This window comes from Pedococcus ginsenosidimutans, assembly GCF_039544395.1.
Classification (GTDB): domain Bacteria; phylum Actinomycetota; class Actinomycetes; order Actinomycetales; family Dermatophilaceae; genus Pedococcus; species Pedococcus ginsenosidimutans.
The window spans coordinates 1-112,456 of sequence record NZ_BAABLO010000005.1; the positions used below are offsets into that span (position 1 = coordinate 1).

Consider the following 112,456-nt stretch of genomic DNA (forward strand, 5'->3'; position numbering starts at 1 on the left):
CCACGGGCAGGTAGGACACGAGCACGTCGACCTGCTTGTCCTTGAGGACCTGGACGACGTCCACGGGCTCGGCGTCGGACTCCTCGATGGTCAGGCGGTAGTACTTGCCCAGGCCGTCGTTGGTGACACCGCGCTGGACGGTGACGCCGGTCGGGGGGACGTCGGCGATCTTGATGGTGTTGTTCTCCGAGGCGTTGATGGCCTCGGACAGGTCGAAGCCGACCTTCTTGGCGTCCACGTCGAACGCGGCGACGAACTCGACGTCCTTGACGTGGTAGTCACCGAACTGCACGTGCATCAGGCCGGGGACGGTGCCCGAGGGGTCGGCGTCCTTGTAGTACTCGACTCCCTGCACCAGCGAGCTGGCGCAGTTGCCGACGCCGACGATGGCGACGCGGATGGATCCCATGGGTTACTCCTTGTGGTTGTTCAGGTGGGCGGTTGGTCGTTCGGGGGTGTGCCGGTGGCCGAGGGGGTGTTGCGCTCGGCGGTGATGAGCTCGTTGAGCCAGCGGACCTCGCGCTCGGCGGAGTCCAGCCCGTGCCGCTCGAGCTCGGCGGTGTAGGTGTCGAACCGCTCGCGGTTCTTCGCCGAGGAGGCCCTGATGTTGGCCAGCCGCTCCTCCAGCCGGCTGCGGCGCCCCTCGAGGATCCGCAGTCGCACGGCTGCCTCGGTGCGGGCGAAGAAGGCGAAGTGCACGTCGAACGTGTCGTCCTCCCACGCCGTGGGGCCGGCTTCGCGCAGGAGGTCCTGGAACCGCTCCTTGCCGTCGGCCGTGAGCTCGTAGACGATGCGCGCCCGCTTGGAGCCGGCGGTCGCCACGGCGGCGTCCGCCGCGTCCGACTCGACGATCCAGTGGCGCTCGAGCAGCCCCCGTAGGCAGGGGTACAGGGTGCCGTAGGACAGCGCCCGGAAGGGCCCGAGCGCGGCGTTGAGCCGCTTGCGCAGCTCGTAGCCGTGCTGGGGGGCCTCGTGCAGGAGCCCCAGCACGGCGAACTCGAGGAGCTCGGTACGGCGTGCGGCCATGCGGGGCTCCTTCCGTGCGGGGCGACGAGATCGGCGAGGTGACAATCTCGGGGTTTGTCAGGCCACCATACATGCCGCGGATATATCGAGTCGATACAGTCGGGATCGAGGGAATGAGGTGCCCCCCGAGCCGTGGGCGAGGGTGCGCCACCCCGGTCTTCCTGAGCCGAGGCCCCGCTCCGATGAGGCAATCCACAGGTCAGCCGTCATACTGAGCCTCAGTTGTCGGGGAAACGGGCCACTGCCGCAGGCGGTGGCCTGAGAACTGCTGTCTGCCGATCGGAAGGCCCCATGAGCTCCTCACGTCCCAAGACGCGCGCCCAGGCGAAAGCGGGCGGAGCCCGTCGCGACGGCGGTCCCAAGCCCCCGCAGAGCCGCAAGAAGCTGTGGGCCAAGCGGCTCGGCATCGTGGCCCTCGCCGGCTTCGTCCTGGCGATCGCGGGCTTCTTCGTCGCCTACGCCCTGATCAAGGCGCCGGAGCCCAACGACCTCGCGAGCGCGCAGGCCTCGGTCATCTACTACGCCGACGGCAAGACCGAGATCGACCGGATCAGCGAGGTCAACCGCGAGTCGGTCAAGCTCTCGCAGGTGCCCGTCGCCGTCCGGCGCGCCCACCTCGCGGCCGAGGACCGCAGCTTCTACCGCAACTCCGGCATCAGCCCGAGCGGTATCGCGCGGGCGGTCTGGGTGGGCCTGCGCGGCGGGGCCACCCAGGGCGGGTCGACCATCACGCAGCAGTACGTGAAGAACTACTTCCTGAGCCAGGACCAGACGCTGTCGCGCAAGGGCAAGGAGATCATCATCTCCATCAAGATCGCGAAGCAGAAGTCCAAGGACCAGATCCTCGAGGACTACCTCAACACCATCTACTACGGCCGCGGCGCCTACGGCATCCAGACCGCGTCCAAGGCCTACTTCAACAAGGACGTCTCCAAGCTCACGCCGTCCGAGGGCGCGCTGCTCGCCTCGGTCATCCGTGGGCCCTCGTTCTACGACCCGGGCCTGGGCAAGCAGCAGGAGCAGAACGCCCGGGACCGCTGGACCTACGTCATGGACGGCATGAAGTCCGAGGGCTGGATCTCGGCCGCAGACCGCGCCAAGGCGACCTTCCCCAAGGTCGTGAAGTACGCGCCGCGCAAGGCGGCCAGCGGGCCCAACGGGTTCGTCACCCAGGCCGTGAAGAACGAGCTGAAGAGCAAGCTCAAGCTGAGCGACCAGGACATCGACCGCGGTGGCTTCAAGATCGTCACGACGATCGACAAGAAGGCCCAGGACGCGGCCGTCGCCGCGGTCCGGGACCGGATGCCGACGGGCAAGGGCACCAGCACCCTGCGGGTCGGGCTCACGTCCATCAGGCCTGGTGACGGCGCGGTCGTGGCGATGTACGGCGGGTCGGACTACCGCAAGGAGCAGTTCAACACCGCGACGCAGGCCACGATGCAGGCCGGCTCGACGTTCAAGATCTTCACCCTGCTCGCGGCCGTGTCCGCGAAGGACCCCATCAGCACGAAGACGAGGTTCGACGGGCGGTCGCCGCAGTACTTCAAGGAGTTCGAGGACCCGGGCGCGGCCACCGACTTCCTGCGACGCGGTGGGGTGCGCAACTTCGGCCCCTTCCCCGGTGAGCAGTTCGGCAACATCGACCTGCGCACCGCGACCGGCCACTCGGTCAACACCGTCTACGCCCAGCTCAACATCAAGGTCGGACCCCAGGCGACCCGCGACGCCGCGGTGGCGGCTGGGCTGCCCGCCAAGGGCCTCGGCACCAACTACGCCAACGTGCTCGGCACCTCGCACGTCAAGATCATCGACATGGCCAACGCCTACGCCACCATCGCGGCCAAGGGCCAGCGGGTGACGCCGTACTTCATCAAGAGCGTCAAGGGCGGTCCCGGCGACCTCAACTACAAGGCGAAGCCGGTCAAGAAGACGGCCTTCGACCCCGACGCCATGGCCGACGTGACCGACGCGATGCAGCAGCCCATCAAGAACGGCACCGCCGAGTTCGCCCAGAACCTCGGCCGGCCGGCCGCGGGCAAGACGGGCACGACCACCGACAACAAGGCCGCCTGGTTCGACGGGTTCACCCCGCAGCTGGCCACGGCCGTCGGCATCTACAGCACCGGCAAGAACGGCGAGGAGCTGTCGATGAACGACGTCAACGGGGTCGAGCTGACCGGTGGGACCGTGCCGGTGCGGATCTGGACCGACTACATGAGGGCCGCCCTCGACGGCCAGAAGGTCCTCGACTTCCCGCCCCGCGCGGGTGTCGGTGACGACCAGGTCTACACGCCGCCGCCGACCACCTCGTCGACGTCGTCGACCACCACGACCACGACGACCACCACCACCACGACGACCACGACGACGCCGCCGACGACGACCCGGACCACCAAGCCGTCGCCGACCCGCACCAAGACGCCCAAGCCGTCCCCCTCGACGACGGTGACCATCCCGGTGCCGGGCAACACGGCGCAGAGCTCCCCCACCACGCCGTGACGCGTCAGCGGGACGTGCTGCCGGGCAGCTCGCTGGCAGTCGTCGGCGGGCCGCTCGGCCGGCACGCCTCGGCGCGGGCGACCTCGTGGCTGGCCACGGTGCTGCCCCTGCTCGTCGCGTCGACGGCGACGGTGGCCCTGTCCGTGGTCCAGCGGGCGCACTGCATCCAGCAGGGCTGGAACGGTTCCGACCAGTTCTGGCACGCGTGCTTCTCCGACCTCCCGGCGCAGTACCAGCTCGGCAACCTCGGGTCGGGCCTCGCGTCGTACGTCGGCGGCGACGGTGCGCGGGCCGACCACCCGGTGCTCACCGGTGCCGTCATGGCGTGGCTGGGAGGGCTGGTGCCGGACGGCTCGCTGCTCGACCAGACCCGCTGGTACTTCGCGTTGTGGGCGCTGCTCGGCGCGGCCCTGGTGGTCGCGGTCGTCTACCTCACCGCGGCGTCCCGCCCCCACCACGCCGCCGATGCGGCCCACGTGGCGCTGAGCCCGGTGCTGCTGCTCGCCGCGATGGTCTCCTCCGACTTGTTCGGGGTGGCCCTGGTCAGTGCCGGCCTGTGGGCGTGGGGGCGACGCCGACCGGTCGCGGCCGGCGTGCTGCTCGGCCTGGCGGTCGTGGCGCGCACCTACCCCTTGCTCATCCTGCTGGCCCTGGTCGTCCTCGCCGTGCGCACGGGCCGGCTCGCCGCCGTGGGCCGCACCCTGCTCGCGGCGGTCGGCGCCGTGGCGGTCGTCCTGCTGCCCTTCCTGGTCGGCCACCCCTCGGCGATCCTGCGCTCCACCCAGGTGTGGTGGGACAGCGCCGCCGGGCTGGGGTCGGTCTGGATGCTGCCGCAGCTGTTCGGCCACCCGCTGCCGACGGGTCCGACGACGCTCGTCACCGTGGTGGGGCTCGCGGTGGCCGTCGTCGCAGGCACGCTGTTCACCCTCGGCACCGACCGTCGCCCCACGGTGGCCGAGGTCGCGCTCGTCCTCGTCGGGCTCTCGCTCGTGGCCGGCAAGTCCTTCCCGGTGCAGGCGTCGCTGTGGCTGGTGCCGCTCGTCGCGCTGTGCGGCGTCCGCTGGCGCGACCACCTCCTGTGGGCGGGCGCCGAGGCCCTGCACTTCGTCGCGGTCTGGCTCTACGTCGGCGGCCTGTCCAAGCCAGACCGCGGCCTTCCCGCCGGCTGGTACGCCGCGGCCCTCGTCCTGCGCGTCGCCGCGGTGGTCTACCTCGTGTGGCGGGTGTGGCACACCGCCGCCCGTCGTGCCCCCGCCGACCTGCCCTCGGTCGACCTGGCCCCCGCCGACCCGGCCCCCGCCGACCTGGCCTCCCGCGACCTGCCCTCCCTCGAGTCCCGGTCGCTCGGGTCTTTGAGGGATCCGGCGGACCAGGACCCGTCGGATCCCTCTAAGACCGAGGAGTGGGCGCCTGCCGAGGTCGACCCGGCGGACGGCCTCGACGGCGACTTCGCCGGCGCCCCGGACCGCCTGATCGTCCGCCTCGCCTGAGCCCGAGGTCCCCGTGACCGACGGCCCCCTGCGGGTCCCGGCACCTGTGGACAAGTGATTCGGTGTTGTCGCCCGCGCCCGGTACCCTTTGTCAGGTTCCCCCGAGGCCCACCCACCGGTGCCGCCCCAGGGGATCGCACTGCAACCCTCCTGTCACGGAGAGACCGTGACCGCCATAGACCAAAGGAGGCGGGTTATCAGCATGCGTCAGTACGAACTCATGGTCATCCTCGACCCCGAGCTGGACGACCGCACGGTCGCTCCGTCGCTCGACAAGTTCCTCACCGTCATCACCAAGGACAAGGGCACCGTCGACAACGTCGACATCTGGGGCCGTCGTCGTCTGGCTTTCGAGATCAAGAAGAAGGCCGAGGGCATCTACGCCGTCGTCAACTTCACCGCGGAGCCGGCCACGGCCAAGGAGCTGGACCGCCAGCTCGGCCTCAACGAGTCGGTCATGCGCACCAAGCTCCTGCGCCCCGGCGCCTGAGCAGCCTGACCTGCACCTGCACCACCCGTTCCACCAGACCTGACCTACCGAACAGGGGACCCGCTTCATGGCTGGCGACACGATCATCACCGTCATCGGCAACATCACCGGCGACCCCGAGCTGCGCTTCACCCCCTCGGGTGCTGCCGTCGCGAACTTCACCGTGGCCTCCACGCCGCGGCAGTTCGACCGGCAGTCCAACGAGTGGAAGGACGGCGAGACGCTGTTCATGCGCTGCTCGGTGTGGCGCGACGCTGCCGAGAACGTGGCGGAGTCCCTCCAGCGGGGCACCCGCGTCATCGTCTCCGGCCGCCTGAAGTCTCGTTCGTACGAGACCAAGGAGGGCGAGAAGCGCACCGTCGTCGAGATGGAGGTCGACGAGGTCGGCCCCTCGCTGCGCTACGCGACGGCGAAGGTCAACCGCACCCAGCGTGGCACCGGCGGCGGGGGTTTCTCCGGCGGCGGCGGCCAGGGCGGCTTTGGTGGCGGCGGCCAGCAGGAGGACCCCTGGGCGACCGGGCCCTCCGGCGGTCAGGGTGGTGCGCAGCCCGCAGCTCAGGGCGGCGGCCAGCAGGGTGGCGGTTGGGGCGGCGGCGCGCCGTCCTACGACGAGCCCCCCTTCTGACCGAGCCGCTGACCGGACCGGTCCGACCGGTACGGCGCAGGGTCCCGTCCCGCAGGGGATGCCCCACGCGCCGTACCCACCACTGCCTCGCCGGCTGACGCCGGCCCGGCAGGACACACTCGAAGAACACCATCCCTGGGAGACCAGGGCTCATCCGCGAAGACACTTCGCAGAAGGAGAGCACCACGATGGCCAAGCCCGTTGTGCGCAAGCCCAAGAAGAAGGCCAACCCGCTGAAGGCGGCGAAGGTCGAGAACATCGACTACAAGGACACCGCGCTGCTGCGCAAGTTCATCTCCGACCGCGGCAAGATCCGCGCGCGTCGGGTGACCGGTGTGTCCGTCCAGGAGCAGCGGCTCATCGCCACCGCGGTCAAGAACGCCCGCGAGATGGCGCTGCTGCCCTACTCCAGCTCGTCCCGCTGAGCCGGGGACCAGGAAGGAACTGACATGAAGGTCATCCTCACGCACGAGGTCAGCAGCCTCGGCAACCCCGGCGACGTCGTCGACGTCAAGGACGGGTACGCCCGCAACTTCCTCTTCCGCCGTGGCCTGGCCACCGCGTGGACCAAGGGCGGGCAGAAGGAGGTCGACGCGATCAACAAGGGCCGTGAGGTCCGCGCCGTGAAGACCCTCGACGAGGCCAAGTCCATCAAGGGCAACCTCGAGAACAAGGCCGTCAAGGTCGTCGCGCACGCCGGCACCGGCGGTCGCCTCTTCGGCGCCGTCTCCACCGCCGACGTCGCCACGGCCGTCAAGGCCGCCGGTGGCCCGGAGCTGGACCGCCGCAAGATCGAGATCACCACCCCGATCAAGTCGGTCGGGACCCACGAGGCGCTCGTGCGCCTGCACCCCGAGGTCCAGGCCACCCTGAAGCTCGACGTGGTCGCGGGCTGATCGTCCGTTTGGCTCGAAAGGCCCGGTTCCCCGCCACGGGGGACCGGGCCTTTCCTATAGTCGGCACCGCCTGTGGTCGACGAGACCGCCAGGGGGGCGTCAGCACGACCCAGTACGACCAGGACCACGTGGGGGAGAAGCATGTCCGGATCACTGTTCGAGCCGAACCGACCCGAGGGGTCCGGCGACCCCTCACGTGACCCGTCCGGGGCGCCGGGGGCCACCGGCGGGGAGACCCCGGTCGAGCCGTACCGGCCGTCGAGCTACCAGTCGCAGTACGCGTCGGGCTACCCGTCCCGGGAGGCCCTGGCCGCCCATGCAGCGCAGTCGGGTCACGACCCCCACGACGAGGATGCGGCTCCGCTGCTCGGCGGACCCGAGCCGGCCCGCCGGCGCGGGCGCACGGTCGCCCTCGTGGGCGGCCTGCTCGGCATCGTCGTCCTCGGCAGCGGTGGGGCGTTCGCGTACTCCGCGCTGAGCGGCGGGGGTGCGCAGCCCGAGTCGGTGCTGCCCTCGACCGCGGTGGCGTTCGCCAAGGTCGACCTCGACCCCTCGGCCGGCCAGAAGATCGACGCCGTGCGCTTCCTGCGCACCTTCCCCAAGGTCAAGGGCAAGGTCTCTGAGGACGCCGACCTGCGCAAGGTGGCCTTCGAGGCGCTGCAGAAGGACGGCACCCTCAAGGGTGTCGACTACGCCAAGGACGTCGAGCCCTGGCTGGGACAGCGCCTCGGCGTCGCGCTGGTCCCCGGCGCCTCCGCCAAGGACGAGCCGACCCCGGTCATCGCGCTCGCGGTGACCGACGGCGACGCGGCGCGCAAGAGCCTGCCGTCGCTGGCCACCGGGCTCGGCGGGGCCTGCCGGGTCCTGGAGGACTACGCCGTGTGCACCCAGGGCAAGGACGGGGCTGTCCTCGACGGCGTCGTCACCGCCACCGGCAAGGGCACGCTGGCCGACTCCGCGGACTTCCGCAAGGACATGGCCGACCTCGGCGAGGACGGCGTCGCGGCGGCGTGGTTCGACTCCGAGAAGGCCGCTCCGGTGATGGCCATGCTGGGCGGCGCCGCGGGGGTGCTGCCCTCGGGTGCGGCCAACCCGGCCGGCAGCGGCCGCACGGCGGTGGCACTGCGGTTCGACGGCCCCAACCTCGAGCTCGCCGGCCACGTCAACGGCGCCAAGACCCAGTTCATGGGCACCCAGCGCGTCGGCGCGGCGCTGTCCAGGCTGCCCGACGACACCCTGGCCGCGATCAGCGTGGCCAACGCCGGCGACCAGCTCAAGGCCGCGTGGCCCGAGATGGAGAAGGGCCTGCGCACGACCCTCGGCAGCCAGCAGTTCGAGGACGGCCTCAGCCAGGTGCAGGACGCCCTCGGCATCTCGGTGCCCCAGGACCTGGCCGCCGCGCTCGGCAGCCAGTTCACGGTGGCGTTCGGCGGGATGGGCACCGACGGTGCCCCGAAGGTCGCGGTGGTCGGCAACGGCGACCAGGCGGTGCTGCAGAAGATCGCCACCGCAGGGTCGGTCCTGACCTCACCCGACGAGCTGGCGTTCCGCCCCGGCCAGGGTCGGTCCGTCCTCGCGTTCACCGACGACTACGCCACCGAGGTGGCCACGGGCAAGGGCCTCGGCGGGATGCCGGGGTTCAAGGACTCCGTCCGTGACGTCGACAAGGCCCGGGTGGCCGGGTACGTCGACATCTCCGGGCTGGTCGCGGCCTTCAAGGACGAGTCCGGCTCCTCGAAGCAGGACGCGGCCGACATCGCCAACCTGGCCGCGCTCGGGTTCAGCGCCTCCGGCGAGGGCAACAGCGCCGACTTCTCCGTGCGCCTGACGACCAAGTAGGCAGCCGCACGCCGCACCGAGGCCCGCCACCCCACGAGGGGTGGCGGGCCTCAGCGCTCGTCGACCATGACCTCGATGCTGTAGCTCGACGCCCGGTAGCAGTGGTCGCCGTACTCGACGGCGCTGCCGGAGGCGTCGAACGCGCTGCGGGTCATGGTCAGGACCGGCTCGCTCCCGCGGATCTGCAGGTGGCGCCGCTCGGCCGCCGTCGGCATCCGGGCACCGATGGACTGGTGGGCCACGACCGGGCGCACCCCGCGGGCCCGGAGCGCGGCGTACAACCCCTCCTGCTCGAGCTGCGCCCGTGTGACGTCGGCGAGGGCCGGCGGCAGCCAGTTGCGCATGACGGCCAGCGGCGTGGAGTCGGTGGTGCGCAGGCGGACGACGTGGAGCAGCTCGGTGTCGGGCGGCAGGTCCAGAGCCGCGGCGGCGTGCTCGTCGCGCACCAGCTCGTGCGACAGGACGGTGGTGTGCGGGGTGCCCCCCGAGCGGGCGAGGTCGTCCCAGAGGCTGGTGAGCTCGGCCCTGCGGTGCACCTTGCGGCTGGCCACGGTGGTGCCGAGGCCCCTTCTGCGCACGAGCAGGCCCTGTCCGACGAGCTCCTGGAAGGCGCGGCGCACCGTCGGCCGTGACAGGCCCAGGCGCTCGCCGAGGGCCACCTCGTTCTCGAAGGGGTCGCCCGGCTGCAGGCGGCCGGCGGTCACCGCGGCGGCGAGCTGCTGCGCGAGCTGGTGGTAGAGCGGCACCGGAGAGGTGCGGTCGATCTGCACCTCGATCTCCACCCCGGGTCGCCTGGCCATGCCGGTCAGGGTAGCGGCTGCGGGCGAGGACAAGACAACATGAGAATGTCAGTACATTTGGTTGACACGACAGCGGGAGGTTGCCACGCTGAAGCCTCCGCCGTCGTTCCCTCCCCCGGACGACGACCCGCGACCTGCACCCCACCTCGACCTCCTGCATCGGAGCAGCCATGCGCATCGGCCTCGCCGGCGTCGGACGGATCGGCGCCTTCCACACCGAGACCCTCAAGGCCCTCGACGACGTGGACGAGCTCGTGGTCACCGACGCCGACGTCGCGGTCGGCCGGGGCGTCGCGGAGCGACTCGGCGTCGGGTGGGCGGACACCCCCCAGGAGCTGCTCGGCCTGGGCCTCGACGGGTTCGTCGTCGCGGCGGCCACCAACGCGCACGCGTCCCTGCTGCGCGCCGGGCTCGAGGCCGGGGTGCCGACGTTCTGCGAGAAGCCCGTCGCGGGCACCCTCGCCGAGAGCATCGAGCTGGCCAAGCTGGCCGCCAGCGTCGACGTCCCCGTGCACGTCGGTTTCCAGCGCCGGTTCGACGCCGGCTACCAGCGTGCGGCCGAGGTGGTCCGCACCGGCGCCCTAGGGTTCCTCCACACGCTGCGGGCGGTGACCGGCGACGAGGCGCCGCCGCACGCGGCGTACATCCCGACCAGCGGCGGCATCTTCCGCGACTGCAACGTCCACGACTTCGACATCATCCGGTTCGTCACCGGGCACGAGGTCGTCTCGGTGTTCGCGACCGGGTCCAACCGCGGTGAGGCGTTCTTCGGCCAGGCCGGCGACGTCGACACGGCGGCCGCGGTGCTCACCCTCGACGACGGCACGCTCGCCCAGGTCTCGTCGACCCGCTACAACGGTGCGGGTCACGACGTGCGCCTCGAGGTCGTCGGCAGCGCCGGCAGCGTCGCGGTCGGGCTCGACGACTCCCTCGCCCTCACCTCCGCCGAGCCGGGGGTCACCTTCCCTCCGGGACCGGTGCACCACTCCTTCATGGACCGGTTCCTGCCGGCGTACCGCGCCGAGCTCACCGCCTTCGCGGACGTCGCCCGCGGGCTGCGACCGTCGCCGTGCACGGTCGCCGACGCGCTCGAGGCGTTCCGGGTCGCCGAGGCCTGCGACGTCTCGCGGCGCGAGGGCCGGGTCGTGCGCCTCGACGAGGTGGAGTCGCTGTGAGCGCCGGGCTGGCGGGCACGGCCGCGACGCGCCTCGTGCCGCCGCTGGCCGAGCGGGTGGCTGGCGCGCCGATCTCGTGGGGCGTGTGTGAGGTGCCGGGCTGGGGGTGGCAGTACGACCCCGGGACGGTGCTGGCCCAGATGCAGGCGGTCGGGCTGCGGGCGACGGAGTTCGGCCCCGACGGGTTCCTGCCGGCGGACGCCGACCAACGGGCCCGCGTGCTCGCCGCGCACGGCCTGTCGGCGGTGGCGCAGTTCGTGCCGGTGGTGTTGCACGACCCCGACCACGACCCGCTCCCGCAGGCCCGGGAGGCCATGGTCGCGCTCGCGGACGCCGGTGCCTCCGTGGTCGTGCTCGCCGCCGCCTCGGGGAGCGAGGGGTACGACGAGCGCCCGGTGCTCGACGACCGGGCGTGGGCGACGCTGCTCGCCAACCTCGACCGCCTCGCCGACGCGGCCCGCGACCACGGCCTCACCGCGACCCTGCACCCCCACGTCGGCACCATGGTCGAGACCGGCGAGGAGACCGCGCGGGTGCTCGCCGGCAGCCGCGTCGCCCTCTGCCTCGACACCGGCCACCTCCTCATCGGGGGAGGCGACCCGGTGGCCGTGGCGGTCCAGCACCCGGGGCGCATCGCGCACGTGCACCTCAAGGACGTCCGGCTCGACCTGGCGCGACAGGTGCAGGCCGGCGAGGTGACCTACACCGAGGCGGTGCGGGCCGGCATGTACGTCCCGCTCGGGCAGGGCGACGTCGACGTCGCCGCCATCGTCCGGGCGCTGGAGGGACACGGGTACGCCGGCTGGTACGTCCTCGAGCAGGACACCATCCTCGCGGGCGACCCGGGCGACCCGGGCGACCCGGGCGGGGACGGGCCGCTGGAGTCGGTGCGGGCCAGCCTCGAGCACCTCCTGGCGGTGGCGGCGCGGCCCGGCCCGGTGGGGGGCTGACGTGGCCGGCGCCGGCACCCCGTACGACCTGGTGGCCATGGGCCGCACGGGGGTCGACATCTACCCCCTCCAGCACGGGGTGGGGCTCGAGGACGTCGAGACGTTCCAGAAGTTCCTCGGCGGCAGCGCGACCAACGTCGCCGTCGCCGCGGCGCGCTACGGGCTGCGCACCGCCCTGGTCACGCGCACCGGTGACGACCCATTCGGCCGCTACGTGCACCGGGCCCTGCGCGACCTCGGCGTCGACGACCGCTTCGTGTCGGCGGTGGACGGGCCGCCCACCCCGGTGACGTTCTGCGAGGTGCACCCGCCGGACGACTTCCCGCTGTGGTTCTACCGCTACCCCATCGCCCCCGACCTGATGATCGAGGCGGACGAGCTGCCGCTGGACGAGATCAGGGACGCGCGCATCCTGTGGACCACGGTCACCGGGTTGTCGCAGGAGCCGAGCCGCAGTGCGCACCTGGCCGCGTGGGAGGCTCGGGGGCGGCGCGCGCACACGGTCCTCGACCTCGACTACCGGCCGATGTTCTGGCCCCACCCCGAGGAGGCCAGCGCCCAGGTGGCTGCCGCCCTCGAGCACGTCACGGTCGCGGTCGGCAACCGCGAGGAGTGCGAGGTCGCCGTCGGCGAGGTCGATCCCCAGCGCGCCGCGGACGCCCTGCTCGACCGGGGGGTGTCGCTCGCCGTGGTCAAGCAGGGGCCGCGCGGGGTCCTCGCGGCGACACGGGAGGAGCGGGTCGAGGTGCCGGCGTTCCCGGTCGAGGTGGTCAACGGCCTGGGCGCCGGCGACGCGTTCGGTGGAGCCCTCTGCCACGGGCTGCTCAGCGGCTGGGACCTGCGACGGACCCTGGAGTTCGCCAACGTCGCGGGCGCGGTCGTGGCCTCACGGCTGGAGTGCTCGACGGCCATGCCGACCGAGGCCGAGGTCCTCTCCCTGCTCGCCGGGAGCCGGACATGACGCCGGGCACGGGTGTCTCCGTCGCCGACCTCACGGAGATTCGCGCCCGCGAGCCCGCCCGGATCCGCGACGGCTGGGAGAACCGCTGCCTGCGTCCCCTCGTCGGTGACGACGGCCGGCTCCTGCTCGTGGCCGCCGACCACCCGGCCCGCGCCGCGCTCGGCGTGCGTGACCAGCCGCGAGCGATGGCGAGCCGGGTCGACCTGCTCGAGCGGCTGGTGACCGCCCTGTCGCGCCCGGGGGTCGACGGTGTCCTCGGGACGCCGGACGTCCTCGACGACCTGCTCCTCCTCGGCGCCCTCGAGGGGAAGGTCGCCATCGGGTCGATGAACCGCGGAGGCCTGCAGGGAGCCGGGTTCGAGCTTGACGACCGGTTCACCGCATACCGCGCCCGCGACCTCGCCGCCAACGGCCTCGACGGGGGCAAGATGCTCACCCGGATCGCGTTCGACGACCCGGGCACCGTGGCGACCCTCGAGGCCAGCGGCAGCGCGGTGACCGAGCTGGCCGAGCTCGGGTTGATGGCCATGGTCGAGCCGTTCCTGTCGGAGCGTCGCGACGGACGGGTCGTCAACCTCCTCGACCCCGACTCGGTGATCACCTCGATGCACGTCGCCTCGGCGCTGGGGGCATCCAGCGCCCACACCTGGCTCAAGCTGCCCGTCGTCGACGACCTGCCGCGGGTCATGGAGGCGACCACCCTGCCGACCCTGCTGCTCGGCGGTGACCCGGCCGGGGACCCGCGGGACACGTACGCGGCGTGGGGTCGCGCCCTCGAGCTGCCGGCGGTGCGTGGCCTCGTGGTCGGGCGCGCGCTGCTCTACCCGCCGGACGGCGACGTCGCCGCCGCGGTCGACATCGCGGCCCGTCTCGTGCACGGTGGGGCCTCGTGACCGACAACGGCCGGTGGGTCCACCCGTACGGCACCGTCGCCGACCGTGGCTGGGAGGTGGCCGTCGACGAGGCCGTGGACGGCTGGCAGCACACCGCCCTGTACGCCGGTCGGCTGGCCGCCGGGGAACGTCGCGAACTGGCCGCGTCGGGGTGGGAGCACCTCGTGGTGCCGCTCTCGGGCGCGGTCACCGTCTCGTCCGGTCAGGACCAGGCGGTGCTGGCGGGCCGCCCCTCGGTCTTCGCCGGCCCGACCGACGTGGTCTACGTCGCGCGCGACAGGGCAGTGACTCTCGTCGCCCACGACGGCCCCGCCCGCGTCGCGGTCTGCGCCGCACGCGCGGCTGCACCCCACACGCCGTCGTTCCGGCACGTGGCCGCGGACGAGGTGCCGGTCGAGCTGCGGGGAGCCGGCAGTGCGAGCCGGGAGGTGCGCAACTTCGGCATCCCCGGGGTGCTCGGGGCCGACTCGCTCATCGCCTGCGAGGTCGTCACGCCGGCCGGCAACTGGAGCTCCTACCCGCCGCACAAGCACGACGAGGAGCGGCCGGGTGTGGAGACCGAGCTCGAGGAGATCTACTACTTCGAGGTGCATTCGTCGGCCGGGTCCCCGCACACCGGTGGGGCCGATCCTGTTGGCTACCAACGGGTCTACGGCACCGACGCCCGGCCCATCGACGTGCTGGCCGAGGTGCGCACCGGTGACGTCGTGCTGGTGCCGCACGGCTGGCACGGGCCGTCGATGGCCGCGCCGGGCTACGACCTCTACTACCTCAACGTCATGGCAGGGCCCGGCGCGGAGCGCGCCTGGCTGATCTGCGACGACCCCGCGCACGGGTGGGTGCGCGCCACCTGGGAGGACCAGCCCGTCGACCCACGACTTCCCTTGGGAGGCAACCGATGACGACCGTCCGTCTCACCGTGGCCCAGGCCGTGGTCAGGTTCCTCCGGCAGCAGTGGACCGAGCGCGACGGCGAGCGGCAGCGGCTGTTCGCGGGGTGCCTCGGCATCTTCGGCCACGGCAACGTCGCCGGGATGGGGCAGGCCCTGCTGCAGGACGAGCTCGGTGACGACTCGCCGGCGCACGACCAGCACCTGCCCTACGTCCTCGTGCGCAACGAGCAGGCCATGGTGCACACGGCGGTCGGCTACGCACGCCAGAAGGACCGCCTCCAGGCGTGGGCCTGCACCGCGTCGGTCGGCCCGGGCTCGACCAACATGCTCACCGGTGCCGCACTCGCGACGATCAACCGGATCCCGGTGCTGCTCCTGCCGTCAGGCACCTTCGCCACCCGGGTGTCCGCCCCGGTGCTGCAGGAGCTCGAGCAGCCGTATGCCGCGGACGTCACCGTCAACGACGCCTTCCGCCCGCTGTCGGCGTTCTTCGACCGGGTCCAGCGGCCCGAGCAGCTGCCGTCTGCCCTGCTGGCGGCCATGCGGGTGCTGACCGACCCGGCGGCCACGGGGGCGGTCACCCTCGCGCTGCCGCAGGACGTGCAGGCGGAGGCGTTCGACTGGCCGGCCGAGCTCTTCGCGGAGCGTGTGTGGCGCATCGCCAGGCCGGTGCCCGAGGCCGTCGACATCGAGGACGCGGCGACGCTGATCCGTTCCGCCGCAAGGCCCTTCGTCGTCGCGGGTGGTGGCGTCCACTACTCGGGCGCCGAGGCTGCGCTGCGGACGTTCTGCGACCGCACCGGCATCCCGGTCGGGGAGACCCAGGCCGGGAAGGGCTCGCTGCCGCACGGCCACCCCCAGCTCATGGGCGCCGTCGGCTCGACCGGGACGACCGCGGCCAACGCCCTTGCCGCCGAGGCGGACGTCGTCATCGGCATCGGCACCCGCTGGAGCGACTTCACCACCGCGTCACGAACTGCGTTCCAGGACAAGGGTGTCCGGTTCGTCAACATCAACGTGGCGAGGTTCGACGCCGGCAAGCAGGCAGGCCTCCCCGTCGTCGCCGACGCGCGTGAGGCGCTGACCGCGCTGACCGCGGCCCTCGACGGTTACGCCGTGTCAGCGGACCGCCGTGCCCGGCAGGAGGCCCACTGGGCGGCGTGGGACGAACGGGTCGAGGCGGCGTACCACCCGCCGGCAGAGGTCACGGACGCGTTGGCGGAGGGCGTCCTCACCCAGGCCCAGGTCCTGGGGGTCGTCAACGAGCTCAGCGACCCGCGCGACGTCGTCCTCTGCGCCGCGGGGTCCATGCCCGGCGACCTGCACAAGCTGTGGCGGGTGCGCGACCGCAAGGGCTACCACGTCGAGTACGGCTACTCCTGCATGGGTTACGAGGTGCCGGCCTCCATCGGCATCCGGCTCGCGGACCCCTCGCGGGACGTCTTCGCCATGGTCGGCGACGGTGGCTACCTGATGATGCCGACCGAGCTGGTCACCGCGGTCCAGGAGCGGGTGAAGGTCGTCGTGGTACTGGTGCAGAACCACGGGTTCCACTCGATCGGGTCGCTCTCGGAGTCGCTCGGCTCCCAGCGGTTCGGGACGAGCTACCGCTACCGCGGTGGGTCCAGCGGCCGCCTCGACGGTGAGCGGTTGCCGGTCGACCTCGCCGCCAACGCCCGGAGCCTGGGTGCGCACGTCATCGAGGTGCACTCGCGCGCCGAGCTCGAGCAGGCGGTCAAGGAGGCCAAGGCCGCTCCGGCCGACGGCGGACCGGTCGTCATCCACGTCGAGACCGACCCCTCGGTGCAGGCCCCGGACAGCGACAGCTGGTGGGACGTGCCGGTCAGCGCCGTCTCCGAGCTGGAGTCGACGCGCGAGGCGCACGCGGCCTACGTCGAGCGCAAGCTGCGGCAGCGCCCCCTCGTCGGTCCGCAGGACGCCTGACACCGCTTCTGTTCGACGCGTCAGCGGACGACCAGGGCGACGGCCGAGACGACGGTCGCTGCGAGCACGGCCTGGTCGAACCGCGCCTGGCTCAGCCGGCGCGCGCCGTGCAGGCCGGCCCAGGCGCCGAGCAGCACGAACGGCACGAGCAGGGCGGTCCGCTGCAGGGTGGCCGTGGAGAACAGCCCGAGCCCGGCGCTGAACGGGATCTTGCAGAGGTTGACCCCGAAGAAGAACAGCGCCGAGGTTCCCAAGAACCGTCGTTTCTCCACACCCTGCGCCACGAGGTAGAGCGTCATGACGGGCCCGGCGGCGTTGGCCGTCATCGTCGTGAACCCGGACGCCAGCCCCGTGCCGAGGGCCGCGGCCCTCGACCGCCCGACCTGCGTGGTGTCGGGGGACTTCCACCGCAGGGCCAGCTGCACCGCAGCGAGGACGAGCAGCAGTACACCGATCGAGCGACGCAGGACGTCGTCGTCGACCACGGCGAGGAAGAGCGCCCCGAGCGCGAGGCCGGGCAGCACCATGGGGATCAGCCGCCGCAAGAGCGCCCAGTCGGCGTTCGCGCGGTAGTGCCAGACCGCGACCAGGTCGCCGGTGACGAGCAGCAGCAGGATCGCCGCGGTCGACTCGCGCGCCGGCATGACGCTCGCGAAGATCGCGACGGAGATGCTCGCCAGCCCACCGACGGCCGTCTTGGCGAAGCCGACCAGCAGGGCGGCGACGAAGAGCAGCGCGACCTCGACCACGCACGGACCCTATCCGCGGCCATCACGCCGCGCCGCCGGCGTCCACGAGGCGCCAGATCGCGCACCGGTTCCCCGGGCGGGGCAGAATCGGCGCATGGACAGGCGGGTCGCGGTCGTGGGCACGGGACCGGTCTCGGCCGAGGCGGGGCTGCACGCCGTCCGCGCAGGCGGCAACGCCGTCGACGCCGCGATCGCCGCGATCGTCGCCTCCATGACCACCGAGCCCGGCATCGTCTCGATGCTGGGCGGCGCCTTCGTCACCGTGTGGCCGGCCGGCGGTGAGCCGGAGGTCGTCGACGGCAACGTCGAGATGCCCGGTCGTGGGCTGCCCGTCGAGCGCTTCGGGACGGGGCTGCGCGAGATCACGACGACGTACGGCGGCGGGGTCACCCTGTACGCGGGCCACGGGTCGGTGGCGACGCCGGGAGCCTTCGCGGCGCTCGGGGTGGCGCACGACCGCCACGGCAGGGCGCCGTGGCGCGAGGTCCTTGCCCCGAGCATCGCCGCGGCCGACGACGGGTTCACCCTCGGGGCTGCGGCCGCGAGCTACCTGGCCATCACCGGCGACAGCGTCTTCGCCTGGGACCCCAACACCGCCCCCCTCGTCCGCCGCGCCGACGGCTCACCTCTGGAGGCCGGCGAGCTGACGACCAACCCCGACCTGGCCCGCACGTTGGAGCAGGTCGTCGAGGAGGGTGCGCGGTCGCTCTACACCGGTGACCTCGCAGCCCGGATCGCCGCGGACAGCACTGAGCGAGGGGGCCTGGTCACGGCGGCCGACCTCGCGCAGTACCGCGCCGTCGTGCGCACCCCGCTGCGGCTGCGCCTCGGGGACTGGGACGTCGCCACCAACGCCCCTCCGTCCGTCGGTGGCCCGATGCTGGCGGTGATGCTCCGTGAGCTCGGGGGCGCGGGCTGGAGCTGGTCGCGGATCATCGAGGTCCAGCGCCACGTGCTGTCCTACCGCCACGGCGTGCACGACCTGTCCACCGACCTCGAGGAGGACGGCTACGCCCTGCTGGAGCTGGTCGAGCGGCACGGGCTGGCCGGTCTGCCGACATCGTCCTCCACCGCGAACGTCGCGGCGGTCGACAGCGATGGGACGGTCTGCACCATCACGGCGTCGAGCGGGTACGGCTCCGGGGCCACGGTGCCCGGCACCGGCATGATGCTCAACAACTGCCTCGGCGAGCCCGAGCTCAACCGCCTGGGCCTGCACGCCCTCGCCCCCGGCACCCGGCTGGCGTCCAACATGGCCCCGTCCGTGGCCCGTTCCGACGCCGGGGCGGCCCTGGCGATCGGCAGCCCCGGTGCCGACCGCATCACCACGGCCCTCATGCAGGTCCTCGGCCGCCACTGCCTCGAGGGCGCCCCGTTGCAGGAGGCCGTGGACGCGCCGCGCGTGCACGTGCGGATCCTCGACGACGGCACCACCCGGGTCGACCACGAGGACGACGACGGCATCGCCGCCGCGGTGGCCGACAGCGGCCTGCCGTCCTACAGTCACGGCCCGTTGTCGATGTACTTCGGCGGGGTCGGGGTCGCCGCCCGCGAGCCGGACGGCACCCTGGTCGCTGCCGGCGACCCCCGCCGCGAGGCCGCCACCCGCATCTCCTGACGCCGTACGCGACACCCCCGAACCCTCCGCCCTCTCCGAGCTTTGGGTGCTGCAGCGCTCGCGTTTGCGCGCGCTGCAGCACCCAAAGGCGGGAGAGGGGCGGGGGACGCGGTGTCAGCGTGCGGCGCCGGTGACGGCCCAGGCGTCGCCGCGGATGCGCGACCAGAAGAACAGCGCGCGGATGGCCATGAACGCCGTGAACACGACCCAGAGCACCGCGAGGGCAGTCGGCACCCCGGCCCGGAGCAGCGGCTCGGCGAGCAGGTGGACGCCGAGCACGAGCGGCAGGTAGAGGACGAGCGTCGCGACCATGGCCCGGGCCAGCCAGCGGCCGTCGCCGGCGCCGATGAGCACGCCGTCGACGACGAAGACGTAGCCCGACAGCGGCTGCCCGACGGCCACGACGACCAGGGCGGCAGCGAGGGCCGACCGCACGGCCGGGTCCTGGGTGAACGCGGCCGGGATGACCTGGTGCAGCGCCAGCACGACGACCCCGAGGACCGCTCCGCCCCAAGCACCCCAGCGCACCATGGTCGAGGTCGCGGCCCGGGCGGCGCCGACGTCCCCGGCACCCAGCGCCCGTCCGGTCAGCGCCTGGGCGGCGATGGCCAGGGCGTCGAGCGCAAAGACGAGGAACGACCAGACGGTCGCCGCCACCTGGTGGGCGGCGAGCGGCACGTCGCCGAGACCCGCCGCGACCCACGTGGTGACGAGCAGGATCGAGCGCAGCGCCAGGGTCCGCACGAGCAGGGGTATGCCCGTCGTCGCCGCTCGCAGCACCCTCCCGGGGTGGGCGTGCAGGGTCGCCCCTGCGCGGCGGGCGTGCCGGACGAGGACGGTGACCAGCCCGAGCGCCATACCGGTCTGGGCGATGACGGTGCCCCACGCGGACCCGGCGATGCCCCATCCGGCGCCGTAGACGAGGGCGAGGTTGAGCACGATGTTCGCGGTGAACCCGACCACCGAGGCGACCAGGGGCGTACGGGTGTCCTGCAGCCCACGGAGCACCCCGGTCGCCGCGAGCGCGACGAGCATGGCGGGCAGGCCGGCCGCGGAGATGCGCAGGTAGGTGGCCGCGTGGCCCACTGCCGCGTCGGACGCGCCGAAGAGCCGGCAGAGGGGCTCGGCCGCCACGGCGACCGCGACGGAGGTCACCACGCCGAGCAGGACCGCGAGCCAGGTGCCGTCGATCCCCGCCTCGAGGGCGCCGCGCTCGCTACCCGCCCCGACCTGCCGCGCGACCACCGAGGTGGTGCCGTAGGCGAGGAAGACGAAGAGGTTGGCGGCCGTGAGCAGGGTGGCGCTCGCGACCCCGAGGCCGGCGAGCTGGGCCGTGCCCAGGTGGCCGATGATCGCCGAGTCCGCGAGCAGGAACATCGGCTCGGCGACGAGGGCGAGGAAGGCGGGGACCGCCAGGCGCAGGATCTCGCGGCGCTGGGCCGGGTCGCGGCCGTTGCGGCCGTCGCCGCCGTGGTGCCGTGCGGCCGCCCCCTCGTCCCTGCTCACCCGGCCTATTGGACCAAAGGCGTGGGGGAGAGGTGTTCGTGGACCGCCATCCAGACCCCGTCGCGCCTGGCGAACACGATGGTCTCCCGTTCGTGCAGCTCCTCGCGGATGCCCCCGACCTCGACCACCGTGGTCACGCCGTGGGCGAACACCGCGGCGTCCGGGCCGAGCACTTGGACCACCTGGTCGGTCGAGGAGCAGGAGACCACCGCGAAACCGTCCTCGGTGACCCACTGCTCCCACAGCGCCTCGTACGCCGCCCGCGACCCCAGCCGCTGCGGGGTCGTGTGGAAGACGAACGTCGCGTCGGGCGCGAAGCACGCGAAGTACGCCGTTCTGTCGCCGCTCGCGAAGGCGCGCACCAGGGCGTCGGCTGAAGCCAGCACCTCCTGATCGGTGCTCATCGGGGAGCCATCGCGCTGAGCAGCTCGTAGGCGACGTGCGATGCAGCGATGCCGGTCACCTCGGCGTGGTCGTAGGCGGGGGCGACCTCGACGACGTCGGCGCCGACGAGGTTGAGCGTCGACAAGCTGCGCAGGATCGCGAGCAGCTCGCGCCCGGTGAGGCCTCCGGTCTCGGGGGTCCCGGTGCCGGGGGCGAAACCCGGGTCGAGCACGTCGATGTCGATGGAGGCGTAGACCGGCCGGTCGCCGACGCGGTCACGGATGCGCTCGGCGACGCCACGGGCGCCGAGGTCGTCCATCTCCACGCTTGGCACGATGGCGAACCCGAGGGTGGCGTCGTCGTCGAGGTCCTGGGCGGAGTACAGCGGGCCGCGCGAGCCGACGTGCAGGCACGCCTCCTTGTCGAGCAGCCCCTCCTCGGAGGCCCGCCGGAAGGGCGTGCCGTGGGTGTACCTCGCGCCGAAGTAGGTGTCCCAGGTGTCGAGGTGGGCGTCGAAGTGCACCACGGCGATCGGCCCGTGCGCTGCCGCGTGGGCCCGCAGCAGCGGCAGGGTGATGGTGTGGTCGCCGCCGAGGGTGAGCACCCGCCCGGCCCGCTCGAGCACCGACCTGGCGCCGGCCTCGATGGTGTCGACGGCCTCGTCGATGGAGAACGGATTCACCGCGAGGTCGCCGGCGTCGACGACCTGCTGGGCGGCGAACGGCGAGACGTCCTGGGCCGGGTTGTAGGGACGAAGCAGGCGCGAGGACTCCCGGATGTGCGCCGGGCCGAACCGCGCGCCGGGCCGGTAGGACACCCCGGCGTCGAACGGGACGCCGAGCACTGCGACGTCGACGTCGGAGACCTCGTCGATGCGCGGCAGCCGGGCGAACGTCGGCGGCCCGGCGAACCGGGGGACCGCCGTGGCGTCGACCTGGCCGATGCGACCGCCCTCGGTGATGCGGGGCAGCGACTGGGGCGAGGAGGACTCGTCAGCCATCGACGCGGGCCTCCAGCTCGGCGGCGACCGACTCGTCCATGGCGCGGCCGCGACGGGCCCTGCGGTGGTGCGACGCGGACTCGTCCGCCACGACCTGCGGCTCCTCACCCTCGGCCGCCGGGACCCAGCGCGGGCCTTGCGGGCCGAACACGTACCGCGGCTCGGGCACGGCGTACAGCAGGGCGAGGTAGAGCACCGCCGCGACGCCGATGGAGACGAGCAGGCTGACATCGATGCCTCCGCCGACGCTGTTGCGGAACGGGCCCTCGATGAGCGGCGGGTAGTTCGCGAACATCAGGCCGGCGACCGCCGCCGGGATCCAGGCGACCATGCCGCGCCAGTTCACGCCGTCGCGGAACCAGTACGCACCACCGCGCAGGCCGAGGTTGAAGACCTGGACGTCCGCGGGGCGGTAGTAACCGCGGCGGACGATGTAGCCGATCGTCATGATGACCATCCACGGCGTCGTGCAGATGACGATGGCGCCGATGAACGCGTTGACGCTGGCGATGAGGTCGAAGGCCAGGCGTCCCACGAGGATGAACACGAACGCGATCACGCCGATGAACAGCGACGCCTGCACGCGGCTCAGTCGCGGGAACACCGACGAGAAGTCCAGGCCCGTTCCGTAGAGCGAGGTCACGCCGGTCGACAGGCCACCGAGGAACGCGACCACCATGAGCAGCACGGCGTACCAGATCGGGGAGACCTTGATCAGGGCCACGACGTAGTCGGCCTCGCCGGCGACGAGCGTCGCGGTGGCGACACCGAAGATGAAGGGGATCAGCGTCATCAGCTGCGCGCCGAAGGTGGCGCCCAGCAACGACTTCCGTGACGTCGCAGCCGGTATGTAGCGCGACCAGTCGCCAAGGAACGCCCCGAACGAGACGGGGTTGCCCATGACGATGAGGGCCGACAGCACGAAGGTGGGCCAGAACGAGCCGAGGGCGTACGCGCTGGGCCCGGGGTCGAAGGACGGGTCGAACACCGAGGCGTAGGCGACGATCGCCAGCAGGATCAGCACGGTGTTGCCGATGACGACGACCTTGTTGACCAGCAGCATGAACTGGAAGCCGTAGACGACGACCACGATGACGATGGCGCCCAACACGGCGTAGACGACACCGCGCAGGAGGTCGGAGTCCGGGACGCCGAAGAGCCGGCCCATCGCACCCACGAGCGCGTCACCGCTGACCCACACCGAGATCGAGTAGAACGCGATCGCGGTGAGCAGCGAGAGGAACGAGCCGACTATGCGGCCGCGGACGCCGAAGTGTGCGCCCGAGGAGACCGCGTTGTTGGTGCCGGTCAGCGGACCGAACAGGCCCATCGGCATGAGGAACAGCGCGCCGACGACGACACCGGCGAGGGTGGCGCCGACGGCCTGCCAGAACGACAGACCGAGGGCGATCGGGAAGGTGCCGAGCAGGACGGTGGCGAAGGTGTTCGCGCCGCCGAACTGGATCCGGAACAGGTCGAGCGGCCGGGAAGTGCGGTCGGCGTCGGGAATCGTGTCGATCCCGTGCTGCTCGACGTCGGTGACCTTGGGGCGGGCGGTGGGGGCGTTCGAGGAGCTCATGCGGTGGTCCCTTCCGAAGGGTGGAGCATCGGCGGAACGCTAGCCCCGGGGTTTACTGCAATGCAATAGTTGTTCACCATGAGAGTTCTTCGGATCGTCGACCTGTCGGTGCCCGTCGGTCCCGGGACGGTGATTTACCCCGGTGACCCGGAGCCGGCCCTGACCGTGCACAGCACGATCGAGCGCGACGGGTTCAACCTGCTCGACGTGCACCTCGGGTCGCAGACCGGCACGCACGTGGACGCGCCGTACCACTTCGAGGAGTCCGGAGCCCGGATCGACGAGCTCGACCTCGCGCTGTTCACCGGTCCCGGTGTCGTCGTCGACGCCACCGGCCTCGGGCCGCGGGGAGTCGTGACCTGGGAGCACATCGCACCGGTCGCCGACCGCATCCGGCCGGGCTCGATCGTGCTGCTGCACACCGGGTGGGACGAGCACTACGGGACGCCGAGCTACTTCGAGAACCCCTACCTCGACGCCGAGGCCTGCCGTCGGCTGCTCGACCTCGGGGTGCGCACCATCGGGCTCGACGCCCTCAACCTCGACGAGACACCGGACGAGGAGCACCCCGGGGTCGGGTTCCCATGCCACCACCTCATCGCCGACATCGGGGGCGTCATCATCGAGAACCTTCGCGGCCTTGGGGGCATCGACTTCGCCGACCCGTGGGTCTCCGTACTTCCGATTCGCCTCGAGGCGGCCGACGGAGCACCGGTCAGGGCGGTTGCTGTAGAACTGGCGCCGTGACGACCCGGACCCCGGCCTCCCGCGCTCCCCGAGAGCGGTCCGAGACGCAGGTCCGCATCGGCGCCCGTCTCCGGGCCGCGCGGCAGGCCCGGAGTCTGACCATCGCCCAGGTGGCCGAGTCGGCCGGGTTGACCAAGGGTTTCGTCAGCCGGCTCGAGCGCGACGACGTCTCACCCTCGGTGGCGTCCCTGGTCACCGTGTGCGAGGTGCTGGGGCTGAGGGTGGGGGAGCTGTTCGACCCGCCGGAGACGGCAGTCACCCGGGCCGGGCAGGGCCGCCCGATCAACTTCGGTGGCACCGGTGCCCACGAGGCGCTGATCACGCCGGGCACCCAGCAGGGCCTCGAGATCATCCACGCACGGATCGACCCCGGCGGCAACGGAGGCGAGGACCTCTACACCCTCGACTGCGAGGTCGAGTGCGCGTACGTCATCTCGGGGCACCTCACGGTGGTCCTCGAGACCGGCGAGGAGGACCTCGGTCCCGGCGATGCGATGACCTTCCCCGGTCGCGCTCCGCACACGTGGCGCAACGCCTCGGCCGATGCGGCGTGCGAGGTCCTCTGGGTCCTCGCCCCCGCTCCGTAGCCCGCTTCGTACCGGAGCCGCAGCCCGGGGTCCGAGCCCGCGGCTACCGGCCCCAACGATGGCGCAGGGTCTCGACCCACGCGCCGAAGTCCGCCGCCATGTCGACCCCGTCGGGGTCCATGAGCCACTGCACCTGGAGGCCGTCCATGAGCGCCACGGCCTGGCGCGCCAGCTGCTCGGCGGGCACGGCCGGGTCGGCCGAGCCGTCGAGGGCTGCCTCGTGCAGGGCCTTCGCCAGCGAGTCCACGGCCGACCGGTGGTGGGCCCGCAGCCAGTCGTGGCCCGGGTGGCCGGGGTCGACCGCCTCGCCGGCGAGGCTGGTGAACAGCCGCACCAGGCCCTCGCGACCGCCGTTGAGGGCGACCAGGGTGACCATGTCGTCCCACACCTCCCAGCCCCGGGGCGGGTGGTCGCGCCGGGCTGCGAGCGTCTGGAGGTCGCGCAGGTCGCGCTGCTCGAGGACTGCGGCGAGCAGCTCCTCCTTGGCGGGGAAGTGGTGCAGGAGCCCGGTCTGGCTCAGCCCTGCCGCCTCGGCGATGCTCGTCATGGCGGTCGCGTGGAAGCCGCGCTCGGCGAAGAGCTCGGCCGCGGCCTCGACGATGCGTTCGCGCGTCTGCCCGCTCCCGGTCCCCGGTGGGCGGCCGCGCCCGCGACGACGGCCGGCCGCGGCCGGTGGTGCCGGGTCCACCGGGCTCACGGCATCCACCGGCTCGCCGCCCGGACGCCCACGAGGCTCGCCGCCCGCACGCCCACGCGGCTCGCCGCCCGCATGCTCACGCGGCTCACCGCCCCCGCGTTCACCGCGACGGCGCGAGGGGCAGCTCGGCCCGCACGTCGCCGAGCCCGCGGGCGACGAGGAGCGTTCCCGCGGACAGCGGCGCACCCCAGGCGTCGGCGGCCTCGTCCCAGCGACGCCACAGCCGTGAGTCGGTCGCCACCGTGACGGTGCCCTCGCCGCCTGCCGGCACCCGTACTGGCGCGAAGCCCACGAGCCGCACCGGCTGGTCGTCCTCGTCGGGGCGCAGGTAGACCTGCACGACCTCGCGCGAGTCGTGGTCGGAGGTGTTGGCCACGGTGACCTCGACCGCCGGGGCTCCGGCGTCCCCCTCGACCAGGCGGGCCGACCCGTACGTCCACGCGCCGTACCCGTCGCCGGCGCCGAGCCAGTGGGCGGGGGCGGCGGCGCGGCCGGCGGCGAACCCGCGGTAGCCGATGAACGTGCCGTCGCGGTACTCCAGGGTGAGCCCGTCGGGCACGACGTCCCAGGCGGGAGCAGCACCGTCGGCGGACGGCCAGGAGGTGACCAGGCGCCCGGCGGGCTCACGCACCCCGAGCAGGGCGTCGGCCACCGCGTGCCCGCCCTCCTGGCCGGGGAGCCCGACGACGAGGACGGCGTCGACCTCGTCGAACCACGGCATGAGCACCGGGGTGGAGGCGTTGACGACGACCACGGTGCGCTTCGCGGCAGCAGCGACCGCCGAGACCATGGCGTCCTGCTCACCCGGCAGGGCCAGGGTCGACTTGTCGGTCGCCTCCGTCTCCTGCTCCTCCGTGAGCCCGACGACCACGACGGCCACGTCGGCGTCCGCCGCGGTCGTGGAGGCCGCCGCGAGGACCTGCTCGGCCGGTGCGGGGACCGGCGAGACCACGAGGCCCTTCATGCCCATGCCGGAGGCGATGACGTGCGACAGGGTGCTGAGCTTGCCGTCGGGTCCGGGCTGGGGCTCCGAGCGCACGACGGTGAGGGTGGCCGTGACGAGCGCTCCCCGTCCGTCGGTGGCCGTGCTGTGCGTGTCGACGGTCCAGACCGGCGGCTTGAGCATCGACTCACCGGGGTCGGAGCCCTCCGCCACGAGCTCGGTGGCGCCGACCTGCTCGCCGTCGAGGTCCACCGTCCACCGGCCTCCCCCGACGACGCCGAGGCGTACCGGGCCGGGCTGGGTGAGGCGCGCGGTGAGCACCACCTGCTCGGTGGGGCGGGGCAGGACGTCGTCCCAGCCGGTGACGACCGAGGACACGCTGCTGTGCTCGCTGGACATGACGACCCCGTCGGCGTCGAGGTAGGCGACCCGCAGGCCGGGCTCGCCGGTCTCGGGGTCGGTGATCGCGGACGGCTCGGCGGCAACGGCACGCTCGCGGACCTCCACGCCGTCGACGACCGTGAGACGGTCACCGAGGGCCTCGCGCAGGCCGTCGGCGATGGACACCTGGTAGGGCGGGTTGACCGTGGCCGAGCCGCCTCCCATGCAGATGGTGTCGACGCCGTGGCGCCCGATGAGGGCCACCCTGCCCGTGCCCGCCAGCGGCAGGACACCACCCTCGTTGCGCAGCACGACCATGCCGTCGGTGGCCAGGCGGCGCAGCTGCTCGCGGCGCGCCGGGGCGTCGGGCGCGAGCGACTCCGCGGGCCAGGTGCGCCGCTGGTCCTCGCTGCCCAGGGCGCCGACCCGCTCGGCCAGGCGCAGCAGCCGCACGACGTGCTCGTCGACCACCGACTCCGCGACGGCGCCGGACTCGACATCGGCGACCAGCGCCTCGCCCCACGGGCCGTCGGGGCCGGGCATGACCAGGTCGAGGCCGCCGAGCGCCGCCGGGGCGGAGGTCTTGGTGGCGAACCAGTCCGACATGAGCAGGCCGTCCCAGCCCCACTCGCCCTTGACCACGCCGTTGTTGACGTGGTCCTGCTCGGTGGCAGGCACCCCGTTGACGTCGTTGTACGCCGCCATGATCGACCACGCGCCGGCGTCCTGGACCGCGATCTCGAACGGCAGCAGGTAGACCTCACGCAGCGCCGTCTCGCTGACGACGGAGTTCATGTAGTTGCGCAGCGTCTCGGACTCGTTGGCCACGAGGTGCTTGAGGCACGCGCCGATGCCGCGCCCCTGCATGCCCCGCACGTAGGCCGCCGCGAGCCTGCCCGTGAGCAGGGGGTCCTCCGAGTACGCCTCGAACAGGCGCCCGCCCAGCGGCGTCCGGTGCAGGTTGATCGTCGGCCCGAGGACGACGTGGATCTGCTGCCGCTCGGCCTCCTCGGCGAGCATCTCGCCGACCTCGTGGGCGGTCTCCTCGCTCCAGGCGCTCGCGAGCACCGTGGCGCTGGGGAACAGCGCGACGTGGTCGCCGCCGGTGAACTTCAGCCCGCGCACGCCGGTGGGGCCGTCGGAGAAGGCCATCGGCGCCAGCCCGATCGACTCCTCGCCGTGGAGCGTGAACGACGTGGCGCCGGTGAGCAGGCGCACCTTGGTCGCGAGGTCGAGCCGGCTGACGAGCTCGAGGAGCTCGGCGTGGCTGCGTACGGGGACCGGGGCGGGGGTGGTGGTCATGGCGGCGCTCTTCCGGGACGAGGGCATTAATAGAGTTGGGTAACTATTTCATCCCGGGCCCCGAGTTGTCGAGGGTCCGCCCGTCGATGTCCGAGGGGGAGGGCAGGATGGGGCGCGTGACGACGATCGTGTTCCTGCACGCCCACCCCGACGACGAGGCCTCGCAGACCGCGGGGGCCATGGCGCGTGCCGCGGCCGAGGGGAGCCGGGTCGTGACCGTGTTCGCCACCGGCGGCGAGCACGGCGAGCTCCCGGCCGAGGGCCTGCCCGAGGGCGAGACCCTCACCCACTGGCGCCGCCGGGAGGCCCTGGCGTCCGCAGCGGTGCTCGGCGTGCAGCGCGTCGAGTGGCTCGGCTACCGCGACTCCGGCATGACCGGCTGGGAGCAGAACGCCCACGAGGGCGCGTTCCACTCCGCCGACCTCGACGAGGCGGCCGGCCGGCTCGCGGCGGTCCTCGACGAGGAGGACGCCGACGTCCTCGTGGGCTACGACTGGCACGGCGGCTACGGCCACCCCGACCACGTGCGGGTGCACGCGGTCGTGCACCGGGCCGCCGAGCTGGCCGCACGGCGCCCGCGCCTGCTGGAGTCCACGATGAACCGCGACCAGGTCCGGCGCTGGTACCAGGCCGCCGTCGCCCAGGGCGAGCAGGAGCGGAGCTTCGACCCCGACCGGCCGATGGACGACGGCAACCCCCTCGGCACCCCGGAGGACGAGATCCACTGGCGGGTCGACGTGACCGCGTACCTCGCCCAGCGCAGGTCGGCGCTCGAGGCCCACCGCAGCCAGGCCACCGACATCGAGGGCATGCTCGGAATGCCGGAGGAGTTCTTCAGCGCCTTCTTCGGCTTCGAGCACTACATCGAACCCGGCCGTGCCCCCGGCATGCAGGAGGGCTGGCCCTTCGGTGGCTGAGGCGGGCGCGACGCCCACGGTGCGCCCGGCTGCGCTGCTGCGCCGACCCCACGTCGGTCGCCTGCTCGCCTCGTCGCTCGTGGGCCGGCTGCCCACCGGGATGGTGCCGCTCGCGCTGGTGCTCTTCACCCGGGGCAGTGGGCGCGACTTCCACGAGGCGGGCCTGCTCACCGCGGCGTACTCGCTCGGCGCCTGCCTGGGCGGTCCCCTGCTGTCACGGCTGGTGGACCTGCGGGGGCAGCGCGGCACCCTGGTCCTGGGCGGCGTCGTCTCGTCGGTGGCCCTGGCCGCGGTGCCGTTCGGACCGGCCGGGGTGGCCCTGGTGCTCGCCGTGGTCGCCGGGGCCGCGACCCCTCCGCTCGAGCCGGCGCTCCGGACGCTGTGGCCTTCGGTCCTCCCGGCCCGCGAGGTGCCGGCGGCGTTCGCCGTCGACGCCGCGGCCCAGGAGCTCGTCTTCGTCCTGGGCCCGCTGGTGGTGCTGCTGGCCCAGTTGCTCGGGGACGGTGGCGGGCTGGTCGCCGCGGCGTGCGTGGGCGGCGCTGGGACGCTCTGGTTCACGGGTTCGCCGGTGTCACGGGGGTGGACCCCCGTCGCCCAGGAGCGGCACTGGCTCGGACCGCTGCGCTCCCTGCGGCTGTGCGGCCTGTACGGCGTCGTGGCCTTGGTCGGCCTCACCGTCGGCGTCCCTGCCGTCGCCCTCGTGGCGTACGCCGAGTCGGTCGGGTCCGCCTCGTGGGCGCCGTGGCTCGTGGCCGCCAACGCCCTCGGCGCGCTCGTCGGGGGTCTCGCCTACAGCAGCCACGCACCGCAGCGTGACCCGGTGCGGGACCTCGCCCTGGGGCTGGTCGTGCTCGTGGCGACCTACGCCCTCCTCGCCAGGACGCCCGGGTCGGCCCTGCTCATGGCCCCGCTCGCCGTGCTCAGCGGGGTGGGCCTGCCGCCGGTGCTGACCTGCGTCTTCCAGCTCGTCGACCGGCTGGCGCCGACGGGGACGACCACCGAGGCGTTCGCCTGGCTCATCAGCGCGTTCCTCGTCGGCAGCTCCGTGGGGGCGTTCGCAGCCGGGGCCCTCGCGGACGCCGGGCTCACCAGCGCCGCCTTCCTTCTCGCCTCGGGCTCGTCGCTGGTCGCGCTGGCGTCCGCGGTGCCGCTGCTCAGAGGTGCTTCAGCGCCTCGCGTCGGCTGAGTGGGGAGAGCCGGTCGCCGTACTGCTCGACGGCCGCGCGTACCCACCCGGGGTCGGTGCGGGCGTACTGCCGCAGCGCCCACCCGATGGCCTTGCGGAGCCAGAAGCTCGGGTCGGCGAGGTTGGGCTCGATGCAGGCCCGCAGCAGCGCGGTGTCGGTGCGGTCACGGAACGACAGCTGGCTCAGCACGGCGGTCCGGCGCAGCCAGAGGTCGTCGTCGGTGGCCCAGGCCAGCACGACGGGCGTCGCCCGCGTGGGGTCGGCAAGCAGGATCGGGCCGACCCGACGGCTGGCGACCTCGTCGACCAGGTCCCACCAGGCGCCCGTGACCACGAGGTGGCGGTAGAGCGGGAGGGTGTCTACGTCCTGCCACGGGCGGTAGGCGCGGTGACCGGTGACGGCGATGGCGGCATACCGCTCCTCCCGGTGCGTGGCGCCGTCCCACAGGGCGCGCACGGCCTCCTCCCACGACGCGCGGTCGGCGACGCGCAGCCGTGGGTCCGCGAGCAGCGGCCGCAGCAGCGCCCGCAGCTCGGGGGAGGTGATGCCGCGGTACGGCATCGCGGACTTCATGTACGCCTGCTGGGCCACGGCTCGCTCCGGGTCCCCCGCGCCGTCGAGCGCGGCCCGGATCGCCAGGACGACGGGGTGTGTCACGGAGCCAGCATGGACGAACCGACGTCAGACTGTCGCCACGCCGCAGCCCGCGGCCGACCACCAGGGGGAGAGCATGTCCGTACCGCCGTCCGAGCCGCAGCCCGTGACCGTGGGGGGTGGGCGCCGGCCCGTCACGCTGCCGACCTGGGTCAACGTCGTGCTCATCCTGATCCTGCTGGGCTCGTGCAACAGCGCCCGCGAGACCACCATCGGCTACCCCCAGACCGACGACATCGCCAACCAGGTGGTGAGCCAGCTCCGGAACGGCCCGGACGGCTCCGGGATGGCGCCCGCCTCGGGGTCCGACGTCCAGGACCTGTGCAAGCTGCTCGGTGCGGTGCTCGACGGCCAGAAGCAGAAGGTCGACGACGTCGTCGGCACGGACGCATCCACGCAGTGCGCCGAGGCGGCGCGCCAGGGCGCCACCCGCTGACGGGGGTCAGTGGCTGTCGGCGGGGGCGTCCTGGACGGCCGGGGTGCGGACCGCGAACGCGATCCCGACGGTCGCCACGGCGATGACCGCACCGACCCCGAAGCCCCACCGGATGCCGTCGCTGAGCGCGACCAGCGGCGCGGCGCCGGCCTCGGCGGCAGTGGCGGCGCGACCGGCCATGACGCTGACGACGACCGCGGTCCCGGCCGCCGCGGCGACCTGCTGGAGCGAGCCGAGGACCGCACTGCCGTGCGCGTAGAGGTGCGGGGGCAGCACCGACAGGCCTGAGGTGAAGACCGGGGTGAAGATCATCGCCAGCGACACCATGAGCACGACGTGGTCGGCGAGCACCAGCCACGGCGAGGTCTGCGGGGTGACCTGGGTCAGCAGCGCCAGGGTGGCGGCCATGACCACCGCCCCGGGCACGACCAGGCGCGGGGCGCCGAGCCGGTCGTAGGCACGGCCGACGACGGGTCCGAGCACCCCCATCGCCAGGCCGCCCGGCATGAGCAGCAGCCCGGTCGACAGCGTGGACAGGTGGAGCACGTCCTGCAGGTAGAGCGGGAGCAGGATCATCGCGCCCATCATCGCCATGAACGCGGTGCACATCAGCGCCAGTGCCACGGTGAAGGGCCCGAAGGTGAGGGTGCGCAGGTCGAGCAGTGGGCCGGCCCCGCGCTGCAGCCGGACCTGGCGGACGGCGAACGCCGCGAGGGAGGCGACCCCCACCGCCGTGACGACCGCCGGGGGCACGGCGTGCGACGCCCGGCTGCCCTCGCCGAGCCCGCTGAGCCCGTAGACCAGGGCGCCGAAGCCGAGGCCCGACAGCACCACGCTGGGCAGGTCGATGCGGGTGCTGCTGGGCTCGCCGATGTCGACGAGGGCACGCATCCCGAGCAGCCCGGTGACACCGGCGACGGGCAGCACCACGGCGAAGATGAGCCGCCAGGACCCGAGCTGCAGCAGCAGGCCGGAGACGGCAGGCCCGAGGGCCGGGGCCACCGACATGACGAGCGTGACGTTGCCCATCACGCGGCCGCGGTCCTTCGGCGCGACCAGCGTCATCATCGTGGTCATGAGCAGCGGCATCATCACGGCGGTGCCGCTGGCCTGGACGACCCGGGCCCCGAGCAGCACCGCGAACGTGGGGGCGGCCGCGGCAAGGGCGGTGCCGGTGAGGAACAGCCCCATCGCGAGGGCGTACGCGGTGCGGGTCCGCACCCGCTGGAGGAACCAGCCGGTGGCGGGGATGACGACTGCCATGGTCAGCATGAAGGCGGTCGACAGCCACTGGGCGCTCGTCGCCGGAACGGCGAAGTCGCGCATGAGCCGCGGGATGGCGTTGACCATGATCGTCTCGTTGAGGATGACGACGAACGTGGACAGCACGAGGATCCGCAGCACCAGGGTCGTGTTGACGCCGGCGGCTGCCGACGGCGCCGCGCCGGCCGCGGAGGTGGCGGAGGTGGCGGAGGTGCCGGGCGCCGCGGGGTCGGTGACGCCGGGAGGTGCGTCGAGGTCTTCGGTGGTGGCAGTCATGGGAGAGGTCCTTCGGTCGGCGGGTTCACAGGGTCAGACCGGGGTCGGTCGTGGAACTCATCGCTCGTCCATGAGGACATCGTGGCGGCCCGCTCCAGCCGGGCTCAACGGGATTTCGCGCGGTGCGCGGGTGGGTCAGGCGGCGCCGTACCGGGCGCGGGCCCGCTCGCGGGCCTTCTGGGCCTCGACCTCGCGGTCCTTGGGCGGGGCGCTCGTGGTGAGGTGGTCGAGCAGGTGCTGCGTCGCGGCGGCGATCTCGGCGACGGCCTCGTCGAACGCGGCCTGGTTGGCCTGGCTGGGCCGGGTGCTGCCGCTGACCTTGCGGACGTACTGCAGCGCCGCCGCCCGGACCTCCTCGCTGGTGGCCTCGGGCTCGAAGTTGTGCAGCTGGCGGATGTTTCGGCACATGGCGGCAGGGTACGACGAGACGCCGACAGCGCCCAGTGGTCGCACCGGAACGACCCGCCGGACGGACACGCCCGAACTTTCTCGGGTCCACACCCCGTGGACGACGTCTGTGCAGGTCAGAGGGCCGAGCCCGGGGACCGGCGGCGGAAATCCACAGGGTTTTCCCCCGACTGTGCACAAGTGGCCCGGGCGTTGCGCACACGTTGTCCACATGCTCTCCACAGGACCCGTTTGAGTGCGCGGGACGCGCGCCCCTACGGTGTGGCGGGTCGCCTCCGCGAGCCGGTTCCCACGCCCGTCGCCCACACCCGTGGGGGCGGTCGTCCGCGCGGCTCCGGGCCGGGTCCCACCGTTGTCGGCGGGGGGTGGTGTACTCGAATCACATCAGCGTTGTTCGTCCTCGATCGCGGTTGCAGGGAGTTGGCAGAGTGTCTCTTGCGGAGCTGAGCACCAGCGCGTTCAGTTCTGGAGGCGACGGCCCGCCCAGCGAGGACCGGGTGCCACCCCAGGACGTTCACGCGGAGCAGTCCGTCCTCGGCGGCATGCTGCTGTCCAAGGACGCCATCGCCGACTGCGTCGAGGGTCTGCGGGGCACCGACTTCTACCGGCCGGCCCACGAGCTGATCTACGACGCGATCCTCGACCTCTACGGCCGCGGTGAGCCCGCCGACGCGATCACCGTCTCCGACGAGCTGTCCAAGCGCGGCGACCTCCAGCGGGTCGGCGGCCAGGCCTACCTGCACACGCTGATCCAGGCCGTCCCCACCGCTGCCAACGCCGGCTACTACGCCGAGATCGTCAGCGAGCGCGCGGTCCTGCGACGTCTGGTGGAGGCCGGCACGCGCATCGTCCAGCTCGGCTACCAGCAGGGCAACGGCGACGTCGAGGACATCGTCAACGCCGCCCAGGCCGAGGTCTACGCCGTCGCCGACAAGCGTGGCGGCGAGGACTACGTCGCCCTCGGTGACGTCCTCGAGGACACCCTCAACGAGATCGAGGTCGCCGCCGGTCGCGACGCCAACGAGATGCTCGGCGTGCCGACGGGGTTCATCGAGCTCGACGAGCTGACCCACGGCCTGCACCCCGGGCAGATGATCGTGCTCGCCGCGCGACCCGCCGTCGGCAAGTCGACGATGGGGCTCGACATCGCCCGCGCGGCCGCGATCAAGCACAAGCAGGCCACCGCCATCTTCTCCCTGGAGATGAGCCGCAGCGAGATCACCATGCGCTGCCTGTCGGCCGAGGCGCAGATCCAGCTGCAGGACCTGCGCAAGGGCACGATCGGTGACGCCGGCTGGAAGAAGCTGGCGCGCATCATGGGCCAGATCTCCGACTCGCCGCTGTTCATCGACGACTCCCCGAACATGTCGCTGATGGAGATCCGGGCCAAGTGCCGCCGCCTCAAGCAGCAGCACAACCTCAAGCTCGTCGTCATCGACTACCTCCAGCTCATGAGCTCGGGCAAGAAGGTCGAGTCACGCCAGCAGGAGGTCTCGGAGTTCTCCCGTGCGCTCAAGCTGCTCGCCAAGGAGCTCGAGGTCCCGGTCATCGCGATCTCGCAGCTCAACCGTGGCTCGGAGCAGCGCGCCGACAAGCGCCCCGCGATGTCCGACCTGCGTGAGTCCGGCTCCATCGAGCAGGACGCCGACATGGTGATCCTGCTGCACCGCGAGCCCAAGCTCGAGGGTCGTGAGGGTGAGGTCGACGTGATCGTGGCCAAGCACCGCAACGGCCCGACCAAGGACATGGTGCTGGCGTTCCAGGGTCACTACGCCCGGTTCGCCAACATGGCCCAGAACTTCTAAGCCTGCCCTCCCGAGAGGGCCTGCTGGGTGGTCCGGTCGGCGGGCAGGAACGTCTCGAGGTGCAGCTCGTCGAGGGTCGCGTCGGTCGCCGTCTCGAGCCGGGCGCTGATGCTGAAGAACCGCAGCAGCGCTCCCTCGTGCTCCAGCTCGAGGGCGAGCACGGGTCCGGCAGGCGCCGGGATGCGTGGGTCCACCGGCACGTAGGCAGCGGCCTCCTCGGCGAGGTCCGTGAGCGCCGGGTCATGGGTGACCTCGGCCCGCGCCCGCACCTGGTGCACGAGGTGGGCCGCCCACTGGGACAGGTTGCGGATGCGCGGTGCCAGGCCGCCGGGGTGCAGGCTCACCCGGATCGCGTTGACCGGTGGCTCGAGCAGCTCCGGGGCGCACCCGGCCAGCGGCAGGTCGGTGGCGGCGTTGGCGTCGACCACGTCCCAGTGCTGGTCGAGGAGCAGTGCGGGGTGCGGCAGGTGCGCGTCGAGCAGGTGCCGCAGACCATCCATGACGACGCCGAGGTCCGAGTCCTCCAGACCCCGGTTGCCGTGCCGGGGCGCGTAGCCGCCCGCGAGCAGCAGCTCGTCGCGCGAGCGCAACGGCACGTCCAGGGAGTCCGCGAGCCGGTCGATCATCTCCGGCGTCGGCCGTGAGCGCCCCGTCTCGACGTAGCTGAGGTGGCGCGTGCTGACCTGTGCGCGGCTGGACAGCTCGAGCTGGCTGAGCCGGCGCCGTTCACGCCAGGTCCGCAGCAAGGTGCCCACCTCGGGCCGGGTCTGCGCGATGACCGTCATGGCGGGAAGTCTGGCAGCCGCCAGGGTGGCCGGACCATGACCTCCGAGGTCATCGACGCCGTGCCTGCGTACCCGAGAGCCTTCCGGTGGCCGGGGGACTCGCTCCTGGCGCAACGAAGGAGACCACCGTGTCGCACCCCGACCCCACGACCCACAGCACGACCCACAGCACGACCGACCCGATGAACGACCGCACGACCGACCCCGTGACCGTCCGCGAGGCCTACCTCGCCACCTGGAACGCCGCGGACCCCGCCGAGCGCCGTGCCCGCCTGGCCGAGGGCTGGCACCCCGAGGCCACCTACACCGACCCGATGGCGGAGGTCAGGGGTCACGACGCCATCGACGGCCTGGTCGGCGCCGTCCGCGACCAGTTCCCCGGCTTCGTCTTCACCCCCGTCGGTGAGCCCGACGGACACCACGGCAGGGTGCGGTTCCAGTGGGGACTCGGCCCGGCGGGCGCCGACCCCGTCGTCATCGGCTCCGACGTCGTCGTCCTCGACGCCCAGGGACGCGTCGCCGACGTGCACGGCTTCCTCGACCAGGTGCCGGTGGGCCTCGCATGACCGCCACCTCAGGGCGCCCGGCGTACGCCGTGGGCTACCTGCGCGACGTCGCGCCGGTGCCGCAGGTGGCGGAGTACATCGAGCGGATCGAGGCCACGATGGCCCCGTTCGGCGGGGAGTGGCTGGTCCATGGTTCCTCGCTGGTGCCACTGGAGGGCACGTGGACGGGGGCGCTGGTCGTCATCCGGTTCCCGTCCCTGGAGGCGGCCAGGCAGTGGTGGGACTCGCCGGCCTACCGGGAGATCGCACCGCTGCGCACCGACCACTCGGACTCGATGGTCTGCCTGGTGGAGGGTGTGCCGCAGGGCTACCTGGCGGCGACGACCGCGGCAGCGCTGCGCTCGCAGCTCGCCGTCGCCACCTGATTCCTGGCAGCTCAGGTGGCGTGGCTGCGCACCCGGTCGCGGACGTCGTGGATCGCCGCTGCCACCTCGGCGCCCACCCGCTCACGGTCGGTGAGCCAGTCGAAGAGGACGTGGTCGTCGGCGGTCACGCCCAGCAGCACGTCGGCGGAGGCCGCGGCGACGAGCGCCCCCGTGCGGGGCACCGGCAGGCCGTCGCCCGCGGCCTCCCGCGCCCACGTGTCGGCACGGTCGATGAGGTCGTCGTCGACGTGGCGGCGCCGGGCGACGGTGAGCGACGCGGCGGCGGCGGGCAGAGCACCGACGGCTGCGTCGTCGACCGCCTCTCGCACCTGGGCCACGAGCTCGTCGAGGTGCAGCTCCATCAGCCAGGACGGCATGCCGCGCCCCGCCAGCACCCGGGAGAGCCAGGCCACCTGGCGGACCGCCTGCCCCTCCTCGAGCGGGGCGAGCGAGACCAGCCACGCGGAGTCCGAGGACGCGAAGCGCGCGCCACGCTCGCCGTAGCGCACGCCGTAGTACGGCATCGCGTCGATCGACCGCTGCGCCGCCCGCACGGCCGCCCGCACCAGCGTGGCGTCGGTGGTCACGGGGTAGGCGCCGGCCTCCGGGTTGACCACCGCTGCGTCGATCGACTGCCCGGTCGAGCGCCGCAGCAGCCCGGCGACGACGTGCCGCTCCGCCTCGGCGACGAGCTCTGCGACGCGTGCACCGTGACCCTCGCCGTGTGCCTTGCCAGGCTCCTGCGCAGGCTGCTCACCGGTGAGGGCGAGCCGGCCCTCCACCGCCGCGCGCAGCGTGGCGGCGTCGGTCGAACCGGTGGCGACCACCAGCCGCTCGATGCCCACGACGGCCGCGAGCACGGCTGGGTCCTCGATCCCGCCGGTCAGGGCGCGGTCGGTGTGGACGAGGAGCAGCTGGCGGGCGTCGTCGGCGCTGGTGGCGTCGGTCATGCTCGGCATTCTGCCGTGCGCGGCTGCGTCCTCCGGCCGGCGCTGCGACACTGCCGGGAGCGGAGCCGCAGGGGCTGGCGCGAGGGCGGGCAGGGGAGCGGGATGGCTGGGGACGCGGACGTCGCGGGGGTGTACCGGCCCAGCGCCGGCCTGTTCCGGTCGCGGCGCTGGCGCGTGGTGCAGGTGCTCGTCGTGCTGTGGTTCCTGGTGCAGGCGGTGGTGGCGTTCGTCCACCAGCGCTACGGGTCGGTCGCCTACCACCTCGGCCTGCCGTTGTTCGCCGGGTTGGCGATCTGGCTCGCGCGGACCCAGCGCACCGTGGTGGACGCCGAGGGCATCCGTACCAAGCGCGGCTTCCGGTGGCGCTCGCTCAGCTGGCAGGACATCGAGTCGGTGCCCCAGCCGGGCCGGTGGAGCACGACCCAGATGCTTTCGGTGACCACGACCGGGGGCGAGCAGGTGCCCCTCTTCGTCCCCGGCTCCGAGTGGGAGGCGTTCACCGCGTACGCGGACGCGCACCGTCACGGTCCGCGCCGAGAGGGTGCGCAGGCGCGCACCGACCCTCCGAGCGAGGTGGACTGAGCGCCGCCGTGTCCCGCCCTCAGTCGCCCTGGCCGGTGGGCGTGGTCTGGTAGCTGGGCGTGAGCTCGGTCCAGCGGGCCTTCCAAGCGGCAGCGGGTGCCGCCGACGACCAGCCGTCCTCGTGCACCGGCCCCTCGTCGGCCAGTGACCGCCCGAGGTCCTCCAGGTGCGCCTGCCAGCCGGCGCCGTAGAAGTGCAGGCCGTCGACCGGCAGGCCGCGCTCCTCGACGACGAGCCGGGTGCGGTCGCCCTCGGCCGTCAGCCACGCCTCGACCTGCGACTCGTCGTCGGTGCCCGGCTCGGTGGTGAGCAGAAGGTGGTGCGGGGCCTCGCAGACCTCGATGACCGCCGGGCCGCTCCACGTGCTGGTGAAGACGGCACGGACCGTGCCGCCCTCGCGCAGGTCGCCCTCGACCTCGGCGATCCACCGGGCCAGCCGGTCCGGGGACGTGCAGGCCTGCCAGAGGTCCTCGATGCCGGTGTCGTAGACGTCCTCCACGCGCACGGCGCCCCGGGTCCCGTCCAGTGCTCGCATGGTGCCGATGATTTTCATGCCTTTCCCTTCTTCCCTCGTGCGATCTCCGTGTGCAGTGCGTCCAGCCGGTGCTGCCACAGTGCGCGGTAGTCCTCCAGCCAGTCGTCGACCTCGGCCAGGCCCTCCGGCCGGAGGCTGTAGATCCGCCGCTGCGCCTCCTGGCGCACGTCGACCAGCCCCGCCTCCCGCAGTACCCGCAGGTGACGGGAGACGCCGGGTCGGGCGATGGGCAGGGCGTCGGCCAGCTCGCCGGCTGTCGCCGCGTGGTCCCTCAGGATGCCCAGCATGGTCCGACGGCTCGGGTCGGCCAGGGCCTGCAGCACTGCGTCCATGACCATCAACGTAGCCGTTCGGTTACGTAACCGCAAGGGTACAAAGCAGGACCGTGCTGTCCGCGGGGTGGGGAGCGGGCGAGTGGCCGAAAGTTAGGGCGACACGGCGGGGGTGCCGAGTAGTACCGGGCAAGTGGCCGAAAGTTCGGGCGTCACGGCGGGGGTGCCGCGTAGTACCGGGCGAGTGGCCGAAAGTCCGGGCGTCACGGCGGGGGTGCCGAGTAGTACCGGGCAAGTGGCCGAAAGTTAGGGCGAGCGAGCAGGCCCGCTCCACGGGCAGGTGGGGGCAGCCCGTCAGGATGCGAGGGCGTCGTCGACCATGCGCAGGCCCTGGGCCTCGAACTCCGCGTCGCCCACCTGGTGCGCCCAGGCGGCGGTGCTCACGGCCTCGCGGACGAGGGTGCGCTGCCACGCCCCCGGCTCCCGGGGGTCGGCGCCGTACCCGTCGAGGAAGGCCTGCTCCAGCTCCGGGTGCCCGTGGAACTGCTGGACCTGCAGCCTGGCGAGGTCCGTCATCGCCGGCCTCAGTGCGGCACGCCCGAAGTCGATGACGCTGACGACGCGGTCGTCGACGAGCCAGTTGCGGGGCTGCCAGTCGCCGTGGGTCGGGACGAGGGTCGCCGGCGGGGTCGGCCACGAGGCGATGACCGCCCGGAGCCTCTCGACGGTGCGAGGGGCGATCCGGTGCGGGGTGCCGAGCCACGCGAGGGACCGGTGGTTCTCCCGCGCCTCGTGGTCAGGGTCGGTGGTGGCGTGCTGCCCGTGGAGCAGGGCGAGCAGCTCACCCGCCTGTCGGTACGTCGCAGGGTCGTGGGCGTGGTCGGTGTCCAGGACCAGCGTGCCCGGCACGTGGTGCGTCACCAGCAGATGGGCGCCACGGTCGGCGTGGGCCAGCCGGGGAGCGCGGCCGCGTGACGTCCACGGCTCCAGCCACCTCTCGTGCGCGTGGATCTCACGGGCCATGTGGTGGTCGCCCGGACCTCCTGCCTTGACGATGAAGCGCTGCCCCGCCCGGGTCACCTCGAGCACCGCGCGGTCGACCTGGCCCCAGCTGTGGTCGCGCACCACCTCGGCCCCCGGCAGCCACGCGTCGAGGAGCCGCTGTTGCTCGGGGGAGGGCAGGGCAGGCGTACGGTCCACGGCCGACACCCTAGGGGGGCGCCGGCGTGGGCCCCGGGCAATCGTCGGCGCCGCCTCGTACCGGACGGGTGTCGGCCGGGACCGTCGTGTCAGAGGCCCGCGAGGAAGGCGTCGAGCCGGTCTAGCAGGAGCGCGGTCGCCTCGGCGTCGTACGCGGGCAGGGAGGAGTCCATGAACAGGTGCTGGTCGCCGGGGTAGAGGAACAGCTCGCCGCCGGCCTCCGCGACCAGGGCCTCGGCCGCCGGCTTGTCCCACTCGTTGTCGAACTCGGGGTCGTGCTCCTTGGCGTGGACCTGCACCGGGAGCCCTGCCGGCCAGGTGGGGCTGAACTCGGAGACGGGCAGGGCGCCGGCGAGCAGGATGGCCCCGCGCGCCCCGGGGCGGGTCTGCGCCAGCTGCTGGGCGGCACCGAGCCCGAGCGAGATCCCGGCGTAGACGACCTCCTCGGGCAGCGACTGCGCGGCCGCCACCCCGCGGGCGCCGATGGTGTCGAAGCCGACCTCGCGGGCGTGCGCCACGCCCTCGTCGAGGGAGTCGAACGTCTGGCCCTCGTAGAGGTCGGGCGTGTGGATCGTGTGCCCTCGTCTGCGAAGGTCGTCGGCGAACGCCGTGACCCCCTTCGTCAGTCCCTGCGCGTGGTGGAACAGCACGACCTCGGCCATGACGACCATCCCCTCTCGTCCGTGGTGGGCCGGGGCTGTCCCGGCGTCGTCCACGCTAGTGGCGGCCGGTGACAGCACCGGGTCCCGGCGAACCGCGTCGGTGGTCAGGCCCAGATCGCCGCGGGGACGCCGTCGGTGAAGGTCTCCGGCGGGTCGGGCAGCCGGCGCGCCTCACCTGCCGCGCGACGCGCGGCCGTCCACGCCACCGCGCACGCGTCGAGCACGTCGTCGGCGGCGTACCCGGGGCCGGTGAGCACCGACGGGGACGCGAGGCCCGCGGCCGCGAGGGCGGCGAGCCGGTCCCGCCGGCCCTGGTCGGTCTTCTTGTTCGCGAGCAGTGGTGCCCCCGCCATGACCGCGAAGCTCAGCTCGGGGTGCACCTCGACCACGGCCACGGTGGGGCGGCTGCGCACCCAGGCGTCGACCTCCAGGATCTTCGGCCCCAGGGCGAACGCCTGCGCGCCGACGCCCTGACCGGTGAGCGCGCGGTTGACCGCGTCTGCCTCGGCCCGCGAGTCCTCGGCGTAGGCGGCGCGGGTGAGGGTGGTGAAGACCGAGGAGGCCTTGCCGCGCAGGGCCCTGCGCGCCAGCGCGTCTGCCCGGCGGGTGGTGTCGTCGGGCAGCCCGATGGGGATGTCGATGCCGACGACCTGGATGCCGAGCGACTGGCGCACCGACTCCACCAGGCCGGCGATCGTCGACGCCACCGCGACGCGTGGCCGGGGCGCACCGGGCTCGAGGATCGCCCCCACCCAGCCCGCCTTGCACGCGTCGACCCCGAGGACGGGGACCGTGACCTCCAGCGGCGGCAGGGGGACGGGGCCTGCGTCGGCGCTGCCGGGCCCGGGACTGCCGGACTCAGGACCGCCGGCGCCGAGGCCGTCTCGCAGAGCGTCCAGTGACCGGGTCACCTCTTCCAGAGCAGTGAGGGCTCCGCGGTCACCGCGCGCGACGCGGTCGCGCAGGTCGCCGGCCGCGGCGAGGAGCTGCTCCGCCAGGGCGACCAGGTGTCGGGCGTCGGTCGGCGTGCTCACCGCAGCCTCGCCAGGCCGAGCCAGTCGGCGAGGGCGTCGATCTCGGCCTCGACGGCGGAGGTCGTCTCTTCGTCGAACGCCACGTCCTGGTGCACGGCGTTGACCTCGAGCACGCCCTCCTTCCGCTCGGCCCTGGCGTCGAGCTTCCCCACGAGCCGGTCGCCGACGAGGATCGGCAGCGCGTAGTAGCCCCAGCGGCGCTGCGAGGCGGGTTTGTACACCTCCAGCACGTACTCGAAGCCGAAGAGCTCCTGCGCCCGGACCCGGTCGTAGACGAGGCGGTCGTAGGGCGACAGCAGCGCCGCCCGCCCACGGAAGTCGTCGGCGTCGTCGCGCTCGAGCGCTGCGGGGTCCACCCGCCACTGCCCGGCCACGCCCTCGACGGTCACCGGCACCCCTGTCTCGCCGACGTGCCCGGGCTCGCCCGGCATCACGGCGCCCTTGGCCCGGGCGATGCCGAGCGCGGCCAGGCGCCGTTCGTCGCGCACCCGCGCAGCCTCCTCCTCGGGCATCGTCGGCTGGTCCGGGTAGACACGCTCGGCCAGGTCGAACAGCCGCTGCCTGCCCCGACGTCCGCTCACGGCGACCTCCGCCTTCCTGACGAGGAACTCCAGCATCTGGGTGACGTTGCGGTTGTTGGTCCAGCCCGACGACGGCCACGGGACGACGCTGGTGTCGGGGATGTCGCGGGACAGCAGGGGGCCGTGTTCCTCCAGCCGCGCGAGCACGTCGCGGCGGAACGGGTCGTTGACCCGCAGCCACTCGCGCGCGTGGTCCCACGGGGGCCACTGCTCGTGCCCGGCGAGGTGGGCGGGCACGTCCTCCATCGGGCGGATCCGCCCGTCGAGCTCGACCAGGGTCCTGCTCTCGAGGGCCTGCTGCAGGTCGGCCGACCGGTATGCGGCCCCGAGCCGGCTCCACAGCACGAGCTCCGCGCTCGGCGCGATGGGAGCGGCCGGGTCGATCTGCACCAGGCTCAGCTGCTGGACCACCTCGATGAGGTCACCGGGCCGAGGCAGGTCGAGCAGCTGCGCCCGGACGGCGATGCGCCGGGCCTGCTCCCGGCTGATCTGGCGGACCCCCACAGCGGCGAGCGTACCGAGCCCGGGCGATGGTCCACGTCGGCGTGGAGGGGTGCCCACCGGGTACGGGTCAGGCCGGCGTCCACAGGGAGACGCTGAACCGCCCCGCCCGGTCGGTCCACCACCCGGCCTCGCTGAAACCGGCCCGCTCGAACTCCGCCACCAGCCGCTCGCGCGTGAACTTGGCCGAGATCTCGGTGCGCAGCTGCTCGCCCGCCGCGAACTCCACGTCCAGGTCGAGGTCGGCGATGCGCACGTGGACGTCACGGACCGCCTCCAGTCGCATCTCGATCCAGGCGTTGTCGGCGTCCCAGACGGCGACGTGGCGGAAGTCGGCCGCGGCGAAGTCGGCACCCAGCCGGGCGTTGACCACCTCGAGGACGTTGAGGTTGAACGCGGCAGTGACCCCGGCTGCGTCGTCGTAGGCAGGCACCAGCACCTCGGGGGACTTCACGAGGTCGGCGCCGAGCAGGAACGCGTCGCCGGGACCCAGCGCCGAACGCAGCGTGGCGAGGAAGCGCTCGCGCTCGGTCGGGGCCTGGTTGCCGATGGTGCCGCCGAGGAACACCACCAGCCGCCCGCCGCCGGACCCGCCGGTGTCGCCGCTGTCGCCTGCCGGCTCGACGGCCAGAGCCTGCGCCAGCCCGTGCTCGAAGTCGGCCCGCACCGTCTCGAGCTCGAGCGTCGGGTAGCGCGCCGCGAGGTCGTCGGCTGCCGCGTGCAGGGCGCTGTCGCTGACGTCGATGGCGCGGTAGGCAGCCCGCCCGCCGTCGGGCGTGGCCGCCAGCACCGCCTCGATCAGGGCCCGCGTCTTCTCCGAAGAGCCCGACCCGAGCTCGACGAGGTGGCGCGCGCCGGCGACCTCCACGACCTCGCGGGCGTGGTCGACGAGGACCTCCCGCTCGGCCTCGAACGGGTAGTACTCGGGGAGCCTGGTGATCTCCTCGTAGAGCTCGCTGCCGACCTTGTCGTAGAACCACTTCGGCGGCAGGGTCTTGGGGCTGCTGGTGAGCCCGGCGCGCACGTCCTCGGCGAGGCTGCGCTCGCTGAAGTCCTCGGGCAGGTGGTCGCGGTGTCGCTGGGCCATCGGCTCGCTCTCCTCCGTCGTGGCCCCCGGGGTCACCGGGGTCGGCACAGCGACGCTACCCACGCCCGCCGACATCGGCCTCCCCGAGAAGGGGCTCTGCGCGCCACGGCAGCCTCAGAGGACGAAGCGCACGCCCGTGAGCTCCTCGCTGCGCTCCCACAGCAGGCTCGCGAGGGTCTCGTCCCGCGCCCACTGGCTCCTGCGGGCCTCGCCGACCGCGCCCCGCGTCTCGCGGAAGCCGGTGGGGCCGGAGTACGACCCGGGCTGGGCCGTGGTTGCCGCGAACAGCACCGCCTCCGCGCCCTTGTCCGGGCCGGGGAAGGCGAGCCTGACACCCCACTGGGCGATCGTGCCGACCACGGGGATGGCGCCCATGCCGTCCTTGCTCGCCACGAGGTTGGTGGCGGAGACACCAGGGTGGGCGGCCGTGGAGGTGAGCTTCGACCCTGCGGCTGCGGCCCTGCGCTGCAGCTCGGTCGCGAAGAGCAGGTTGGCCAGCTTGGAGCGGCCGTAGGAGGTCTGCGGGTCGTAGCCCTCGCGGGGGTTGCCCTCGCAGACCGTGCCGTCGCCGGCGTGGTGGGCGATCGACGACACCGTGGTGACCCGGGGTGCCGCCGCCTGCAGCAGGTGCGGCAGGAGCAGTCCGGTCAGCGCGAAGTGGCCGAGGTGGTTCGTGCCGAACTGCAGCTCGAACCCGTCCGGTGTCTGCCGGTACCGCGGCGGGGTCATCACCCCGGCGTTGTTGACGAGCAGGTCGAGCGGACCCTCGAACCGGTCGGCCAGCGCGTGCACCGAGGCCTGCGAGGCCAGGTCGAGCTCCTCGACCGTCACCGTCCCGGGCACGCCGATGGCGCGGATGCGCCGTGCGCCCTCCTCGCCCGACACGGTGTTGCGGACCGCCATGACGACGTCGGCGCCGTGGCGGGCGAGCTCGCGTGCCTCGACGAGCCCGATCCCGGAGTTCGCGCCGGTGACGAGGGCGCGCCGTCCGGTGAGGTCGGGCATCTGGTCAGGGGTCCAGCGGCTCATGCGTGGCCTCTCGAGAGGGTCGGGTGGGGTGACTTCCCCGGCGGTGTCATCCGGTCGCGCGGCGCCCGCGCCGGGCCTGGAGGTAGTCGCTGACGACATACTCGCCGAGCCGGTCGACGCTCGGGGTGAACACCCGTCCGCCGGCGCGCCGGGCGACGGCGTCCACGAACCGCGCCAGCCCCGGGTCCTCGCCGAGCATGAACACGTTGAGCGCGGCGCCCGAGCGCCGAAGCTCGTCGACCTGGGCGACGGTCGCGCGCAGGGTGGCGTTGGTCGTGGGCCACTGGAAGCGGGGTACGCCGTCGTCGCCGAGGTGCGCCGTCGGCTCGCCGTCGGTCACGACGAGCACCACCGGCTGCGCCTGCGGGTGGCGGCGCAGGTGCCGGGTCGCGAGCATCAGGGCGTGCTGGAGGTTGGTCCCCTGCACCCACTCCGGCTCGGCGTCCGCCAGCTGCACGGGCGTGAGGCGGCGGGCCGCGAGGTTGAACCCGATGATCTCCAGCGCGTCCTGCCGGAACCTCGTCTGCACGAGGTGCGACAGCGCCAGGGCGGTCTGCTTCATGGGGCCCCAGCGGCCCTCGTTGACCATGGAGAACGACATGTCGACGCACAGGGCGACGGCCGCGGTGGTGCGCCGCTCGGTCTCGACCACCTCGAAGTCGCTCACGTCGAGGTGGACCTGACCGGGCTGGACCCCGGTGCGGCGCAGGGCGTTGCCGACGGTCCGGGGCACGTCCAGCGGCTGCTCGTCGCCGAACTCCCACGCCCGGGTCAGGCCGGTGGGCTCGTCGGCGTGACCGGTGCGGCGGTCGTCGTGGTCGCCGCGTCCCTGTGCCGACAGGCCCTCGAACACCTTCTTGAGGGCGGTCTCGCCGAGCCGGCGGACGGCGCGCGGGGTGAGGCGCAGGCCGTCGTCGCCCTGGCTGAGGTAGCCCTGGCGCTCGAGCTCGCGCTCGAGCTGGCGCAGGGCCTCGAGGTCACGGGCGACCTCGGCCCCGAGGTGCTGCTCGAGGCGTTCGACGTCGATGTCGTCAAGGCTCGACCCGGCGTAGGATTGGCCGACCTGCTGCATGAGCGACTCGAGGTCCGCGAGCTCGGCGACCGCCTCGACGGCGGCGCTGTAGCCCATCGGCTCCCCGCCGGGACGCATGCCGACGGGGCTGCCGCGGTCGAGGCCCGGGCGCAGGGCCCGCAGGTTGTCCCCGAGCTGGGCCATCTCCGAGGCGAGGTCGGCGTCGGCGAGGGCGTCGCTCATGAGCTGGGCGAGCTGCTCACGCTGCTCGGGGCTGAGCGAGGCCATCATGCGGGCGGCGGCCGCCTGGCGGCGGGCGAGGGCGTCGATGAGCTCGTCGACGTCCTGCGGGTCCTCGGGGAACATCTCGCCGTGCTTGTCCATGAACTCGCGGAACGCGTCGGTGGTGTCCTCGCCCCGCGCGTGCGCGGCGAGGAGGCGGTTGAGGTCGGACAGCATGTCCCGCACCGCGGCCATGGCCTCGGGGTCCGGGTCCGAGAGCGCCCGGGCCATGCCCGCGAACTGCGCGTCGAGCACCTCCCGCTGCAGCATCTGGGCGATGGAGTCGTAGATGGCCTTGGCCTCGGGGGAGTGCCACTCGTGCGAGGCGAGCGCCCGCACCTGTCCCGCCGCGTCGTCGGGCAGCGTGGCGAGGTCCATCTCCGCGAGCCGGGCCTCGTCGGTGTCCTCACCGGCGAGGGTGTCGCGCTCCGCGGCGAGCGCCTGGTCGAGGGCGGCCCGCACCTGGTCGAGGGTTCCCGACAGGTCGCCACGGCGACGGGCGGCGTCCCGGGCCCGGCGGATGCGGTCGGCGAGCTCGTCGAGGCCCCGTCGCCCGTCGAGGCCCTGGCGCAGCAGGTCGCGCAGCGCCTCGCGGGCCGAGCCGCCGGCGAGGACGTCGCGCCCGATCTGGTCGAGCGCAGACCGCACGTCGAACGGCGGCGCGAGCGGGTCGGCGCCGCCGTGCCAGGGCCCGTAGCGGAAGCGGTCGCCGTGGTGGCCGGCGCCGGGACCGGAGCCACGCCCGGTACCCCGCCCGCCCCCGTCCCCGCGCCCGTGGGCTCCCGAGGAGGGCACGGTCAGGCTCCGTAGACCGTGCGGCCGGCCACGGTGTCCTTGTCGAGGCGGCGGGTCAGGTGCAGGCCCTCGAGGACGAACTCGACGGCCGCGGCGACCTGGCCGGGGCCGGCGTCGTCACCGTGGCCGAGCCGGTCGAGCACCTTGGACAGGCCGGGGGTGGCACCGATCTGGGCGAGCAGGTCGGACGCCGGCACGAGCTCGCCGGTCTCGACGACGTCGCCCTCGGCGAAGCGCTCGGTGAACCCGGACAGGTCGAGCCCCGCGAGACGGGCGCGGAAGGTCTCGGCCGTCGCGAGCCGCAGGAGGTGGTCGAGCACGTCACGCTCGCGACCCTCCTCGCCCATCTCGAACTCGACCTTGCCGAGCAGGGTCGGCACGACGGTGGGGACGTCGCAGATGCGGGCGACGGCCTCGGCCTCGCCGGCCCGGGCGGCGCGGCGCAGGGCAGAGGCGCTCACGCTCTCGGCCGCGGCGATCGAGAACCGGGCCGAGACACCGGACCGCTGGTCGACCGCGGAGGACTCGCGCAGCCCCCGCGTGAACCGGGCCAGCACCTCGACGAGGTGCTCCGGCACGTCGGCCACCGTCTCGGCCTCCTGCTGGATGAGGCGGACCTCGTCGGAGACCTCCTCCTGGTAGTGCGTGCGGATCTCGGCGCCGAAGCGGTCCTTGAGCGGGGTGATGATGCGACCGCGGTTGGTGTAGTCCTCCGGGTTGGCGGTGGCCACGAGGAGCACGTCGAGCGGCAGGCGCAGGGAGTAGCCGCGGATCTGGATGTCGCGCTCCTCCAGCACGTTGAACATCGCCACCTGGATGCGCTCGGCGAGGTCCGGCAGCTCGTTGAGGCCGAACACGCCGCGGTTGGCACGGGGTACGAGGCCGTAGTGGACGGTCTCGGGGTCGCCGAGGGTGCGGCCCTGCGCGACCTTGACCGGGTCCACGTCGCCGACCAGGTCACCGACGCTGGTGTCGGGCGTGGCCAGCTTCTCGGTGTAGCGCTCGGACCGGTGCCGCCACACGACCGGGAGCTCGTCGCCGAGGTCGGCCTTCAGGCGCAGGCAGCGGGTGCAGACCGGCGTCGTCGGGTCGTCGTGGATCTCGCAGCCGGCGACGGCCGGCGACCACTCGTCGAGCAGCTGCCCGAGGGTGCGCATCAGGCGGGTCTTGCCCTGGCCGCGCTCGCCGAGCAGGACCAGGTCGTGCCCTGCGAGCAGGGCGCTCTCGAGCTCGGGCAGCACGGTGTCGTCGAAGCCGACGATGCCCGGGAACGCGGGCTCCCCGGAGCGCAGCCGGTCGAGCAGGTTGTCGCGGATCTCGGCCTTCACGCTGCGGTGCGTGTAGCCGGAGGCGACGAGCTCGCCGAGGGTGCCGGGGCGTTCGGTCTGGGTCATTGCTCCACGCTACGTCCGGCCACCGGCGGCCGACACCCGTGGGGGAGTCCCGCCCAGGGACTGGCTATCCGTCGCCGTCGAGGTCCTGGATGTCGGTGTCCTCGGTGTCGACGGGGAAGGCGCAGAACTCGTTGCCCTCGGGGTCGGCCATCACGGTCCAGCGTGGCTGCTCGCCCAGGACGACCGCGCCGGCAGCGACCAGGGCGTCGACCGAGGAAGCCTGCACGTCCCAGTGGAGGCGGTTCTTGCCGCGCTTGGGCTCCGGCACCGGGACGAAGACGAGGCTCTCGAACGGCAGCGCACCGTCCGGACCCGCGTCGAGCCACCACCAGTCGTGCTCGGTGTCGCCGGCGACCGGCAGCCCCAGCACCTCACCCCACCAGCGCGCCATGCGCTCGGGGACGGCGCAGTCGACCACGACCTCGTACAGGCGGTAGGACCGCAACCGCTCGGGGGGTCGGACGAACGCGCAGAACTCGCCACCCTCGGGGTCGGCCATGATCGTCCAGCGCCGCTCGTCCGTGGCCGGGACGAGGACGGTGGCGCCGAGCGCCTGCAGCGTCTCGACCGAGTCGGTGTCGACGTCGAGGTGCACCCGGTGCTTGACCGTCCTCGGCTCGGGGACGGTGTTCAGCCACAGCGCATGGCGTGGGGTGGGCCCCTCCAGCACCGCCGGGTCACCCGGGCCGGGGCCCCGCGCCAGGCCGAGGGCGGCGGCCCAGAACGCGCCCTGGCGTCCTTCGTCGGCCACGTCGAGGCAGAGGTCCTGGAACCGCGCGAGAGCCATCCGCACACCCTAGGGACGTGCGCCCCGACGTGCGCGACTCACGGCAGTACGCCCTGCCCACGGCATTACGCCCCGCCGAGGGCAGTACGCCCTGCCCACGAGGTTCCGTGGGCAGGGCGCACCGTGGTGGGCACACCTCGCTGGACGGCGGAGCGGCCCGTCGGCGCCGGTCGAGGACGCCGGGCTCGGTCAGGCAGCGGGGTAGTCCGTGTAGCCCTCGGCGCCGCCGCCGTAGAAGGTGTCGGGGTTCGGCTCGTTGAGCTCGATGCCCTCGCGCCAGCGCTTCGGCAGGTCGGGGTTGGCGAGGAACGGGCGCCCCACCGCGACCAGGTCGCCGAGGTCGCGCTCGAGCAGGCCCTCGACGGAGTCGAGCGTGGTCACGTCGCCGAAACCGGTGTTGATGATGACCGGGCCGCCGAACCGCTGGCGCAGGTCGCGCAGCAGGTCGGACTGCGGGTCGGCCAGGATGCTCAGGTAGGCCAGGCCGAGGTCGGCGATGCCACCGACCAGCGCGTCGTACGTCGCACGCACGTCGGCCGCGTCCTCCTCGAGGACGCCCTGGATGTTGTGCGCCGGGGAGATCCGGATGCCCACGCGCTCGGCACCGATGGCCTCGGCGACGGCGCGGGTGACCTCGACGGTGAGCCGGGCGCGGTTCTCGGGGGAGCCGCCGTACCCGTCGGTGCGGGTGTTGCTGCTCGGCGCGAGGAACTGGTGCAGCAGGTAGCCGTTGGCCGAGTGGATCTCGACGCCGTCGGCGCCGGCCGCGACCGCCTGGCGTGCGGCGTGCACGAAGTCGGCGACGATGCCCGGGACCTCGTCGGTCTCGAGCGCGCGCGGGGTGGGGTGGTCAACCTGGCCGTTCGCGGTGACCATCTTCCCGGGGGCGGCGATGGCGCTGGGGGCGACCGACTCGAGCCCGTTCTTGTTGTCCGGGTGCGCGATGCGGCCGGCGTGCATGAGCTGGATGAAGATGCGGCCGCCCTCGGCGTGCACGGCCTCGCTCACCCTGGACCAGCCGGCGACCTGCTCGTCGCTGTGGATGCCGGGGGTGTCGAGGTAGCCCTGGCCTACGGCGCTGGGCTGGGTGCCCTCGGTGATGATGAGGCCGGCGCTCGCACGCTGGCGGTAGTACTCGACGTTGAGGTCGGTCGGGACGCCACCCTCACCTGCACGGTTGCGGGTGAGCGGGGCCATCACGAAGCGCTGCGGCAGCGTCCACGGGCCCACCTGGGCGTTCTCGAATGCGCGGGACATGCGTTCTCCTCGGAGTCGATCGTCAAAAGTTCAACGAAGGCGGCAACCGAAGTCGCGGCGCCTGCATTCCCCCGTGAGGATGGGCGGGTGCAGTCCGTGGAGCTCCTCCTCGACCCGGCCACCGACGCCGCGGTCCGGGCCGAGTGGGCCGCCCTGTCCGGGGCGGGCCTGCCCAGCCAGGCCGACCACCGGGGCGAGTCGAACGCCCCCCACGTGTCGGTCGCGGTGGCCGACGGGTTCCCCGAGGAGGGGGAGGACGCCCTCGTGGCGACCGCTCGCGCGCTGCCCGTCCCGGTCCGCCTCGGGCCGCCGGTGCTCCTGGGTGGTCGCCGGCTGGTGCTCGCCCGGCTCGTCGTCGTGGACCGGCCGGTGCTCGACCTCCACGCCTCGGTGGCCACGGCCCTGACCGGCTCCACGGGCCCGTCCCCGCACACCGCCCCCGGCCGGTGGGTGCCGCACGTGACCCTCGCCCGCGGCCTACCGGCGGAGGCGCTGGCGAGCGCGCTGGGGGTCCTGCGCGGTGCCGACGGTGCCGTTCCCGAGCTCACCGGGGAGGCGGTGGAGCTGCGGCGGTGGGACTCGGTGGCACGCCGCGCCTGGTCGGTGCATACCGCCTGAGCGCGCCCGGCCCGACCACGGCCGACCTGCCCACCCGGGGCGGGGATGGCACAGTGCTGGGTATGCCGCCCGCGTCCTCCTCCATGGCCCCCTCCTCCATGGCCCCCTCCTCCGTAGCCACCCTCGACGTCGCCGCCCTGCGCGCCCACTTCCCGGCCCTGCAGGGTGGGGCCGCGCACTTCGACGGCCCGGGCGGGTCGCAGATCCCCGGGGTGGTGGCCGATGCCGTCGCCGCGACGATGACCGCCCCCATGTCGACGCGCGGCAGCGTGACGACCGCCGAGCAGAACTCCGACGCCAACGTGCTGGCCGGCCGGGCGGCGCTCGCCGACCTGCTCGGCGCCCAGCCCGGCGGGGTGGTGTTCGGGCGGAGCATGACCGCGCTGACGTTCGACCTGTCGCGCACCCTCGCCAAGGACTGGGGCCCGGGCGACGAGGTCGTGGTGAGCCGCCTCGACCACGACGCCAACATCCGCCCGTGGGTGCTTGCCGCCGAGTCCGTCGGGGCGACCGTGCGCTGGGCCGAGTTCGACCCGGCGACCGGGGAGCTGGACCCCCAGGCGTTCGCCGACGTCGTCTCCGCGCGCACCCGCCTGGTCGCGGTGACCGGCGCCTCCAACCTCATCGGCACCCGGCCCGACGTCGCGGCCATCGCCGAGGTCGCCCACGCCCACGGTGCGCTGCTCTTCGTCGACGCGGTCCACCTCGCGGCGCACGCCTCGGTCGACCTCGAGACGCTCGGGGCCGACGTCGTGGCGTGCTCGCCGTACAAGTTCTTCGGTCCGCACTGCGGCGCGCTCGCGGCGGACCCGGCCCTGCTCGAGACGCTGCGCCCCGACAAGCTGGCACCGTCCTCCGACGCCGTGCCCGAGCGGTTCGAGCTGGGCACCCTGCCCTACGAGCTCATGGCCGGCACCGCGGCCGCCGTGGACTTCCTCGCCGGCCTCGTGCCCGGGGACGGCACGCGGCGCGAGCGCCTGGCGCGCTCCTTCGCCGCGGTCGAGGAGCACGAGTCGGCCCTGCGCGCGCGCATCGAGGCGGCGCTCCAGGAGCTGCCGGGCGCGACCGTGTACTCACGGGCCGCCCGGCGCACCCCGACGCTGCTGGTCCGGTTCGATGGGCACGACAGCGCCGACGTCTACCGGTTCCTGGCAGGACGGGGTGTCAACGTGCCGGCCAGCAGCTTCTACGCGCTCGAGGCCTCCCGCGCCCTGGGGCTCGGCGACGCCGGTGCGCTGAGGATCGGGGTCGCCTCCTACACCGACGACGCCGACGTCGACCGCCTGCTCGACGGGCTGCAGGCGTGCCTCACCCGGGCGTGACTCAGCTGTCGCGGTACCGCTTCGCGGCCGCGGCCCGGTCGGCGAGCGCGATGGCGTCCACGGGGACGGCGCCCTTCGACCAGTCCGCGGGGTCCGCGGCGTACATCACGCCGTAGGCGGCGGTGTCGCGCTGGGTGCGCCAGCCCTCGGCGAGCGGGCCGAGGTCGAGGGTGTCGTAGCCGATCTCGTCGAACAGGCGGGTCACGGTCGCCTTGGCGTCCGCGTCGTCGCCGGCGATCGCCAGGGCGCTGCGGTCGGGTGAGCCCGAGGGCCGGGCGAGCGAGGCCAGGTGCCCGAAGAAGATGTTGTTGAAGCCCTTGACCACCTTCGAGCCCGACAGGTGCGCCTGGACCAGCTCGGAGGTGGTGGTCGACTCGTCGTCCAGCTCGGCGAACTGCCCGTCCCGCTGCGGGTAGTAGTTGAGGGTGTCGATGACGACCTTGCCGGCGAGCTCGTCCACCGGGATGTCGCGGTAGTTCTTGAGCGGGATGGTCACGACCACCACGTCGCCCGCAGTGGCCGCCTCGGCAGCCGTGGCCGCGCGGGCGCCCGGGCCCAGCTCGGCCACCAGGTCCGTGAGGGTCTCCGGGCCGCGGCTGTTGCTCATCACGACCTCGTGCCCGGCCGCGAGGGCCAGACGTGCCACGGTGCTGCCGATGTTGCCACTGCCGATGAATCCCCATGTCGTCATGGCGGTGACAACCGCGTGACCCGTTCGCAGATTCCTCGACGGCACGCAAGGATCTGGGGCCATGGCTCCCGAGGACACGCCCAGCCCCGCCACGACCACCGTCCCCAGCACCGTCCCCAGCGAGCGGGAGGTGCTGGTCGAGTACCTCGACCACTTCCGTGGCGTCTTCGAGCTCAAGTGCGAGGGGCTGACGCCGGAGCAGCTGGCCACGCGGTCGGTCGAGCCGTCCACCCTGTCGCTGCTCGGGCTCCTCCGGCACCTCGCGAAGGTCGAGCACGTCTGGTTCCGGATCACCATGGAGGGCCACCGGGTCCCGCGCCTCTACGACACCGAGGCCGTTCCCGACCGGGACTTCGACGGAGCCGTGCCCGACGAGGCCGTCGTCGCCGAGGCCTGGGAGTCGTGGCGGCGCGAGGTCGCCCACGCGCGGGAGCTCGTCGATCGCGCCGAGTCCCTCGAGGTCGTGAGCACCCACCCCACCCGCGACCGGATCTCGCTGCGGGAGGTGCTCGTGCACCTCATCGAGGAGTACGCGCGGCACTGCGGGCACGCCGACCTCCTGCGGGAGCGGATCGACGGCAGCACCGGCGGGTGATCGCCGGCGGTCCGGCCGCGCGGTACGCACGCGGCCCGGCCACGCGGTCCGTGGACCCACCACGGGCCGGCATAGGGCAGGGTGGGCCCGTGAGCGATGACCAGGAGCGCGTCCGCGACGCCGTCCAGCGGTACGCCGCCGTGCACGGCGCGGTGCAGGAGGCCGCCGACGGGTTCGTCGCGATGACCACCGCGCTGCTCGACGACGCGGGCATCAACTACGTGTCGGTGACCGGCCGCGCCAAGACCGTGGCGTCCTTCGCGGGCAAGGCGGCTCGCACCGGCCCCGATGGCACCCCCCTCTACGACGACCCGTTCGAGCAGATCACCGACAAGGTCGGCGTGCGGGTCGTGACCTACCTGCGCGACGACGTCACCGCCGTGGCCGACCTGCTCTCCGACCAGCTGAGCGTCCTCGACGACCGCGACCTCGGCCGGGAGACCGCCCGGCAGGGCCGTTTCGGCTACGCGAGCCGCCACCTGCTCGTCGCCATCGACCGGATCAAGGGCGCCCCGGCGCAGTACGAGGGCCTCAAGGGGTTCAGCGCGTCGGTGCAGGTGCGGACGATCCTGCAGCACGCGTGGGCCGAGTTCGAGCACGACATCCGCTACAAGGGCACCATCCCCGAGGAGCACGTCAGCGACCTCGACCGGCGGTTCACCCTCGCCGCGGGACTGCTCGAGCTCGCCGACCGGGAGTTCTCCGAGATCCGGCACCGGCTCCAGGCGACGATGGGCGGGCACGCGCTCCCCGCCGACGACAGCGACCCGCGGATCAGCGCCGCCGACCTCGCCTCCTTCCTGGGCGGCCAGTTCACCGATGCCGGCTGGTCGCGCACCGACCACTACGCGTGGATCTCCGGCCTGCTGCTCGAGCTCGGGATCACCTCGCTGGAGGAGCTCGCCGGGCTGCTCCAGTCGATCGACGCACCGGCCATCAACGCCCGGATGGGCTACCGCTACCCCGCCGGGGCCGTACGGCGCCTCGACGACGCGCTGCTCGCGGTGTTCGGCTCGCGCTACCTGGGGCTGCACGGCAACGCCCACCGCGAGGCGTCGCTGAGGGCGCGGCTCGACAAGCTCCGCGCCGGCTGACCGGGGTCGAGCCCGGTCCCGTGCCGGCCGGCCGGCACGCCGTGTCGACCTACGCAGGCTGACCGGTGACGGGTGTCGGTGCCCGGGTCTAGCGTCCGAGGAACCGGACCCGGAGACGCCGGGCCGCACACCACGGGAGATCCTCATGGCCTCGAAGCTCAACCCCTACATCGGCTTCTCCGACGACGCGCGGCAGGCCATGGAGTTCTACAAGGACGTCTTCGGCGGCACGCTCACGATGAGCACGTTCGGCGAGTACGGCTCGGGCGACGGGCCCGACAAGGACAAGATCATGCACGCGCAGCTCGAGACCGACTCCGGCTTCACCCTCATGGCCAGCGACGCCCCGGAGGGCATGGAGCACTCGAAGGGCTCGGCCATCACGATCAGCCTCAGCGGCGACGACGGCGACGAGCTGCGGGGCTACTGGGACAAGCTGGCCGCCAGCGGGACCGTGACGATGCCGCTGGAGAAGCAGATGTGGGGCGACGAGTTCGGGATGTGCACCGACCGGTTCGGCACCGCGTGGATGGTCAACATCGCCGGCGCGGCCGCCGGTGGGAGCGAGGGCTCCGCCGGCTGACCTGCGCCGGCCGACCTCCGCCTGCGGCCCGTACCGCGCGTGGTTACGGTGGCAGGGTGAAGCGAGCCGCCCATGCCCTGTTCGTGCTCGTCCTCGGGCTCCTGTTCGTCGCGGTGCCCGCCGCCGGCGCGTCGGCGTCGACCGGGGTGGGCGGCCGGTCCGCCGACCTGCCGCCGACGCTCAAGGTCGGCACCGAGGGGGTCTACCCGCCGTTCAGCTACCACGGCGGCACCGGCACCGGCCTGACCGGCTACGACATCGACGTCATGAACGCCATCGGCAAGCACCTCGGCGTCAAGGTCGAGTACGTCGAGACGCCGTTCGACTCGATGTTCGCGGCCCTCGAGGCGGGGCGGTTCGACGTCGTCGCCAACCAGATCACGTTCAACGAGGAGCGCAACGCCCGCTACGACCTCAGCGACCCCTACGTCGAGACGACCGGCGTCCTCGTGGTCCGCAAGGACGAGAAGGGCATCACCAAGCTCGCCGACCTCAAGGGCAAACGGGCTGCCGAGAACATCACCAGCAACTGGGCCGAGGTGGCCAAGGGGGCTGGCGCGACCATCGTCGGCGTCGACGAGATGGCGTTGGCCATCGACAACCTCGAGCAGGGACGGGTCGACGCCCTGGTCAACGACAAGCTGGCGATCCGCAACTACCTGCGCACCAAGCCCGACGCCGGGATCAAGGTCGTCGCCGAGACCAACGACGTGAGCAAGTCGGTCCTCGCGGCGAGGAAGGGGTCCGGCTACCTGCCGCAGCTCAACAAGGCCATCGCCGACCTGAAGGCGGACGGGACGCTCGACAAGATCTACGCCAAGTACTTCGGGGCGGCCGTGACCACGCCGAGCACCTGGCAGATCATGCGCGACAACGCGTGGCCGATGGCGCGTGCCGCCCTCACCAGGACGATCCCGCTCACCGTCATCAGCTTCGCGGTCGGGATGGTCATCGCCCTCGCGATCGGGCTGATGCGGATGTCGAGCCACCCCGTGGTCGCCGGCATCGCCCGCCTCTACATCTCCTTCATCCGCGGGACGCCGCTGCTGGTCCAGCTGTTCCTCATCTTCTACGCCCTGCCGCAGCTCGGGGTGAAGATCAACCCCTTCCTCGCGGCCGTGATCGCGTTCAGCCTCAACGTCGGCGGGTATGCCGCCGAGATCGTGCGCTCGTCCGTCGAGAGCCTGCCCCGCGGGCAGTGGGAGGCGGCATCGACGGTGGGGATGGACTACGCGACGACGTTGCGGCGGGTCATCCTGCCGCAGGCCGCGCGCACCGCCGTGCCACCTCTCAGCAACACCTTGATCTCGCTGGTCAAGGACACCTCGCTCGCGGCGACGATCCTCGTCGTGGAGCTCTTCCGCCGCGCCCAGATCGCAGCAGCACCGAGCTTCGAGTTCCTCGCGCTCTACGGCATGGCCGCCCTCTACTACTGGGTGATCTGCCTCGTGCTGTCCTTCGCCCAGTCCCGCACCGAGACCCGACTGAACAGGTTCGTGGCCGCATGAGCACCCAGACCGACACCACGGGACGCACCCCGGCCGCCACCGACCACCTGGTGGAGGTGCAGCACCTCGCGAAGTCCTTCGGCGACCACGAGGTCATCACCGACATCTCGTTCACGGTCGACCCGGGCACCGTCACCTGCGTCATCGGGCCGTCCGGCTCCGGCAAGACGACGCTGCTGCGCTCGCTCAACGCCCTCGAGGTGCCCGATCGGGGGGTCGTGCGGATCGGGGGGACCACCGTCGACTTCGCCGGCATCAACCCGGGGCCGCGCGGTCGCCTGCCCCGGCCGCAGCGGGCGGAGCTCATGGCGCTGCGCCGGCACAGCGGGATGGTCTTCCAGGCCCACCACCTCTTCCCGCACAAGACGGCGCTGGAGAACGTCATCGAGGGGCCCGTCGTCGTGCAGGGTGAGCCGCTCGACGAGGCGACCGCGCGGGCTCGCGAGCTGCTCGACAAGGTGGGGCTGGCCGAGCACGCCGACAAGTACCCGTTCCAGCTGTCCGGCGGCCAGCAGCAGCGGGTGGGCATCGCCCGCGCGTTGGCCATCCGCCCGGACCTCGTGCTCTTCGACGAACCCACTTCCGCCCTGGACCCCGAGCTGGTCGGCGACGTCCTGGGCGTCATGAAGACCCTCGCCTCGGAGGGCTGGACGATGGTCGTGGTGACCCACGAGCTGCGGTTCGCCCAGCAGGTCGCCGACCAGGTGCTGTTCATCGACGGAGGCGTCATCGTCGAGCAGGGACCGCCGCAGGACGTCATCGCCAACCCCCAGCACCCGCGCACGCGGACCTTCCTCACCCGGCTGCTCGAACCCATCTGAGCCGCTCACCCACCGTCGCGCGCGATATCCCGTTGCCCCGGGTCTGGCTTCTTGGCACCGTCGACCCGTGCGCGCACCCTCCCCGACTGGCATCGCCGAGCTCGACGACGTCCTGGCCGAGCTCGCCGAGCGGGCGCGGACCGTGCTGGGGGACGACCTCGTCGGGGTCTACCTGCAGGGCTCCTTCGCCCTCGGTGACGCCGACGCCGAGAGCGACTGCGACTTCCTCGTGGTCACCCGCACGGCCCTCGACGACCAGCAGTGGGCGTCGCTGGCCGCCTTCCACGCAGATCTGCCGCACCGTGCGGGGACGTGGAACCGCCACCTCGAGGGCTCCTACGCCCCGGTGGGCCAGCTCGCGGACCTCGACTCGGTCGGGCAGCCGTGGCCATACGTCGACCACGGCCACGACACCCTCGTGCCGGACGCCCACTGCAACACCGAGGTGACCCGCTGGATCCTGCGGGAGCACGGGGTACGCCTCGCCGGGCCCCCGGCCGACACGCTTCTGCCGGCCGTCCCGGCGGCGGCGCTGCAGGCGCGGATGGACGCCGACATCCCCGCGGCGGTGCAGGCGTGGGAACGCCAGGAGCGGTGGTTTGCCTGGGACACCCGCTACGCGCCGGCCACGATGGCGCGCATGTGGTTCACCCGGGTCCACGGCACCGTCGCGTCGAAGAAGGCGGCGATGCGGTGGCTGGCCACGCAGCCCGAGGGCCGCCCGTGGGCGGCCCTGCTCGAGGAGGCTGCGCGCTCCCGGGGAGGGCCGTACGACGCGGAGGTCACCGCCGAGGAGGTCGCCGCGGTGCGGACCTTCGTGCGCGAGGTGGGTCAGTGGGCCGCCGGACTCGCCGGCGACCACGCCCACGGCTAGCCGCGCAGCAGCAGGCCCACGACGTCGACCAGCGCGATCCCGATCGAGGCGAGGAACGGCGTGCGCCCACGGGTCGTGACCGCCACTGCCGCCAGGGTGACACAGAGGATCCCCGCAACCGCCGCCGACGCCGGCACCGGACCCGGGGGCCCGAGCACCGCGACCGCGGAGCCGGCCAGCAGCACCACGGGTGCCAGGACGCGTACGGTGGGCGCCCCGAGCAGGTGGGGGAGCCCGCGCACCCCCGTGGCCTCGTCGTCGGCGAGGTCCGGCAGGGCGTTGAGCAGGTGCGCTCCCACACCGAGCAGCGCGCCGGTGGCCAGCATCCACGCCGGCGCGACGACGGGGTGGGGCAGCGCCAGGCTGACCACCGCCGGCAGCGTGCCGAAGGCCACCGCGTAGGGCAATGCGGACGCCGCGGTGCGCTTGAGCCCGAGGTTGTAGGCCCACCCGGAACCCACCACGAGCAGGAGGTGGGCCACGCCCGACCGCCACCCGCAGGCCAGCGACAGGACGGCGCAGGCGCCGAGGGCGACGGCCGTCGCGACCCGTACGGTGCCCTCGCGGACCGCGCCCGTCGCCAGCGGCTTGTCCGTGCGGCCCACCTGCCGGTCCCGGGGGGCGTCCACGAGGTCGTTCGACCAGCCGATCGAGAGCTGCCCCGCCGCCACGGCCGCGACGACCAGCGCGCCCCGCCCCAGGTGGTGCCCGGCGGCCACGGCCAGGAGGGCCGTGAGCACCGTGACCGCCACCGAGGGCCCGAGGTGGGCGGCCTCGAGCAGGGCACGTCCGCGCGCCAGGGTGGGCCGGTGCCCGCCGCCCGTCGCCGCATCCATGTCCGCAGCGTAGGCACCGGGGACGCGGAAGACGCCCCGCCGTGCCTAGGCTGTGGAGGTGAGCCAACTCCTCGCCGTCCGCGGCACCCTCCCCGGGCACCGCTACGCCCAGAGCGAGGTCACCGAGGTCTTCGCCGAGGTGCTGGCCCCGCACAAGCCGAACCTCCCTCTGCTGCAACGGATGCACGGCAACGCGGGGGTCGAGTTCCGGCACCTCGCCCTGCCGCTCGAGCGCTACCCCGAGCTCAAGGACTTCGGCGCGTCCAACGACGAGTTCATCCGGGTCGCGGTCGACCTCGGCGCGCAGGCGGTCGAGGAGGCCCTCGCCGCGGCAGGGCTCACGACCCGCGACGTCGACCTCATCGTCTCCGCCACCATCACGGGCCTGGCGGTCCCGTCGGTCGAGGCCCGCATCGCCGCCCGGATCGGGCTGCGCGACGACGTCAAGCGCGTCCCGCTCGTGGGGCTCGGCTGCGTGGCCGGAGCCGCCGGGGTCGCCCGCGTCCACGACTACCTCGTGGGCCACCCCGACGAGGTCGCCGTCCTCGTCTCGACCGAGCTGTGCAGCCTCACCGTCCAGCGCGACGACACCTCGATGGCCAACCTCGTCGCGAGCGGCCTGTTCGGCGACGGGGCCGCCGCGGTCGTGATGGTGGGCGCCCACCGGGGCACCGCAGGTGGTCCTCGGGTGCTCGCCACCCGCAGCCGCATGTACGCCGACACCGAACGCGCCATGGGCTGGGACGTGGGTGCCAGCGGCCTGCGGATCGTCCTCGGCGTGGAGGTGCCCGACCTCGTGCGCGACAACCTGCGCGCCGACGTCGACGGGTTCCTGGCCGACCACGGGCTCTCGCGCGCGGACCTGGGCTGGTACGTCGCCCACCCGGGCGGCCCCAAGGTGCTCGAGGCCATGCAGGACGCCCTCGAGGTCGACCGGCACGCGCTCGGCATGACCTGGGACAGCCTCGCCCGCATCGGCAACCTGTCCTCCGCCTCGGTGCTGCACGTGCTCGCGGACACCCTGCGCGACCGGCCCCCGGCCCCGGGTTCGCACGGCCTGCTGCTCGCCATGGGGCCGGGGTTCTGCCTGGAGATGGTCCTGCTCCGGGCCGCCGGGGGCTGACCGTGTCCGTCGTCCTCTACCTCGTCCTCGTCGCGGCCGTCGGCCTGGAGCGCGTCGCCGAGCTGGTGGTGTCGAAGCGCAACGCGGCCTGGGCCCTCGAGCGCGGGGGCCGGGAGAGCGGTCGCGGCCACTACCCGGTCATGGTCGTGCTCCACACGGCGCTGCTCGTCGGGGCCGTGGTCGAGGTCGTCGTCCTGGACCGCGGCTTCCACCCGCTGCTGGGGTGGACGATGCTCGCGCTGGTGGTCGGCTCGCAGGCCCTGCGCTGGTGGTGCATCCGGACGCTCGGGCACCAGTGGAACACCCGGGTCGTCGTGGTCCCCGGCGCCGGTCGGGTCACCCACGGCCCCTACCGGTGGTTCGACCACCCCAACTACGTCGCCGTGGTCGTCGAGGGGGTGGCCCTGCCGCTGGTGCACACCGCCTGGGTCACCGCGCTGGTGTTCACCGTCCTCGACGCGGCCCTGCTCACCGTGCGGCTCCGGGCAGAGGAGCGCGCGCTCGCCGAGCTGGTGGCTCCGTGAGCTCCGAGGGCACCGAGCCGGTCGACGTGGTCGTGGTCGGCGGGGGACCCGTGGGGCTCGCCGCGGCCCTGGCCGTCGCCCGCAGCGGACGGTCGGCGGTGGTCCTCGAACCCCGTGACGGCCCCATCGACAAGGCGTGCGGCGAGGGCCTCATGCCGGGCGCGGTCGCCGCGCTCGCCCGGCTCGGGGTCGACCCGCAGGGGGTGCCACTCACCGGGATCCGCTACCTCGCCGGGGACCGGGTGGCCCAGGCCGACTTCCGGGACGGCCCGGGACGCGGGGTGCGCCGCACCACCCTGCACTCCGCGCTGCGCACCGCCGTCGACGCGGCCGGTGTCCCGGTCCTGCCCCTCGCCGCGGACGACCTCACCCAGTCCGGGGACGGGGTACGGGTGGCCACCCGCGAGCCGGGGCACCGACCCGGCCCGGTGGTCACGGCGCGGTACGCCATCGCCGCCGACGGCCTGCACTCCCCGACCCGACGCGCCCTCGGGCTCGACGTCCCGGCGACCGGCGCCGCGCGCTTCGGGCTGAGGCGCCACCACCTGCTGGCGCCCTGGTCGGACCACGTGGAGGTCCACTGGGGACCCGACGCCGAGGCCTACGTGACGCCGGTGGCCCCCGACCTGGTCGGGGTGGCGCTGCTCACCCGCAGCCGGGTCGGGTACGACACCTTGCTCTCCGGGTTCCCCGCGCTCCGGGCGCGCCTCGACGCGGCGGACCGGCCCCCCACCGACGTACGCGGCGCCGGGCCCCTGCGGCAGCGCGCCCGCCGCAGGGTGCAGGGCCGGGTGCTGCTCGTCGGCGACGCCAGCGGCTACGTGGACGCCCTCACCGGCGAGGGAGTCGCCCTGGGCCTGGCGCAGGTCGCGGAGGCGGTCGCGGCCGTCGAGGCGGGGCGGCCCCAGGACTACGAGCGGGGATGGCGCCGCGCGAGCTGGCGCTACACGGTGCTCACCGGCGGCCTCGTCCGGGCGACCCGGCCGGCCTGGGCGCGCCGGGCCGTGGTCCCTGCTGCCCGCGCGGTGCCGAGGGTCTTCGCCGGTGCCGTGCACGAGCTGGGGAGGGTCCGGTGACGGCCTCCGCGGTGGCGCCGGGCGAGGAGCTCGTCGTCCTGCTCGACGCCGAGGGCCGCCCGCTCGGGACGGCCGCCAAGGCCGGGGTGCACCACGCCGACACCCCGCTCCACCTCGCCTTCTCCGCCTACCTCTTCTCAGCCGACGGCGAGCTGCTCGTGACCCGCCGCGCCCTCGACAAGGCGACGTTCCCCGGCGTCTGGACCAACTCGGTCTGCGGGCACCCCGCGCCCGGCGAGCCGCCCGCCGACGCCGTCGTGCGCCGGGCGCGCCGCGAGCTGGGACTCGCGGTCACCCCACCACGGCTCGTGCTGCCGCGCTTCGCCTACCGCGCCGAGATGGACGGAGTGGTCGAGCACGAGATGTGCCCCGTGTACGCCGCGTGGCTGGCACCCGGTGCCCGCCCAAGGCTCGACCCCACCGAGGTCCACGAGGCGGTGTGGGTGCCGTGGCAGGAGTTCGCCGGCGAGGTCCTGGGCAGGCAACGGGAGGTCTCGGTGTGGTGTGCCGAGCAGGTCGCCGCGCTCGCTGCCCTCGGGCCCGACCCGCAGGACTGGCCGGCAGCCGACCCGGGCGACCTGCCTCCCGCCGCACGCTGACCCCGCGCGCGCTGACCTGACGCACCCCCTCCACGGAGCGTCGTCCCGCCGCTCGCCAGGGGGTCGCCAGTCGACGCCCTCCTACTGCGGCAGCTCCACGTCCCGGTGCCACGACTCGGTCCGGTAGGCGGTGTGCCAGCCCATCGAGGCGTAGAGGCCGTCCGCCCCGGTGGGGGAGTCGGCGTCGACCTCGAGGTTGACCCGGTTGCGACCTCGCTGGGCGGCGTCGCGGATCACGGTGTGCAGCAACGCCTTCGCCACCCCCCGGCCTCGCGCCCGCCGGTGCACGCCGATGTAGTCGACATAGCTGCCTTCGGTGCCGGTCGCGTCGGCCGACAGCACCGAGCTGACGATGGCGCCGCCGGGCAGCGTCACGCCGTCGCTGTCCACCTCTGCCACCCACCAGTGGTCCCAACGGTGGCCGGGGTCCTCCCGCAGGCGCTGCACGAACTCCGGGAAGCTCTCCCGGTAGGAGTTGAAGTGGTCCGCGAACGACTCCTCGAGCATCTGGTGCACGGTCTGCAGGTCGCCGGCCACGGGGAGACCGGTGTCGTGGGTGGCGACGCGCCGGATGGTGACGCCCTCACGCGGACCCGGCAGCGCGCCCGGTCGGCCCTCGTCGGCCGTCACCGGTCGGGTCATCTGCAGCCAGGTGCGGACCTTGGTGTAGCCGGCGGCAGCCAGCCACCGTGCCTGCGACTCGTCCTCGACGTGCCTCCCGGAGTCCAGCTGGGTCCCGGGCAGGCCGCGCTGGCCCGCCACGACCAGGGCCGTCTCCTGTGCCCAGGCGAAGAGGTGGGCGGCCACCAGGTCGGCGTCGGGGTGCTCGGGGTCGACGGTGAGGTCGACGACGGTCCGTCCGGCTGCACGGTCGTGCACCCGGCACCAGCCCCGGACGGTGCCCTGCGGGTCCGTGACGAGGAGCTGGCGCCGCGTCCAGGACGCGTAGCCGGTGACTTCGAAGGCCACCGCCGCCTCGTCGACCGAGGTCGAGCCGCGGGTCGCGACGTGGTGGTGCGCCACGAGGGCGGTCAGGGCCGCCACGTCCTGCGACGAGGGCACCCGGGCCGACCAGCGGGGCGGGAGGTCGGGCGGGGCGGTCGGGGTCACCTCGTCATGGTCCCAGACCCCGATCGGGCCGGCTGGGCGGCCGTCCCACGGCGCGCGAGGGCCGGCCGCGTGGAGGGGCGTCGCTTGGGCCAGCGCGTGGAGGTCAGCGTGTGGAGGTCAGCGCGTCGGAGTCAGCGGGTGGCCAGGTCGAGCAGGGCGCCGGGCACCACGGACGCGTGCGCGATGGCCAAGGCCGACCGCCGCTCCTGGGGCGTCCGTCCCTGCACGTCGATGACGGTGCCCGCGAAGTCGAGGACGTCCACGAGGGCGCGCACGCAGCGAAGGTAGGCGAGCAGGTCGGGGTCGGGGTCGCCCGGGCCGACGCCGGTGCTGGCCTGGTAGCCGTCGAAGAACCACCGCACCTGGTCCTCGGTGATCGGGGCGTGGGAGAACACCCCACCGACGACGAACATGAGGTCGGCCTCGCGTGGTGCCAGCATCGCGTCGTCCCAGTCCACGAGCCAGACCTCGCCGTCACCGTCGACCAGCAGGTTGCCGTGGTGCGGGTCGGTGTGGCACAGCACGAGGTGGGCCCGCGCCCACGCGGCCGCGGTGGCCAGCTGCTCCGCTCGGGCGGCCGCCTCGAGCACCATCGGCCCGGCGAGCGCCCAGGTCGTGGCGAGCTCGGCCACCAGCGGGTCGCCGCCGGCCAGCGCCCGCCCGAGGCGGTCGTCGAACGCCCTCGCCTGCTCCACCACGGCGCTCGGGTCGTGCTCCTCGGCGGGGAGACCGTCCAGGACCGGGTCGTCGGTGGGGACGGCGTGCAGTCGCCCCAGCAGCTCACCGAGCCGCACCCACTCGTGCGGTCGCAGCCCGACGTCGAGGACCCGCGCGCCGGCCACCCAGCGCACGAGGCTGAGCCGGGCACCGTCCAGGCTCGCGGAGGTGAGGCCGCCGTCGAGCGACCTCACGGGCGCCGGCACTCCACCGACCCCGCGACGCGCCAGCAGGTCGGCCACGGCGAGACCCGGCTGGTCCCCGGTGCTGGTCTTGGCGGCATAGGCGTCGCCGTCGGCGGTGGTCACCTTGCAGAGCTCCGCCCTCGCGTCGGCACCCAGCGCGAGGTGCTGGGTGCCGACGACGGTGAGGCCGAACTCCGCGGCGACCCGCTCGGCCAGCGTCGGAGCCGGCGCGCGCCCGGCTCCGGGCTCTGGCGTCAGTGGATGACCACCGGCGGGGCGCCCTGGTCGTCGAGCAGGTGGGACACCTCTCGACGCCGGGGGAGGAAGAACGCAGGGACCAGGGTGAGGGCCACGAGGACCGCCGCCACCCAGTACGTCTTGGCGAACGCCTCCGCGGCGTCGGCCAGACCCTGCGTCACCGCTGCCGGGCCACCGATCTTGTCGATGATCGCCGGGTCGCGGTGCGACGCCATCGCGGGCCCGGCGAGCCTGCTCTCCTTGAAGTGGTTGGTGAGCAGGACGGACATGGTCGCCACCCCGACCGAGCTGGCGATCTGCTGGGTGATGTTGAGCAGCGTGGATCCACGGGCGACCTCGTGCTGGGTGAGGGTGCGCAGTGCCGTGGTGAAGATCGGCATCATCGTGCCGCCCATGCCGAGGCCCATGATGAACAGCAGCACGATGATCGTTGTGTAGGACGTCGTCGAGGTGATCTGCGTGAGCCCGAACATGCCGCAGATGATGGCCAGCAGCCCGAAGGGCACGATGCGCCCGACCGGGATCTTGTCGACCAGGGCCCCGGCGATCGGCATGGTCAGCATGGCGCCGATGCCCTGCGGGGCGACGAGCAGGCCCGCGTGCAGGGTCGACTCGCCCCGCACCGACTGGTAGTAGGTCGGGACGAGCAGCAGGCCGCCGAAGAACGCCGCGGCGAACATGAACATCGTCACCGTCGAGACGGTGAGGTTGCGGTTGCGGAACAGCCGCAGGTCGAGCAGCGGGTGCCGGGGCCGGAACGAGTGCCACACGAACGCGAGCATGAGGACCAGGCCGATGGTCATGTTGACGTAGACCTTGGGCGAGTTCATGGTGCCCTTCTGCGGGATCGAGGAGATCCCGAAGAGGAAGAGGGCCAAGCCGGGCGACATGAGGGCGACGCCCAGCACGTCGAGCGACTCCGAGGGCTCGGTGTGGTCCTTGGGGAGGGCGAACCAGGCATAGACCACCGCGACGATGCCGATGGGCACGTTGATGAGGAAGATCCAGTGCCAGCTCTCGTGCTCGATGAGCCAGCCGCCGATGATCGGCCCGAGGATGGGGCCGAGGAGCATCGGGACCCCGAGGATGGCCATGAGCCGACCCATCCGGGCCGGGCCGGCCGCCCTGGTCATGATCGTCATGCCGAGCGGCATGAGCATGCCGCCGCCGAGGCCCTGCAGCACGCGGAACCCGATGAGCATGTTGATGGACGTCGCCGCCGCGCACAGGGCCGAGCCGGCGGTGAACAGGACGATCGCGGACATGTAGAGGCGCTTGGTGCCGAAGCGGTCGGCCGCCCAGCCCGTGAGCGGGATGACCGTGGCCAGCGCCAGCGTGTAGGCGGTGACGGTCCAGGCGACCGTGGAGTAGTCGAGCGGCTTGGCCGGGTCGCTGGCGAAGACGCTCTGGAACTCGGGCAGGGCGACGTTGACGACCGTGATGTCCAGGATGGACATGATCGCCCCGAGGACGACGACGCCGGCGACCTTGAGGACCGCGGCGTCGATCTGGTCGGGGTACTGCGTCGGTGTGGTGGTTGGAGCTGACACAGGGGTTCCTCTCGCAGTGAGGTGGACACGCGCCCCCGCAGCGCATCCCGTTCAGGCTAGCGCCGGGGTCCGACAGGGCGCCCGGTCATTTTTCGGGTTAGCGTCGGGACATGGTCGACGTCTCCCGCACGTTCACGGTCCCCCGCCCACCGGAGGAGGTCGTGGCCTACCTCAGCGACTTCTCCAACGCCGTCGCCTGGGACCCCGGCACGGTCCGCTGCGACCGCGTGGGCACCGGTCCGGTGCAGGTCGGCTCGACCTGGCGCAACGTGTCCAAGGTGCTGGGGCGCGAGACCGAGCTCGAGTACGTGCTGGTGACCCTCGAGCCGGACCACGTGGTCCTGCGTGGCACCAACAAGACCGCCACCTCGACCGACGACATCACCGTGCTGCAGGACCCCGCCGGCTCCAGGGTGACCTACCACGCGCACATCGCCTTCAACGGCATCGCCAAGCTCGCCGAGCCCCTGATGCAGCGGGTCTTCGAGAAGCTGGGCGACGAGACGGTGGAGGGCATCACCCGCGAGCTGGCCCCGGGACGCACGCCCGGCGCCTGACCCGCGCGGTCAGGCGTCGCCGGCCGCCTCGAGCGCCGCGATGTCGAGCTTCCGCATCGTCATCATCGCGGCGAACACCTTGGCCGCCCGCTCGGGGTCACCGCTGGCGATCTGGTCCCAGTGCTCGGGGACGACCTGCCACGACAGCCCGAACTTGTCCTTGAGCCAGCCGCACATGCTCTCCTCGCCGCCGTCGGCGGTGAGGGCGTCCCAGTAGTGGTCGAGCTCGGCCTGGTCCTTGACGTCGATGGTGATCGAGATGGCCTCGTCGAAGGTGAACTCGGGGCCGCCGTTGAGGGCGAGGTACGGCGCGCCGTCGAGCTCGAACTCGACGGTGAGCACGGTGCCCTCACGCTCGCCGGACCCTGCGGGGTAGCGGGTCACGGCGTTGATCTTGGAGTTGGGGAAGAGCCCGGTGTAGAACTCGGCGGCTTCCTCGGCCCGGGTGTCGAACCAAAGGCACGGGTAGGTGCGGGGCATGACGGGCTCCTTGCGTCCGGGTGGGCCGGCTGCCCACCGTCATGTCCATTGGACCCGCGGCGCCGCCGGAAGTCATCGGTCGTGCCGCCACCGCGGGGCCCCGTGCCGCGACGTCGTGCCCAGCCGATCCCGGGCAGCGACCCCGCGCCGCGCGAGCGGTATGCCGTAGCGTCGCCGACGTGTCCCCCACCCGCGGCCCCGGCGACGCCGACGACGAGGTGACGGTGTCCTCCGGTCACCTCGAGGCGGCGCTGCGCACCGTGTACGGCGCCGCGCCAGAGGAGTTCATGGCCGTGCGCCGGTCGCTCGTCGCGGACGCGAGGGCCGACGGGGACAAGGAGGGCGCGGCCGCGATCGGGAGGCTGCGCAAGCCGAGCACCGCGGCGTGGGCGGTCAACCTGCTCGCGCGGCAGGAGCCCGGCCTGGTGGAGGAGCTCGTCGACCTCGGGGTGCGGATGCGCCACGCCCAGTCGAGGCTCGACACCGCGACCCTGACGTCGCTGCGACCCGAACGAGACCGCGTGGTCACCGGTGTGGTGGCGGCGGCCGCGCGCCTGGTCGCGGAGGCCGGCCGCACCCTGTCGTCGGCGGCGCAGGACGACGTGCGGGGGACCCTCATCGCCGCCCTCGCCGACGAGCAGGCGTCCGCGGCGGTCACCTCGGGCCAGCTGACCCGGGCCCTGTCCTACAGCGGGTTCGGCGAGGTCGACCTCTCCGAGGCCGTGGTGCGCACGTCCTCCGGCTCCATCCTGTCGGTGGTCCGTGGCAGCGTCGGGGCGACGTCGGGCTCCGCGCCGCGGTCCAGCGCCGGGCCTGCCACCCAGGGCGCCGACGGCGCCGGGGACGCGGCCGGGTCTGAGGAGCCGGACGGCGAGGGCGAGGACGTCCTGGCCAGGCTCGCGGCAGCGGAGGCCGAGCTCGAGGAGGCGACCACCGCGTTGTCGGCCGCGCAGGACGCCGTGGCGGCCGCGCGTGAGCACGCGGAGGAGACCCGCGAACGCGTCGCCGTCGTCGAGCGGCAGCTCACCAAGGCGCGGGAGGCCGACGAGCGGGCGCTCGAGGCGGTCACCGGCGCGGTCCGGGCGCGCAAGGAGGCCGAGGCCACGCGGCGTACCGCGGAGGAGTCCGTGACTCGGCTGCGGGCCGCGGCGGACGACTGACCCCGGCCCCTCGCCACCGGCAGGCGCTCACCAGCCGTGGCTGCCCGGCCCGCCCTTGAACGGACCCACGACCCGGTCGGTGATCCAGCCGCCGTAGAAGCCGCCCTCCTGCGGGCGCACCACCTCGTCGTCGACGACGCACCGGTCCACCGCGCCGGGCATGACGGCCACCGCCGCGGCGAGGACCTCGAAGCCGCGCGTCGGGTCGGGGTAGAACCACCCCGCCCGTCGTGCGACCTCGCCCCCGCCGACGAGGTCAAGGTAGGACGCGACGCCCTTCCACTCGCAGTACGACGTGCCCTCGGCCGGGCGCAGCGAACCCCGGACGAAGGCGGACCGCGGCAGGTAGTAGGTCGGCGGGTGGCTCGTCTCGAGGACCCGCCACGACAGGGTCGTCGCACCGATGCGCTCGCCACCCACCCAGACCTCGACCGACTGCCGCGAGGGCTCGACGCGCGGCGGGCGCGGGTAGGACCACACGGACTCCTGCCCGAGACCGACCGGGTCGGGCCGGGGACGGCCGTTCCTGGGTGACATGCGTCCACGCTAGGACGTCACTGCCCGCACTGCCCTGCCGAAGCCTCAGGGTCGACCCTGAGGGACTGGTCACCGATGGGGGTCGATCTGGGTAGCAGCCCCGATGCGGTGACCTGCACCCGGCCGCCAGAGTGCGGCCATGGCCCTCCACCCCGGACTGCTCCCGCTGCCGGCGCCGACCGCACCCGTGCGGCGCCCGACCGCGCGGGACCAGGCCGCCCGCCGCGCGCCGGGGGGCGGTCGCGGCGGGAGGAGGGCCGCCAGGCTGCTCGTCTCCGGTGCCCTGGCGACGGGCATCCTCGCCCTCGCGCTGCCCCGGGTCGCCGGCGCGCAGTGGGACGCCATCGCCCACGCCCTCGCGTCGCTGTCCGCGGCGCACCTGCTGCTGCTCACCGTCGTGTGGCTCGCGGGGCTGTGGGTGCACACCCCGGCCCTGACCGCAGCGCTGCCGGGCCTGTCGCACCGTCGGGCCCTGCTGCTCAACCTCACCGGCAGCTTCGTCTCCAACCTCCTGCCGCTCGGGGGTGCGGCCGGCACCGTCGCCAACTGGCGGATGGCGCGGTCCTGGGGGTTCGCGTCACCCGCGTTCGCGCGCTGGGCGCTGGTCACCAACCTGTTCGACACCGCGCTCAAGCTCGTCCTCCCCGGGCTGGCCCTAGTCGGGCTCGCGGCAGCGGGGGTCGACGCTGGCGGCACCGTGGGCACGGCCGCGTCCGTGGGACTGGTCCTGCTGGCTGCCGTCGGGGTGGCGCTCTGGCTGCTGGCGCGCGACGACCGGGCGGCGATGTTCCTCGGGCGCTGCGCCGATGGCCTGTACGCGCGGCTGCGCGTCCTGCGCCCTCCCGCCGAGGGGTATGCCGCCCGCGCGGCGGCCTTCCGCCGCGACAGTGCCGCGCTCATCGCCTCCGGGTGGTGGCGGATGGTGGCGGGCAAGCTCGCCTACGCCCTGCTCCAGGGCGGCCTGCTCTGGTTGTCGCTGCGGGTGCTCGGCTCGTGGGTCAACCCGGCGGTGGTGCTGGCGGCGTTCGCGGTCGAGCGGATCCTGTCGATGGTCGTCATCACGCCCGGGGCCACCGGGGTGGTCGAGGTCGGCATGACCGGGGTGCTCGTGGCGCTGCGGGTCGACCCGACGGCGGCGGCCGCCGGGGTGCTGCTCTACCGGGCGTTCACGTTCGGCATGGAGATCCCGGTGGGCGGCCTGTCGATGCTCGCCTGGTCGCTGCGGGTCCGCGGGCAGCGCCCGGCTCCTACGCTGGGGTGATGACCGACTCGACGGACGCGGCGGACAGGGCTCGTGCCCTGCTCGCCGAGGACCGTGCGGCGACCCTCGCCCGGCTCGGCGACCTCGAGGCCGACGTGGCCCTGATCGTCGAGGCGTCGGAGGGCTCCAACGCCGACGACGAGCACGACCCCGAGGGCTCGACCATCGCGTACGAGCGAGCCCAGACGAGTGCGCTCGCGGAGCAGGCCCTGTCCCACCTGCGCGAGATCGCCGCCGCGGTGCAGCGCCTCGACGACGGGACGTACGGCGTCTGCGAGGTGTGCGGCGACGCCATACCGGCCGAGCGGCTGGAGGCGCGACCGACCGCGCGCACCTGCGTCACGCACGCACCCCGCCCCCGCTGATCCTCAGCGGAAGGTGCGCAGGCGCAGGCTGTTCGTCACGACGAAGACCGACGACAGGGCCATCGCGCCACCGGCCAGCATGGGGTTGAGCAGGCCCGCCGCGGCGAGCGGGATCGCGGCGACGTTGTAGGCGAACGCCCAGAAGAGGTTGCCGCGGATCGTCGAGAGGGTACGGCGCGCGAGCCGGATCGCGTCGGCAGCCACCCGCAGGTCACCCCGCACGAGCGTGAGGTCGCTGGCCTCGATGGCCACGTCGGTCCCCGTGCCCATGGCGAGGCCGAGGTCGGCCTGGGCGAGGGCGGCGGCGTCGTTGACCCCGTCACCCACCATCGCCACCACGCGCCCCTGCCGCTGCAGGGCCTTGACGACGTCCACCTTGTCCTGGGGGAGGACCTCCGCGGTGACGTCGCTGATGCCGACCCGGGCCGCCACGTGGCGCGCGGCGCCCGCGTTGTCGCCGGTCAGCAGCACCGGGTGGAGCCCGAGGCGACGCAGCTCGGTGACGGCCTCGGCAGAACCCTCCTTGACCGTGTCGGCGACGGTGACGACGCCCCGCGCCCGGCCGTCCCAGGCGACGACGACCGCGGTCGCCCCGCGCTCGTGGGCCGAGGCCATCGCGGCGGTCAGCTCGTCGGGCACCGGCACCGACCAGTCCGCCAGCAGCCGGGGGCGGCCCACGAGGACGACCCTGCCGTCCACCTGCCCGCGCACGCCCAGGCCCTGCTCGCTGGTGAAGTCCGTGACCGTGGGCAGCTCGCCCACGTCGGCGCGGGCCCGGGCACCGGCGGTGACTGCCCGGGCCACCGGGTGCTCCGAGGCGTCCTCGAGGGCCCCGGCCAGGCGCAGCACCTCGGCGCTGTCCTCGCCGTGCGCGGGGACGACCTCGTCGAGCGCCATGTGCCCGGTGGTCACGGTGCCCGTCTTGTCGAGCACGACGGTGTCCACCCGGCGGGTGGACTCGAGCACCTCGGGTCCCTTGATGAGGATGCCGAGCTGGGCGCCGCGGCCGGTGCCGACCATGAGGGCGGTCGGGGTGGCCAGGCCGAGGGCGCAGGGACAGGCGATGATCAGGACCGCGACCGAGGCCGTGAACGCTGCGGTCCACCCGCCGCCGACGGCGACCCAGAACACGAGGGTGGCCACGGCCAGGACGATCACCACGGGGACGAACACCCCGGAGATGCGGTCGGCGAGCCGCTGCACCTGGGCCTTGCCGTTCTGGGCGTCCTCGACCAGGCGCGCCATCTGGGCGAGCTGCGTGTCGGCGCCGACACGCGTCGCGCGGACGACCAGGCGGCCACCGGCGTTGACGGTGGCACCCACGACCTGGCTGCCCGGGCCGACCTCGACCGGGACGGACTCGCCGGTGAGCATCGAGGCGTCCACCGCGGAGGTCCCCTCCTCGACCTCGCCGTCGGCGGCGACCTTCTCACCCGGCCGGACCACGAACCGCGTGCCGACGGCCAGGTCGGACACCGGCACCCGGACCTCCACGGCCGCCGCGCCCTCGCCGCGCAGCACCGACACGTCCTTGGCGCCCATCTCCATCAGGGCCCTCAGGGCGGCGCCGGAGCGGCGCTTGGCGCGCGCCTCGGCATACCTCCCGGCGAGCAGGAACGCGGTGACGCCCGCAGCCGCCTCGAGGTAGATGTTGTCGGAGCCGTCGGTGCGCTCGACCACGAACCGGAACGGGTGGGTCATCCCCGGCTCGCCCGCGGTGCCGAGGAAGAGCGCGTAGAGCGACCAGCCGAACGCCGCGATCGTGCCGACCGAGACCAGCGTGTCCATCGTCGTCTGGCCGTGGCGCAGGTTGGCCCAGGTCGCCCGGTGGAACGGCAGGCCGCCCCACACGACGACCGGCGCGGCGAGCGTCAGGGACGCCCACTGCCAGTAGCGGAACTGCAGCGCGGGCACCATCGCCATCGCGATGACGGGCACCGCGAGCAGCACGGACACGACCAGCCGCTGCCGCAGGGCAGCCGTGGGTTCGGGCTCGGCGTACGCGGTGGCGTCACCCCCGGTGGCCGCCTCCGGCTCCGGTGGGAGCTCGGCGGTGTACCCGGTCCGCTCCACGGTGGCGACCAGGTCGGCCGGCGTGAGGGTGTCGGGGAAGGTGACCTTCGCCTTCTCGGTGCTGTAGTTGACGGTGGCGGTGACCCCGTCGAGCTTGTTGAGCTTCTTCTCGATCCGCGCGGCGCACGAGGCGCAGGTCATCCCGCCGATGACGAGCTCGACGTCGCTCATGGCGTCGTCACCGCGCCAGGCTGTAGTCGCCCGCCTCGTCGAGGGCGGACGTCACCTCGGCCCGGGTCAGCTCGCGGTCCGCCTCGACGGTCACGGCGGACGTGCCGCCGGCCACGAGGTCGACCCGCACGTCGCTGACGCCGTCGAGGGCCTTGAGCTCCTCGGTGACGGCGCTCGCGCAGTGGCCGCAGGTCATGCCCTCGACGTCGAAGGTCTGGGTGCTCATGGGGTTCTCCTCGGGTCGGTGTCGGTGGGGGTGCTCAGGAGCGCACGAGGCGGGCGATGGCGTCGGACGCCTCCCGCACCTTCTCCTGCGCCTCGGGCCCACCCTTGCGGGCGGCGTCGACGACGCAGTGGGACAGGTGCTCCTCCAGCAGCTCCAGCGAGAACGACTGCAGGGCCTTGGTGGCCGCCGACACCTGGGTGAGGATGTCGATGCAGTACTTGTCCTCCTCGACCATGCGCTGCAGGCCCCGGACCTGTCCCTCGACCCGGCGCAGCCGCTTGAGGTGGCTGTCCTTCTCGGAGTGGTAGCCGGGGTGGGGTGCGCTCTCGGTCATGACTACACCATACCCCCCTATGGTATTTGCGCAACCCCCTGCCGCTCGCCCTCCTCGGGCCCTTCCCCAGACACCCCAAAACGCCGGTTGCCCGGCATCCCGCGGGAAATGATCCCGAGTGATGCCGGGCAACCGGCGTTTTGCGTGGTGCGGTCGCGGAGAGGCGCGGAGGTCGGTCAGCGCATGGGGTCGAACGGGCGGAGCTGGTCGACCTGCTTGCCGGTGACCATGGCCTGCGCGAGCAGGCGTCCGGTGACCGGGCCGAGGGTGATGCCCCACATGCCGTGGCCACCCGCGGCGAACACGCGCGGCGACTTGGTGGCACCGATGAGCGGCAGGCCGTCGACGGTGCAGGGGCGTGAGCCGACCCACTCGTCCTGGCGGTCGTCGAGGTCGGCGCCACGCAGCAGCGGGCGGGCGGCCTCGGCGATGGCCTGGATGCGGCGCTGGTCGAGCGCGGCCTCCGGCTTGCGGAACTCCATCATCCCCGCGACGCGCAGGCGGTCCCCGATCGGCGTGCAGGCGACCCGCTGGGCCGGGAAGTAGACCGGGCCGTTGGGCACGTGGTCGATCTCGACGGAGAAGGAGTAGCCGCGGCCGGCCTGCACGACGTTCTTGACGCCGAACCTGCGGGCCAGCTTGCCGAGCCACGCGCCGGTCGCGAGGACGGCGGCGTCGAACTCCTCGACCGAGCCCTCTGCGGTGGTGACGACGACCCCAGCTCCGGTGTCACGGATGTCGGAGACGGTCGCGGCGTCGAGGATCTTGCCGCCGCGCGCCTTGACCGAGTCGGCGAGGGCGTGGACGTAGGAGCCCGGGTCGATGAAGCGCTGGCCCTTGAGCAGGATGGCGGCGCCGATCTCGTCGGAGAGGCTGGGCTCGATGGCGCGGGCCTGGTCACCGGTGAGCGCCTCGAACTCGATCGACTGCCCGGCGGCGTGGATGTGCTCGATCTCCTCGAGCAGCGTCACCCGCTCGGCCTCGGTGCGGTACGACGCGAGGAACGACTTCGCCTCGCGGGTGTCGGCCTGCACGCCACCGGCCTTGAGCAGGTCGAAGCTCTCGAGCGACAGGTCGTTGACCGGCACCAGCGAGCCCATGGCCTTCTTCCAGGCCTTCATCGTCGAGTGGGCGGTGAACCCGGTGACGAACTTGAGGAACTTCGGGTCGGCGCTCGGCGGCACGTAGACCGGCGAGGAGGGCGACAGGACGGCGCGGATGCCGTACTTGAGGACCGCGGGCTCCGGCAGCGGCGTCGCGATGCCCGGCGTCAGCCAGCCGGCGTTGCCCCAGGACGAGCCGGCGGCGACACCCTCGCGGTCGAGGACGGTCACCTCCACGCCGTGCTCCTGGAGGAACCAGGCGGTGGACAGACCCACCATTCCGGCGCCGACGACGGCGACGCGCTGGGGGACGGGGAGACCGGCTGCAGTGACGGTGCGCGAGGAGGACATGTCTCGATGGTCCCGGCGGCTGAGCTCGCTCGCACTGGGCAGCGGGCACAGATCTGACGGCATCCTTGGTGCTGGGCGCACAACCCGGTGGCATGCTGGGGCCGTGCTCCTCGTCGCCGACCTCGCCGCCACCCTCGCCGGGCTGCTCACCCTCACCGTGGACCGGGCAGGCGCGGAGGTCGACGACCTCACCATCGCCGAGCCCGTGCACGGCGTCGTGGGCCAGCCGCGCGACCTCGTCCTGGGGGTCGGGGTCGAGACGGCCGACCAGGCCGTCGAGCTGGTGCGCGCGGCCGCGGCCGCACAGGCCGGAGGCGTGGTGCTGCGCAGAGGCCTGGCGGCGCGGCGGGCGGTGCGCGACCGGGCCCGTCGCGACGGCATCGCCCTCGTCGGGCTCGCCGAGCAGGCGTCGTGGGCGCACGTGGTGTGGCTGCTGCGCGGCGTGCTCGACCGGGCCACGACCTCGGGGGGCGACCGGCGCACCGACGCGCCCGTCCAGGACGACCTGTTCGCGCTCGCCGACGCAGCGGCGGCCCTCGTGGACGCCCCCGTGACGATCGAGGACGCCCAGTCCCGGGTGCTCGCCTACTCCTCGCGGCAGGACGTCACCGACCCGGCGCGCGTCTCCACGATCGTGGGTCGACGCGTCCCCGACGAGGTCCTGGCCAGCCTGCGCGCCCGTGGGGTGTTCCGACGCCTCGCCCGCTCGGACGAGCCGGTATTCGTCCCCGCCGACCCCAACGGCACGCTGCCGCGCCTCGTGGTGCCCGTGCGTGCCGGAGGTGAGTGGCTCGGCTCGATCTGGGCCGTGGTCCAGGAGCGCCCGGCTGCCCACCTCGTGGCGGAGCTGGTGCAGACGTCGTCGGTGGTGGCCCTGCACCTCCTGCGGCTGCGCGCGCAGGCCGACCTGTCGCGCCGGGTCGCCGCGGACCGCCTCCGCGGGGTGCTCTCCGGCAGCACGGCCGCGACCGGGTCGTGGTTGCCCCCCGGCCCGTGGCGGGTGGTGCACCTCGGGGGTGAGGGCGGTGCGACGCGCCTGCTCGACCTGTGGGAGTCGGTCTCGCGCCGCCACGCGTGGAACCAGCCACTGCTGGCCGACCTCGACGGACGGGCGTACGCCGTGGTGCGGGACTCGGACGACGGTTCGCCGGGCACGTGGGGCTGGCTGTCGACCGTCGTGTCCCGGGCGCGAGACGAGGGGCTCGAGCTCACGGCGCGCGCCGGCCGCACGGCGTACGCCCCGGGCGAGCTGGAGCGGTCGACGGCCGAGGCGCTGGAGGCGAGCCGGGTGGCCGACCCGGCGGTCCCGGCCGTCGCCCACGAGGACGTCTGGGCCGAGGTCACGGTGGCGCGGGCTGCGGCGACCCTGCGGGACGGCGACGTCCTCGGACCGCTCGCCGTGCTGCAGGCCCACGACGCGGCCCACAGCAGCGAGCACCTGCGGACGCTGGCCGCGTGGCTCGACCACCCGGGCGCGCCGGGGCAGGCCGCCCGCGCGATCCACGTGCACCCCAACACGCTGCGCTACCGGATGAACCGCATCGCCGACCTCGCCGGGCTCGACCTCGACGACCCGCAGGTGCGACTGGCCCTGCGCCTGCAGCTGGCCGCCCTGCTCCCCTCGGACTGGGGGCGCGGCTAGGTGTGATGTCCAGTCACGTTGGTCGAGTCAGTGCGACAACACGCGCTCAGTGACGTAGGACGTCGAGGCGTGCGCGGCTCGCGTGCGGAAGGGGCGGCAAAGCGGTCAAGCGGTCAGACGGTCAAGCGGTCGCGGGCTCGAGGGTGGGGAGCCGGTCGAGGGCGTCGACCAGGGGCGCGAGCTCGGGCACGTCCGCGGCGGAGCGCAGCGCCTCCTCCAGCACCCGGTGGTGGGTGGGTCGCGCCTCGTCGAGCAGCTTCGACCCGGCGGCCGTCAGCTCGGTGTAGATGCCCCGGCGGTCGTCGGCGCACAGGATCCGGGTGATGAGGCCGCGGTCCTCGAGCCGGTTGACCAGCCGGGTGGCGGCGCTGCTGGATAGCGCCGCGGCCCGCGCGAGCTGGGTCATGCGCAGGTGCCAGCCGTCCTGCCGGGAGAGGGCGTCGAGCACGGTGAACTCCACGACGGACAGTCCGAAACCGGTGGACAGCTCGCGCTCGAGGGCGGCCTCGATGAGCCCGTGCAGGGCGGCCAGCGTCCGCCACCCCTGGGCGCGGACCTCGACGGCGTCATCGGCGATTCCCATGGGTCCATCATACCGCGCTTTTGCAATAACCCGCGTGTGCAACTAACTTGGTGCTCACGCCGGTAGTTGCACACGCGGCATACCGGCGCAGGAAAGGCAATGCACGACCACACCCAGCGAAGGAACCTGCTCATGCCCATCGCCCTGCTCGCCCTGGCCCTCGGTGGCTTCGGCATCGGACTCACCGAGTTCGTGATCGCCGGCCTCCTCCCGGAGGTGGCCGCCGACTTCGCCGTCGACGAGGCCACCGCCGGCTGGCTCATCTCCGGCTACGCGCTCTCGGTCGCGGTCGGCGCCATCGGCCTGACCGCTGCCGTCACCCGCTTCAACCGCAAGCACGTGCTGACCGCGCTGATGGTGCTGTTCATCGCCGGCAACCTCGTCTCGGCTCTCGCCGGCAGCTACGAGGTCATGCTGCTCGGGCGCATCCTCGCGGCCCTGACGCACGGCGCGTTCTTCGGCATCGGTGCCGTCGTGGCCGCCGGGTTGGTCGCGCCGGAGAAGAAGGCGGGCGCGATCGCCATGATGTTCGCCGGCCTCACCACTGCGAACGTCCTCGGCGTCCCGCTCGGCACCTTGCTCGGCCAGCAGCTCGGCTGGCGCTCGACGTTCTGGGCGATCACCGTGATCGGCGTCGTCGCCCTCGTGGGCATGGCCACGCTGGTGCCGTCGCAGCCGGTCGCCGCCGGTGAGCCCGGCCTGCGCTCGGAGCTCGGTGCGTTCCGGTCCGGGCAGGTCTGGCTGTCGTTGCTCGTGACCGTGCTCGGTTTCGGCGGCATGTTCGGGGCCTTCACCTACATCGCCTACACGCTCACCGAGGTCAGCGGCTTCGCCTCCTCGACCGTGCCGTGGCTGCTCGTGCTGTTCGGGGTCGGGCTCTTCGCCGGCAACTGGGTGGGAGGTCGTGCCGCCGACCGGTCCGTGCCGGTCACCCTCACGGTCGTGCTCACCGCGCTCGCCGTGGTCATGGGCGTGTTCGCCCTGACCGCCTCCTCACCGGTGGCCTCCGTGGTCAGCCTGGTGCTGATGGGCGCCTTCGGGTTCGCCACCGTGCCCGGCCTGCAGATGCGGATCATGACGTACGCCGGCTCGGCGCCGACCCTGGCCAGCGGCGCCAACATCGCGGCCTTCAACGTGGGCAACGCCGCCGGCGCGTGGCTGGGCGGCCTCACCATCACTGCCGGCCTCGGCTACGCCTCGACCCTGTGGGACGGCGCAGGGCTGAGCCTGGGTGCCCTGCTGGTCCTCGTGGGTGCAGAGCAGGCGGCGCGGCGCTCGCGGCGACGGGCCGTGGCCCCCGCACAGGAGGGCGCCGATCAGGAGCCGTGCACGGTCGCGAGCAGCGCGGCGTAGCGGTCCCGGACGTCGTCACCCTCGCCGCGTCCGGACGGGGAGAAGGTGTCCTCGATGGTCACCGTCCACGGCGGCGGGGTGTCGTCACCGGACAGCACCCACGCCGCCTGGCGGGCCGCCCCGATGCCGACGTACTCACCGGGTGCCGGGACCGCGACGGGCACGCCGAACAGGGCCGGTGCAACGGCTCGTACGGCGCGCGAAGCGGAGGCGCCCCCGATGAGCAGCACGCGCGAGACCGGTATGCCGAGCCCACGCAGGTCGTCCACCCCGGCAGCGAGGTTGGCGAGCATCCCCTCGACGGCCGCACGGGCGAGGTTCTCGGGGGTGGCGTTCGCCCGGGTCAGCCCGCCGAGCGTGCCGGTGGCCTCGGGCAGGTTGGGGGTGCGCTCGCCGTCGAGGTAGGGCAGCAGGGTCAGCCCCTGCGCCCCCGGCGGTGCGGCGAGGGCCAGCCGGTCGAGCCCGGCGAGGTCGGTGCCGACCATCGCGGCGGCGGCCGTGAGGACCCTGGCGGCGTTGAGGGTGCACATTAGGGGCAGGTGGCCGCCGGTCGCGCTGGCGAAGCCGGCCACGTCGCCGCTGGAGTCCTTGACGGGGTGGGGGTGGTCGGCGAACACCGCCCCGCTGGTCCCGAGCGACACCACGACGTCACCGGGTCCCAGGCCCAGGCCGAGGGCTGCGCCCATGTTGTCGCCGGTGCCCGGTCCCACGACCAGCCCTGCGGCGGTCCGCCCCGCGGCCTCGCGGGGTCCGAGGACGGCAGGGGTGTCCACGGCGCGGCCGAAGGCGAGCTCCAGCAGCTCGGGGACGTAGTCGCCGGTCTCCGCGGAGAAGTAGCCAGTGCCCGACGCGTCACCGCGGTCAGTCGTCCACCGCTCGAATCCGTTGCCCTGCTGGAGGATCCGACCCGTCAGCCAGTCGTGGGGCAGGGTGACCGAGGCGACCCTGGCGGCGTTCTCGGGCTCGTGCTGCGCGAGCCACCGGAGCTTCGTGACGGTGAAGCTGGGGACGAGGGACAGGCCGGTGCGACTGACCCACTCCTGTGCTCCTCCCAGCTCGTCGGTGAGGTCGCGGGCGGCCTGGGCCGAGCGGGTGTCGTTCCACAGCAACGCATCTCGTACCACCTCGCCCGACTCGTCGAGGGCACACATGCCGTGCTGCTGGCCGCCTACCGCGATGGCCGCGACGCCGTCGAGGAGGTCGTCCGCGGTCGCCGTGAGGAAGGCCTCCCACCAGCGGTCGGGGTGGACCTGGGTCCCCTCGGGGTGGGGTGCACGGCCCGTGCGGACCACCTCCCCGGTCATGGCGTCGCAGATCACCACCTTGGTCGACTGGGTCGAGGAGTCGACCCCGGCGACGAGGGTGCGCGCGCGGTCAGCCACGGGTGCCCCCGGAGCCCGGGCCGGGGCGCGGGTCGATGACCGACTTGATGGCACCGGCCGTGTCCCGGGCCGCGGTGAGTGCCGCCGCGGTCTCCTCGAGCCTGAACCGCCCGGTGACCAGCCGGTCGAGGTCGACCTGGCCCGAGGCGGCGAGGGCCACGGCCGTCGGCCAGGTGCCGGCGTAGCGGAAGGTCCCGGTGACGACGAGCTCCCTCTCCTGGATGGTCGACAGCGGCAGCGTGATCTCGTCGCCGCCCATCCCCACCAGTACTGCTCGTCCGGCGGGGGCGAGCGCGCGGATGCCCTCGGCGGTGGCACCCGGGTGCCCCGAGCACTCGAGGAGGACCTCGGGAGCCGGCCCCGCGGAGTACGCGTCGGCGACCGACCGGGAGCCCGAGGGGATCGTGCGCGTCGCGCCGAGCTCGGTCGCGACCGCGAGGCGGTCGGGGTTCAGGTCGGCGACGACGACCTCGCTGGCGCCGCAGGCGCGGGCGACCTGCACGCACACCAGGCCGATAGGCCCGGCTCCGGTGACGAGCACCCGCGCACCTGGCCCGACCCCGCCCTTGCGGCAGGCCCACACCCCCACGGACAGGGGTTCGAGCAGGGCGGCGGCCTCGTCGCTGACGCTGTCGGGCACCGGGTGGGCGAAGGCGTGGTGGATCGACACGAGCTCGGCCAGCGACCCGTCGACCGGCGGGGTCGCGTGGAACACCATGTCGGGACACAGGTTGTAGCGGCCGGCGAGGCACTGCTCGCACGCGCGGCACGGCACCCCGGGCTCGAGGGAGACGCGCTGGCCGACCCGCGCCGGATCGACGTCCGCGCCGACGGCCTCGACGACCCCTGACGTCTCGTGGCCGAGGACGAGCGGCGACTCCACCACGAACCTGCCGATCCGGCCGTGGTCGAAGTAGTGGGTGTCGGAGCCGCAGACACCCACGGCGTGGACGCGCACCAGGACCTCGTCGGCGGCGGGCACCGGCTCGGTGCGTTGCACCACCTCGACCTCGCCGGGGCGGTTGAGGACGGCAGCGCGCATCAGGTGGTCTCCCTCGTCGTGGTCTGAGCCGGTCGGTGGCCTCGGGCCGGCTCGGAGGTGCTCAGGCCGGCCGCGCGTCGTCGGCGGCCCGCGCCTCCAGCGTTGCCCGCGCACCGTGCTCGTGCAAGTGCTCGAGCGCGGCCGTGTACGCCGCTGCGAAGCGGTCGTCGTCGGCGAGGTCGCCGAAGAGGTCGCGGTCGCGGATGAACGCCAGGGGGTCCTCGCGTTGTCGGGCGGCGGCGGCCATGACGCGGTCCTTGAGCCGGTCCACGACCTCGATCGGCTCGCCCCGTTCGTCGCGGCCCTCGGCGTACCTCGCCCAGGAGGCGACCACGAGGGCGGACCGGTCGATCTCGCCGCCGTCGCGCAGGTTGGCGCGGATCACCGGCACGAGCCACTTCGGTATGCGGTCGGAGGACTCCGCGCACAGCCGGGCGAGCGTGTCGCGCACCTCGGGGTTGGCGAACCGGGCGACGAGCTCGTGGCGGTAGGCGTCGAGGTCGACGCCGGGCACCGGCGGCAGGGTCGGGCTGCCCTCGCGCTCCATGTAGGAGAGCAGGAAGTCCGCGAACAGCGGGTCCTGGCAGACCTCGTGGGCATAGCGGTAGCCGGCGAGGTGCCCGAGGTAGCAGAGGGCCTGGTGGCTGGCGTTGAGCAGGCGCAGCTTCATCAGCTCGTAGGGCACGACGTCGTCGACGACCTGCACTCCCACGTCCTCGAAGGGCGGCCTGCCCTGGCCGAACCGGTCCTCCAGCACCCACTGGGTGAAGGGCTCGCACACGACGGGCCAGCCGTCGTCGACGCCGAACTCGTCACGCAGCCGCTCGATGTCCTCGGGCGAGGTGACCGGGGTGATCCGGTCGACCATGCAGTTGGGGAACGCGACCTCCTGCTCCATCCAGTCGGCCAGCGTCGGGTCCTCGAGCCGTGCGAAGGCGCAGATCATCCGCCTGGCCACGTCACCGTTGTCGGGCAGGTTGTCGCAGCTCATCACCGTGAACGGCTCGCGTCCCTCGGCGCGGCGGCGCGCGAGGGCGGCGGTGATGAAGCCGAAGACGGTCGTCGGCGCCTGGCCGCCGGTGAGGTCCGCAGCGAGGTCGGCCTGGATCGAGGGGTCCTCGGCGTCGAACTCGCCCGTCACCTGGTTGACGAGGTAGCCGCCCTCGGTGATGGTCAGCGAGACGATGCGGGTGCGTTCGTCGACGAGCCGGTCGACGACGGCCTGCGGGTCGTCCGGGGCGAACAGGAGCTCGACGATGCTGCCGACGACGCGCGGCTCGAGGTGGCCGTCGGGGTGCTTGACGACCAGCGTGTAGAGCCCGTCCTGCGCGCGGAGGGTCTCGATGATGCGGCGGTCGTGGGGTAGGGCGCCCACACCGCACAGGCCCCACTCCAGGGCGTCGCCCCCGTTCATCAGGGCGTCCAGGTACATCGCCTCGTGGGCGCGGTGGAAGCCGCCCACCCCGAAGTGGACGATCCCCGCGGTGACCTCCGAGCGGTCGTACGCCGGGCGGCCCACCCGCGGGTCGAGCTGGGCGATGCTCTTGTCGGACAGGGGGATCGGGGTCGGCCCCATTACTTGACGGCTCCCATCGACAGGCCCTGGACGAGCTTGTCCTGGGCGGCGAACCCGGCGGCGAGCACGGGCAGTGACACGACGAACGATGCCGCACAGACCTTGGCGAGGAACAGGCCCTGGCTCGTCACGAAGCCGGTGAGGAACACCGGCGCGGTCCCCGCCACCGTGCTGGTGAGCACCCGGGCCAGCAGCAGCTCGTTCCAGCTGAAGATGAAGCAGATCAGGGCGGCCGAGGCGATGCCCGGCATGACGACCGGCGCGACGATGTCCTTCAGCGTCCGGGGCAGGGAGGCGCCGTCGACCGAGGCCGCCTCCAGCATCTCCACCGGCACCTCGGCGAGGAACGAGCGCAGCATCCAGATGGCGATCGGCAGGTTCATCGAGGTGTAGAGCAGGATGAGCCACCAGATGTTGTCGAGCAGTCCCACCTTCTGGGCGAAGAGGTAGAGCGGCAGGATGCCGGCGACCACGGGCAGCATCTTGGTCGACAGGAAGAAGAACAGGACGTCGGTCCACTTCTTCACCGGCCGGATCGACAGCGCGTAGGCCGCGGGGAACGCCAGCAGCAGCACGAGCGCGGTGGACAGGACGCTGGCCGTGAGCGAGTTGAGCAGCGGCGGCCAGGGCCCTGCATCGAAGAACGACCTGTACCCGTCGAGGGAGAGCGGTGCGAACACGTCGGGCGGGTTCTTCGCCGCGTCGTTCTCGTTGTGGAAGGAGGTGAGGACCATCCAGAGCACGGGCAGGGCGAAGAGGATGCCGATGACCCAGGCGGCGGCGGACAGCAGCACACCGCTGCGAGGAGGCCGGGCGTGCCGGACCTCCTGCTCGGAGGTCGTGCCGCTGGAGGTGGTGGCGCTCATCGTGACTCCTCCTTGAACAGGCTGAACGCGGTGCGCAGGGCGGCGGTCGCGATGAGGATCGTGCCGATGACGACGACCACGCCGGCTGCCGACGCCCGGCCGTAGTCCTGGGCGGTGTAGAAGGTCTGGTAGATGAAGTAGGGCAGGTTGGCCGTGCCCAGTCCGCCGCTGGTGATCGTGAAGACGTGGTCGAAGTTCTGGACCACGTAGATGGCGCCGAGCAGCGCCGACAGCTCGATGTACTGGCGCAGGTGGGGCAGCGTCATGTTGGTGAAGATCTGCCACCCGCTGGCGCCGTCGATCCGTGCCGCCTCGACGACGTCCAGCGGCCGGCTCTGCAGGCCCGCGAGCAGGATCAACATCATGAACGGCGTCCACTGCCACACCAGGGCGGCCACGATGGCGGCCAGCGGGGTGTTGGTGATCCAGTCGGGCTGCGGGGCGTTGTCGCCGAACACCCCCTTGAGCAGGCCGTTGAAGAGCCCGTACTCCGGGTTGTAGAGCGCGTGCTTCCACAGCAGTGCCGCGGCGACCGGCACGATGAGGAACGGCGTGATCATCATGGTGCGCACGACTCCCCGCCCGCGGAACTTCCGGTCCAGGAGCAGGGCGATCCCGAGGCCGAGCAGCAGGCTGACGATGACGACCGAGAGCGTGAGCACGATCGTCACGACGACCGCCTGTCGCGTGTTGGTGTCGGTGAAGACCCGGGCGAAGTTGTCGAACCCGGCGAAGCCGCGCTCGTCCGGGTAGTACGCGTTCCAGTTCATGAACGAGATGACCAGCGTGGCCACGAAGGGCAGCTGCGTCATGAGGATCACGAAGATGAGTGCGGGCAGCAGGGGTGCCCGGCGGGCCCAGTCGCCCGAGCGCTTCAGCGCCCTGCTCGGCCCGGCGTCGCCGACCTGGTCGGTCCTCGGCCTCGTCGCGGTGCTCGACGACATCACTGCCCCCTCGACTGGTAGCGCTCGGCGACGTCCTCGGCGAGCTGTTGGCCCTTGTCGAGGGCCTCGTTGACGGTGGTCTTGCCGGCGATGGCCGAGCTCACGTCCTGGCTGACCTGGGTGCCGAGGTCCGGGAACTCGGGGATGTCGACGAACTGGATGCCGATGGCCGGCCGCGGCTGCACGCCCGGGTTCTCGGGGTCGGCCGCCTCGATGGCGGCCCTGGTCGGCTCGGCGAAGGCGGAGGCGACCTTGAGGTAGTCGGCGTTCTCGTAGGTGGAGGCGCGCTTGCCGGCCGGCACCTTGGTCCAGCCGAGCTTGGAGCCCACGAGCTGCTCGTACTGCTTGCCGCTGGCCCACGAGATGAACTTCCAGGCGTTGTCCTTCTTGGTGCTCGCCTGCTGGATGGACCACGACCAGGCGTAGAGCCAACCGGAGCTGTCGGTCTTCACCACGGGCGCGGGGGCGTAGCCGAACTTCCCCTTGGTCGGCGAGTCCTGCGCCTCGAGCGAACCGGCTGCCGACGTCGCGTCGTACCACATGGCGACCTTGCCCTGGACGAGGTTGTTGAGGCACTCGGTGAAGCCGGCCTGCGGCGCGCCCTTCTCGCCGTGCGCCCGCACCAGGTCGACGTAGAACTGCACGGCCGACCTGAACTCCGGCGCGTTGACGCCCGGCTTCCAGTCCTTGGTGAACCAGGTCCCGCCGAAGGTGTTGACCACCGTGGTGAGGGGGGCGAACAGCTGGCCCCACCCGGGCTGCCCGCGCAGGCAGATGCCCTTCATCCCGGGCTCGGCGCCGTCGACCTTGGCCGCGATGTCGGCCACCTGCTGCCAGGTCGGCTTCGCCGGCATGGTGACGCCCTTCTTGGCGAGGACGTCCTTGCGGTACATGAGGAAGGAGGATTCGCCGTAGAACGGCTCCCCGTAGATCTTGCCGTTGCTGGACAGCGAGGTCGTCATCGGCTTGAGGATGTCGGCCTGGTCGAAGGCGGTGTCCTTGGCGAGATAGGGGTCGAGCGGGGCGATCCACTTGGCCTTGGCGTAGATCGGGATCTCGAAGTTACTCAGCGAGGCGACGTCGTACTGGCCTGCCTGGCTGGAGAACTCCTGGCTGATCTTGTCGCGGACGTCGTTCTCGGGCAGCACGGTGAAGTTGACCCGGATGCCCGTCTGCTTGGTGAAGTTGTCGGCCGTGAGCTTCTGGAGGTCGACCATCTGCGGGTTGTTGACCATCAGCACGTTGATGCTGTCGGCACCTCCGCCACCGGCCCCGCCGCCGCCCCACCCGGCGCACGCCGAGAGGCCGAGGGCCAGCCCTGTTGCCGAGGCGACCAGCGCCACCCTGGGGTTTCGACTGTGCACGCGTCCTCCTCCGTCGCCGTTGACGGCTCCTGGTTGACCGGCGCTCATATGAGCGAAACAATGCGCAAACGAGTACGTTGAGTAAATCGGCGCTCCATGTCGCCTGTCAACGGCGAGAAGGCGCGAACCGGACGGAAGGGGCGGTGACGTGGTCGACGACGGACCGGCCGAGCTCGTGCTCCTCGCCGCCGTCGCGCGCCGCCACTACCTGCACCAGCAGTCCAAGGTGGAGATCGCCGACGAGCTCGGCATCAGCCGCTTCAAGGTGGCCCGGCTGCTGGAGTCCGCGCGCGACCGGGGCCTCGTGCGCATCGAGATCGTCCGCCAGGGGTCGCTCGACGTGGACGCGTCGGCGCGGCTTCAGGAGCGGTTCGGGCTGACCCACGCGGTGGTGGTCCACACCGCCGATGCCGACCCGGTCGCCGTGCGGCAGCAGCTGGGCAGGGCCGCGGCCGAGCTGCTCTCGGAGGTGCTCACCGAGGACGACGTGCTCGGGCTCCCGTGGTCGCGCAACGTCCATGCGATGGTCAGTGCGCTGACCTCGCTGCCCCGGGTCGAGGTGGTCCAGCTGACCGGTGCGATCGCCCTCCCCGACTTCGACAGCAGTGCGGTGGACATCGTGCGGCGCGCCGCCCGGCTCGGCGGCGGGAGCGCCCGCGTCTTCTACGCGCCGTTCGTCCTCGACACCCGGGCCAGCGCCGATGCCCTGCGCCGCCAGCCGGCCGTCGCCGAGGGCCTGGCGCGCGCCTCGGCCGTCACCAAGGCGGTCGTCGGGATCGGCCACTGGAGCCCGGGCGGCTCGACGATCCACGACCTGCTCGACCCCGAGGAGCAGGTCGACCTCGCGAACCGCGGCGTCGTGGGCGAGCTCGCCGGCGTGTTCTTCGACGCCAACGGAAAACCGTTGCGTCCCAAGGTCGCCGGGCGTCTGGTGACCATCGACGCCGAGTCCCTCCGCGTCATACCCGAGGTCGTCGCCGTGGCGTCGGGGGCGCCCAAGGGACCGGCCGTCCGGGCAGCCCTCGAGGGTCACCTCGTCCAGGGCCTGGTCGTCGACCAGGAGCTCGCCGAGGCGCTGCTCGCGGACTGACCGGCGGGGGCCCTCGCACTGGTCCCGGCACCTCTGGTCGCACTCTGCGACACGCCCGGACCCTTGCGCTGCCGCGGGGACCTCTGGCATGGTCGAGGTCGTTTGTAAGCGCTTTCAACGAGGAAGGCAGCCAAATGGCCACCACATCGGGACCCCCGACGAGACACCCCACGGGAGCGACGATCTATTCCGTCGCCGAGCGTGCCGGTGTCTCGATCGCCTCGGTGTCCCGGGTGCTCCAGGGCTCGCAGGCGGTGTCGGAGAAGACCCGCACGCGCGTGCTGCAGGCCGCCGAGGAGCTGCGCTACGTGCCCCTGGCCGCGGCGCGCAGCCTGGCCGTCCGGCAGCACGAGGCGCACGGCCTCGTCCTCCCCGAGCTCTCCGGTCCCTACTACTCCGAGCTGCTCATGGGTTTCGAGTCGCGGGCCGCTGAGCTCGGCCAGAGCGTCGTCCTCATGCTCGCCCAGGGCAAGCAGGACGTGCCCCGGGCGGTACGCAGGCTGGCGACGCGCGTCGACGGCATCGCGATGCTCGGCTCCTCGGCCATCCCCGACGAGACCGTGACGGCGCTCGGCGGGTCCAAGCCCGTCGTGCTCATCGCCGGCGACGAGACTCCGGCCGCCGACACCGTCCGGGCCGAGAACTCGTCCAGCGCCCGTGAGGTCACGGCCCACGTGATCGACCACGGCCGCACCCGCCTGCTCTTCGCCGGCGACCCCTCCGCGGGCCCCGACATCCGCGACCGCTACGCCGGCTTCGTCGCCGCCCACGAGGAGGCCGGCCGGAAGGCGCTGCCCCCGGTGCCCGTGGCGCTGCGTGAGGACGACGGCACCGCGCTGGCCGACCGGCTCCTCTCGGGCGAGCTCGACGCCGACGCCCTGGTGTGCGCCAACGACGAGCTCGCCCTCGCCGTCATGGTGCGGCTGCGCGAGGGCGGCCTGGTCGTCCCCGACGACGTCGCCGTCGTGGGCTGGGACGACGTGATGACCGCCCGCTACGTCGTGCCCGGCCTCACCACCGTCCGCCAGCCGGTGCGCGAGCTCGGCGCCAGGGCGGCCGACCTGCTCCACGAGCGCATCACCGGCTCGGCGGTGCCCCGCAGCGCGCAGGTCATCCCCACCCACCTGGTCATCAGGTCCTCCTGCGGGTGTGCACCGGCGCCCCCGACCCTCCCCGCACCCAGGGCGCGCCCGCGCCGTACCCAACCCGACTCTCCCTCCCCCCGCACCCGACGAAAGAGAGAAACCCGATGAGACGCACCCCCGTCGTCGCGGTGGCCACCCTGGCCGCCGCAGCCCTCACGCTGACCGCCTGCGGTCGTGACAGCGGCGCCGCCGCCGACACCGCGACCGCCAAGGACATCAGCGCAGGCAAGGCAACCGGCACCATCACGGTGTGGGCCATGGGCGCCGAGGGAGAGAAGCTTCCCGCCCTGGCCAAGGACTTCGAGGCTGCCAACCCGGGCGCCAAGGTCAACGTCACGGCGATCCCGTGGGATGCCGCACACGACAAGTTCACCACCGCCATCACCGCGGGCAAGACGCCCGACGCGGCCATGGTCGGCACCACGTGGATGGGCGAGTTCGCCGGTCTCGACGCGCTCGACCCCACGCCCAAGTCGATCGACGCCTCCCAGTTCTTCGGCGGCGCGCAGAAGACCACCGAGGTCGACGGCAAGTCCTTCGGGGTCCCGTGGTACGTCGAGACGCGGCTCATCTACTACCGCAGCGACCTCGCGAAGAAGGCCGGCATCACCGAGGCCCCCAAGTCCTGGGAGGACCTCAAGGCGATGGCCAAGGCCATGCAGGACAAGGCCGGCGCCAAGTGGGGGATCGGCCTGCAGGCCGGCGGCACCGGCTCCTGGCAGAGCCTGATGCCGTTCGCGTGGTCCAACGGCGCCGACCTCACCAAGGACGGCGGCAAGGCGTACAACTTCGACACCCCCGAGATCAAGGAGGCCGTCGACTACTACAAGAGCTTCTTCACCGACGGCATCGCCGACAAGGCCGCTCCGGCCACCCCGACGACCGAGCCCGACTTCGTCAGCGGCAAGGTGCCGATGTTCATCTCCGGCCCGTGGGAGATGTCCGCGGTCGAGAAGCTCGGCGGCGCCGGCTTCAAGGACAAGTACGACGTCGCCCCCATGCCCGTGAAGAAGACCTCCTCGTCCTTCGTCGGCGGCTCGGACTTCGTCGTGTTCAAGAGCTCCAAGCAGCGCGACACCGCCTGGAAGTTCGTCCAGTTCCTCTCCGACCCCAAGACGCAGGCCAAGTGGTACCAGCAGTCCACCGACCTGCCGTCGGTGCAGTCGGCCTGGCAGGACTCCTCGATCAGCTCCGACAAGAAGCTCGCGACCTTCGGTGAGCAGCTCAAGACCGCGCAGGCCCCGCCGTCGTTCGCGACCTGGGAGCAGGTCGTGGCCCAGCTCGACAGCCAGCTCGAGAAGGTCACCAAGCAGGGCGCCGACTCCTCGGCCGCACTGAAGTCGGTCCAGCAGCAGGCCGAGTCCATCGGGACCGGCAAGTAGTCATGGCCGCCACCACCGAGGTCACCTCTCGCGGGGAAGCCGACCAGCCCGGTCGGCTCCCCCGCGGGGGGACCGCGAAGTCGCGTGGGGGCGCGCTCCGGGAGGGTGGGGCCGCCTGGGTCCTGGCCCTGCCCTTCTGCCTGCTGTTCCTCACGTTCACGGTGTGGCCGGTCATCCAGTCCCTGTTCATGAGCTTCACCGACACGCGGGCCCGGGACCTGCGGACCCCGTTCGCGGTCAACATCGTCGGCCTCGACAACTTCACCAAGGCCCTCTCGGACCCGCTGTTCCTCAAGGCCGCCGGCAACACCGCGTACTTCGTCCTCGTCGGGGTGCCCCTCACCCTCACCATGGCACTCGCGGCAGCGGTCGTGCTCGACCGCGGCATCACGAGGTTCCGGGCCGTCTTCCGGCTCGGGTTCTACCTCCCGGTCATCACCTCGATCGTCGCCGTCGCCGTCGTCTGGCGGTTCCTCCTCCAGCAGGACAACGGGTTGATCAACACCGCGCTCGGCTGGGTGGGCATCAACGGCCCCAACTGGCTGGGCGACTCGCACTGGTCCATGCCGGCGCTGATCCTCATGGCGTCCTGGCGCAACTTCGGCACCGCCATGATCATCTTCCTGGCCGGCCTCCAGGCCGTGCCGTGGATGCTCCACGAGGCCGCTGCCATCGACGGGGCCGGCACGTGGAAACGGTTCCGCCACATCACGCTGCCCATGCTGCGGCCGACGATCCTGTTCGTCTCGGTCACCACGGGCATCGGCTACCTGCAGTTCTTCGAGGAGCCCTACGTCCTCACCGACGGCGGCCCGCTGAGCAGCACCATCTCGATGTCGATGTACACCTACAAGCAGTTCGGCTTCGGCAACTACGGGTACGCGGCGTCGCTCAGCTACCTCATCTTCGTCGTCATCGCGGTCGTGACCGCCATCCAGTTCCGGCTGCTGCGCGAGAAGGGCTGAGCACCATGACCACGTCCACGGACAAGCTCGTCGCCAGCGAGGCGACGATGGCCGGATCGAAGCGGTCGAACCGCTGGTGGCTCTACCTGCTGCTGACGTTCGCGCTGGTGTGCGTCATCGCGCCCTTCGTGTGGATGGTGCTCGGCAGCTTCAAGAGCGAGGGCGAGCTCCGCCAGTCGCCGCCCACCTGGTGGCCGCACTCCGCGTCCCTCGACAACTACAGCAAGCTGTTCTCGGGCCTGGACTTCGGCAGCTACTTCACCAACTCCATCGTCGTGGCGGTCTGCGTCACGGCAGGGAACCTGCTGTTCTGCTCGATGCTCGGGTACGCGCTGGCCATGCTCGAGTTCCGGGGCAAGCGCGCGCTGTTCACCATCGTCATGGCGACGCTGATGATCCCGGGGGTCGTCACCTTCGTGCCGCTGTTCGTCCTGGTGGCCAACGCCGGGCTGATCAACAGCCTCCCCGGCCTCATCCTCCCCTTCCTCGTGAGCCCGTTCGGCGTCTTCCTCATGCGCCAGTTCATCTCCGGGCTCCCACACGACCTGCTCGACGCGGGCCGGGTGGACGGCGCCGGCGAGCTGCGCATCTTCGCGCGGATCATCCTGCCCCTGTGCGGGCCCGCCCTCGCGACGCTGGGGATCCTCACCTTCCTCGGCAGCTGGAACAACTTCCTCTGGCCGCTCGTCGTGGCCCAGTCCGAGAAGAGCTACACCCTCCCCGTCGCCCTGGCGCTCTACTCCAAGGGCCAGAACAGCACCAACTACGGCTTGCTGCTCGCCGGCTCCACCGTCGTCGTCATCCCCGTCCTCGCCGTGTTCCTCGCCTTCCAGCGCAAGTTCATCGAAGGCATCGCGACCACCGGCATCAAGTGACCGTCCCCACGAACGGAGCTCCACCCATGGCACAGCTTCACGTCCCCACCCGCCGCCAGCTGCTCGTCGGCACCAGTGCTGCCGCAGTGGTCGGCCTCACCGCCGGCCGCGCCGGCGCCACCACGCCGAGTGGCCTGACCACGACGGGCGCCCCGGCGTTCGTCCGCGGGACCGACACCTCCGCCGGTGCCCAGCAGGACCGGGTACGCCGCTGGGCCAAGGACACGTGGCACAGCCTCGTGGCGATGACCGACCCCCGGACCGGCCTGCCGGCCGACAACATCGGTGAGGGCCTCGCGGCAGATGACCGCTCCGGCTACACCTCGCCGACCAACATCGGTGGCTACCTGTGGTCGGCCGTCGTGGCACGCGACCTCGGCCTCATCTCCCGCGGCGAGTGCACCAGGCGACTGCTGCAGACCCTGCGGACCCTGTCGCGCATGGAGCACCACGAGCCGAGCGGCATGTACTACAACTGGTACGACGAGGCGACGGGGGAGAAGCTCACCTCCTGGCCCGGCACCGGCGACAGGGTGTACCCGTTCCTGTCCAGCGTCGACAACGGGTGGCTCGGTGCCGCCCTCCGCGTCGTGATGTCGGCCGACCGCGGCGCGGCACCCCTGGCCACCCGGCTGTTCGGGCGCATGCGCTGGGACATGTTCTGGGACAAGGACACCGCGCACCCGGGTGTCCGGCCCGGTGGCCTCATCCACGGTGGGTTCTACGACGCACCGCCCCCGCCCGGGTTCTCCGGCTACACCGGCAACCACATCGGCTCCGGGCCCGACGTCTGGTACACCAACCACCACTACGACACCACGGTCTCCGAGACGCGGATCACGAGCTACCTCGGCATCCTCACCGGCCAGATCCCGGGCCAGCAGTACTTCGCGATGTGGCGCACCTTCCCCGAGACCTGCGACTGGGCCTGGCCCGAGATGCAGCCCGTCGGGGAGCACCGCACCTACCTCGGCCTGGACGTCTACGAGGGCGCCTACACCTACCGCGGCATGCACATCGTCCCCGGCTGGGGCGGCAGCATGTTCGAGGAGCTCATGCCGGACGTGTTCGTCCCCGAGTCGAGCTGGGCCCCGCGCAGCTGGGGGCTCAACCACCCGCTGCACGTCCGTGCCCAGCGCGAGCACGGGCTCATCGAGGCCGGGTACAGCTACTGGGGTTTCTCGCCCTCGAGCGACCCGTTCGCGAACTACCGCGAGTACGGCGTCGACCAGCTCGGCATGAACCCCGACGGCTACTTCTCCGACAAGGAGAAGACCAACGTCGACGCCGGGTTCGGCGACTGCCGCGAGGGCACCAACCCCACCCCGACGTTCGGGGACGGCGTCGTCACCCCCCACGCGTCGTTCCTCGCCATGATGCACGAGCCCACCGAGGCGTTCGCCAACCTCGCGAAGATCGAGGACGAGCTCGGCGCCTACGGCGACGGGGGCTTCTTCGACGCCGTCGCCGTGCGGTCGGGTACGGTCGCGCGTCGCTACCTGTCCCTCGACCAGGCCATGGTCATGGGCGCGGTCGGCAACGTCCTGGCGGACAACGTGGTCCGTCGCGCGTTCAGCACGCGCGAGGTCGAGCGCCGGCTGCGACCGGTCATCGGTATCGAGGAGTTCGGCGCGGGCCGCGCCTGACCCGAGGCCACCACCCGTCGGCGCCACCGGCCGACGCACCACTGACGGCACCACTGACGGCACCACCTCTGCCGACACCCGACCGAGAGGAACCGATGCAGCCCGAACGCCAGACCTCACCCGAGGGAGTCGCCTACCGCGACCTCAACGGCAACGGCCGGATGGACCCCTTCGAGGACCCCCGGCTCAGCGTGGAGGAGCGGGTCGAGGACCTCCTCGGCCGCCTCTCGCTCGAGGAGAAGGCCGGGCTGATGTTCCACACGGTGATCGAGGCCGGGACCGACGGCTCGGTGCTCGAGGAGCCCGGGGCGATCAGCAAGTCGCCGACGAGCGAGGTGGTGCTCACCAAGCACCTCACGCACTTCAACGTCCACGCGCTCGAGGACGCGCGGATGGCGGCGCGGTGGCACAACGCCCTGCAGGCCCTCGCCGAGCAGACGCCGCACGGCATCCCCGTGACCGTCTCCACCGACCCGCGCCACGCGTTCATCGAGAACGCCGGGGTGTCCTTCACGGCCAAGGCGTTCTCGCAGTGGCCCGAGCCGCTGGGGCTGGCTGCGCTACGGGACGTCGACGCGGTGCGCGAGTTCGGCGACATCGCCCGTCAGGAGTACCGCGCGGTCGGTATCCGCGCTGCCCTGCACCCGACGCTCGACCTCGCGACCGAGCCGCGCTGGGCGCGCCAGGCCGGGACGTTCGGGCAGGACCCCGACCTCGTGACCGAGCTGGGGGTCGCCTACCTCAAGGGCTTCCAGGGCGAGGAGCTGGGCCCGGACAGCATCGCCTGCACGAGCAAGCACTTCCCGGGCGGCGGCCCGCAGAAGGACGGCGAGGACGCGCACTTCCCCTACGGGCGCGAGCAGGTCTACCCGGGCGGACGCTTCGCCGACCACCTCAAGCCGTTCCCACCCATGATCGAGGCCGGGACCGCCGGGATCATGCCCTACTACGGCATGCCCGTCGGGCTCGAGGTCGACGGCGAGAAGATCGAGGAGGTGGGCTTCGGCTACAACCGGCAGATCGTCACCGGCCTGCTGCGCGAGAAGCTCGGCTACGACGGGGTCGTCGTCACCGACTGGGAGCTGGTCAACGACAACCACGTCGGCGACCAGGTGCTGCCGGCCCGCGCCTGGGGTGTCGAGCACCTCGACCCGCACGGGCGGATGGAGCTGATCCTGCACGCCGGAGCCGACCAGTTCGGTGGCGAGGAGTGCGTCGAGGTCCTCCTCGACCTCGTCAAGGAGGGGCGCGTCACCGAGGAGCGCATCGACGAGTCGGCCCGTCGCCTGCTCGCGGTGAAGTTCCGGCTCGGACTGTTCGACGACCCGTACGTCGACGAGGACCTCGCTGCCACCACGGTGGGACGCGCGGACTTCCGCGACGCGGGGTACGCCGCGCAGGCCCGCTCCGTGACCGTGCTCCAGGACGGCGCCGACGGCCTGCCCTCCGTCCTGCCGCTGGCCCGCGGCCGCCGCGTCTACGCGGAGAACGTCTCGGACGAGGCCGTCGCCGCGGTGGGCACGCGGGTGGCGACCCCCGAGGAGGCGGACATCGCCCTCGTGCGGCTCATGGCACCGTTCGAGCCGCGCTCGGACCTGTTCCTCGAGTCGTGGTTCCACCAGGGGTCGCTCGACTTCCCGCCCGGGCTCGTCTCGCGGCTGGCCCGGGTCGCCGACCGGTGCCCCCTGGTCGTCGACGTCGTCCTCGACCGCCCGGCAGTGCTCACCCCGCTGCTGTCGTTCGCCACCGCGGTGGTCGGCAGCTACGGCACGTCCGACGCCGCCCTGCTCGACGCCCTCACCGGCACCATCCCCCCGGAGGGCCGGCTGCCGTTCGACCTGCCCCGCTCCATGGAGGACGTGCGGCGCAAGGGCGAGGACGTCCCGGGGTTCGCCGACCCCCTGTTCGCCTTCGGCCACGGGCTCGCCCTGCGCGACCCCTCCTGAGGCCACCGCGCCCCGACCTGTCGTCCCCCCGCCGCAGCGTCGGGGTGCGGTGCCTCCGAAGGTCGGGTCTACCCAAGGCAGGTCCCCGACCCTTATGTTTAAGACGTGAACCCATCGACCGCGGCGCCGGGCTCGCAGGCCTCCCTGCGTGAAGCCAACCGCCTCCGGGTCGTCGAGGCGCTGCGCGACCAGGGCGCGATGACCCAGGTGGAGATCGCGGGTTTCACCGGGCTGAGCCCGGCCACGGTGTCCAACCTGGTCAAGGACCTCGACGCCGCCGGCGCGGTCGAGCTCGAGCCCAGCATCCGCAACGGGCGTCGAGCCGTCCTGGTCTCGCTCGCGACGGGCAACACGCTGCTGGCGGGCATCGCCTTCGGCGACCGTGACGTGCGCGTGGCCATCGGCACCGGCCCCCGCGACATCATCGGGCGCCAGCGCATGCCGCTGCCGGCCGACCACGCCGCCGACGAGGGGATGGAGCGTGCGGTGCGCCTGTTGCTCGACCTCGTCGAGAAGGCGGGCAAGACGATGGGCGACGTGCGGGCGGTCGGCGTCGGCATCCCCGCGCCGGTCGACCGGGTGTCGGGACAGGTGGGCAGCGAGAGCATCCTCCCGGGGTGGCGCGGAGTGGCGGTCGGGCACGAGATGGCAGGCCGGCTCCAGGCGCCCGTCGACGTCGACAACACGTCCAACCTCGCGGCGCTCGGCGAGCTGAGGTGCGGTGTGCTGCAAGGGGTCCAGCACGGCGTCTACATCAAGCTGTCGCACGGCGTGGGCGCCGGGCTGATCCTCGACGGCGACATCTTCCGCGGTGCTGCCGGCACCGCCGGCGAGATCGGCCACCTGACCATCGACGAGAACGGCCCGGTGTGCCGGTGCGGCAACCGCGGCTGCCTGGAGACCTACATCGGGTCGCGCGGCCTGCTCGAGTCGCTCGCGGCCTCGCACGGCCCGCTCAGCCTGCGCGACGTGATCCACCGCGCCCTCGCAGGGGACGCCGGCTGCCGCCGCGTGCTCGAGGACGCGGGCCGGCACCTCGGGGTGGCGGTCGCGGGCGTGGTCAACCTGGTCAACCCGGAGGTCGTCGTGCTCGGTGGCCAGCTCTCCAAGGTGGGCTCGATCATCACCACGCCGATGCGCGCCTCGCTCGAGCGCTGCGCCATCCCGAGTGCTGCGGCGTCGCTCGAGGTCCGCATGGGAGAGCTCGACACGGACGCCGACGTCATCGGTGCGCTGGTCTCGGCCGGAGCCCTCCTGCCGGCCAACGAAGGTGTCCTGGCCACCGCCGGGATCACGTCTTGAATTCAACTCTTGACGTCAATGGGGTGACGGCGCTTAACTCGACCCAAGCCCGCACCACCGTGGATGCCGGTGTCTGACCAAGGGAGTTCAGCAATGCCCACCCGATCCATTCGTCTCACCGGGGCCGCTCTCGTGGCTGGCCTCGGCATCGCGACCCTCGCCGCCTGTGGCGGCAGCGGCTCCTCCTCCGACAGCAGCTCGTCCTCCGGCGGCGGTGGCGGCAGCGCCAAGAAGATCGCGCTCCTCCTGCCCGAGTCCAAGACGACCCGCTACGAGACCTTCGACCGGCCGCTGTTCCAGGCCGCCGTCAAGAAGGACTGCGCCTCCTGCACGATCATCTACAGCAACGCCGACCAGGACGCCAGCAAGCAGCAGCAGCAGGCCGAGGCCGCGCTGACCCAGGGCGCCAACGTCCTCGTCCTCGACCCGGTCGACGGCAAGGCCGCCGCGGCGATCGCCGCCAGCGCCAAGAGCCAGGGCGTCCCGGTCATCGCCTACGACCGCTTCATCGCCGGTGTCGACTACTACGTCTCCTTCGACAACGAGACCGTCGGCAAGATCCAGGCCCAGACCCTGGTCGACATCATCAAGAAGGGCGGCAAGACCTCGGGCGACATCGTCATGATCAACGGCTCGCCCACCGACCCCAACGCCGCCAGCTTCAAGAAGGGCGCGCACAGCGTCATCGACTCCAGCGGCTTCAAGGTCGCGGCCGAGTACGACACCCCGGACTGGAGCCCCGACAAGGCGCAGGCCTGGATGGAGGGCCAGATCTCGGCCGTCAAGGGCAACCTCGTCGGCGTCTACGCCGCCAACGACGGCACCGGTGGCGGCGCCATCGCCGCCCTCAAGGCCGGCGGCGTCAAGCCCCTGCCGCCCGTCACCGGCCAGGACTCCGAGCTCGCCGCGATCCAGCGGATCCTCGCGGGCGACCAGGCGATGACCATCTACAAGCCCGTCCCGCCGGAGGCCGAGGCCGCCGCCAAGGCCGCCATCGCCCTCGCCAACAAGCAGAAGCCTGCGTCGACCAAGGACGTCGAGGGTGTGCCGTCGACGATCCTCGACCCGATCGCGGTCACCAAGGACACCGTCAAGGACACCATCGTCAAGGACAACGTCTACAAGGTCGCCGACATCTGCGCCGGCTCTTTCGCTGCGGCGTGCACCGCGGCAGGCTTGAGCTGACCCGCCTCCCGTGGGTGGGGCGTGCCGCTGCGGCCGTCCCACCCACGGGCTCACTGCGTATCCCGCCGTCCCGCCACCGCAGCGGGCGGCGGGGCCGCACCGCGACCGCCCCACCGCGTCGTCGCCGCCCCACCCGAACCACCTGAAGGACTGACATGACCGCGACCCTCTCGCCGGCGACGACAGCCGTCCTGTCGCTGTCCGGCGTCTCGAAGCGCTTCGGCGCCGTGCAGGCGCTCAAGGACATCGACTTCGACGTCCACGCCGGGGAGGTCGTCGCCCTCGTGGGTGACAACGGCGCGGGCAAGTCCACGCTCGTCAAGACCATCGCCGGCGTCTACATGCCCGACGAGGGGTCGATGACCTTCGACGGCCGCCCGGCCTCGGTCTCGAGCCCGGCAGAGGCGCAGGAGCTCGGGATCGCCACCGTGTTCCAGGACCTCGCCCTCTGCGACAACCTCGACGTGGTGGCCAACCTCTTCCTCGGCCGGGAGCTCTACACCGGCCGGGCGCTGGACGAGGTCACGATGGAGCAGGAGTCCTGGCGGCTGCTGCGCCAGCTCAGCGCCAAGATCCCCTCGGTCCGCATCCCCGTCGCCAGCCTCTCCGGCGGGCAGCGCCAGACCGTGGCGATCGCCCGCTCGCTGCTCGGCGAGCCCAAGGTCGTGATGCTCGACGAGCCGACGGCAGCGCTCGGCGTGGCCCAGACCGCCGAGGTGCTCAACCTCGTCGAGCGGCTGCGCGAGAACGGCCTCGGCGTCATCCTCATCAGCCACAACATGTCCGACGTCATGGCCGTCGCCGACCGCGTCAACGTGCTGCGGCTCGGGCGCAACAACGGTGTCTTCACCGTCAGCCAGACCAGCAGCCAGGAGATCATCGCCGCCATCACCGGGGCGACGACCAACGCCGTCTCGCAACGGGCCGCCCGCCGCGAGTCGCAGGAGGAGCAGTCATGAGCGCGTCCACGCCGACCCCCGAGGCGCAGGCCCCGGCCGACGCCACCGCGGCGCTGCCCGCCGACCTGCAGGACGAGCGCCTCATCGCCTCCCAGGGGATCGGCGGCTTCGTGCGCGTCTTCCTCTCCCGGCTGCGCAGCGGCGACCTCGGTTCGCTGCCTGTCGTCGTCGGCCTCATCGTCATCTGGGGCGCGTTCCAGATGCAGAACAGCGCCTTCCTCTCCAGCCGCAACCTGGTCAACCTGACCCAGCAGAGCGCCGCCACCGGCACCATCGCCCTCGGCATCGTGCTCGTGCTGCTGCTCGGCGAGATCGACCTCTCCGTCGGGTCGATCAGCGGCCTGTCCGCGGCCATCCTCGCCGTCGGGTTCGTCGGCCACGGCTGGTCGCTGCCGCTGGCGATCCTCGCGGCGATCGCCTCGGGTGCGGTCATCGGCGCCGTCTACGGGCTGCTCTACACCCGCTTCGGCGTCCCCAGCTTCGTCATCACCCTGGCCGGCCTGCTCGGCTTCCTCGGACTCCAGCTCAAGGTGCTGGGCCAGGAGGGGTCGATCAACATCCCGTTCGACTCCGGCCTGGTGAAGTTCGCCCAGGCGAGCTTCCTGTCCGACGTGGCCGCCTACGTGGTCGTGGTCGCCGCGGTCGCGGTGTACGCCGCCACCCGGCTGCGCTCCAACCAGCGCCGCGCGGCTGCCGGGCTCTCCACGACACCGGTCGTCACCCTGGCGGTGCGCGCGGCCGCGCTGCTCCTGCTCCTGGCGATCCCGGTCTACATCCTCAACCGTGACCGCGGCGTCTCCTACATGTTCCTGCTGTTCGTAGCCCTCGTCGTGGTGTTCGACTTCGTCATCCGGCGCACCCGTTGGGGCCGTTCGGTCCTCGCCATCGGCGGCAACGTCGAGGCCGCCCGCCGGGCCGGCATCAACGTGCGCGCGGTCTACGTCTCGGTGTTCGTGTTCTGCTCGTCGCTGGCCGCCCTCGGTGGCCTGCTCGCCGCGGGGCGCCTCGCCGCGGCCAACCAGAGCAGCGGCGGCGGTGACGTCAACCTCAACGCCATCGCCGCGGCGGTCATCGGTGGCACCAGCCTCTTCGGCGGCCGCGGCACGGCGTACTCCGCCCTGCTCGGGATCCTCGTGATCCAGTCGATCTCCAACGGCCTCAGCCTGGTCAACCTCGGGTCGCCCGAGCGCTACATGATCACCGGCGGCGTCCTGCTGCTCGCGGTCATCATCGACTCCCTGTCGCGCCGGAGCCGGGCCTCGCACGGTCGCGCCTGACCCCGCGGACGAGTGCGGCGCCACACCCCCGGGGTGTGGCGCCGCACTCGTGCGTCAGCGGGTCGTCGCCGACTGCCTCGCATGCTGGGCCTGACGTGCCGACCAGGCACGGTCCGCCGCGTCGATGCTGGCCCGGCTCGACAGGTCGACCCCGGCCCGTGCCGCTGCCGCCTTCACCCGCGGCGAGGTGAGGTCGGGTGCCCGGAACTCCTTCGGGGTGATCGCCGAGTCGGCCGCGGCGTACCGGCGCTGCTGCGCGGCCAGGCGGTCCGCGCCCTGCGACGCCAGCCGGAGCGTGGACGCGGTGGCCTTGAAGGCGCTGCCCGTCAACGGCGTGCTGACGGTCGGGGCGTAGCCGTCGCGGTGGCCCGCGACGTTGGGGTGGTAGCTCTCGGTGATCGGGTTCGAGAGGCCGTTGAGCCACTCGGTGCTGTCGCACACCGCGTGGCCGACGAACCGGTTGGTCGGGTTGGCGAAGCTGAACCCGCGCGCCGACGCCTGCGCCGAGGTCTTGCTGTTGAGCAGGTCGGCCATCGCATTGAGGCGGGTCTCCTCGGCGGGGGAGAACCACGTGAACGCGTTGCAGTCCTCGCCCATGAAGATGCGCGGGTACCCGACCACGACGACCTTGGCGTTGGGGGCCTTGGCCCGGATCGACGCGTACAACGTGGACAGCCGGCCGGGCAGGACGTTGTTGACGATGTACTGCGCGTCGTCGATGGCCCCGTTGCAGTCGCTGGCCCAGCCGGGCTGGGCGCACTCGGTGAGGACGTCGGCGAAGCCGGCGTCGTTGCCGCCGACGGAGATGCTCACCTGGGTCGTGGACGCCGAGAGCGCGCTGAGCTGGGTGTTGGTCACGTCGGCGACGGTCGCGCCCGAGCAGGCGCGGAAGTTGAGGGTCAGGCCCTTGCTCGCCGCGATGAGCGAGGGGTACGCGTACACCGACCGCTGGCACGACGTCCCGTCGTTGATGTAGGAGCGCGTCCCCGTCCCCGAGGAGTACGAGTCGCCTAGTGCCACATACGATCCCGCGGCATGTGCGGGTAGTGCTGAAAACGTGAGCACGGTCGCGGCCCCCAGTGCCGTGATCGCGCCGAACGTCCGGGTCATCGCCATTGACATCTCCCTGCGGTTCGGTGTGACGGTGGTCGCACAGTAGGACCGGGCGCAGGGGTGTGGCGGTCAGGGGACGAACCCTTGCCAACTTCTTACCGCGCCATGACCGGTGCCGTCTCAGGGCCTCGCCGCTGACACACTGGCCGCATGTGGCGTGAGGTGCTGGTCGCGGTCGTCGCAGGGCTCGTCGCCACCTGGCTCGCGGTGGTCGTGGCACTGCTCGTCGTGCGGCCCCGTGGCTCGCTGCTCAAGGAGTCGGTGCGGCTGCTCCCAGACCTCCTGCGGCTGCTGCGCGACCTCGCCACCGACCGCAGCCAGCCCCGCGGCGTACGCGTCCGCCTCGGGCTGCTCATCGGCTACCTCGCGCTGCCGTTCGACCTCGTCCCGGACTTCCTGCCGGTGGTCGGCTACGCGGACGACGTCGTGGTCGTGGTCTGGACGTTGCGGTCGGTGGCCCGGAGGGTGGGGCTGGAGGAGCTGCGCCGGCACTGGCGCGGGAGCGACGACGGCTTCGAGGCGCTGCGCCGCGTCGCCGGCCTCGGTGGCTAGGGGCGTCGCCCGCGCAGGAAGTAGGCCAGGGGGACCGCGCCGGCGGAGTTGACGAGGACGATCGCCGTCGCCCACGCCGCCTTGCTCCCGCGCACCTGGCTCGCCGGCCTGCGGGCCAGGTCGACGAGCGCGGCCACCTTCACGGCGCCCTCGAGCGCCGCCATGACCGTGACCACCCGGCGGGTGCGGGGGCTGAGGTCCGACCACTTCCTTGCCATGCCCCGATTGTGCACCCGCGGTGCGCTGCGTGGGCAGCCCTCGTCCGGGGTGGTCGCCGTGCGGTGGCGCTGCGCTGACCTGCGGAAACGAGGTCTGCACCGGTGGCGCCGTCCCGGGATGTGGCATAGGAAGGACAAAGCGGTGCGACCAGGCCCCGCCATCCGAGACAGAGGGAGCAGAGCCATGAGCGAGACCCCCAGCAGCCCGACCGACGACCTGAGCGCCGGCGAGGGCCCGGCCGACGGCGGCGCGAACCCGGGAGGCCACGACGGAGGTGCCGACGGTGGCGCGGACGGTGGTGCCGGCGAGGGCACCGCTGACGGTGGCGCCAACCCCGGCGGCCACGACGGTGGTGCCGACGGTGGTGCCGACGGTGGTGCCGACGGCGGCGCGGACGGCGGCGCGGACGGCGGCGCGGACGGTGGTGCCGATGGCGGCGCGGACGGTGGTGCGGGCGAGGGCCCGGCTGACGGTGGCGCGAACCCCGGCGGCCACGACGGCGGTGCCGACGGCGGAGCCGACGAGGTCGAGCGCGGTCTCTGACCGGGCCGGACGACTGCCGTCGACATCGAGGACATGACCGCCACCACAGGGTCGACGACAGGGACCGGGGTGCCCGCCCGCACGGGCGGGCACCCTGCCCTGCGCCGACTCGTCGCCACCGACCCGGACACCTTCGCGAGTGAGCACTGGGGTACCGAGCCGCTGCTCACGCGGGCGGCCGACCTTCCCGCGCCGTTCGACGACCTCTTCTCAGAGGGCGCCGTCGACGAGCTCGTGTCGCGCCGAGGGCTCCGCACACCGTTCCTGCGCATGGCCAAGGGAGGTTCGACGCTGCCCGAGCGCCGCTTCACCCGCAGCGGGGGCACGGGTGCCGGCATCGCCGACCAGGCCAGCGACGACGACGTGCTGCGCGAGTTCGCCGACGGTGCGACGCTCGTGCTGCAGGGCCTGCACCGGGTGTGGGAGCCCGTCGTCGACTTCGCCCAGCAGCTGTCCGCCGACCTCGGCCACCCCACGCAGGTCAACGCCTACGTCACCCCGCCCCAGAACACCGGCTTCAGCGACCACTACGACGTCCACGACGTCTTCGTGCTGCAGATCTCGGGCGAGAAGCGTTGGCGCATCAGGCCGCCCGTGCACCCACGACCGCTGCGCGACCAGCCCTGGACGGACCATCGCGTGGCCGTCGAGCAGGCGGCGGAGGCCGACCCGCTGCTCGAGACGACGCTCTCCCCGGGTGACTGCCTCTACCTCCCGCGCGGCTACCTGCACTCGGCCACCGCCCTCGGCGGGGTCAGCACCCACCTGACCATCGGCGTCCACGCGTGGAACCGCCACCACCTCGCGCAGGAGCTCGTGTCGGCGGCACTGACCGGGGCGGCGCGGGACCCCGAGGTCCGCGCGTCGCTGCCGCTGGGTGCCGACCTCGCCGACCCCACAGCCCTGGCGGCGGACGTCGAGCTGGTCCGCGCGGCGCTGCACCGGGCACTCGACGACCTCGACGCGGCCGACCTCACCACTGCCCTGGTGTCGGCGTCGCGGGGGTCCCAGCGGGCGGCCCCGGTGGGTCCGCTCGCCCAGCACGCCCTGGCCGGCGCGCTGCGTGAGGACACCCCGTTGCGCGCGCGACCCCACCTCGCCCCGACCCTCGACGAGGGCTCCGTGCCCGCTGTCCTGCGCAGCCGCGCCGGCACCGTACGCGTGGACGCGGCGGACCTCGACGCGGTCCGGTCGTTCCTCGCGGACGGGGCCTCGACGGCGGGTCACCTCGGCCTGGACCTCGCCCGCCGCCTCGTGCTGGCGGGCATCGCCGTCGCCGCGTGACCGCCGACCTGTGCGCCACCGGAGCGCGGCTGCGCGGCGACCCGCTGCACGGTTCGGCGGCGCCGGCCCACCGGTGGCTGCTCGTGGAGCATGCAGGGCCCTGGGCCGTCAGGGCGCTGGACAGCACCGGCCTGTCGCCGGCCGTGGCCCGCGCCCTGCACGAGGCGGCCCTCGCCACCCGTGGACGCGTACTGCTCATCCGCCGCCCCGGTCGCCGGCCACGCCGGGCGGTGCAGGGCTGGGCGGTGGTCGACCGGGACGGCACGCAGCAGTGGGGGACCTGGCGCCGGGGTGAGGACCTGCTGCGCGCCGCGACGGCGATGCGCGAGGGCCCCGTCCCGTCGCGGGGACCAGCGCCCGAACCGATCCTGCTCGTGTGCACGCACGGGCTGCACGACACCTGCTGCGCGGTGCGGGGGCGCCCGGTGGCGGCTGCCCTCGCCGCCCGCTGGCCGGGCCACACGTGGGAGTGCACCCACGTGGGTGGGGACCGGTTCGCCCCCAACGTGCTCGTCCTGCCCGACGGCGCCACCTACGGCAACCTCGACGAGGCATCGGCCGTGGGGGTGGTGGCGGCTCACCTGCGCGGCACGGTCACGCCGGCGCACTTCCGCGGCGTCTCGACCGAACCACCCGTCACGCAGGCGGCGCTCGCGGCGGTCTTCGCGCGGTACCGGCCCTGCGGCCTCGCCGACGTGCGGTCGACCACCAGCGACCCCGTGGGGGACCACGCCTGGACCGTCACCCTGCACGGGCGTGGCCGGCTCCCGGTACTCGTCCAGGCGGACGTCCGCCGTGTCACGGCACCCCCCGAGCTGCTGACGTGCCGCGCTCTGGAGCCGTCCTCGGCCTTCCGCTACGTGGTCGACACGTTGCGCATCCCCTCGGCCGAGCAGGCTCCCTGAGCCACCGCCGCACCACAGGATCCAAGGCGCGTCAGGGAGCCGGGGCTGCCACCCTCTCGGCCGACGGCTCGGTGGAGGCCGAGCAGGTCCGCGGCGGCGCGGTGGGCGTCGAGGTCGCGTCGCCCACGGGGGCCAGCGCGGGTGGGGCCGACTGCTCGATGCGCGACCCGTTGATGAGCGTCACGTCGTCGTACGCCGGCCGGCCCTCGATGACGTTGCGGAACTGGTAGCGCGTCAGGGAGCTGATCCGGCAGTCCTCGCCGAAGGCGGCCACGTCGAACGCGGACGGCTGCCCGGTGAGCTCCTCACCCTGCGCGCCCTCGAGGAAGTGGCTGAACGGGCCGCCCCCGGTGAACGTGCCGACACCGATCGTGTTGCCCTCGAGCTGGTCGGTGTGCAGGTGGCCGTGGACCTTGACCCCCGCCGCCTCGATGGCGCTGACCGCACCGGGCTCGTGCCCGACGACGACGTCAGGGGCGGGCAGGTCCGCCATCGCCGCGGTGAACCGCGCGGCCGGTCCCTTCTGCTTTGCCGCGTTGTCGCGGTTGTCGTCGCCGAACCAGCGCGGGTCGTTGAAACCAGCGATGCGGACCCCACCGATCGACTGCACCGTGTAGCTGTCGGCGTCCGGCTGGAGCAGGACGACGTTGGGGACCTTGGCCAGCGCCCGCAGCACCTCCGTGTCGGTCGACGAGCGGGCGTCGTGGTTGCCCTTGACGAAGAGGTACGGCACGCCGAGCGAGCGGATGCCCTCGAAGAGGCCGGCCGCCTGCGCCTCCGCCACCGTGCCGAAGTTCACGAGGTCGCCGCTGTCGATGACGGCGTCGACCCGCTCCTGCTGGACGATCGTCTTCATCAGCGCGTACTGGTTGCCGCCGTGGATGTCGGAGACGAGGAGCAGCCGCGCAGCCACCGGCTTGCCCAGCACCTGTGGCGCGTACTTGTCCTGCAGCGCCGACGACAGCGCGAGCAGGTTCTTCAGGTAGGGCGTGGTCTGCTCGGCCCGCGTCTCGACCCCTTCAAGGAGGTCTGCGTTGCGCTGGACCGCGCCGAGGATCCCGGTCGTGGTGAACCGGTCGAGGCGCTCCGGCCGGTAGCCGAACCCGATGCTCGCGAAGGTCACCCCGCACGCCACCACCCAGCAGGTGGTGACGGTGGCGAGCCGTACCGGCCGCGGGAGGTGTCGCGCCCAACCGGTGTAGGCCGCGACGGCGAGCAGCACCACGAGCAGGGCCCCGGCGGCGAAGCGCCAGGCGAGCCCGATCGCGGCGTGCCGGGCGGCGGCCTCGAGCTCCAGGGGGCCCGGCTGGAGCGAGCGCACCGAGATGTTGGGCCGTGACAGGAGGTCGGTGATGTGCTCCTTGACGTGCACGTCGGCGAGCACGCCGGGCGTCGGCACCGGTGTCGCGAAGTCGAGGTGGATGTCCCCGAAGACCGTGGGGCTCTGGATGCTGCCGATGTCCTGCGGGTCGATCGACAGGCGGAGCGTGGCCCCGTAGTTGAGGGTGTCGACGGACGTGGGGAACAGGGTGGTCGCCGCGACGCCACCGACGACGCAGCCGAGGAAGAGCCCCAGGAGGGCGGCGACCCGCACGACGGTCCGGGGCACGGCACGCCTGCGCCGTGGAGTGTCCGCGGGCGTGCTCACCCACCCACCGTAACCGTCTGGACGCTGCCTACCCTGTCCGGTATGCCGGGAACCTTGGGACCGCTGGACGGGCGTGACTTCGCCGCCGTGCTGTTCGACATGGACGGGACCCTCATCGACTCGATCCCCGTGGTGGTGCGCAGCTGGCTGCGGTGGGCCGAGGAGGAGGGGGTCGACCCGCGCCGCCTGGTCGGCTTCCACGGCGTCCCGGCGCGGGGCATAGCCGAGAAGCTGCTGCCGCCCGAGCGCGTCGACGCGGCGGTGGAGCGCATCGAGGCGATCGAGACCGCCGACACCGACGGCATCACCATCCTGCCCGGCGCCCTGGCAGCCCTGGCCGCGCTGGCCGGCGACGACCTGTGCGCCATCGCGACGTCGTGCACCCGGGTTCTGGCCGACGCGCGGATCGTGGCCACCGGGCTTCCGGTCCCCCGCGTGGTCGTCACGGCCAGTGACGTGGACCGGGGCAAGCCGCACCCCGACCCGTTCCTGCTCGCCGCGCAGCGGCTCGGTGTCGACCCGGCGCACTGCCTGGTCGTGGAGGACGCTCCCGGCGGCCTCGAGGCGGCGCGCGCCGCGGGCTGCGCCACCCTCGCCGTGACCACCACCACCGAACCCGCCGACCTGGTCGCCGACGCGGTCGTGGCGACCCTGGCCGACGTCCGGTTCGCCCCGGCCGGCGGTCGTGTTCTCGTGACGGGTGTCGTTACCGACGCGTAGGTTGGCCGGCATGGACGCTGACGTCATCGTCGTGGGTGCCGGCCTCGCCGGGCTCGTGGCCACCGCCGAGCTCGCCGACGCGGGTCGACGCGTCGTGGTCCTCGACCAGCAGGGGCCGGCCGACCTCGGGGCGCAGGCCTTCTGGTCGTTCGGGGGGCTGTTCCTCGTGGACAGCCCCGAGCAGCGTCGCATGGGCATCAAGGACTCGGCCGAGCTCGCGCTGCAGGACTGGCTCGGGTCGGCCGGTTTCGACCGGCTCGCGCCCGGTCCCGACGGTCGTCCCGGCGAGGACCACTGGGGTGAGCAGTGGGCCCGCGCCTACGTCGACTTCGCCGCGGGGGAGAAGCGACGCTGGCTCCACGAGCAGGGCATGCGCTGGTTCCCGGTCGTCGGCTGGGCGGAGCGCGGTGACGGCACCGCCTCCGGGCACGGCAACTCGGTGCCACGGTTCCACGTCACCTGGGGCACCGGCCCGGGCGTCCTCGAGCCCTTCCTGCGCCGGGTGCGCGAGCACGTCGCCGCCGGACGCGTCGAGCTGCGGCACCGCCACCGCGTCGACGAGCTGGTCACCCACGACGGCACCGTCATCGGGGTGAGGGGCACCCGCCTGGTGGCCGACGAGGCGGAGCGCGGGCGCCCCACCTCGCGGGAGGCGGCCGGGGCGTTCGACCTCACCGCCCAGGCGGTGGTCGTGACCAGCGGCGGTATCGGTGCCGACCACGACCTCGTGCGCGCCAACTGGCCGGCCCGGCTGGGTACGCCGCCGGAGCACATGCTCACGGGCGTCCCCGCCTACGTCGACGGCCGGATGCTGGCGATCACCGAGGCCGCAGGGGGCCACCTCGTCAACCGCGACCGCATGTGGCACTACGTCGAGGGCATCGAGAATTACGACCCCGTCTGGCCCTCGCACGCGATCCGGATCCTGCCCGGGCCCAGCTCGATGTGGTTCGACGGCAACGGCGACCGCCTCCCGCCGCCGCTGTTCCCCGGCTTCGACACCCTCGGCACCCTCGCCCACCTGCGCCGCACCGGGCACGACCACAGCTGGTTCGTCCTCACGAGCCGCATCATCGGCAAGGAGTTCGCGCTGTCGGGCTCGGAGCAGAACCCCGACCTCACCGGGAAGTCGGTCCGCGACGTCCTCGGCCGCGCGCGCGCCGACATGCCGGCGCCGGTGCGGGCCTTCCTCGACCGGGGTGCCGACTTCGTCAGCGCCGACACCCTCGACGAGCTCGTCCGGAAGATGAACGCGCTCACCCCCGACGCCCCGCTCGACCGCGCCCACCTCGAGCGCCAGATCGTCGAGCGCGACCGTGAGCTCGACAACGACTTCGGCAAGGACGCCCAGGTCACCGCACTGCGCGGGGCCCGCCGCTACCGGGGCGACCGGCTGATCCGCACTGCCGCCCCGCACCGGATCCTCGACCCGAAGGCCGGCCCGCTCATCGCCGTCCGGCTCCACGTCCTCACCCGCAAGACCCTCGGCGGCCTCGAGACGGACCTGTCCGCCCGCGTCCTGTCCCCGTCCGGCGAGCCGGTGCCGGGCCTGTACGCCGCCGGCGAGGTCGCCGGGTTCGGCGGCGGTGGGCTGCACGGCTACCGAGCCCTCGAGGGCACCTTCCTGGGCGGCTGCATCTTCTCCGGACGCGTCGCCGGCCGGGCGGCCGCCGCGGCCGTCGGCTGAGCCACCGCATGACCGACGACGTGACCGACGACGTGGCGGGCGTGCCGGGGCTCGTACGCCCCCGGCTGCTCGACGACCGCGACTTCCGGCTCTACTGGCTCGCCCGCATGGTGTCGGTCGGGGGATCGCTGATCACCGTGGTCGCGATGCCGGTGCTGGTCTACACGCTCACGCGCTCCCCGGGCCTCACCGCACTCGTCACCACCCTGGACGCGCTGCCCTACCTGCTCATGGGGCTGTTCGCCGGCGCCCTCAGCGACCGGTGGAACCGCAAGCGCGTCATGGTCACCGCCGACCTCGCCAACGTCGTCGTCATCGGGTCGGTGCCGCTGGCCCACTGGCTGGGCGTGCTCACCATCCCGCACGTGCTCGTCGCGGGATTCGTCGCACAGAGCCTGTTCACGTTCTTCGACGGCGCCAACTTCGGGGCGCTCCCCGTGCTCGTCGGGCGCGAGCGGGTGGGTGACGCCAACGCCGCGATCTGGGGCGTCGGCGGGGTGCTCGACCTCGTCGTGCCGGCCGGGGTCGGCCTCGCGCTCGCGGTCGCCCACCCCTCGACCCTGCTGGCCGTCGACGCCCTGACGTTCCTCGTGTCGGCCCTGCTGGTGCGCGCGATCCGCCGGGCCCTGTCCTCGCACCGCGAGCGCCTCGACCCGCTGCGCCCCTCGGTGGTCCTGCGCGACGTCCGCGAGGGCGTGCGTTTCCTGTGGCGGCACGAGGGCGTCCGCTCCAACACCGTCATCGGTGGGCTGCAGTCGGTCGGAGGCGCGGGTTTCGTCGCCCTGTTCGTGCCGTGGGCCGACCAGGTGCTGCACATCGGCATCTCGGGCTGGCGGTTCGGGCTGGTGTTCGCGGTGTGGGGTGTGGGCGGGGTGCTCGCCTCAGCCCTCGTGCCTAGGCTGCTGCGCCGCTACCCGGTCGCGAAGGTGACGCTCGGCGCCATACCGGTCTCGGCACTGGCGGGGATCGCGACCGCGCTCGCTCCCGGCTGGGTGCTGGCCAGCATCGGGATGGTGGTCTGGGGCGTCGCCTACCAGCTCGTGCTCATCACCTCGCTGACCTACCGCATGCAGGAGACGCCGGAGCACCTCCTGGGCAGGGTCAACACCGCCGGCCGCATGCTCTCGTGGGGGCTGGGGTGGACCCTCGGGTCGGTCGCCGGGGGTGCGCTGGCCGCGGCCACGGCGGTGCGCCCGGCCATGGTCACGCTCGTCTGCGTCGGGGTCCTGGCGGCGGTGTTCGCCTGGCTCTCGCCCCTGCGCCGGATCGCGGCGACCCAGCAGGTCGCTCCCGGCTAGAGGTACTGGCCGGTGGGCCCGCCCTCGCCGAGGTCGGGGCGCAGACCCGGGCCGTCGGGCCCGCCGTGCTGCTCGGGGTGACCGGGGGGCAGCGCCCGCCGCATCTGCGCGAGCTGCTGCTGGGCCGCCATCTGCTGGGCGAACAGCGCCGTCTGGATGCCGTGGAACAGGCCCTCGAGCCACCCGACCAGCTGCGCCTGAGCGATCCGCAGCTCGGCATCGGTGGGGGCGTGCCCCTCCTCGAACGGCAGCGCGATCCGCTCGAGCTCCTCGATGAGCTCCGGGGCGAGGCCGTCCTCGAGCTCCTTGATCGAGCGGCGGTGGATCTCGGCGAGGCGCGCCCGTCCCGCCTCGTCGAGCGGCGCGTTGCGGACCTCCTCGAGCAGCTGCTTGATCATCGACCCGATCCGCATGACCTTGGCGGGCTGCTCCACGAGGTCGGCCGGGTTGGTGGGGCCGTCCTCGTCGCCGTCGTGCGGGTGCACGCCCATGCCGTCCTGCGTCACCACGACGACCCGCTGCTGGTCACCGGCGTCGGAGGGGGCGTCGTCAGGGGTGTTCGGCGTGAAGGGACTCATGGGTCCCATCCTGCCCCAGCGCCACCCGAGGGGTGCGGCGAGAGGGCGAGGGGCGGGCGGGCGGAGGGCTTTCGGGCGAGTGGCCGAAAGTGCGTGGGCTGGGTACGGCACGGAGGGTGGGGAAGTGGGCGAGTGGCCGAAAGTGCGGGGGCTGGGTACGGCGGGGGGTGGGGAAGTGGGCGGAGGGCTTTCGGGCGAGTGGCCGAAAGTGCGGGGGCTGGGTACGGCGCGGGGGTGGGGAAGCGGGCGAGTGGCCGAAAGTGCGGGAGCTGGGTACGGCGCGTGAAGTTGGTCCACCGTGGGTGCGGGCCCCCCGACCGGCACCCACGGTGGACCGGCTCAGTCGGCCCGACGCGTCATCGCGGGGGCCCTGCGGATGGCGGCGTACGACAGCAGGGCCGCCACCAGGGGCACACCGACGACCACCGCGGCCAGCGGCAGCCACGGGATGACGATGATCGGCGCGGTCCTGACCTCCATCCCCGTCGCCGGGTCCCAGCTCTGGCCCGTGAGCGGGTAGGTGAGCGCGATGCCGGGCACGAGGCCGACCGCGATCCCGAGGACCGCGCCGATGAGGGCGACGACGGCGGCCTGCGCGGCGGCGAGCCGGCGCCGGGTACCGCGCGTGGCCCCGACCGCGGCGAAGGTCCCGAGGTCCGCGCGCTGCTCGGCCAGGGACAGAGCCGTCGAGATGAGCGTGACGACGAGCAGCAGCAGGGCGAACCCGCCGAACAGCGCCAGCATCACGACCCGGTCCGAGCGCTGGAACCCGCGCTCGACGTAGGCCTCCCCCTCGTCGCCGACCGCGTCGGACAGGGCCGCCTGGTCGGTGCTGCTGATCGCGCCATCGGGGCTGCGCAGGAGCACCGTCTGACCCGACACCGGCCAGCCACGCTGGCGGGCGGTGTCCGCGCTGACCAGGGCCCCGAGGTTCTGCCCGTCGAAGGGCAGCGCGGCAGCCACGGCCGCCAGCGACTGCGTGCGCAGCGGGCCCGGGGTCTGCAGGCCGGTGTCCTTGGCGATGGTGAAGGTGCCGGTGGCGACCTCCGCCTTCCCGGACCTGACGAGCCGGGGGTCGTCGAGCAGGATGCCGCCCGCGGCCACGACGGTCTTCTGGTCGGCCGTGAGCCACGGCGCGGTGGCGAGGTCCTTGGACGACAGCACCCCGACCTGGCGCATCGCCGTCGTGCCGACGAGGTTGCACACGAGCGAGGGGTCGGGCCGGCCCTCGGGCACGCCGGGCAGCGAGCCGCCGGCGTCGACCGTGCCCGCCGGTCCGCCCGTGACCGTCTGTGCGGGCGTGCACCCGGGCGGGACGACGGTCACCACGGGCACGGGGTCGGTGTCGCTCATGCCGGCGCCGGAGGACTGGACGACCCCGAGTGGGCTCGCGACGAGCTGGGGGGTGACGCGGCGCACGATGCTCATCGCCTCGTTTGCGGCGGCCTGGCCGTCGACCTGTCCTCCGTTGCCGGCCTCGGCTGCGGCGTCCATCGGCCAGTAGTTGAGGAAGCCCTCACCCATCGCAGCCCGGGGCTGGTACTGGCGACGCTGTTGCTCGGTGTCGCTGGCGAGCCCGATGCTGAACATCGTCAGTGCGATCGCCCCGGCCACGATGGCCGTGACGGTCGGGACCGAGCGGGTGCGGTGTCGCGCTGCGTCCCGGGTCGCGAGTCGCGGCGCGACCGGGAGGCGGGAGGCCAGCCGGCCCGCGACGACGAGCAGGAGCGGCACGAGGAGCAGCGCGCCCAGCACGAGCGCGAGGCCGGTGGCGATGATCGGTATCTCGCGCTGCTCGGTGCGCACGGCCCACAGGAGGCCGGCGCCGCCGGCGACGGCGACCCCCACCCCGAGGACCGGCGCGACCTTGTTGAGCCGCGGGGAGACGCTCTGCCCGCGCATGACGCCCACGATGTCGAGCCTGCCGAGGCGGGCCGCCGGGATCATGGCCGCGACCAGGGCGCTGATCACCGAGCAGACGACGACGAAGGTCACCGCGGCCACGGGCACGTGGAAGTAGCGGTGGCTCGTCCACGGGCTCCGGTGGACCCACCACAGCTGCACCACCCTGAGCACCACGACCGCGAG

At 72.9% G+C, this 112,456-nt stretch carries 109 protein-coding genes (1 of these 109 cut by a window edge); 59 read left to right on the forward strand and 50 right to left on the reverse strand.

The genetic code is table 11. The features are described from left to right. A partial coding sequence (locus ABEA42_RS08915) for an inositol-3-phosphate synthase (RefSeq protein ID WP_459077120.1) occupies nt 1-409 on the reverse strand: 409 nt, incomplete at its 3' end. Nucleotides 410-429: 20 nt separating this feature from the next. Continuing rightward, nucleotides 430-1,026: a PadR family transcriptional regulator gene (locus ABEA42_RS08920; RefSeq protein WP_345502636.1), complete on the reverse strand. Its 597-nt coding sequence runs from the start codon at nt 1,024-1,026 to the stop codon at nt 430-432. Nucleotides 1,027-1,317: 291 nt separating this feature from the next. Between ABEA42_RS08920 and ABEA42_RS08925 the strand changes: the two genes are divergently transcribed. The 7 genes from ABEA42_RS08925 to ABEA42_RS08955 all read left to right on the forward strand — a co-directional run bounded on the left by ABEA42_RS08925 (nt 1,318) and on the right by ABEA42_RS08955 (nt 8,865). Then, the gene (locus tag ABEA42_RS08925; protein ID WP_345502637.1) at nt 1,318-3,525 is read left to right on the forward strand and encodes a transglycosylase domain-containing protein; all 2,208 of its coding nucleotides are present in this window, start codon (nt 1,318-1,320) and stop codon (nt 3,523-3,525) included. Next, the gene (locus ABEA42_RS08930) at nt 3,522-5,015 is read left to right on the forward strand and encodes a glycosyltransferase 87 family protein (protein WP_345502638.1); all 1,494 of its coding nucleotides are present in this window, start codon (nt 3,522-3,524) and stop codon (nt 5,013-5,015) included. The genes ABEA42_RS08925 and ABEA42_RS08930 overlap by 4 nt, the downstream gene beginning before the upstream one ends. Nucleotides 5,016-5,217: 202 nt before the next feature. Next, nucleotides 5,218-5,505, forward strand: coding sequence for a 30S ribosomal protein S6 (gene rpsF, locus ABEA42_RS08935; RefSeq protein ID WP_056884208.1), 288 nt, complete (start codon nt 5,218-5,220; stop codon nt 5,503-5,505). A gap of 67 nt (nt 5,506-5,572) precedes the next feature. After that, nucleotides 5,573-6,130, forward strand: coding sequence for a single-stranded DNA-binding protein (locus tag ABEA42_RS08940; RefSeq protein ID WP_345502640.1), 558 nt, complete (start codon nt 5,573-5,575; stop codon nt 6,128-6,130). 188 nt (nt 6,131-6,318) lie between these two features. Further along, nucleotides 6,319-6,555, forward strand: coding sequence for a 30S ribosomal protein S18 (rpsR, locus tag ABEA42_RS08945; protein WP_056884210.1), 237 nt, complete (start codon nt 6,319-6,321; stop codon nt 6,553-6,555). A 24-nt stretch (nt 6,556-6,579) separates the two neighbouring features. Next, nucleotides 6,580-7,026: a 50S ribosomal protein L9 gene (gene rplI, locus ABEA42_RS08950; RefSeq protein WP_345502641.1), complete on the forward strand. Its 447-nt coding sequence runs from the start codon at nt 6,580-6,582 to the stop codon at nt 7,024-7,026. A gap of 141 nt (nt 7,027-7,167) precedes the next feature. After that, nucleotides 7,168-8,865, forward strand: coding sequence for a DUF3352 domain-containing protein (locus tag ABEA42_RS08955; RefSeq protein ID WP_345502642.1), 1,698 nt, complete (start codon nt 7,168-7,170; stop codon nt 8,863-8,865). 50 nt (nt 8,866-8,915) lie between these two features. Here the strand turns inward: ABEA42_RS08955 and ABEA42_RS08960 are convergent, their stop codons facing one another. Further along, entirely contained in the window at nt 8,916-9,665 is a 750-nt protein-coding gene (locus tag ABEA42_RS08960) for a GntR family transcriptional regulator (protein ID WP_345502643.1), read from the reverse strand. Between the two features lie 170 nt (nt 9,666-9,835). Here ABEA42_RS08960 and ABEA42_RS08965 point away from each other — a divergent pair, with 170 nt between their 5' ends. The 6 genes from ABEA42_RS08965 to iolD are packed head-to-tail and all read left to right on the forward strand — an operon-like array spanning nt 9,836 to nt 16,480. Then, nucleotides 9,836-10,840 carry a Gfo/Idh/MocA family protein gene (locus ABEA42_RS08965; protein ID WP_345502645.1) on the forward strand — a complete coding sequence of 335 codons (1,005 nt, stop codon included), beginning with the start codon at nt 9,836-9,838 and terminating at the stop codon, nt 10,838-10,840. Further along, complete coding sequence (locus ABEA42_RS08970) at nt 10,837-11,790, forward strand: TIM barrel protein (RefSeq protein ID WP_345502646.1); 954 nt, start codon at nt 10,837-10,839, stop codon at nt 11,788-11,790. The genes ABEA42_RS08965 and ABEA42_RS08970 overlap by 4 nt, the downstream gene beginning before the upstream one ends. 37 nt (nt 11,791-11,827) lie before the next feature. Further along, complete coding sequence (iolC, locus tag ABEA42_RS08975; RefSeq protein ID WP_425572048.1) at nt 11,828-12,751, forward strand: 5-dehydro-2-deoxygluconokinase; 924 nt, start codon at nt 11,828-11,830, stop codon at nt 12,749-12,751. Beyond that, nucleotides 12,748-13,644: a Cgl0159 family (beta/alpha)8-fold protein gene (locus ABEA42_RS08980; RefSeq protein ID WP_345502648.1), complete on the forward strand. Its 897-nt coding sequence runs from the start codon at nt 12,748-12,750 to the stop codon at nt 13,642-13,644. The genes iolC and ABEA42_RS08980 overlap by 4 nt, the downstream gene beginning before the upstream one ends. After that, the gene (gene iolB, locus ABEA42_RS08985; RefSeq protein ID WP_345502650.1) at nt 13,641-14,546 is read left to right on the forward strand and encodes a 5-deoxy-glucuronate isomerase; all 906 of its coding nucleotides are present in this window, start codon (nt 13,641-13,643) and stop codon (nt 14,544-14,546) included. Before ABEA42_RS08980 ends, iolB begins: the two co-directional genes overlap by 4 nt. Further along, a complete protein-coding gene (gene iolD / locus ABEA42_RS08990; protein WP_345502651.1) occupies nt 14,543-16,480 on the forward strand; it encodes a 3D-(3,5/4)-trihydroxycyclohexane-1,2-dione acylhydrolase (decyclizing) in 1,938 nt (645 codons plus the stop codon). The genes iolB and iolD overlap by 4 nt, the downstream gene beginning before the upstream one ends. Nucleotides 16,481-16,500: 20 nt before the next feature. Here the strand turns inward: iolD and ABEA42_RS08995 are convergent, their stop codons facing one another. Then, nucleotides 16,501-17,229, reverse strand: coding sequence for a sulfite exporter TauE/SafE family protein (locus ABEA42_RS08995; protein WP_345502652.1), 729 nt, complete (start codon nt 17,227-17,229; stop codon nt 16,501-16,503). Nucleotides 17,230-17,323: 94 nt separating this feature from the next. Between ABEA42_RS08995 and ABEA42_RS09000 the strand changes: the two genes are divergently transcribed. Beyond that, nucleotides 17,324-18,847, forward strand: coding sequence for a gamma-glutamyltransferase (locus tag ABEA42_RS09000; protein WP_345502653.1), 1,524 nt, complete (start codon nt 17,324-17,326; stop codon nt 18,845-18,847). A gap of 114 nt (nt 18,848-18,961) precedes the next feature. Here the strand turns inward: ABEA42_RS09000 and ABEA42_RS09005 are convergent, their stop codons facing one another. From ABEA42_RS09005 to ABEA42_RS09020, 4 genes are all read right to left on the reverse strand, one after another. Next, nucleotides 18,962-20,272, reverse strand: coding sequence for an MATE family efflux transporter (locus ABEA42_RS09005; protein ID WP_345503027.1), 1,311 nt, complete (start codon nt 20,270-20,272; stop codon nt 18,962-18,964). 86 nt (nt 20,273-20,358) lie between these two features. Then, a complete protein-coding gene (locus tag ABEA42_RS09010) occupies nt 20,359-20,757 on the reverse strand; it encodes a YybH family protein (RefSeq protein WP_345502655.1) in 399 nt (132 codons plus the stop codon). Beyond that, entirely contained in the window at nt 20,754-21,737 is a 984-nt protein-coding gene (gene speB, locus ABEA42_RS09015) for an agmatinase (protein WP_345502656.1), read from the reverse strand. The genes ABEA42_RS09010 and speB overlap by 4 nt, the downstream gene beginning before the upstream one ends. Further along, on the reverse strand, nt 21,730-23,316 hold the full coding sequence (locus ABEA42_RS09020) for a purine-cytosine permease family protein (RefSeq protein ID WP_345502657.1): 1,587 nt from the start codon (nt 23,314-23,316) through the stop codon (nt 21,730-21,732). The genes speB and ABEA42_RS09020 overlap by 8 nt, the downstream gene beginning before the upstream one ends. A 78-nt stretch (nt 23,317-23,394) precedes the next feature. Here ABEA42_RS09020 and ABEA42_RS09025 point away from each other — a divergent pair, with 78 nt between their 5' ends. Next, nucleotides 23,395-24,063, forward strand: coding sequence for a cyclase family protein (locus ABEA42_RS09025; RefSeq protein WP_345502658.1), 669 nt, complete (start codon nt 23,395-23,397; stop codon nt 24,061-24,063). Next, nucleotides 24,060-24,650, forward strand: a complete 591-nt coding sequence (locus ABEA42_RS09030) for a cupin domain-containing protein (RefSeq protein WP_345502659.1) — start codon at nt 24,060-24,062, stop codon at nt 24,648-24,650. Before ABEA42_RS09025 ends, ABEA42_RS09030 begins: the two co-directional genes overlap by 4 nt. Before the next feature lie 43 nt (nt 24,651-24,693). Here ABEA42_RS09030 and ABEA42_RS09035 read toward each other — a convergent pair whose 3' ends face one another. Both ABEA42_RS09035 and ABEA42_RS09040 read right to left on the reverse strand, forming a co-directional pair. Then, on the reverse strand, nt 24,694-25,347 hold the full coding sequence (locus ABEA42_RS09035; RefSeq protein WP_345502660.1) for a TetR/AcrR family transcriptional regulator: 654 nt from the start codon (nt 25,345-25,347) through the stop codon (nt 24,694-24,696). 100 nt (nt 25,348-25,447) lie between these two features. Beyond that, on the reverse strand, nt 25,448-27,973 hold the full coding sequence (locus ABEA42_RS09040) for a beta-glucosidase family protein (RefSeq protein ID WP_345502661.1): 2,526 nt from the start codon (nt 27,971-27,973) through the stop codon (nt 25,448-25,450). A 116-nt stretch (nt 27,974-28,089) separates the two neighbouring features. Here ABEA42_RS09040 and ABEA42_RS09045 point away from each other — a divergent pair, with 116 nt between their 5' ends. Both ABEA42_RS09045 and ABEA42_RS09050 read left to right on the forward strand, forming a co-directional pair. Then, nucleotides 28,090-28,890, forward strand: a complete 801-nt coding sequence (locus tag ABEA42_RS09045) for a PIG-L family deacetylase (protein WP_345502663.1) — start codon at nt 28,090-28,092, stop codon at nt 28,888-28,890. Continuing rightward, a complete protein-coding gene (locus tag ABEA42_RS09050; protein ID WP_345502664.1) occupies nt 28,883-30,076 on the forward strand; it encodes an MFS transporter in 1,194 nt (397 codons plus the stop codon). The genes ABEA42_RS09045 and ABEA42_RS09050 overlap by 8 nt, the downstream gene beginning before the upstream one ends. Here the strand turns inward: ABEA42_RS09050 and ABEA42_RS09055 are convergent. Continuing rightward, nucleotides 30,045-30,734, reverse strand: a complete 690-nt coding sequence (locus tag ABEA42_RS09055; protein WP_345502665.1) for a DNA alkylation repair protein — start codon at nt 30,732-30,734, stop codon at nt 30,045-30,047. The genes ABEA42_RS09050 and ABEA42_RS09055 overlap by 32 nt on opposite strands. 73 nt (nt 30,735-30,807) lie before the next feature. Between ABEA42_RS09055 and ABEA42_RS09060 the strand changes: the two genes are divergently transcribed. Beyond that, nucleotides 30,808-31,167 (forward strand): hypothetical protein, encoded by a 360-nt coding sequence (locus ABEA42_RS09060; protein WP_345502666.1) that lies wholly within the window; start codon nt 30,808-30,810, stop codon nt 31,165-31,167. Nucleotides 31,168-31,173: 6 nt separating this feature from the next. Here the strand turns inward: ABEA42_RS09060 and ABEA42_RS09065 are convergent, their stop codons facing one another. Then, a complete protein-coding gene (locus tag ABEA42_RS09065; RefSeq protein ID WP_345502667.1) occupies nt 31,174-32,706 on the reverse strand; it encodes a DHA2 family efflux MFS transporter permease subunit in 1,533 nt (510 codons plus the stop codon). A gap of 135 nt (nt 32,707-32,841) precedes the next feature. Further along, complete coding sequence (locus ABEA42_RS09070; RefSeq protein WP_345502668.1) at nt 32,842-33,114, reverse strand: DUF2277 domain-containing protein; 273 nt, start codon at nt 33,112-33,114, stop codon at nt 32,842-32,844. A gap of 443 nt (nt 33,115-33,557) precedes the next feature. Here ABEA42_RS09070 and dnaB point away from each other — a divergent pair, with 443 nt between their 5' ends. Continuing rightward, nucleotides 33,558-34,919, forward strand: coding sequence for a replicative DNA helicase (gene dnaB / locus ABEA42_RS09075; RefSeq protein ID WP_345503029.1), 1,362 nt, complete (start codon nt 33,558-33,560; stop codon nt 34,917-34,919). On the opposite strand, the gene ABEA42_RS09080 is transcribed toward dnaB, so the two are convergent. Then, the gene (locus tag ABEA42_RS09080) at nt 34,916-35,704 is read right to left on the reverse strand and encodes a helix-turn-helix domain-containing protein (protein ID WP_345502669.1); all 789 of its coding nucleotides are present in this window, start codon (nt 35,702-35,704) and stop codon (nt 34,916-34,918) included. The two genes, dnaB and ABEA42_RS09080, sit on opposite strands and share 4 nt — an antisense overlap. Before the next feature lie 128 nt (nt 35,705-35,832). On the opposite strand from ABEA42_RS09080, the gene ABEA42_RS09085 reads away from it, so the two are divergent. Then, complete coding sequence (locus ABEA42_RS09085) at nt 35,833-36,270, forward strand: nuclear transport factor 2 family protein (protein ID WP_345502670.1); 438 nt, start codon at nt 35,833-35,835, stop codon at nt 36,268-36,270. Beyond that, nucleotides 36,267-36,635 carry a DUF1330 domain-containing protein gene (locus ABEA42_RS09090; protein ID WP_345502672.1) on the forward strand — a complete coding sequence of 123 codons (369 nt, stop codon included), beginning with the start codon at nt 36,267-36,269 and terminating at the stop codon, nt 36,633-36,635. The genes ABEA42_RS09085 and ABEA42_RS09090 overlap by 4 nt, the downstream gene beginning before the upstream one ends. 11 nt (nt 36,636-36,646) lie before the next feature. On the opposite strand, the gene ABEA42_RS09095 is transcribed toward ABEA42_RS09090, so the two are convergent. Beyond that, nucleotides 36,647-37,585, reverse strand: a complete 939-nt coding sequence (locus ABEA42_RS09095; RefSeq protein ID WP_345502673.1) for a hypothetical protein — start codon at nt 37,583-37,585, stop codon at nt 36,647-36,649. 102 nt (nt 37,586-37,687) lie between these two features. Here ABEA42_RS09095 and ABEA42_RS09100 point away from each other — a divergent pair, with 102 nt between their 5' ends. Next, complete coding sequence (locus tag ABEA42_RS09100) at nt 37,688-38,167, forward strand: PH domain-containing protein (protein WP_345502675.1); 480 nt, start codon at nt 37,688-37,690, stop codon at nt 38,165-38,167. A 19-nt stretch (nt 38,168-38,186) separates the two neighbouring features. Here the strand turns inward: ABEA42_RS09100 and ABEA42_RS09105 are convergent, their stop codons facing one another. The 12 genes from ABEA42_RS09105 to ABEA42_RS09160 all read right to left on the reverse strand — a co-directional run bounded on the left by ABEA42_RS09105 (nt 38,187) and on the right by ABEA42_RS09160 (nt 50,595). After that, nucleotides 38,187-38,702: an SRPBCC family protein gene (locus ABEA42_RS09105; protein ID WP_345502676.1), complete on the reverse strand. Its 516-nt coding sequence runs from the start codon at nt 38,700-38,702 to the stop codon at nt 38,187-38,189. Nucleotides 38,703-38,716: 14 nt separating this feature from the next. Beyond that, entirely contained in the window at nt 38,717-39,034 is a 318-nt protein-coding gene (locus ABEA42_RS09110) for an ArsR/SmtB family transcription factor (RefSeq protein WP_345502677.1), read from the reverse strand. A gap of 294 nt (nt 39,035-39,328) precedes the next feature. Continuing rightward, complete coding sequence (locus ABEA42_RS09115; RefSeq protein ID WP_345502678.1) at nt 39,329-40,174, reverse strand: phosphotransferase; 846 nt, start codon at nt 40,172-40,174, stop codon at nt 39,329-39,331. An 89-nt stretch (nt 40,175-40,263) separates the two neighbouring features. Continuing rightward, complete coding sequence (locus tag ABEA42_RS09120) at nt 40,264-40,836, reverse strand: dienelactone hydrolase family protein (RefSeq protein WP_345502679.1); 573 nt, start codon at nt 40,834-40,836, stop codon at nt 40,264-40,266. Between the two features lie 104 nt (nt 40,837-40,940). Next, on the reverse strand, nt 40,941-41,870 hold the full coding sequence (locus ABEA42_RS09125) for a DUF429 domain-containing protein (protein WP_345502680.1): 930 nt from the start codon (nt 41,868-41,870) through the stop codon (nt 40,941-40,943). Further along, nucleotides 41,867-42,955, reverse strand: a complete 1,089-nt coding sequence (locus tag ABEA42_RS09130; RefSeq protein WP_345502681.1) for a DNA glycosylase AlkZ-like family protein — start codon at nt 42,953-42,955, stop codon at nt 41,867-41,869. Before ABEA42_RS09130 ends, ABEA42_RS09125 begins: the two co-directional genes overlap by 4 nt. A 67-nt stretch (nt 42,956-43,022) precedes the next feature. Then, the gene (egtD, locus tag ABEA42_RS09135) at nt 43,023-44,039 is read right to left on the reverse strand and encodes an L-histidine N(alpha)-methyltransferase (protein ID WP_345502682.1); all 1,017 of its coding nucleotides are present in this window, start codon (nt 44,037-44,039) and stop codon (nt 43,023-43,025) included. A gap of 114 nt (nt 44,040-44,153) precedes the next feature. Then, nucleotides 44,154-45,068 carry an SDR family oxidoreductase gene (locus tag ABEA42_RS09140; RefSeq protein WP_345502683.1) on the reverse strand — a complete coding sequence of 305 codons (915 nt, stop codon included), beginning with the start codon at nt 45,066-45,068 and terminating at the stop codon, nt 44,154-44,156. Nucleotides 45,069-45,114: 46 nt separating this feature from the next. Then, nucleotides 45,115-47,157 (reverse strand): vWA domain-containing protein, encoded by a 2,043-nt coding sequence (locus ABEA42_RS09145; protein ID WP_345502684.1) that lies wholly within the window; start codon nt 47,155-47,157, stop codon nt 45,115-45,117. A 2-nt stretch (nt 47,158-47,159) separates the two neighbouring features. Then, complete coding sequence (locus tag ABEA42_RS09150) at nt 47,160-48,551, reverse strand: sigma 54-interacting transcriptional regulator (protein ID WP_345502685.1); 1,392 nt, start codon at nt 48,549-48,551, stop codon at nt 47,160-47,162. 64 nt (nt 48,552-48,615) lie between these two features. Next, nucleotides 48,616-49,338, reverse strand: a complete 723-nt coding sequence (locus ABEA42_RS09155) for a VOC family protein (RefSeq protein WP_345502687.1) — start codon at nt 49,336-49,338, stop codon at nt 48,616-48,618. 189 nt (nt 49,339-49,527) lie between these two features. Next, a complete protein-coding gene (locus ABEA42_RS09160) occupies nt 49,528-50,595 on the reverse strand; it encodes an alkene reductase (protein ID WP_345502688.1) in 1,068 nt (355 codons plus the stop codon). Between the two features lie 87 nt (nt 50,596-50,682). Between ABEA42_RS09160 and ABEA42_RS09165 the strand changes: the two genes are divergently transcribed. Then, nucleotides 50,683-51,213, forward strand: coding sequence for a 2'-5' RNA ligase family protein (locus ABEA42_RS09165; RefSeq protein ID WP_345502689.1), 531 nt, complete (start codon nt 50,683-50,685; stop codon nt 51,211-51,213). A 62-nt stretch (nt 51,214-51,275) separates the two neighbouring features. Beyond that, nucleotides 51,276-52,535, forward strand: coding sequence for a cysteine desulfurase-like protein (locus ABEA42_RS09170; RefSeq protein WP_345502691.1), 1,260 nt, complete (start codon nt 51,276-51,278; stop codon nt 52,533-52,535). A gap of 1 nt (nt 52,536) precedes the next feature. Here ABEA42_RS09170 and ABEA42_RS09175 read toward each other — a convergent pair whose 3' ends face one another. Next, nucleotides 52,537-53,226: an NADPH-dependent F420 reductase gene (locus ABEA42_RS09175; protein WP_345502692.1), complete on the reverse strand. Its 690-nt coding sequence runs from the start codon at nt 53,224-53,226 to the stop codon at nt 52,537-52,539. Nucleotides 53,227-53,287: 61 nt separating this feature from the next. Between ABEA42_RS09175 and ABEA42_RS09180 the strand changes: the two genes are divergently transcribed. The 6 genes from ABEA42_RS09180 to ABEA42_RS09205 all read left to right on the forward strand — a co-directional run bounded on the left by ABEA42_RS09180 (nt 53,288) and on the right by ABEA42_RS09205 (nt 58,701). Beyond that, nucleotides 53,288-53,821, forward strand: a complete 534-nt coding sequence (locus tag ABEA42_RS09180) for a DinB family protein (RefSeq protein ID WP_345502693.1) — start codon at nt 53,288-53,290, stop codon at nt 53,819-53,821. An 89-nt stretch (nt 53,822-53,910) separates the two neighbouring features. After that, nucleotides 53,911-54,915, forward strand: coding sequence for a GTP pyrophosphokinase (locus ABEA42_RS09185; RefSeq protein ID WP_345502695.1), 1,005 nt, complete (start codon nt 53,911-53,913; stop codon nt 54,913-54,915). A gap of 145 nt (nt 54,916-55,060) precedes the next feature. Further along, complete coding sequence (locus ABEA42_RS09190; RefSeq protein ID WP_345502696.1) at nt 55,061-55,498, forward strand: VOC family protein; 438 nt, start codon at nt 55,061-55,063, stop codon at nt 55,496-55,498. A gap of 56 nt (nt 55,499-55,554) precedes the next feature. After that, nucleotides 55,555-57,006, forward strand: a complete 1,452-nt coding sequence (locus ABEA42_RS09195) for an ABC transporter substrate-binding protein/permease (RefSeq protein WP_345502697.1) — start codon at nt 55,555-55,557, stop codon at nt 57,004-57,006. Next, nucleotides 57,003-57,827 carry an amino acid ABC transporter ATP-binding protein gene (locus ABEA42_RS09200; protein WP_345502698.1) on the forward strand — a complete coding sequence of 275 codons (825 nt, stop codon included), beginning with the start codon at nt 57,003-57,005 and terminating at the stop codon, nt 57,825-57,827. Before ABEA42_RS09195 ends, ABEA42_RS09200 begins: the two co-directional genes overlap by 4 nt. A 67-nt stretch (nt 57,828-57,894) precedes the next feature. Then, complete coding sequence (locus tag ABEA42_RS09205) at nt 57,895-58,701, forward strand: aminoglycoside adenylyltransferase domain-containing protein (RefSeq protein ID WP_345502699.1); 807 nt, start codon at nt 57,895-57,897, stop codon at nt 58,699-58,701. On the opposite strand, the gene ABEA42_RS09210 is transcribed toward ABEA42_RS09205, so the two are convergent. Beyond that, nucleotides 58,698-59,537, reverse strand: a complete 840-nt coding sequence (locus ABEA42_RS09210; RefSeq protein WP_345502701.1) for a UbiA family prenyltransferase — start codon at nt 59,535-59,537, stop codon at nt 58,698-58,700. The two genes, ABEA42_RS09205 and ABEA42_RS09210, sit on opposite strands and share 4 nt — an antisense overlap. A gap of 58 nt (nt 59,538-59,595) precedes the next feature. On the opposite strand from ABEA42_RS09210, the gene ABEA42_RS09215 reads away from it, so the two are divergent. The 4 genes from ABEA42_RS09215 to idi are packed head-to-tail and all read left to right on the forward strand — an operon-like array spanning nt 59,596 to nt 62,859. Continuing rightward, the gene (locus ABEA42_RS09215; protein ID WP_345502702.1) at nt 59,596-60,660 is read left to right on the forward strand and encodes a type III polyketide synthase; all 1,065 of its coding nucleotides are present in this window, start codon (nt 59,596-59,598) and stop codon (nt 60,658-60,660) included. A gap of 2 nt (nt 60,661-60,662) precedes the next feature. After that, the gene (locus ABEA42_RS09220; RefSeq protein ID WP_345502703.1) at nt 60,663-61,184 is read left to right on the forward strand and encodes an isoprenylcysteine carboxyl methyltransferase family protein; all 522 of its coding nucleotides are present in this window, start codon (nt 60,663-60,665) and stop codon (nt 61,182-61,184) included. Next, the gene (locus tag ABEA42_RS09225; protein ID WP_345502704.1) at nt 61,181-62,260 is read left to right on the forward strand and encodes an NAD(P)/FAD-dependent oxidoreductase; all 1,080 of its coding nucleotides are present in this window, start codon (nt 61,181-61,183) and stop codon (nt 62,258-62,260) included. The genes ABEA42_RS09220 and ABEA42_RS09225 overlap by 4 nt, the downstream gene beginning before the upstream one ends. Continuing rightward, a complete protein-coding gene (idi, locus tag ABEA42_RS09230; RefSeq protein ID WP_345502706.1) occupies nt 62,257-62,859 on the forward strand; it encodes an isopentenyl-diphosphate Delta-isomerase in 603 nt (200 codons plus the stop codon). Before ABEA42_RS09225 ends, idi begins: the two co-directional genes overlap by 4 nt. A gap of 81 nt (nt 62,860-62,940) precedes the next feature. Here idi and ABEA42_RS09235 read toward each other — a convergent pair whose 3' ends face one another. The 3 genes from ABEA42_RS09235 to ABEA42_RS09245 form a co-directional block, all read right to left on the reverse strand. Next, nucleotides 62,941-63,969, reverse strand: a complete 1,029-nt coding sequence (locus tag ABEA42_RS09235; protein WP_345502708.1) for a GNAT family N-acetyltransferase — start codon at nt 63,967-63,969, stop codon at nt 62,941-62,943. A gap of 131 nt (nt 63,970-64,100) precedes the next feature. Then, a complete protein-coding gene (locus tag ABEA42_RS09240; protein ID WP_345502709.1) occupies nt 64,101-64,994 on the reverse strand; it encodes an aminoglycoside phosphotransferase family protein in 894 nt (297 codons plus the stop codon). 131 nt (nt 64,995-65,125) lie between these two features. Continuing rightward, nucleotides 65,126-66,679, reverse strand: a complete 1,554-nt coding sequence (locus ABEA42_RS09245) for a DHA2 family efflux MFS transporter permease subunit (protein ID WP_345502711.1) — start codon at nt 66,677-66,679, stop codon at nt 65,126-65,128. Nucleotides 66,680-66,789: 110 nt separating this feature from the next. On the opposite strand from ABEA42_RS09245, the gene ABEA42_RS09250 reads away from it, so the two are divergent. Continuing rightward, a complete protein-coding gene (locus ABEA42_RS09250) occupies nt 66,790-67,236 on the forward strand; it encodes an SRPBCC family protein (RefSeq protein WP_345502713.1) in 447 nt (148 codons plus the stop codon). Between the two features lie 9 nt (nt 67,237-67,245). On the opposite strand, the gene ABEA42_RS09255 is transcribed toward ABEA42_RS09250, so the two are convergent. Continuing rightward, nucleotides 67,246-67,716 (reverse strand): VOC family protein, encoded by a 471-nt coding sequence (locus ABEA42_RS09255; protein ID WP_345502715.1) that lies wholly within the window; start codon nt 67,714-67,716, stop codon nt 67,246-67,248. Nucleotides 67,717-67,895: 179 nt separating this feature from the next. On the opposite strand from ABEA42_RS09255, the gene ABEA42_RS09260 reads away from it, so the two are divergent. Further along, a complete protein-coding gene (locus ABEA42_RS09260; protein WP_345502717.1) occupies nt 67,896-68,876 on the forward strand; it encodes a hypothetical protein in 981 nt (326 codons plus the stop codon). Nucleotides 68,877-68,903: 27 nt separating this feature from the next. Here ABEA42_RS09260 and ABEA42_RS09265 read toward each other — a convergent pair whose 3' ends face one another. Further along, complete coding sequence (locus ABEA42_RS09265) at nt 68,904-69,413, reverse strand: DUF427 domain-containing protein (protein ID WP_345502718.1); 510 nt, start codon at nt 69,411-69,413, stop codon at nt 68,904-68,906. Between the two features lie 139 nt (nt 69,414-69,552). Here ABEA42_RS09265 and ABEA42_RS09270 point away from each other — a divergent pair, with 139 nt between their 5' ends. Both ABEA42_RS09270 and ABEA42_RS09275 read left to right on the forward strand, forming a co-directional pair. Next, nucleotides 69,553-70,674, forward strand: coding sequence for a lysylphosphatidylglycerol synthase transmembrane domain-containing protein (locus ABEA42_RS09270; RefSeq protein ID WP_345502719.1), 1,122 nt, complete (start codon nt 69,553-69,555; stop codon nt 70,672-70,674). Continuing rightward, nucleotides 70,674-71,039: a TraR/DksA family transcriptional regulator gene (locus ABEA42_RS09275; protein ID WP_345502720.1), complete on the forward strand. Its 366-nt coding sequence runs from the start codon at nt 70,674-70,676 to the stop codon at nt 71,037-71,039. Before ABEA42_RS09270 ends, ABEA42_RS09275 begins: the two co-directional genes overlap by 1 nt. Before the next feature lie 3 nt (nt 71,040-71,042). On the opposite strand, the gene ABEA42_RS09280 is transcribed toward ABEA42_RS09275, so the two are convergent. The 4 genes from ABEA42_RS09280 to ABEA42_RS09295 all read right to left on the reverse strand — a co-directional run bounded on the left by ABEA42_RS09280 (nt 71,043) and on the right by ABEA42_RS09295 (nt 75,297). After that, on the reverse strand, nt 71,043-73,283 hold the full coding sequence (locus ABEA42_RS09280; RefSeq protein WP_345502722.1) for a heavy metal translocating P-type ATPase: 2,241 nt from the start codon (nt 73,281-73,283) through the stop codon (nt 71,043-71,045). 7 nt (nt 73,284-73,290) lie between these two features. Continuing rightward, complete coding sequence (locus ABEA42_RS09285; RefSeq protein ID WP_345502723.1) at nt 73,291-73,509, reverse strand: heavy-metal-associated domain-containing protein; 219 nt, start codon at nt 73,507-73,509, stop codon at nt 73,291-73,293. Between the two features lie 34 nt (nt 73,510-73,543). After that, the gene (locus ABEA42_RS09290) at nt 73,544-73,843 is read right to left on the reverse strand and encodes a metal-sensitive transcriptional regulator (protein WP_345502724.1); all 300 of its coding nucleotides are present in this window, start codon (nt 73,841-73,843) and stop codon (nt 73,544-73,546) included. Between the two features lie 176 nt (nt 73,844-74,019). Beyond that, entirely contained in the window at nt 74,020-75,297 is a 1,278-nt protein-coding gene (locus ABEA42_RS09295; protein WP_425572037.1) for an NAD(P)/FAD-dependent oxidoreductase, read from the reverse strand. Between the two features lie 103 nt (nt 75,298-75,400). On the opposite strand from ABEA42_RS09295, the gene ABEA42_RS09300 reads away from it, so the two are divergent. Next, nucleotides 75,401-76,939, forward strand: a complete 1,539-nt coding sequence (locus ABEA42_RS09300; RefSeq protein WP_345502726.1) for a PucR family transcriptional regulator — start codon at nt 75,401-75,403, stop codon at nt 76,937-76,939. A gap of 121 nt (nt 76,940-77,060) precedes the next feature. Here ABEA42_RS09300 and ABEA42_RS09305 read toward each other — a convergent pair whose 3' ends face one another. After that, on the reverse strand, nt 77,061-77,522 hold the full coding sequence (locus ABEA42_RS09305; protein WP_345502728.1) for a MarR family winged helix-turn-helix transcriptional regulator: 462 nt from the start codon (nt 77,520-77,522) through the stop codon (nt 77,061-77,063). 132 nt (nt 77,523-77,654) lie between these two features. Between ABEA42_RS09305 and ABEA42_RS09310 the strand changes: the two genes are divergently transcribed. After that, entirely contained in the window at nt 77,655-78,875 is a 1,221-nt protein-coding gene (locus tag ABEA42_RS09310) for an MFS transporter (RefSeq protein WP_345503031.1), read from the forward strand. On the opposite strand, the gene ABEA42_RS09315 is transcribed toward ABEA42_RS09310, so the two are convergent. The 6 genes from ABEA42_RS09315 to ABEA42_RS09340 all read right to left on the reverse strand — a co-directional run bounded on the left by ABEA42_RS09315 (nt 78,839) and on the right by ABEA42_RS09340 (nt 86,049). Next, complete coding sequence (locus ABEA42_RS09315; protein ID WP_345502730.1) at nt 78,839-80,257, reverse strand: xylulokinase; 1,419 nt, start codon at nt 80,255-80,257, stop codon at nt 78,839-78,841. The two genes, ABEA42_RS09310 and ABEA42_RS09315, sit on opposite strands and share 37 nt — an antisense overlap. Then, nucleotides 80,250-81,299: an NAD(P)-dependent alcohol dehydrogenase gene (locus ABEA42_RS09320; protein ID WP_345502732.1), complete on the reverse strand. Its 1,050-nt coding sequence runs from the start codon at nt 81,297-81,299 to the stop codon at nt 80,250-80,252. The genes ABEA42_RS09315 and ABEA42_RS09320 overlap by 8 nt, the downstream gene beginning before the upstream one ends. Nucleotides 81,300-81,360: 61 nt before the next feature. Then, on the reverse strand, nt 81,361-82,875 hold the full coding sequence (locus ABEA42_RS09325) for a mannitol dehydrogenase family protein (protein WP_345502734.1): 1,515 nt from the start codon (nt 82,873-82,875) through the stop codon (nt 81,361-81,363). After that, a complete protein-coding gene (locus ABEA42_RS09330; RefSeq protein WP_345502735.1) occupies nt 82,875-83,741 on the reverse strand; it encodes a carbohydrate ABC transporter permease in 867 nt (288 codons plus the stop codon). The genes ABEA42_RS09325 and ABEA42_RS09330 overlap by 1 nt, the downstream gene beginning before the upstream one ends. Then, a complete protein-coding gene (locus ABEA42_RS09335; protein WP_345502736.1) occupies nt 83,738-84,685 on the reverse strand; it encodes a carbohydrate ABC transporter permease in 948 nt (315 codons plus the stop codon). The genes ABEA42_RS09330 and ABEA42_RS09335 overlap by 4 nt, the downstream gene beginning before the upstream one ends. Further along, nucleotides 84,685-86,049 carry an ABC transporter substrate-binding protein gene (locus ABEA42_RS09340; RefSeq protein WP_345502737.1) on the reverse strand — a complete coding sequence of 455 codons (1,365 nt, stop codon included), beginning with the start codon at nt 86,047-86,049 and terminating at the stop codon, nt 84,685-84,687. Before ABEA42_RS09340 ends, ABEA42_RS09335 begins: the two co-directional genes overlap by 1 nt. 148 nt (nt 86,050-86,197) lie before the next feature. Between ABEA42_RS09340 and ABEA42_RS09345 the strand changes: the two genes are divergently transcribed. The 11 genes from ABEA42_RS09345 to ABEA42_RS09395 all read left to right on the forward strand — a co-directional run bounded on the left by ABEA42_RS09345 (nt 86,198) and on the right by ABEA42_RS09395 (nt 99,821). After that, on the forward strand, nt 86,198-87,139 hold the full coding sequence (locus tag ABEA42_RS09345; RefSeq protein ID WP_345502738.1) for a sugar-binding transcriptional regulator: 942 nt from the start codon (nt 86,198-86,200) through the stop codon (nt 87,137-87,139). Between the two features lie 134 nt (nt 87,140-87,273). Then, nucleotides 87,274-88,392, forward strand: a complete 1,119-nt coding sequence (locus ABEA42_RS09350) for a LacI family DNA-binding transcriptional regulator (RefSeq protein ID WP_345502739.1) — start codon at nt 87,274-87,276, stop codon at nt 88,390-88,392. Further along, a complete protein-coding gene (locus ABEA42_RS09355) occupies nt 88,389-89,666 on the forward strand; it encodes a sugar ABC transporter substrate-binding protein (RefSeq protein WP_345502740.1) in 1,278 nt (425 codons plus the stop codon). The genes ABEA42_RS09350 and ABEA42_RS09355 overlap by 4 nt, the downstream gene beginning before the upstream one ends. A gap of 2 nt (nt 89,667-89,668) precedes the next feature. After that, on the forward strand, nt 89,669-90,631 hold the full coding sequence (locus ABEA42_RS09360; RefSeq protein WP_345502741.1) for a carbohydrate ABC transporter permease: 963 nt from the start codon (nt 89,669-89,671) through the stop codon (nt 90,629-90,631). A 5-nt stretch (nt 90,632-90,636) separates the two neighbouring features. Beyond that, nucleotides 90,637-91,506: a carbohydrate ABC transporter permease gene (locus ABEA42_RS09365; protein ID WP_425572038.1), complete on the forward strand. Its 870-nt coding sequence runs from the start codon at nt 90,637-90,639 to the stop codon at nt 91,504-91,506. A 26-nt stretch (nt 91,507-91,532) separates the two neighbouring features. Continuing rightward, nucleotides 91,533-93,152 carry a glucoamylase family protein gene (locus ABEA42_RS09370; RefSeq protein ID WP_345502742.1) on the forward strand — a complete coding sequence of 540 codons (1,620 nt, stop codon included), beginning with the start codon at nt 91,533-91,535 and terminating at the stop codon, nt 93,150-93,152. Nucleotides 93,153-93,247: 95 nt separating this feature from the next. Then, nucleotides 93,248-95,098 (forward strand): glycoside hydrolase family 3 protein, encoded by a 1,851-nt coding sequence (locus tag ABEA42_RS09375; protein WP_345502743.1) that lies wholly within the window; start codon nt 93,248-93,250, stop codon nt 95,096-95,098. Nucleotides 95,099-95,203: 105 nt separating this feature from the next. After that, the gene (locus tag ABEA42_RS09380) at nt 95,204-96,400 is read left to right on the forward strand and encodes an ROK family transcriptional regulator (RefSeq protein WP_345502745.1); all 1,197 of its coding nucleotides are present in this window, start codon (nt 95,204-95,206) and stop codon (nt 96,398-96,400) included. 93 nt (nt 96,401-96,493) lie between these two features. Beyond that, nucleotides 96,494-97,585 (forward strand): ABC transporter substrate-binding protein, encoded by a 1,092-nt coding sequence (locus ABEA42_RS09385; protein ID WP_345502747.1) that lies wholly within the window; start codon nt 96,494-96,496, stop codon nt 97,583-97,585. Nucleotides 97,586-97,740: 155 nt separating this feature from the next. After that, nucleotides 97,741-98,544, forward strand: a complete 804-nt coding sequence (locus ABEA42_RS09390; protein WP_345502749.1) for an ATP-binding cassette domain-containing protein — start codon at nt 97,741-97,743, stop codon at nt 98,542-98,544. Beyond that, the gene (locus ABEA42_RS09395) at nt 98,541-99,821 is read left to right on the forward strand and encodes a sugar ABC transporter permease (RefSeq protein ID WP_345502751.1); all 1,281 of its coding nucleotides are present in this window, start codon (nt 98,541-98,543) and stop codon (nt 99,819-99,821) included. Before ABEA42_RS09390 ends, ABEA42_RS09395 begins: the two co-directional genes overlap by 4 nt. 54 nt (nt 99,822-99,875) lie before the next feature. Here ABEA42_RS09395 and ABEA42_RS09400 read toward each other — a convergent pair whose 3' ends face one another. Further along, complete coding sequence (locus tag ABEA42_RS09400) at nt 99,876-100,841, reverse strand: SGNH/GDSL hydrolase family protein (RefSeq protein WP_345502753.1); 966 nt, start codon at nt 100,839-100,841, stop codon at nt 99,876-99,878. A 243-nt stretch (nt 100,842-101,084) separates the two neighbouring features. On the opposite strand from ABEA42_RS09400, the gene ABEA42_RS09405 reads away from it, so the two are divergent. Beyond that, nucleotides 101,085-101,486: a YkvA family protein gene (locus ABEA42_RS09405; RefSeq protein WP_345502755.1), complete on the forward strand. Its 402-nt coding sequence runs from the start codon at nt 101,085-101,087 to the stop codon at nt 101,484-101,486. On the opposite strand, the gene ABEA42_RS09410 is transcribed toward ABEA42_RS09405, so the two are convergent. Next, nucleotides 101,483-101,704, reverse strand: a complete 222-nt coding sequence (locus ABEA42_RS09410) for a hypothetical protein (protein WP_345502756.1) — start codon at nt 101,702-101,704, stop codon at nt 101,483-101,485. The genes ABEA42_RS09405 and ABEA42_RS09410 overlap by 4 nt on opposite strands. 184 nt (nt 101,705-101,888) lie before the next feature. Between ABEA42_RS09410 and ABEA42_RS09415 the strand changes: the two genes are divergently transcribed. From ABEA42_RS09415 to ABEA42_RS09425, 3 genes are read left to right on the forward strand one after another with little or no spacing between them, the layout of a single operon-like run. After that, a complete protein-coding gene (locus ABEA42_RS09415; RefSeq protein WP_345502757.1) occupies nt 101,889-102,248 on the forward strand; it encodes a hypothetical protein in 360 nt (119 codons plus the stop codon). A 33-nt stretch (nt 102,249-102,281) separates the two neighbouring features. Beyond that, entirely contained in the window at nt 102,282-103,532 is a 1,251-nt protein-coding gene (locus ABEA42_RS09420) for a cupin domain-containing protein (RefSeq protein ID WP_345502758.1), read from the forward strand. Then, nucleotides 103,529-104,437 (forward strand): sucrase ferredoxin, encoded by a 909-nt coding sequence (locus ABEA42_RS09425; RefSeq protein WP_345502760.1) that lies wholly within the window; start codon nt 103,529-103,531, stop codon nt 104,435-104,437. Before ABEA42_RS09420 ends, ABEA42_RS09425 begins: the two co-directional genes overlap by 4 nt. Nucleotides 104,438-104,468: 31 nt before the next feature. Here ABEA42_RS09425 and ABEA42_RS09430 read toward each other — a convergent pair whose 3' ends face one another. Further along, nucleotides 104,469-106,085 (reverse strand): metallophosphoesterase family protein, encoded by a 1,617-nt coding sequence (locus ABEA42_RS09430; protein ID WP_345502762.1) that lies wholly within the window; start codon nt 106,083-106,085, stop codon nt 104,469-104,471. 42 nt (nt 106,086-106,127) lie between these two features. Between ABEA42_RS09430 and ABEA42_RS09435 the strand changes: the two genes are divergently transcribed. The 3 genes from ABEA42_RS09435 to ABEA42_RS09445 are packed head-to-tail and all read left to right on the forward strand — an operon-like array spanning nt 106,128 to nt 109,790. After that, complete coding sequence (locus ABEA42_RS09435) at nt 106,128-106,805, forward strand: HAD-IA family hydrolase (RefSeq protein WP_345502763.1); 678 nt, start codon at nt 106,128-106,130, stop codon at nt 106,803-106,805. A gap of 10 nt (nt 106,806-106,815) precedes the next feature. Further along, nucleotides 106,816-108,492 (forward strand): FAD-binding dehydrogenase, encoded by a 1,677-nt coding sequence (locus ABEA42_RS09440; protein ID WP_345502765.1) that lies wholly within the window; start codon nt 106,816-106,818, stop codon nt 108,490-108,492. 8 nt (nt 108,493-108,500) lie between these two features. After that, nucleotides 108,501-109,790: an MFS transporter gene (locus tag ABEA42_RS09445; RefSeq protein ID WP_345502767.1), complete on the forward strand. Its 1,290-nt coding sequence runs from the start codon at nt 108,501-108,503 to the stop codon at nt 109,788-109,790. On the opposite strand, the gene ABEA42_RS09450 is transcribed toward ABEA42_RS09445, so the two are convergent. Further along, a complete protein-coding gene (locus ABEA42_RS09450) occupies nt 109,787-110,368 on the reverse strand; it encodes a bacterial proteasome activator family protein (RefSeq protein ID WP_345502769.1) in 582 nt (193 codons plus the stop codon). The two genes, ABEA42_RS09445 and ABEA42_RS09450, sit on opposite strands and share 4 nt — an antisense overlap. A gap of 339 nt (nt 110,369-110,707) precedes the next feature. Continuing rightward, nucleotides 110,708-112,456, reverse strand: the 3' portion of a protein-coding gene (locus ABEA42_RS09455) for an ABC transporter permease (RefSeq protein WP_345502771.1). The gene runs 1,137 nt beyond the window's last position; the window shows 1,749 of its 2,886 coding nt (coding positions 1,138-2,886); its start codon lies beyond the right edge, outside the window; the stop codon is at nt 110,708-110,710.

Bases quoted from the DNA above. Each gene is read 5' to 3' on its own strand.
- ABEA42_RS09200 (WP_345502698.1), top strand. From the start codon at position 57,003: ATGAGCACCCAGACCGACACCACGGGACGCACCCCGGCCGCCACCGAC.
- ABEA42_RS09290 (WP_345502724.1), bottom strand. From the start codon at position 73,843: ATGACCGAGAGCGCACCCCACCCCGGCTACCACTCCGAGAAGGACAGC.
- ABEA42_RS09450 (WP_345502769.1), bottom strand. From the start codon at position 110,368: ATGAGTCCCTTCACGCCGAACACCCCTGACGACGCCCCCTCCGACGCC.
- ABEA42_RS08940 (WP_345502640.1), top strand. From the start codon at position 5,573: ATGGCTGGCGACACGATCATCACCGTCATCGGCAACATCACCGGCGAC.
- ABEA42_RS09095 (WP_345502673.1), bottom strand. From the start codon at position 37,585: ATGACCGACGCCACCAGCGCCGACGACGCCCGCCAGCTGCTCCTCGTC.
- ABEA42_RS08925 (WP_345502637.1), top strand. From the start codon at position 1,318: ATGAGCTCCTCACGTCCCAAGACGCGCGCCCAGGCGAAAGCGGGCGGA.
- ABEA42_RS09265 (WP_345502718.1), bottom strand. From the start codon at position 69,413: ATGTCACCCAGGAACGGCCGTCCCCGGCCCGACCCGGTCGGTCTCGGG.
- ABEA42_RS09175 (WP_345502692.1), bottom strand. From the start codon at position 53,226: ATGACGACATGGGGATTCATCGGCAGTGGCAACATCGGCAGCACCGTG.
- ABEA42_RS09415 (WP_345502757.1), top strand. From the start codon at position 101,889: ATGAGCGAGACCCCCAGCAGCCCGACCGACGACCTGAGCGCCGGCGAG.
- ABEA42_RS09335 (WP_345502736.1), bottom strand. From the start codon at position 84,685: ATGTCGTCGAGCACCGCGACGAGGCCGAGGACCGACCAGGTCGGCGAC.
- iolD (WP_345502651.1), top strand. From the start codon at position 14,543: ATGACGACCGTCCGTCTCACCGTGGCCCAGGCCGTGGTCAGGTTCCTC.
- ABEA42_RS09330 (WP_345502735.1), bottom strand. From the start codon at position 83,741: ATGAGCGCCACCACCTCCAGCGGCACGACCTCCGAGCAGGAGGTCCGG.
- ABEA42_RS09110 (WP_345502677.1), bottom strand. From the start codon at position 39,034: ATGGACGCAGTGCTGCAGGCCCTGGCCGACCCGAGCCGTCGGACCATG.
- ABEA42_RS09435 (WP_345502763.1), top strand. From the start codon at position 106,128: ATGCCGGGAACCTTGGGACCGCTGGACGGGCGTGACTTCGCCGCCGTG.
- ABEA42_RS09180 (WP_345502693.1), top strand. From the start codon at position 53,288: ATGGCTCCCGAGGACACGCCCAGCCCCGCCACGACCACCGTCCCCAGC.
- ABEA42_RS09410 (WP_345502756.1), bottom strand. From the start codon at position 101,704: ATGGCAAGGAAGTGGTCGGACCTCAGCCCCCGCACCCGCCGGGTGGTC.
- ABEA42_RS09080 (WP_345502669.1), bottom strand. From the start codon at position 35,704: ATGACGGTCATCGCGCAGACCCGGCCCGAGGTGGGCACCTTGCTGCGG.
- rpsF (WP_056884208.1), top strand. From the start codon at position 5,218: ATGCGTCAGTACGAACTCATGGTCATCCTCGACCCCGAGCTGGACGAC.
- ABEA42_RS09320 (WP_345502732.1), bottom strand. From the start codon at position 81,299: ATGCGCGCTGCCGTCCTCAACCGCCCCGGCGAGGTCGAGGTGGTGCAA.
- ABEA42_RS09090 (WP_345502672.1), top strand. From the start codon at position 36,267: ATGACCGCCACCTCAGGGCGCCCGGCGTACGCCGTGGGCTACCTGCGC.
- ABEA42_RS09150 (WP_345502685.1), bottom strand. From the start codon at position 48,551: ATGACCCAGACCGAACGCCCCGGCACCCTCGGCGAGCTCGTCGCCTCC.
- ABEA42_RS09190 (WP_345502696.1), top strand. From the start codon at position 55,061: ATGGCCTCGAAGCTCAACCCCTACATCGGCTTCTCCGACGACGCGCGG.
- ABEA42_RS09025 (WP_345502658.1), top strand. From the start codon at position 23,395: ATGAGAGTTCTTCGGATCGTCGACCTGTCGGTGCCCGTCGGTCCCGGG.
- ABEA42_RS09325 (WP_345502734.1), bottom strand. From the start codon at position 82,875: ATGGGGCCGACCCCGATCCCCCTGTCCGACAAGAGCATCGCCCAGCTC.
- ABEA42_RS09305 (WP_345502728.1), bottom strand. From the start codon at position 77,522: ATGGGAATCGCCGATGACGCCGTCGAGGTCCGCGCCCAGGGGTGGCGG.
- ABEA42_RS09070 (WP_345502668.1), bottom strand. From the start codon at position 33,114: ATGTGCCGAAACATCCGCCAGCTGCACAACTTCGAGCCCGAGGCCACC.
- ABEA42_RS09420 (WP_345502758.1), top strand. From the start codon at position 102,282: ATGACCGCCACCACAGGGTCGACGACAGGGACCGGGGTGCCCGCCCGC.
- ABEA42_RS09065 (WP_345502667.1), bottom strand. From the start codon at position 32,706: ATGACTGCCACCACCGAAGACCTCGACGCACCTCCCGGCGTCACCGAC.
- ABEA42_RS09445 (WP_345502767.1), top strand. From the start codon at position 108,501: ATGACCGACGACGTGACCGACGACGTGGCGGGCGTGCCGGGGCTCGTA.
- ABEA42_RS09285 (WP_345502723.1), bottom strand. From the start codon at position 73,509: ATGAGCACCCAGACCTTCGACGTCGAGGGCATGACCTGCGGCCACTGC.
- ABEA42_RS09155 (WP_345502687.1), bottom strand. From the start codon at position 49,338: ATGGCTCTCGCGCGGTTCCAGGACCTCTGCCTCGACGTGGCCGACGAA.
- ABEA42_RS09100 (WP_345502675.1), top strand. From the start codon at position 37,688: ATGGCTGGGGACGCGGACGTCGCGGGGGTGTACCGGCCCAGCGCCGGC.
- ABEA42_RS09370 (WP_345502742.1), top strand. From the start codon at position 91,533: ATGGCACAGCTTCACGTCCCCACCCGCCGCCAGCTGCTCGTCGGCACC.
- ABEA42_RS09000 (WP_345502653.1), top strand. From the start codon at position 17,324: ATGGACAGGCGGGTCGCGGTCGTGGGCACGGGACCGGTCTCGGCCGAG.
- ABEA42_RS09275 (WP_345502720.1), top strand. From the start codon at position 70,674: ATGACCGACTCGACGGACGCGGCGGACAGGGCTCGTGCCCTGCTCGCC.
- ABEA42_RS09395 (WP_345502751.1), top strand. From the start codon at position 98,541: ATGAGCGCGTCCACGCCGACCCCCGAGGCGCAGGCCCCGGCCGACGCC.
- ABEA42_RS09020 (WP_345502657.1), bottom strand. From the start codon at position 23,316: ATGAGCTCCTCGAACGCCCCCACCGCCCGCCCCAAGGTCACCGACGTC.
- rpsR (WP_056884210.1), top strand. From the start codon at position 6,319: ATGGCCAAGCCCGTTGTGCGCAAGCCCAAGAAGAAGGCCAACCCGCTG.
- ABEA42_RS09010 (WP_345502655.1), bottom strand. From the start codon at position 20,757: ATGAGCACCGATCAGGAGGTGCTGGCTTCAGCCGACGCCCTGGTGCGC.
- ABEA42_RS09365 (WP_425572038.1), top strand. From the start codon at position 90,637: ATGACCACGTCCACGGACAAGCTCGTCGCCAGCGAGGCGACGATGGCC.
- ABEA42_RS09350 (WP_345502739.1), top strand. From the start codon at position 87,274: ATGGCCACCACATCGGGACCCCCGACGAGACACCCCACGGGAGCGACG.
- ABEA42_RS09375 (WP_345502743.1), top strand. From the start codon at position 93,248: ATGCAGCCCGAACGCCAGACCTCACCCGAGGGAGTCGCCTACCGCGAC.
- ABEA42_RS09160 (WP_345502688.1), bottom strand. From the start codon at position 50,595: ATGTCCCGCGCATTCGAGAACGCCCAGGTGGGCCCGTGGACGCTGCCG.
- ABEA42_RS08980 (WP_345502648.1), top strand. From the start codon at position 12,748: ATGACGCCGGGCACGGGTGTCTCCGTCGCCGACCTCACGGAGATTCGC.
- ABEA42_RS09210 (WP_345502701.1), bottom strand. From the start codon at position 59,537: ATGGATGCGGCGACGGGCGGCGGGCACCGGCCCACCCTGGCGCGCGGA.
- iolC (WP_425572048.1), top strand. From the start codon at position 11,828: ATGGGCCGCACGGGGGTCGACATCTACCCCCTCCAGCACGGGGTGGGG.
- ABEA42_RS09405 (WP_345502755.1), top strand. From the start codon at position 101,085: ATGTGGCGTGAGGTGCTGGTCGCGGTCGTCGCAGGGCTCGTCGCCACC.
- ABEA42_RS09440 (WP_345502765.1), top strand. From the start codon at position 106,816: ATGGACGCTGACGTCATCGTCGTGGGTGCCGGCCTCGCCGGGCTCGTG.
- ABEA42_RS09270 (WP_345502719.1), top strand. From the start codon at position 69,553: ATGGCCCTCCACCCCGGACTGCTCCCGCTGCCGGCGCCGACCGCACCC.
- ABEA42_RS09310 (WP_345503031.1), top strand. From the start codon at position 77,655: ATGCCCATCGCCCTGCTCGCCCTGGCCCTCGGTGGCTTCGGCATCGGA.
- ABEA42_RS08920 (WP_345502636.1), bottom strand. From the start codon at position 1,026: ATGGCCGCACGCCGTACCGAGCTCCTCGAGTTCGCCGTGCTGGGGCTC.
- ABEA42_RS09385 (WP_345502747.1), top strand. From the start codon at position 96,494: ATGCCCACCCGATCCATTCGTCTCACCGGGGCCGCTCTCGTGGCTGGC.
- ABEA42_RS09355 (WP_345502740.1), top strand. From the start codon at position 88,389: ATGAGACGCACCCCCGTCGTCGCGGTGGCCACCCTGGCCGCCGCAGCC.
- ABEA42_RS09255 (WP_345502715.1), bottom strand. From the start codon at position 67,716: ATGCCCCGCACCTACCCGTGCCTTTGGTTCGACACCCGGGCCGAGGAA.
- ABEA42_RS09105 (WP_345502676.1), bottom strand. From the start codon at position 38,702: ATGCGAGCACTGGACGGGACCCGGGGCGCCGTGCGCGTGGAGGACGTC.
- ABEA42_RS09360 (WP_345502741.1), top strand. From the start codon at position 89,669: ATGGCCGCCACCACCGAGGTCACCTCTCGCGGGGAAGCCGACCAGCCC.
- ABEA42_RS08955 (WP_345502642.1), top strand. From the start codon at position 7,168: ATGTCCGGATCACTGTTCGAGCCGAACCGACCCGAGGGGTCCGGCGAC.
- ABEA42_RS09120 (WP_345502679.1), bottom strand. From the start codon at position 40,836: ATGGCCGAGGTCGTGCTGTTCCACCACGCGCAGGGACTGACGAAGGGG.
- ABEA42_RS08960 (WP_345502643.1), bottom strand. From the start codon at position 9,665: ATGGCCAGGCGACCCGGGGTGGAGATCGAGGTGCAGATCGACCGCACC.
- ABEA42_RS09140 (WP_345502683.1), bottom strand. From the start codon at position 45,068: ATGAGCCGCTGGACCCCTGACCAGATGCCCGACCTCACCGGACGGCGC.
- ABEA42_RS09040 (WP_345502661.1), bottom strand. From the start codon at position 27,973: ATGACCACCACCCCCGCCCCGGTCCCCGTACGCAGCCACGCCGAGCTC.
- ABEA42_RS09250 (WP_345502713.1), top strand. From the start codon at position 66,790: ATGGTCGACGTCTCCCGCACGTTCACGGTCCCCCGCCCACCGGAGGAG.
- egtD (WP_345502682.1), bottom strand. From the start codon at position 44,039: ATGGCCCAGCGACACCGCGACCACCTGCCCGAGGACTTCAGCGAGCGC.
- ABEA42_RS09060 (WP_345502666.1), top strand. From the start codon at position 30,808: ATGTCCGTACCGCCGTCCGAGCCGCAGCCCGTGACCGTGGGGGGTGGG.
- rplI (WP_345502641.1), top strand. From the start codon at position 6,580: ATGAAGGTCATCCTCACGCACGAGGTCAGCAGCCTCGGCAACCCCGGC.
- ABEA42_RS09280 (WP_345502722.1), bottom strand. From the start codon at position 73,283: ATGAGCGACGTCGAGCTCGTCATCGGCGGGATGACCTGCGCCTCGTGC.
- ABEA42_RS08965 (WP_345502645.1), top strand. From the start codon at position 9,836: ATGCGCATCGGCCTCGCCGGCGTCGGACGGATCGGCGCCTTCCACACC.
- ABEA42_RS09390 (WP_345502749.1), top strand. From the start codon at position 97,741: ATGACCGCGACCCTCTCGCCGGCGACGACAGCCGTCCTGTCGCTGTCC.
- ABEA42_RS09170 (WP_345502691.1), top strand. From the start codon at position 51,276: ATGCCGCCCGCGTCCTCCTCCATGGCCCCCTCCTCCATGGCCCCCTCC.
- ABEA42_RS09295 (WP_425572037.1), bottom strand. From the start codon at position 75,297: ATGTCCTCCTCGCGCACCGTCACTGCAGCCGGTCTCCCCGTCCCCCAG.
- speB (WP_345502656.1), bottom strand. From the start codon at position 21,737: ATGGCTGACGAGTCCTCCTCGCCCCAGTCGCTGCCCCGCATCACCGAG.